The sequence below is a fragment of the Arthrobacter sp. AD-310 genome (genome assembly GCF_054656615.1).
The window spans coordinates 1-114,275 of sequence record NZ_BAAHNO010000004.1 but is presented as its reverse complement, the minus strand read 5'-3'; the positions used below and the strand labels follow the sequence as shown (position 1 = coordinate 114,275).

The following is a 114,275-nucleotide window of genomic DNA, read 5'->3' as shown; positions in this document are numbered from 1 at the left end:
TTGCCCTCAAGGTCCCTGAGGTCGATGAAGCCGCCGTCGGCGTCCATGTGGGCCCGGGAGTCGGCCGAGTGGTTCCGGTTGTCGCCCATCACCCACACCTTCCCTTCGGGGACGACGACGTCAAAATTCCGGATCTGGGGAACTTCTGCCGGGTTGACGTAGCTTTCGTCGATGGCGGTTCCGTTGATGGTCAGTTTACCGCCGGCGTCGCAGCAAACGACATGGTCGCCGGGCAGCCCGATGATCCGCTTGACGAGGTGCTGTTCCGAGTTGTCGGGGAGCAGTCCGACGAAGGTCAGGCCGTCCTGCACCCAGGTGAATGGCCCCTGGGCCTTCTCCTCGACGGGCGGCAGCCAGCCCTTGGTGTCACGGAACACCACGATGTCGCCGCGGCTGAGCGAGAAGGGCTCCGGCACCAGGAGGTTGACGAAGATGCGGTCGTCGACGTCGAGGGTGTTCACCATCGATTCAGACGGGATGAAAAACGCACGGAACAGGAACGTCTTGATCAGGAAGGACAGCACGACGGCGATAACCACCACCGTGGCGACCTCCTTGAGCCATGCCAGGACCGGGCTGCCGGAAGGCTTGTCTTTGGCCTTCGCAGCGGCGCGGCTCTCCACAGGCGCGGAGGCGGGGCTGGCCGCCGGGGGCCCGGCGTCTGCGGGAGCAGGCGGGGCCGGAGTGTCCGAAGCGCCGTCGTGGCGCGGTTCGGGCAGCCTCGCGTTGTTCTCGGGCATCTACTGTCCGTTCTCTGTGGTCGGTTCCGCGGCCGGAGGCCGTGGTACTGGAGCAAATCTATCAAGCGGCCAGATGATCTGGACGGGCCTGCCAACCACCCTGTCCACGGGGACCATCCCGCCACCCGGCGCACCAAGCAGGCTGCGGGAGTCGGCGGAAAGCGAGCGGTGGTCGCCCATGAGCCACAACCGTCCTTCCGGGACAACCGCCGTGAACTTAAGGTTGCTGGGAGCATCGCCGTCGAAAATGTATGGCTCGTCCAACGCCACTGCGTTGACCGTGATCTTTCCCGCTGCATCGCAGCAGACCACGGTATCGCCGGGAAGTCCGATGACCCGTTTTACGTAGGTGGTGTCACTGCCGGTGAGGCCGAGCCACTGGGTGACACCCGAGGCGGCGTCCGCCAGTGGTCCCTTGCCGCTGCTGAGCGGTGCGAAGGTTCCACGGCCATCGAAGACCACGAGGTCGCCGCGCCGCAGGGGTTCAGCGTGGAAGTCGGTGCGGGACACGAGGATGCGGTCCCCGCCTTCCAGGAGCGGTTCCATGGACTCGGACGGGATGAAGTAGACGTCGATCCACATTGACCGGACCAGGCCGCTGACGGCGACCGCCAGGAGAAGGGCCAGGAACGCAAAACGCCAGCCCGTTGTGGCGGGCTGGCGTTTTGTCTGGTCCATGGTCCATATCCTGGCGCTGGTGCTTGTTGGCTCCGGCGTTGGCCGGATACGGCTGCGGCCCAGCCTTAGTACGTCCGTGCGGGACTTACTTGGCGGCGGTGAAGTCGCGCTTTTCCTTGATCTTGGCTGCCTTACCGCGCAGTGCACGCATGTAGTAAAGCTTGGCGCGGCGAACGTCGCCCTTGGTGACAACTTCGATCTTTTCGATGATCGGGGAGTGTACCGGGAAGGTACGCTCAACACCGACGCCGAAGGAGACCTTTCGGACCGTGAAGGTCTCGCGGACGCCATCACCCTGGCGGCCCAGGACGAAACCCTGGAACACCTGGACGCGGGAGTTCTTGCCTTCGATGATGTTCACGTGGACCTTGAGGGTGTCGCCCGCGCGGAACTCGGGAACATCGGTGCGCAGCGAGGCTGCGTCTACGGAATCGAGAATATGCATGATTGCACTCCTGGTGAACGCCACAGGTCATTCACTTTGGGTCACGGCAGCAAAAGCCTTTGCGCAAGCGCGCCGGAAATTGCTGCCGAAAGCTAAGTGGTCCGGCCACCCCGATTGTTGGCGGGCCGGTTGTCAGGCTGTTGGTTTCACTCCCCCTGTGGCAGGCGCGGACCCAGCAGACACAAGGTCTAATTTTGCCACAGCAGGGCGGTTACGGCCAATTGGCCAGGGCGCGGAATGGCGGCCGCGTCAGCCCTGTGCGTCGGGTGCGGGATCCGCACGCCGGAGGAGCCTGCCGTCCACGACGTCGTAGCCCAGGTCCTGCAGCGCGGCGCGGTCGGCACGGGGCAGCGTGCCGGCGTCGAACCCTTCAAGGAGGTCCGGCCGGCGCGATGCAGTCCGCCGGTACTGCTCGTGCCGCCGCCACTGGGCAATTTTGCCGTGGTTGCCGCTGAGCAGGACGGAGGGGACTTCCCGGTCGCGCCAGACGGCGGGCTTGGTGTAGACGGGGTACTCAAGGAGCCCGTCGGAGTGGGATTCCTCCACGAGGGACTCCGGATTCCCCACAACTCCGGGCAGCAGCCGGCCGATTGCTTCCACCATGGCCAGGACGGCCACTTCACCGCCGTTAAGGACGTAGTCCCCAAGGCTGACGGGCCGCACATCAAAGTGGTCGCGCGACCATTCGATCACGCGCTCGTCGATGCCCTCATAGCGGCCGCAGGCAAAAGCAAGGTGCTTTTCCTCAGCGAGCCCGTACGCCATTTTCTGGGTGAACCGCTCCCCCGCCGGCGACGGGACGATCAGGACCGGTTTGCGTGCGCCGCCGGGCGCGGCGCCGGCCACGGCGGTCAGTGCCTGCGCCCACGGTTCCGGCTTCATGACCATGCCTGCACCGCCGCCGTACGGTGTGTCGTCCACGGAGCGGTGCTTGTCGGTGGTGAAACTGCGGAGGTCGTGGACATGCAGGTCCAGGATCCCGTCCTGCCGGGCCTTGCCGATGAGCGACAGTTCCAGGGGCGCCAGGTATTCCGGGAAGATGCTGACGACGTCGATCCGCATCAGCGGGTGCCTTCCGGACGTGACTGGTCGGAGTCGTCGGCGTTCAGTTCAAAAAGGCCGTCCGGCGGCGTGAGGAGGATGTACCCCTCCGCGATGTTCACCTCGGGCACGATCTGTTCCACAAAGGGGATCAGGATTTCTTCTCCGTCCGGGGTGGTGACCATCAGCAGGTCCTGGGCGGGCGCGGTGTTGAGGGCGGCCACCTTGCCGACCACCGTGTCGCCTACGCGCGCTTCGAGGCCAACGAGCTCATGCTCGTACCAGCCTTCGTCGTCGTCCTCGTCCAGGTCCGCTGTTTCGATAAAGAGCTTGGCCCCGCGCAGGGTCTCGGCCCGGTTGCGGTCGGCCACTTCTTCGAAACCGAGCAGGAGGATGTCTTTGTTCCACCGGGCGCTGCTTACTATTAGCGGGCCGGAGGATGCGGGTTCAACCACGAACTCGGTTCCGGGTACAAAGCGGTCCTCAGGAGCGTCGGTCAGGACCTGTACCGTGACTTCCCCGCGGATGCCGTGGGGCTTTCCAATGCGGGCCACCTGGAGCTGCATGTATTCCTCTGTTCGGGTTGGGCTGTTGGTCGGGAAAAGACACCGGCCCCTCCACCATCTGGTGGAGGGGCCGGCATAAAACTGGTGTTGCCGAGCGCTCAGCGGCGGCGGTCGGTGTCGACGACGTCGACCCTTACCGCTTCGCCACCGGCCAGTGCTGCCACCACGGTGCGCAGTGCGCGGGCCGTGCGGCCCTGGCGGCCGATCACCCGTCCGAGGTCATCCTGATGAACGCGCACCTCGAGGGTATCCCCGCGGCGGTTGCTCTTCGAGCTGACCTTGACATCGTCCGGGGAATCAACGATTCCGCGGACCAGGTGCTCCAGCGCGTCTGCCAGCAACCTACTCAGCCTCGGTGGTCTCTGCTTCGGCGTCGGCCGGAGCCTCGGACTTGGCAGCCTTCTTGGTGATGGCTTCCGGAAGGATCACGGAACCCTTCTCGGGGGCAACGAAGGCTTCCTTCTCAGACTTGGTCTTGAGGGTGCCTTCCTGGCCCGGCAGGCCCTTGAACTTCTGCCAGTCACCGGTGATCTTCAGGATCGCGGCAACCTGCTCGGACGGCTGGGCGCCGACAGACAGCCAGTACTGTGCACGCTCGGAGTCGACCTCGATGTATGAGGGCTCTTCGGTGGGGTGGTACTTGCCGATTTCCTCGATGGCACGGCCGTCACGCTTGGTGCGTGAGTCCGCGACGACGATGCGGTAGTACGGTGCGCGCATCTTGCCGAAGCGCTTAAGGCGAATCTTTACGGCCACTTTTGTGGTCACTCCTGTTTCAGAAAAGGGGGTGAACCCGGCTTTCTGCTCCCGTGGGGCGGGCCGTACTTGCGGGCTCGAAGGACAGGATCCGGACGCGGAGAGAGGGGCCACGCAGATCGAGTACCTGTTTATTGTGCCAGATCAGCGCTGCGATTTCGACTTGACACCCGCACAGCCCCCGGCGGCGGCACAAGCGCCCGGAAGTGGCACGCAAGCAGGTGCGGGCGCTTACGCGGACCAGACGTACAGGCCGGTGCGCTCCGAGTCATCGATGCCGGCTGCCAGTTCGGCCAGCTGCCGGATATAGGTGCGCGCCTGGTCCGCGCCGAACGGCATGTCCTCCTGGGCTGCCCATTGTTCGGCAACATCGTCCAGGATGTCACCCTCACCTTCAGTTTCGTAGGTGAGCAGGTCCGCAAGGGCGCGGACCATGGCCGGCGGGACCGCCAGGAGCGAGTCGCTCGCCACATCCACCATGGTGAGCTCGTAGTCCGCTCCCCCGGCATGAACGGCGGAGCCGGCGAGGTCCCCGAGCTGTTCCACCTCGAAGTCACTGATGTCCTGGATCCGGACAGCCTTCGCATCAGGCGCGCTCCCGCCTTCATCGAGGAGGCCGGCCCGCTTGAGCGCGGCGTCATGGGTGGCAGCAAAAACCTCGGTGAAGCCCATGGGAGTTCCCTTCTTCGCTCGAAAGTGCGTCCGGCCCGCGGCGGATGCGCGCGCGGACGTTCGGTTTCAGCCTAGTACGGGAACTGCCCGGTCAGCGCACTGCCACCCGGATGCTGTTGCGCCACGGGTCTTCAAAGCGCAGTTCCGCACCCGTGTGGTGGGAGAGCACACCGGCCACCTTGAGGCGGTCGGCCAGCGCTCCGACGTCGTCACCCGAAGGAACCTCGATGAGGACCTCGCCCAGGCCCAGCGTGTCTTTCCGGGGCCCTGCCCCCCGGCTGTTCCAGACATTCATGGCCATGTGGTGGTGGTAGCGGCCGGCGGAAACGAACAGTGCCTGCCCGTGCCAGCCGGCGGTCTTTTCGAAGCCGAGTGTTCCGACGTAGAAGTCGCGCGCCGTCTGGACGTCGCCAACCTGGAGGTGGACGTGCCCCACGCCCGCGGCCGTCTCCCGCTGGCCTTGCAAGGATTCTTCCGTGAGGTGCTGCTCCAGGTACCGCTGCGGTGGCAGGGCGAGGCTGTCCATGACAACGTCCGTGCCGTTCCAGGACCAGTTGCTGCGGGGCCGGTCCCAGTACAGCTCGATGCCGTTGCCTTCCGGGTCCGTGAAGTAGAAGGCCTCGCTGACGAGGTGGTCGGCGCTGCCGGTGAAGGAGCGCGGCTCGAACCGGGCGGCAGTGGCGATGGTTGCCGCGAGCGACGCCTGGTCCTCGAAGAGCAGCGCGGTGTGGAACAGTCCGGCTTCGCCACGGCCGGGGATGTTCAGTCCCGGCGCGGGAGCCAGGTGGACCAGCGGCTTCTGCAACCGGCCCAGGTAGAGGCCGCCGTCCTGCTCGGCCACAACCTCGAGGCCGAGCGCGCGCTGGTAGTAGTCGGTCATGACCTTCATGTCGCCGACCTTGAGCATGACGGTGCCCATGGTGAGGTCCGCAGGTAGAAGGTCCTGGCTGGTGGCTTCTGCTGACATTGAATGCTCCCTGTACTTACGGCCGCCGGATGTCGCAGCCTTGATACAGTTAAAATTACTTGAAGCTTCAATTTATTCCAAGGGCCCTGAAATTTTCCCGGCGCTGGGGTTCAGCGGATGATGCGCCCCCCGAGCACGACGTGGGCAGGCTCCGTGATGGTGGACGGGACCTTCCGCGGGTCGTCCCGGAACAGCACGGCGTCCGCCCGTGCGCCTTCCTGCAGGCCTGCAGCCCCGAGCCAGGTGCGCGCGGACCAGCAGGCGGCGTCCAGTGCCGCCCGCATAGGCAGCCCCGCCGAATGCAGGGCGAGGATTTCGTCCGCGATCCGGCCATGGCGGATGACACTGCCGGCATCCGTTCCGGCGTAGATCGTGACCCCGGCCTGGTACGCCTCCCCTACCCGTTCCAGGCGCCGCTCCCACAACGCCATCATATGGTCTGCGTAGCGCGGAAACTTGGGCCGGGCCTGCCGTGCGATATCAGGGAAGGTGGCGATGTTGATCAAGGTCGGCACAATGGGCACACCCTGCTCCACGAACCGCGGAATGTGACGGGGCAGGAGTCCGGTGGCGTGTTCGACGCAGTCGATCCCAGCGTCCAGCATCTGGTCGAGGGTGTCCTCGGCGAAGCAGTGGGCGGTCACCCGGGCGCCTTCGTCATGGGCGGCCCGGACGGCGTCACGGACGACGGCGGAGGGAAACGAAGGTGCCAAATCGCCGGCGCCGCGGTCGATCCAGTCTCCGACGACCTTGACCCAGCCGTCGCCGTCGCGGGCCTGCTTACGCACGGCCTCGACAAGGTTTTCCGGCTCCACCTCGTCGGCGAAGCCGCGGAGGTAGCGCCGGCTGCGGGCGACGTGGCGGCCCGCCCGGATCAGCACCGGAAAGTCCCGGCCGCCCTGCATCCAGCGGGTGTCAACCGGCGAACCGGCGTCGCGGACCAGCAAGGTGCCCGCGGCGAGGTCTGCGCGGGCCTGGCGTTCGGCAGTGGCGGCGTCCACCGGGCCGCCGGGCCCGAGCCCGATATGGCAGTGCGCGTCAACGAGACCCGGCAGCACCCACCCGTCGAGGATACTTCCCGGAGCTTCCCCGGGCCGGGCAAACGTCAACTTCCCGTCGACGGACCACAGGCCCCGCCGTTCGCTGTCCGGCCCGGTCAGGACCGGGCCGCTGAATTCGATGATTTCTGCCATGCGGACCCCTTTTTCCTCGCCAGTCAGGCTAGCACCGCGAAATGTGACAAAGCCCTTCGCGCTTGTCCCCGCAGGGCGTGTGGTAGCTTCGTTGCTGACCACACGGGTGCCCCTGCAGGGGCTGAGATCGGGCTGAGGCAGCCTGCGACCGTTGAACCTGTCCGGGTAATGCCGGCGAAGGAAGTGAGTATTCCTTGAGTACACCAAAAGAACAGCTGAGCCCTGCCCAAAACCAGGCCGGAGAAGCCCTGCGCGACGGAAAGTCCGGAGTCCCGGTCACCCAGTCATTGAAGTCGCATTCCCTGGCCTTCCTTGAAGATCCGGAGTCGGGGATACGGGTCCCGGTGACGGAAATTTCGCTGGAGCCCTCCCCAAACGGGGAAGCCAACGCACCGTTCCGCACCTACCGGACTGCCGGGCCCGGCAGCGACCCCGTCCGTGGCCTCAACCCGTTCCGGTCGGACTGGATTATGGAGCGCGGAGACACGGAGGCCTACAGCGGCCGGGAGCGGAACCTGCTCGATGACGGGCGCTCGGCCGTCCGGCGCGGCGCAGCATCGGCAGAGTGGAAGGGCGCCCAGCCGGTGCCCCGCCGCGCCGTCGAAGGCAGGACGGTGACGCAGATGCACTACGCCCGGCAGGGGATCATCACCCCGGAAATGCGCTTCGTGGCACTGCGTGAGAACTGTGACGTGGAGCTCGTGCGCAGCGAACTGGCGGCGGGCCGTGCGATCATCCCCAGCAACATCAACCATCCGGAGTCCGAGCCGATGATCATCGGCAAGGCGTTCCTGGTAAAGATCAACGCCAACATCGGCAACTCGGCGGTGACCAGCTCCATCGCCGAAGAGGTGGACAAGCTGCAGTGGGCCACCCAGTGGGGCGCCGACACGGTGATGGACCTGTCCACCGGCGATGACATCCACACCACCCGGGAATGGATCATCCGCAACTCCCCCGTCCCCATCGGCACGGTGCCCATCTACCAGGCGCTGGAAAAGGTGAACGGCGAAGCGAACGCCCTGACCTGGGAGATCTTCCGCGACACCGTCATCGAACAGTGCGAGCAGGGCGTGGACTACATGACAATCCACGCCGGGGTCCTGCTGCGGTACGTCCCGCTGACAGCCAACCGTGTCACCGGGATCGTCTCGCGGGGCGGGTCCATCATGGCCGGCTGGTGCCTGGCCCACCACCAGGAGAACTTCCTGTACACGCACTTCGACGAGCTGTGCGGGATCTTCGCAAAGTACGACGTGGCCTTCTCGCTCGGCGACGGGCTGAGGCCCGGCGCCACGGCCGATGCCAATGACGCCGCCCAGTTTGCTGAGCTGGACACACTGGCGGAGCTGACGCAGCGGGCGTGGGAGTACGACGTCCAGGTGATGGTGGAAGGTCCCGGCCACATCCCGTTCCACCTTGTCCGGGAGAACGTGGAACGCCAGCAGGAACTGTGCAAGGGTGCGCCCTTCTACACCCTGGGCCCGCTGGTGACCGACGTGGCACCCGGCTATGACCACATCACATCCGCCATCGGCGCCACCGAGATCGCCCGTTACGGCACCGCGATGCTGTGCTATGTCACGCCCAAGGAGCATTTGGGCCTGCCCAACAAGGATGACGTCAAAACTGGCGTCATCACGTACAAGATCGCAGCCCACGCAGCAGACCTGGCGAAGGGACATCCCGGGGCCCATGAACGCGATGACGCCCTGTCCAAGGCCCGCTTCGAGTTCCGGTGGCGTGACCAGTTCGCCCTCTCATTGGACCCGGTGACAGCCGAGGCCTTCCACGACGAGACGCTGCCTGCCGAGCCCGCAAAGACGGCCCACTTCTGCTCCATGTGCGGGCCGAAGTTCTGCTCGATGCGGATCAGCCAGGACATCCGGGACGAATACGGGTCCGCTGAGGCACAGGCAGCCCTGGCCGGCGTGGCGTCGGGCATGCGGGAGAAGAGCGAGGAATTCCTGGCCTCCGGCGGCAGGGTCTACCTGCCGGAGCTGAAGGTTCCCGCGGGAAGCTAGGACGCGCGGGCCGGTTGGGTGCGGCTGGCCTCGGCGATGAACTGCCGGATGGCCCGGTCACCCTCAGGTGAATCGTGCGGCCGGTGCCCGCCCGCGGCAACGCGGTGCAGGGCACCGGTCTCCCGAAGATAGCCGGCGATCTCCTCGTACAGCGGTTCCCACCCCCCGGTCAGGACCAGGGTGGGAACGCCGGGGACGATGTGCAGTGGCGCCTCCCATGAGGGCGCCTGCAGGCGAAGGCGCCGCGCCGAACGTTTTTCCTCCGCTGTGGCCGGTTCCTGAAGACCAGTGGCGTAGACGCGCCGGACATACTCCCGTTGGAAGTCGTCGTCGCCCAGCTGGTGCCGCAGGTCCAGCAGCGGCCGCATCAGCGCGATGTGCGCCGCCGTGGCGGGCAGCCCGGCCGTCAGGGAGAAGCACGCCGGTTCCACGAGGGTCAGGGAGTAGACGAGATCGGGGCGTTCGACGGCGGCCATCATCGCCGGGATGGCGCCCTGCGCATGGGCGACGATGTGTCCGCCGGCGGCGCCCCGGCCGTCATCGGCAAGGGACTGCAGCAGAATCGCGGTGTCCGCGCTGAACGACGATTCGACGGGTTCCGCGACCGGATCGTATCCGTGCCGGCGCAGGAACAGGGCATCGTAGGACAAAGCCATGCCGTGCTGGCGCGGCCACGCCGCGGCGCCGAAGCTTCCGGCGCCGTGCACGAACACCACACGCTGCTTGACCATGACCCAACCCTATTCCACGGTGCCGACATCTTAAGTGAGTAGCGCCAAGTGTCGTTTCGGACCGTCAAAACGACACTTGGCGCTACCCGGTTGGGCAACTGCTACTTGCCCAGGAACTTGTCGAAACCCTTGGGCAGGTTCAGCTGGGAGGGGTCGAAGTCGCCGGACTGCTGGCCGAAAGCGGCACCCGTGGGAAGCGCCTTCGCCGCGTTGGCGCGGCGGGCCTCCGCTTCCTTGCGTTCCTGGGCGGCTTTGGCCGGGTTACCCGATTTTGCTTTCTTCTTGGGCGCGTTCTTGGCGTTCTTCCGCGCCCCGCCGCCGGCACCGGGCAGGCCCGGCATCCCGGGCATCCCCGGCATGCCGCCCTGGGCCATCTTCTTCATCATCTTCTGGGCCTGTGCGAAGCGTTCCAGCAGGCCGTTGACCTCTGAGACGTGCACGCCGGAACCCTTGGCGATGCGGGCCCGGCGGGAGCCGTTGATGATCTTGGGGGCGACGCGCTCGTGCGGGGTCATGGAGCGGACAATCGCCTCAACCCGGTCGATTTCACGCTCGTCGAACTGCTCCAGCTGCTGGCGGATGTTCTGGGCGCCCGGCATCATCATGAGCATCTTCTTCATGGAGCCCATGTTGCGGATCTGCTGCATCTGGGCGAGGAAGTCGTCCAGGGTGAAGTCCTCCTGGTCGGCGAACTTCTTCGCCATCCGGGCGGCTTCTTCCTTGTCCCACGACTTCTCAGCCTGCTCGATGAGCGTCAGGACGTCACCCATGTCCAGGATGCGCGAGGCCATCCGGTCCGGGTGGAACAGCTCGAAGTCGTCCAGGCCCTCGCCGGTGGACGCAAACATCACGGGCTTGCCCGTGACCGACGCGACGGAAAGCGCGGCGCCGCCGCGCGCGTCGCCGTCGAGCTTGGACAGGACGATGCCGGTGAAGTTGACGCCCTCGTCGAAGGCAAGCGCCGTGTTCACGGCGTCCTGGCCGATCATGGAGTCGATCACGAACAGCACTTCGTTCGGGACGATGGCGCGGCGGATCTGGCGCGCCTGCTCCATCATGTCGGCGTCAACGCCCAGGCGGCCGGCGGTGTCGACGATGACGACGTCGTGCAGCTTCTGGCGTGCTTCCTCGACGCCGGCACGGGCCACGGCAACGGGGTCGCCGGCAGGCCGGTCGAGTTCGGTGGAGGTGGCGCCCGGGTGCGGGGCGAAGACGGGAACCTTGGCACGTTCGCCCACCACCTGCAGCTGGGTGACGGCGTTGGGGCGCTGGAGGTCGCAGGCGACAAGCATCGGGCTGTGGCCCTGGGACTTGAGCCACTTGGACAGCTTGCCGGCGAGCGTGGTCTTACCGGCACCCTGCAGGCCGGCGAGCATGATGATGGTGGGGCCGTTCTTGGCAAGGCGGATGCGCCGGGTTTCCCCGCCAAGGATCTCGACGAGTTCCTCGTTGACGATCTTGACGATCTGCTGGCTGGGGTTCAGCGCAGCGGACACCTCTGCACCGAGGGCCCGCTCACGGACCCGGCCGGTGAATTCACGGACAACGGGAACAGCGACGTCCGCGTCCAAAAGGGCGCGGCGGATCTCGCGGACTGTTGCATCGACGTCGGCCTCGGTGAGCCGGCCCTTGCCGCGGAGATTCTTGAAGGTTGCTGTCAACCGGTCAGAGAGTGAATTGAACACGCGCCGTGAACTTCTTTCTGTGGGTGATCAAAGCTGTGGATGATCGGGACTCGACTTTCTAGGGTACCAAGTCATGCCCGCGGGGTGGCATGCTGGCAAAATGACGAGCCAAACAACTGTAAAAACCCTGCTCATCCTGGGCGCCTCGGGCGACCTGACCGGCAGGCTGCTCCTGCCTGGCCTGGGGCGCCTGCTGGCCAGGGGCCGCGCCGCCGGGCTCCGGCTCGTCGGGGCCGGCTCCGATCCCTGGACACCTGAACAGTGGCGCGAACGGGTGCACGCAGCAGTTGCAGCAGCCTTGGACGATGCCGGCGCGGACGGGCGTGAGGCGCTCACGGCGCTGGAGAAGGAGACCGTCTACCACCAGCTTGATGTCACGGCAGGCGGCGCCCTCGCCGGGCTGCTGAACAGCCTCGAGGGGCCCGTTGCCGTGTACTTCGCGCTTCCGCCGCGGATCAGCCAGCTTGCCTGTGAGGCGTTGCGGCCGGAGGACGTCCCGTCCGGAACCCGGCTGGTGATGGAGAAGCCCTTTGGTTCCAGTGAGGAATCGGCCCGCTCCCTGAACCGGACCCTGGTGCGGCTCGTTCCCGAGGACCACATCCACCGGGTTGACCACTTTCTGGGGAAGGCGACGGTCCTGAACATCCTGGGCCTGCGGTTCGCGAACAACTTCCTGGAGCCAGTCTGGAACCGCCACCACATCGAAAAGGTGGAGATCATCTTCGACGAGGACCTCGCGCTTGAGGGCCGTGCCCGCTACTACGACTCGGCCGGAGCCCTGCGGGACATGATCCAGAGCCACCTGCTGCACATCATGGCGCTGATGGCCATTGAACCTCCCGCCACTATCCGCGAGCGCGACCTCCGGGACGCCATCTCAGCCGTCCTGCGCGCCAGCAGCGTCAATGCGCCGATGGCGGCCGCCACCCGGCGGGCGCGCTACACGGCCGGGACAGTGGGCGGGAAACCGGTACCCGATTATGCCCGCGAAGAGGGCGTGGATCCGGACCGGCGGACCGAGACGCTCGCCGAAATCGAGGTCGGGATCGAGAACTGGCGGTGGAAGGGTGTTCCCTTCATCCTGCGTTCCGGCAAGGCGCTCGGGGCCAAGCGGAAGGAAGCGGTGGTCACCTTCCGGCCGGTCCCGCACCTTCCCTCAGGGTTTACCGGGGTGGACTCCCCCAACCAGCTGCGGATCGGCTTCGGCCCGGACACCCTCCAGTTCGACCTCGACGTCAACGGTCCGGGAGACATCTTCAGCCTCAGCCGCGCCACCCTGGAAACGGAACTCAGCGCGTCGGAACTCCTTCCGTACGGTGAAGTCCTCGAGGGCGTGCTGGCCGGTGACCCGTTGTTGTCCGTACGGGGTGACACGGCGGAGGAATGCTGGCGGATCGTCGAGCCGGTGCTTCGGGCGTGGCGGCAGGACGCCGTGCTGCTGGAGGAGTACGACGCCGGTTCGGCCGGGCCTGCCGCCTGGCCCACCTTCCCGCACGGGGCAGGCCGTCCCCGGCGGGAAGGTGGGCCAGGCGGCCACGGAACACACACGTCCTGATTAACGAACGAAGCGGGCGGGAAACCTTCCGGTTGCCCGCCCGCCGTCGTCATTACTGCATCCTGTTGTCAGCCCCGCGGCCGGGGCCGTGCCCTAGATGGCGGCGACTCCCCGTTCGCCTGTCCGGACCCGTACGGCCTCGAACACATCGACGGTCCACACCTTGCCGTCGCCGGCGCGTCCGGTGTTGGAGCTGGCGATGATCACGTCCAGGATGTCGTCCGCCTGCTCGTCGGTGGCCAGCACCTCCACCCGGATCTTCGGGAGGAGATCCACGTTGTACTCGGCGCCGCGGTAGACCTCGGTGTAGCCGCGCTGCCGGCCGTAACCGCTGGCCGCACTGACCGTCAGGCCCTGCACGCCGTAGGCTTCCAATCCTTCCCGGATGGCTTCGAGCTTCTCAGGCCTGACGATGGCAGTAATCAGTTTCATGCCCCCACGCTTTCCTTACCAGTTGCTGATTCTGTCTTCTGCAGGCCTTCCGGCTGGGCCGCAGGCTCCTGCTGGGTCTTGCCGGTGATCATGTCGTGCAGCGGCTGGAAGGTTCCGCCGTGCCCGCCAACACCGAACTCGTAGGCGGTCTCGGCGTGCAGGCTGAGGTCCACGCCCACCGTTTCCTGTTCCTGGGAAACCCGGAAGCCCATGGTCTTGTGGATGGCCAGCGCGATGATGGCTGTCAGGACTGCGGAGTAGGCGATCGCGATGCCGGCTGCTGCGAGCTGGGCCCACATTTGGGCCATGCCGCCGCCGTAGAAGAGGCCGCCGCCCACACCCTCCTCGGGCAGGGCGATGAAGCCCAGGGCAACCGTGCCGATGATGCCGGAGACGAGGTGGACCCCGACGACGTCCAGGGAGTCGTCAAAGCCCCAGCGGAACTTCAGGCCAACCGCCAGGGCGGAGGCGATGCCGGCCACCAGGCCGAGGCCGAGGGCACCGACCGGGCTGACGTTGGCGCAGGCCGGGGTGATGGCCACGAGGCCCGCGACGACGCCGGAAGCGGCGCCGAGGGAGGTGGGGTGACCGTCGCGGATACGCTCCGTGATGAGCCAGCCGAGCATTGCGGCGGCGGGAGCGGCGAGGGTGTTGACCCAGATGAGGCCGCCCTGTTCAGCGGAGGAGGCAAGGCCGCCGTTGAAGCCGAACCAGCCGAACCAGAGGATGGCGGCACCGAGCATCACGAATGGGATGTTGTGCGGGCGGTGGTTCGGGTCCTTGCCGAAGCCCTTGCGGTTGCCAATGATCAGGACGAGGATCAGGGCCGCCACACCGGCGTTGATGTGGACCACGGTGCCGCCGGCGAAGTCGATGGCCGGGCCGAGCGCCTGGCCGATGGCGCCTTCCTCTCCGAAGAGGCCGCCACCCCACACCATGTAGGCCAGCGGGCAGTACACCAGGGTTACCCATACCGGTACAAAGACGCTCCAGGCACCGAACTTGGCGCGGTCAGCGATTGCGCCGCTGATCAGGGCTACGGTGATGATGGCGAACGTCGCTCCGTAGCCGACGAGGATGAGTCCGTCAGGCGCGTCGGCCGTGTTGACTCCCTCAAGGCCAAAGCTGGTGAACGGGTTGCCGACCATCTGCAGGAAACCGTCGCCACCGGTCATGGAGTAGCCCCACAGGACCCACACAACGCTCACGATGCCGATGGAGATGAAGCTCATCATCATCATGTTCAGTGCTGCCTTGGCGCGGGTCATGCCGCCGTAGAAAAATGCCAGGCCCGGTGTCATGAACAGCACGAGCGCTGCCGCCACCATGAGCCATACGTGACCTGCGGTAAGTTCCATGGTGCACGTCCTCTCTCATTTACTCTTTGCGGAGTCCTCCGCCTGCCAACGCCTTTTTGCGTCCTGTAACGAGTGTGTCGGCGGCGTGTTTCGCCCGCAGAGGATTTAGATTGCCGGCCTGTTACAACAACCTCTATGAAGTAAATGGTGCATATCCGCCTTGTTACGGTTGTGTTTCACCACTTTGGCCGGGCCAGGGCGCCCTACCACGCAAGGAACGAACCCCATGACAGCACCACCCCGTGTGAGCCGCGCCACGGCGCGGATTCTGGCGCGCCTCCGGCCCCGGCGGGACAAGCTTCCCCGCGATATCAAGGTGATGCTGGCCGCCGCGTTCCTGATTGCGCTTGGATTCGGGCTTGTTGCGCCCGTATTGCCGCAGTTTGCCACGACTTTCGGCGTCGGCAACACCGAAGCGGCAGTGATCGTGGCGATCTTCGCGTTCATGCGGCTGGTCTTTGCCCCCGCCGGGGGCACGCTGATCGGGAAACTGGGTGAGCGGCCTGTCTATGTGTCCGGGCTCCTGATCGTGGCGGCGTCGACGGCGGCGTGTGCCTTCGCCCAGGACTACTGGCAGTTGCTGCTGTTCCGCGGGCTGGGCGGCGCCGGGTCCGTGATGTTCACTGTCGCCTCGATGGCCCTGGTGGTGAGGCTGGCGCCGCCGGAAAGCCGCGGACGCGTTTCCGGGGCCTACGCCTCCGCATTCCTTGTTGGCAATGTGTGCGGACCTATCGTGGGCGGCCTCCTGGCGGGACTGGGACTCCGGATCCCTTTCCTGGCCTACGCAGCCGCCCTGGTTGTGGCCGCCGTCGTGGTGCAGACCCAGCTAAGCCACCAGCGCCGCGGCTCCACCGGCCATGGGCACAAAGCGCCGGACATGGGCTTCGGTGAAGCCCTCGCGACGGGGGCGTACAGGTCGGCGCTTTTCTCAAGTTTCGCCAACGGGTGGGCTACGTTCGGTGTCCGGATGGCCACCGTTCCCCTGTTTGCGGCCGCAGCCTTCGGCTCCGGCCCGGAGGCCGCGGGACTGGCGCTGGCCGTTTTTGCTGCGGGCAATGCCGCCGCGCTCACCTTCTCCGGGCGGCTGGCGGACAGCCTTGGTCGCAGGCCCCTGATGATGTGGGGCCTCGTTGTGGCCGGGATGGCGACGGCCGGCATCGGCTTCACCCAGGACCTGGTGTGGTTCCTGGCCGCTTCGGCGCTGGCGGGAGTCGGGTCCGGTCTGTTCGGGCCCGCGCAGCAGGCCGCCGTCGCGGACGTGATCGGCAATGGACGTTCCGGCGGGAAGGTGCTGGCGGTCTACCAGATGGCGTCCGACGTCGGCGCCATCGTTGGGCCGGTCCTTGCCGGGGTCCTCGCCGACAAGCTTGGCTTTGGCTGGGCGTTCGGCGTCACCGGCGGCATTTTGCTGGCTGCGGCCTGTACGTGGCTGGCGTCCCGGGAAACGCTGCGGGCCGCCGCGTCCTCAGACGTGGCGGGCCGCAGTAGGGACTCGCTGGTTCAGCCGCGCACGGGCTTAGTTCAGCAGCGCGTCGACGAAGCCCTCGGCCTCGAACGGTGCGAGGTCGTCGGCGCCCTCGCCCAGGCCGATCAGTTTCACCGGAACGCCGAGGGACTTCTGGATGGCGACGACGATGCCGCCCTTGGCCGTGCCGTCCAGCTTGGTCAGCACGATGCCGGTGATGTTGACGACCTCGGAGAAGACCCTGGCCTGGTTGAGGCCGTTCTGGCCCGTGGTGGCATCCAGGACGAGCAGGACCTCATCCACTTCGGCCAGCTTCTCCACTACGCGCTTGACCTTGCCCAGCTCGTCCATCAGGCCCACCTTGTTCTGGAGCCGGCCGGCGGTGTCGATCATGACCACGTCGACTTCCTGGTCGATGCCGGCCTTGACCGCCTCGTAGGCGACGGAGGCGGGGTCGGCACCGTCGATGTCGGACTTGACGGTGGGGACGCCCACCCGCTGGCCCCAGGTGGCCAGCTGTTCGGCGGCGGCGGCGCGGAAAGTGTCGGCGGCGCCCAGCAGGACGTCCTTGTCCTCGGCGACGAGCACACGGGCCAGCTTGCCCACCGTGGTGGTCTTGCCGACGCCATTGACGCCGACAACCATCATGACGGCGGGCTTGTCCGCGTGCCGCTGGACGTTGAGGCTGCGGTCCATGGTGGGGTCCACCAGCTTGATCATTTCCTCGCGGAGCAGTTTCTTGACGTCCTCCGGGGTGCGGGTGCCCAGTACCTTGACACGTTCACGCAGGGAGTCCACCAGCTGCATGGTCGGTTCGGTGCCGAGGTCGGCCAGCAGGAGGGTCTCCTCCACCTCGTCCCAGACGTTCTCGTCGATCTTGTCGCTGGAGAGCAGGGCCAGCAGGCCCTTGCCCATGATGTTGTTGGAGCGGACCAGGCGTTCCCGCAGGCGCATGAGGCGGCCTGCCACGGGCAGCGGGGTTTCAACCGGGATGACTTCCAGTCCGGCGGCGTCGTCCGGGACGGTGGTGGTGCCGAGGTCCTCGACGTCGACACCGGCCGGTGCCTTCCGGTCCGTCTCCGCCGCGGGCCGGTCAGCGACGAGGGTGCTGCCGCCGGGTTTCACTTCGGGGTCGTTGGCGTCCCGTGTGCCCGGGTACCGCGTGATGTTCCGCCGGGTCTTCACCAGGACAGGAATCAGCCCGCCGATGACCGCCAGGGCAGCAACAATGGACAGAATAATGGGAAGGATGTCATTCACTCCCCTAGCTTCTCATAATCGCAGGGGCGGTTCCGGGCAGTGCGTCGGCCCCGTGACCTGCCCCGGCAGCGGCCGGTCCGGTCCGGCCGGCGGCGCCTAAACCTCCGCGCCGAGGCGCTGGCTGATGACGGTGGACACGCCGTCCCCCCGCATAGTCACGCCGTACAGCGCGTCCGCCACCTCCATGGTGCGCTTCTGGTGGGTGATGACTATGAGCTGGCTGGATTCCCGGAGTTCCTCGAAGATGGTGATGAGCCGGCCGAGGTTCGTGTCGTCCAGGGCTGCCTCCACCTCGTCCATCACGTAGAACGGTGACGGGCGGGCCTTGAAGATGGCCACCAGCAGTGCGACGGCGGTCAGCGACCGTTCCCCGCCGGAGAGCAGCGACAGGCGCTTGATCTTCTTGCCGGCCGGCCGGGCCTCGACGTCGATCCCGGTGGTGAGCATATCCGCCGGATCCGTGAGGACCAGGCGCCCCTCACCGCCGGGGAACAGCCGTTCAAAGACACGGACGAACTGCGCCTGGGTGTCTTCGAAGGCTTCGGTGAAGACACGCTGGACCCGGTCATCGACTTCCTTGATGATGTCCAGGAGGTCCTTGCGGCTGGCTTTGAGGTCCTCAAGCTGGGTGCTGAGGAACTGGTGGCGTTCCTCCAGCGCCGCGAATTCCTCCAAGGCCAGCGGGTTCACCTTGCCAAGCCCGGCGAGGTCGCGTTCGGCTTTGCGCAGGCGTTTCTCCTGCTCCGCGCGGACGTACGGCCTGCCCTCGACGATGACGTCCCCGCTGGCATCCACGGGGGCGCGCAGGGCGGCCCACTTGTCTCCGCTGTCCTCCGCCGTGACCGGGACCGGCACGTGCGGGCCGAAGTCGCTGACGAGGGTATCGGGGGTGATTCCCAGTTCGTCGATTGAACGCGTTTCCACCGCTTCGATCCGTGCCCGCTGCTGGGCCCGGGCGAGTTCGTCGCGGTGCACGGTGTCGGTGAGCTCCGCGAGTTCCCGGGCCAGGGCGTCATTGGCCGTGCGGATGTCCTTCAGACTCTGGTCGCGGAGTTCACGGTTTTCTTCGGCCAGGTCGCGTTCGTGGGCTGCCACCGCGACGGAGACGTCCACGTGGCGGAGCGCGAGTTCCACGGCCGCTGAGACCGCCGCTGCCCGGCGGGCCTGGATGCGGCGGCGGTGGGCGCGTTGGGCCGCTTCCTCGCGGGCGCGCCGTTCGGCAGCGGCGGCGCGCTCCAGCGAGGCCACCCTGTTCCTGGTGGCCGAAAGTTGTTCTTCGGCGCTCCGCAGCGAGAGCCGTGCCTCCACTTCGGCGGCCCGGGCGTTGGCCGCGGCCTGGGCCAGGGCGTCGCGCTGCCGGGTGGACGGTTCCTCGTCGAGGGGAACTTCCTGGGCGGCGGCGAGGCGCGCGGCAACCGCGAGGAGGGCTTCCTCTTCGGCCACAACGTTTGCCTCCGCCCGGGCCAGGGACTCTGCAAGCCGGTCGCGTTCGCCGGCGGCGCTGCGCAGGACCGAGTTCAGGTGGCCCAGCCGTTCGGCCACGGCAGCCAGCCGGGCGTCGGATTCGTGGAGCCTGTCGAGGGCGGCGTCGGCTTTGTCCTGTGCTTCCGACCGCCGGGCCTCGGCCCGGGCCAGGGCGAACCTGTTTTGCTCGATGGCCGCGGTGACAGCGGCAAGCTGCCTGCCGGCGTCGTCCACTGCGGCCTGGACTTCAAGCAGCGACGGTGCCTTGGCGGAACCGCCCGTCACGGAGACGGCCGTAAAAACGTCGCCCGCTTCGGTGATGGCCGTCAGTCCGGGGTGGTCGGCCACGAGGGCGGCGGCGGCGTCCATGCCGGGGACGACGGCGGTGCGGGCGAGCAGGTGCCGGGCCAGGGCGGCGGAAGGTCCTTCGCCCTGCAGGAGGGCTCCCGCCCACCGGGCTCCAGCCGGAAGGGCGCCGGCGTCCCCTTCCTGCGTTTCCCGGGCGGCGGAGGCCAGCAGCAGTGCTGCGCGGCCGCCGTCGTCCTCCTTGAGCAGTTGCAGGACTTTGGCCGCCGTGGCGGCATCCTGCACCAGGACAGCCTCGGACGCGTCGCCGAGGGCAACCGCGATGGCCGTTTCAAAGCCGGGCTCCACCGTGAGCTCTCCGGCCACGCTCCCCCGCACCCCGGGAACGGCGGCCTGCAGGACGTGCCGTGCGCCGTCTTTGCGGTCAAGTCCGAGCCGCAGGGCGTCCCGGCGGGCCGCGAGGGCGTCGCGTTTGCGGACTCCCTCGTTGAGGGCCGCCTTGAGGTCTGAAATTTCGGTGAGCACGTTGTCCAGGGCGGCGCTTGCCGCCTCATAGTCGGCGTCGAGCGATTCCTCGCCTTCCTCAACGCCCGCCACCTGGTTTTCCAGCGCGGTGAACTCTTCCTGGGCGCGGGCCCGGCGCCCGGCGGCTGCGGTCAGCGACTCCCGCAGCCGTCCCAGTTCGGCCTGAGCCGATTCAGCCCTCGACCTCGCCGCGGCGACCTGTCCTGCCAGCCGGGCCAGGCCCTCGCGCCGGTCCGCGGCTGCCCTGAGTTCGGCGGTGAGCCGCTGGTCCTCTTCGCGGGCCGCCGCTTCGGCCGAGGCCTTGGCCGCGCTGGCCGCCTCCAGGCCCCTGCGTCCTTCGTCGATGGTCCGTTCCAGTTCCGCCAGTTCCCCCCGTACCCTGGCGGCTTGCTGTTCCAGCTGCTCGGGGTCCCGGCCGGAGGCGGGAGCGGAGTCCGCGGTGCCGAGCAGCCGGCTGCGTTCCCGGGCGAGCGAGCCAAGCGACCGCAAACGTTCCCGGACGGCGGTCAACTGGTACCAGGTGTCCCGGGCAGCGTTAAGTTTGGGGGTGGCTTCCGCTGCCAGCTGTTCCAGGTTTGCCTGCTCCCTGCGCCCGGCTTCCAGGTCCTGTTCAACGGCGGTGCGCCGTGCCTTGAGGGCGGCCTCGTCGGCCACGTCCTGCTCCAGGGCGGTCCGCAATTGGACGAGGTCGTCAGCCAGGAGCCGGGCACGGGCGTCACGGACATCGAACTGGACCCGCTGGGCCCGCCGGGCGACCTCTGCCTGTTTGCCCAGCGGCGTGAGCTGGCGGCGGATCTCCGCGGTGAGGTCCGTGAGCCGCTGCAGGTTTGCCTGCATGGCTTCGAGCTTGCGGACTGTGCGTTCCTTGCGCCGCCGGTGCTTCAGGATGCCGGAGGCTTCCTCGACAAAGCCCCGCCGGTCCTCCGGTGTGGCGTGCAGGACGCGGTCCAACTGCCCCTGGCCCACGATGACGTGCATCTCCCGGCCGATGCCCGAATCGGACAGCAGTTCCTGGATGTCGAGCAGCCGGCAGCCGGCGCCGTTGATGGCGTACTCCGATCCGCCAGTGCGGAACAAGGTCCGGGATATGGTGACTTCGCTGTAGTCGATGGGCAGGGCGCCGTCGGTGTTGTCGATGGTCAGGGACACCTGGGCGCGGCCAAGCGGCGGGCGGCCGGAGGTGCCGGCGAAAATGACGTCGTCCATCTTGCCGCCGCGCAGCGTTTTTGCACCCTGCTCCCCCATCACCCAGGCCAGTGCGTCCACCACATTCGACTTGCCCGAACCGTTGGGTCCCACCACCGCGGTGACTCCCGGTTCGAAGTCGAAGGTCGTGGCAGAGGCAAAGGACTTGAACCCCCGGACGGTCAGGCTTTTGAGGTGCAAGGCTCTTGGATCTCCTGGTGGCTGTAGCTGCTGCGTCGCTGTCCTAAATCTACTGTGTTGCGCGCAGAAGTCCCGGACGCGGGCGGCTTGTCCTGTGTTGAACTGTGCCGGGGGTGTCCTCTACCGGGGGTTTGTCCTGTACCGGGATCCGGGTTACCAGCGGCCGTTGCGGGGGCGGGGCTGGCAGACCGGACAGGTGTGGGACGAGCGGTTCATGAACTGTTCGCGGCGGATCAGGGCGTTGATGCCGGCCGCGGCGCAGCGCCGGCACGGCTCCCCTTCGCGGCCGTAGGCGTTGAGGGACCTGTCGAAGTAGCCGGACGCGCCGTTGACGTTGACGTAGAGGGAGTCGAAGCTGGTGCCGCCGGCCGCCAGTGCATCGAGCATCACGTCGCGGGCGCTTTGCAGGACCCTCTCGGCTTCCGCCCTGCGGAGGGTGTCGGTGGGCCGCGCGTAATGGAGCCTGGCACGCCAGAGCGCCTCATCGGCATAGATGTTGCCGATGCCGGAAACGAGCCCCTGGTCCAGCAAGGCGCGTTTGAGCCCGGTTTTGCGTTTACGCAGCCTGCGGTAGAAGAGGTCGAAGGAGAAGGCCGGGTCCAGGGGGTCGCGGGCGATGTGGGACGCCTCTTCGGCGATCAGCGGCAAAGGGGACTCGGCGAGGCCGCCCGGCTCCCCGTCGTCCGTGGGGACCATGGCGGTGACAAACAAGCCTCCGAAGATGCGCTGGTCCACGAACCGCAACTGCCCGGGCATGCCGTCGCGCCGGCTCAGCCGGAAGCGGACTTTGAGGTGCTTCTCGTCCGGTACGTCCCGGTCCTGCATCAGCAACTGCCCGCTCATCCCGAGGTGCGCCATCAGCGCCACCGCCGGGACCGGGCTGCCGGTTGGCGGTGCCGCAGCGTCGAGCAGCGGCATCCACAGGAATTTGCCCCGGCGCACCACGTCCGACACAACAGCACCCTCAAGGTTGCCGATGAAGTCCGCGGTTCCGAGGGCGTGGCGGCGGATGGACCGCGGGTCCAGCACCTCGACAGACTCGATGGTCCGGCCGCGCACCCAGCTCACCAGGCCGCGCCGGACCACCTCCACCTCGGGAAGTTCAGGCACGGCGCTACTTGGCAGCCACGTTGCCGGCGGCCTTACCGGACGCGCTGGCACCCGGCCCGGAGAGGACACGCCATGCGTCCGCCGCAGCTTCCTGCTCCGCCTCTTTCTTCGAGTGTCCGGTGCCCTTGCCGTAAGCGGTCCCGCCGATGTTGAGGACAGCCCTGAAGGTCCTCGCGTGGTCCGGACCCGAGCCGTCCACCGCGTAGTGGATGGCGCCGAGCTGGCGGCTGGCGGCAAGCTCCTGGATGCTGGTCTTCCAGTCCGTGCCGGCGCCCAGCACTGCGGCGTCCTTCAACAGCGGCCCGATGAGCCGCATGACCAGCTGCCGGGCAGTCTCGATGTCGTTGGACACGTAAGTGGCACCGATCAGCGCCTCCATGGTGTCGGCAAGGATGGACGCCTTGTTCTTGCCCTCAGTGAGCTTTTCGCCCTGGCCGAGGTAAATGTATTCACCGATGCCGAGGCTGCGGCCGATGTTGGCCAGCGCCCGGGTGCTCACCACTGCTGAACGCCGTTTGGCCAGGTCACCCTCGGGAAGGTCGGGATGGTCCCGGTAGAGGGCATCGGTGACGGAGAAACCCAGGATCGAATCGCCCAGGAATTCCAGCCGCTCGTTGGTGGGGATGCCGCCGTTTTCGTAGGCATAGGAGCGGTGGGTAAGCGCAAGACGAAGCGTCCCGGCGTCAATAGAGACACCGAGACGCTTCAAAAGCTCTTCAGTTGAAGACATCAGGTCAGCCCGAGCGGCCGATTAGACGTCAGCGACCTTGCGGCCCTTGTACTCAAGGAACAGCGCGGTGCCAGCAGAGTCAGTAACGACCTTCGCCTGGTGCGGCAGGCTGTAAGTAACCTGGCCGTTCTCAACGGTCTTCACCAGGTGGGGGGCGGTCGCCTTCCACTGCGAGCGGCGGGCGCGGGTATTCGAGCGAGACATTTTCCGCTTGGGAACAGCCACGGCTAACTCATTTCTCTCTAGACAAACACGTACACATCAATTTTGCCGGTCAGGCTTAGCCAGATCAGACAGGGCAGCCCAGCGAGGATCCAGGACCTCGTGGTGGTGCCCCGGATCGTCTTCCAGGCGAACCCCGCATTCGGAGCAAAGACCCTGGCAGTCTTCCCGGCACACCGGCTGGAACGGCAGTTGGGTAACAACCGCGTCCCGCAACACCGGTTCAAGATCGATTACATCGTGCTCGACTCGACGTTGCTCTTCTTCATCTTCTTCGTCCGAAAGCTCAACGCCTTCATAGAAGAAAAGTTCCTGCACATTGACCTCGAGGTCATACGCAAGGGGATCCAGGCATCGGCCGCACTCACCTGATACTTCGGTGAGCACGGTTCCTGAAACCAGAATTCCTTCGTGTACGGCCTCAAGCCTCAGGTCAAGCTCGACATCCGAGCCTTCCTGAACGCCAATGAGCGGCACACCAAGATCACTTGGTGCGGGTACATGCTCTTTCAGTGTCCGCATGCTTCCCGGGCTGCGCCCGAGATCCTTGACGTCGAACACCAAGGGCGAACCAGCATCTCTTTTAATGAGAACTCCTGTTGAACATATGACCGACGTACCATCTTAGCCTGAAGAATCGCGGGGACTCAAACCGGTAAAACCGGCAGCTCAGAAGTACCGGACAAGCCTACCGCTTCGGCTGCTGATCCTGCGCAGGCTCGCCAGCGAGCATGCGCCGCTGGACTGAACGGGGCACGTAATCGGACACGCTTCCGCCCAGGCTGGCCACTTCCTTGATGAGGGTGGAGGACAGGTGGATGTAGTGGGCCTCGGCCGGCAGGAACACCGTCTCCACACCGCTCAGCTGGCGGTTCATGGTGGCCATGGGCAGTTCGTAGTCGAAGTCCGAGGACGAGCGCAAGCCCTTGACGATCGCCGAAACGCCACGCTGCCGGCAGTACTCGGCCAGCAGCCCCTCCCCCACCGGCTCAACCACAATGCCCTTGAGCGACGCCAGGGTTTCCCGTGCCATGTCCAGCCGCTCGTCCAGGGTGAACCTGTACTTCTTGGCGAAGTTGGTGGAAATGGCCACGATGACTTCATCAAAGAGCCCGGCGGCCCGTGCGATGACTTCGAGATGGCCGTTGTGGATGGGGTCGAAAGATCCTGGGCAGACAGCTCGTCTCATGCTCCGAACCTACCCCATAAAAAGCCCGGGATACCATGGCTGGATGCATCCTCGACGGGAACATTCCGCGCCAACGGTTCCAGCGCCCTGGCAGCGAACGGCACTGGGGGCCAACCTGCTGGCGGCCGATGGCGGACTGGGGGTCACCATCTTCGAGGAGATGACCGCCCTGGCCGTGGACACCGGCGCCATCAACCTTGGCCAGGGGTTTCCGGACGAGGACGGACCACGGGATATTATCGAGGCCGCCCGCGCCGCGATCTCCGCCGGAGCGAACCAGTACGCCCCGGGCAAGGGCATCCCGCTGCTGCGTGAGGCCGTCGCCGCCCACCAGGAGCGCTTCTACGGGCTGACGCCCGACCCTGCGACCGAAATCATCGTCACCACCGGTGCCACGGAGGGCATCGCCGCGTCCCTGCTCGCTTTCGCAGGCCCCGGCGATGAGGTGCTGACGTTGGAGCCCTTCTACGATTCCTACGGTGCGGTGATCGGCCTCTCCGGCGCCACGCATGTAACGGCGCCGCTGCTGGCACCGGAATTCCTGCCGGACATGGCGGCCCTTGAAGCGGCCTTTAATGAGCGGACCCGGGTGGTTCTGCTCAATAACCCCCACAACCCGACCGGCGCCGTCTTCCCGCTGCATGTGCTGCAAAAAGTGGTGGAGCTGGCGCGGCGGCATGATGCCATCATCATCACGGACGAGGTCTACGAGCACCTGACGTTCGGTGTCCGGCACATCCCTGTGGCGTCCCTGCCGGGGGCGGCGGAGCGCACCATCACCATCTCATCAGCAGGGAAGACCTTTTCCCTCACGGGCTGGAAGGTCGGCTGGCTGTCGGGGCCGGAGGATCTTGTGGCGGCCGCCCGGACGGTGAAACAGTTCCTCACATACAGTTCCGGGACGCCGTTCCAGCCGGCCATCGCGGCGGGACTGGCGCTGCCGGATGACTTCTTTGCCGGCATCGCAGCGGACCTGGAGCGTAAACGGGACATCCTGAGCGATGGGCTGCGTGCCGCCGGTTTTACGGTTTTTGAGCCGCAGGGCACGTACTTCGTCAACGTGGATACTGCCCCGCTGGGCATCAGTGACTCCGTGGACCTCGCCAGGCGGTTGCCGGCGCTGGTTGGCGTCGCCGCTATTCCGGTCCCTGTCTTCTGCCATCCGGCGGGGGCGGAGCGGACCCGGAGCCTGCTCCGCTTTGCCTTTTGCAAGAAGACCGGCGTCCTGGAGGAGGCGGCCGCGCGGCTGGCCACCCTGGGCGGCAGGCTCTGATGCCGGCCGCCGGCGGTGGCCGCGCCGCCAGGTTCCTGCGGAGCACGGGCCAGCACGCCTCGATCGAGCCTGACGCATTTACCGAAGGCGCCTACGTGCTGAGCATCGGAGGCGCGCAGCAGTCACACGTAAACCTTGCCCATCCCGAAGACATCTTCTATGAATACCTCCGGCGGATCGGGCACCTGGTGGATCTGGCGGCACCGGCGGGCGCCCCCGTGAAGGCACTGCACCTCGGCGCCGGAGCGCTGACGCTGGCCCGCTACATTCAGGCGACCCGGCCGGGATCGGAACAATACGCCGTGGAGCTGGAGCGTGAGCTGCTGGCGTTCGTCCTCCAGCAGCTGCCGCTTCCGGAGGGGACGGCCCTGCACACCATCACCGGCGACGCCCGGGAGGCACTCGGCGGGCTGGACCCCGAAGCCGCATTCGACGTCGTGATCCTGGATATCTTCTCCGGCCCGGAAGCCCCCGCCCACATTGCCTGCACGGAGTTCTACAGCGAGGTCCGTGAAATACTGGCGCCCTCGGGCCTGCTGGTCGTGAACGTCGGGGACGAGCCGGGCCTGACACTGGTCCGCAGCCAGGTGGCCGCAATGCGGAGGGCGATGGCGGATGTTGCCGCCGTGGCGGAGGCGGGGATGTTCCAGGGCCGCTACCCGGGCAACATCGTCCTGGCCGGTACGCAGACGCCCTGGCCGGACAACTGGTCCGCAGAACTCGCGGCGCGCGGCCCGCACCCCGCCAGGGTCCTTGCCGGCGTGGACCTGGACCCTTTCGCCCGCTGACGGGCTGCCGGCCGGCGCACGAACATCCCGGCCGCGCGCGGGCACCCGGAGTTACCGGTCAGGCCCGTCCGCTTCCTCCGCCGCGGTAAGGTCATCCGGGCCGATGGCGTCGGGGACGTTGGGCTCGGCAAACCACAACCGGGTCTCGCCGTACTTTTTCTCGGCGAAACGCGCCAGGCTGTCGGGCCATTCCGGCTCCGGTGAGCGGGACGAACGCTCCACCACCACGACGGCGGCCGGCGCCAGATGGGCTGACAGCTTCTGGAGCGCTGCAGCGAGCGCCACCTCGTCCAGCGGGTAGGGCGGGTCGAGGAAGACCAGGTCCCAGGCGGCGGCGGGTGCTGCCCGGTCCAGGAAAGGTTCCACTTTGCTCCGGTGCACGGTGACCGCCTTACGGCCCAGGACCCCGTTGAGCAGGTCCGCATTCCGTTGGCAGACCGCGCTTGCCTTCGCGTCGGACTCCACGAGATCCACGGACTGCGCGCCCCTGCTGGCGCTCTCCACCCCCAGGGAACCGGATCCGGCGTACAGATCCAGCACACGCGCGCCCGCGATCACGTCGAAGGCGTCCAGCCGGGAGAACAGCGCCTCCTTGACGCGGTCCGTGGTGGGCCTGGTCAGGGACCCGGGGACGGCGGACAGCGGCGTGCCGCCGGCGGCACCGGCAATGATCCGGCTCATCGGGCCCGCCCGTGTCCGCCGCCGCGTACTGCGGCTTCCTTGTCATCCGCGTTCAAGGAACGCCTCCTTTTCCGGGTTGAGGTATTGGTCGATGGCTTCCGCCAAATACGGGTGGCCTGCCAGCAAGGGGTCCCGGCCCACGACGTCCTGGGCGTCCAGCCGTGCCCGTGCGATGACGTCTTCGTGCTCCAGCACCCGGAGCAGTTTCAGGGTGGAACGCCCGCCCGACTGCGAGGCACCAAGGATGTCGCCTTCGCGGCGCAGCTTCAGGTCCTCCTGGGAGAGGATGAATCCGTCAGTGGTCGCCGCCACGGCCTCCAGCCTGCGGCGGCTGGGGTGTCCGGGTTCGAGGGCTGTGACCAGCAGGCAGGTGCCGGGCAAGCCGCCGCGGCCCACGCGCCCGCGGAGCTGGTGGAGCTGGGAAATTCCGAAGCGGTCGGCGTCAAGGATGACCATCAGGGTTGCGTTGTGGACATCCACGCCCACCTCGATGACCGTGGTGGAAACGAGCAGCTTGACGCTGTTGCCCACGAACCCGGCCATGGTGGCCGACTTCAGCTCCGGGTCCTGGCGCCCGTGCAGCGGGGCGAGGGGAACCCCGGACAGGGAAGGCTCCCCGAGCAGGTGCTCGACGACGGCTGTCACCGACGCAAGTTCGCGTGCGTTTTCTTCCGTGTCCAGGCCCGGCGGTTCCGCCTCCCCCGGGCTGAAGTCGCCGTCGTCGTCGGTGCCGATCTTGGGGCAGACGACGTAGACCTGGTGGCCGTTGTCGATCTCTTCGCGGGCGCGCGCCCAGATGCGTCCGGCCCAGGCCGGATTCTCGGCCAGTCCCACCAGGTGCGTGGTGATGGGCGCCCTGCCCCGGGGCAGTTCGTCCAGGGTGGATGTCTCAAGGTCGCCGAAGACGGTCATGGCGACGGTACGCGGGATGGGTGTGGCGGTCATGACCAGCAGGTGCGGCGGTTTCCGGGCCTTCGCGCGAAGCGCGTCGCGCTGCTCCACGCCAAAGCGGTGCTGTTCGTCGACCACGATCAGGCCAAGGTCGTAAAAGGAAACGTTGTCGCTGAGCAGGGCATGGGTTCCGATAATGATCCCCGCTGTTCCCGATGCGGCATCCAGCATGGCTTGCCTGCGCGCCGCCGTCGGCATGGACCCGGTCAGCAGGGTGACCTGCACGGAGGCGCCGTCGTCCCCGGCGGGGCCGCCCAGCAGCCCGTCGCGGGAGAGCGGGCCGAGGGTGCGCCGGATCGAGTCGTAATGCTGGGCGGCCAGGACTTCGGTGGGGGCCAGCAGGGCGGCCTGTCCCCCGGCATCAACAACCTGCAGCATCGCCCGCAGCGCTACCACTGTTTTGCCGGAGCCGACTTCGCCCTGCAGAAGCCGGTTCATCGGAGTATCCCGGGCAAGTTCAGCCGCAAGGGTTTTCCCGATCGCGGACTGGCCGTCGGTGAGGGTGAACGGAAGTCCGCGGTCGAAGGCGGCCTGCACACCATCAGCGGCAGGCCGGCGGGCGGTGGCCTCCTCCGCAGCGAGCTGGGCGCGGCGCCGTGCGAGTGCTGACTGGAGCACCAGCGCTTCCTGGTAGCGGAACCGGTCCCGGGCCCGCTTCCAGTCGGCGGCCGATTCAGGCGCGTGGATCAGCCGGTATGCCTGGGCCAGCGGCAGGAATCCCTCCCGTTCGGCGATGGCGGCAGGGACGGGGTCAGGCAGGGAGCCGAGGTCGGCGGTCTCGAGCAGTGCCGTGACGACCTGCTCGATCTTCCAGCTGGGCAGCTTGGCGGTGGCGGGATAGACGGGGATGGGCATGGCGGCAAGCTTGCCGGCGTCCTGCCCGCCGGTGGTGAACGGGTCCTCATCCAGGACGTGGTAGTCCGGGTTGGTAAGGCCCAGCGACCCTTTGAAGCTGGTGACCTTCCCCGAAAACAGGGCCCGCCGGCCCGGCAGCAGCTCGGACTTGGCCCGGTAGGCGTTGAAGAAGCTGATCTTGAGCGTACCGGGCACTTTTCCCCGGTAGTCGGTGCCACCCACCAGCCGAAGCCCGGCCTGGCCGTCGTCGTCCGAAATCACGACGTCGGTGATGGTTCCCTTGCGGGCGCGCATGCTGCGGGTGTTCGTGGACAGCACCCGGGCGATCAGGGTCACGTCCTCATCCCGCGGAATTTCACTGATGGGTGTCAATTCACCGCGGGTCAGGTACCTCCGCGGGAAGTAGTTGAGCAGGCCTTCCACCGTGGTGATGCCAAGGTGCTTCTCGATGACAGCGGCGGAACGTTTGCCGATCCGGCGCTCAAGGGGAAGGCCCGGTTCAGCGTTCATGCCCACTGGAGTTCACTGCATCCGTGTCCGTGTCCCGCGGCAGGGCGAGCTCGCTGATGCTGATGTGCGAAGGTTCACCAAGGGACCGGATGATGCCGATCGCCGGTTCCTGCGCAGGGACGTGGACGTGCACCCGCCACCGGTAATTGCCGTCGTCGTCGGGCCCGCTGCCGACCTGGCTCATGATGACGGACTCGCCGATCTCGTCGAGCCGCTGCCGCAGCGTCGCGGCGTTGAGTGGTGAAAGGCTGATGGTGCACATGACTTCCACGCCGTCGTCGTCCGGCATGTCAGCGTGGATGTGCGGGTCCGCGACGTCGTAGCCATGGAGGCCGTCTAGAAGTTCGCTTTGGAGTTCCTCACCCAGGACCGCCGAGCGGAGGCAGTCCAGGATCAGGAGCATGCCGACACCGCCGGCGTCCACCACGTGGGCCGTGGTCAGGGCGTCAAGCTGGTCCTCGGTCTGGATGACGGCGGCGAGCGCCCCTTCAACGGCCGCGTCCAGCGCCAGCCCCAGGGCGTGGTTGCTGTCGTCACCGTTCTGGCCTGCGTCGACTGCGGCGGCGGAGCGGGCGGCTGCTTCCATCACCGACAGCATCGTGCCCGGCACGGGGTCGCTCAGTGCGGACCAGGCCCGGATCTGTGCCCGGTTCAGGGCGGCGGCCAGCAACGTGGACGTCAACCGGGTGTGGCCGGCGAGCGGTTCAGCGGCTGCGCACAGGAACACGGAGAACAGCGTTCCTGAGTTGCCCCTTGCTTCTTCGAGGGCGGCCTGCCCGGCTGTGGCAAGGACTGTCCCGACGTCCATCTGTGCGGGCTCTTCGCTGCTGCCGGCCAGGGACCGGGCCGCAGCCCGGACCGTCAGGTAGAGGTTGGTCCCGGTATCGCCGTCAGCCACCGGAAAGATGTTGATGGCGTTCAGGCGGTCGCTGTGGTTGCCAAGGGCAGTTTCAGCCTTGCTTAACCACCTCTTCATCGCTTGCGCGTTGGCGGCAACCTTAGTGTGCAAAGTGATCCCATCCCCCGGTGTCCGCGGACCGGCCCGCAATCTTGACGCCCGGGCCTTCATTGGTTCCCGGTGTTTGTACCGAGCCTATCTCAGTGAATCCGGCTGGCAGCGGAAAGCCGGACGGGAATGTGGCCAGAAGCCCGTGGTCCTCGCCGCCGTCCAGCACCCAGCGCGCCGCGTCCGTGCCGAGCAGGCCGGCCGCAGGCTGCAGGACGGCCGCCAGCCGCGCCAGGGAGTCCGGGTGGAAATGGACGACGACGTTGCTTGCCACCGCGAGCCTGCGCCCGTCCCGGACCAGGCCGTCGGAGACGTCCAGCATTGCCGTTGCACCGGCTGCCCTTGCGGCGGGGCCGGCGGACAGCGGCGGACGGGGCCTGCATTGCAGGTCGAGGAGGGCGCGCTGCCCGGCGGTAAGGCGCTCCACCGGCACACCCGACTCAAGGAGCGCCAGCCCTGCGGCGGCGTGCCCTGCCGTGCCTGCCAGAGCCAGGACGTCGCCGGGACGTGCACCTGAGCGCAGGACCGCCTCGCCGCCGTCGAGCGTTCCCAGCACCGCCACCGTAACGGAAATTTCCCGTCCGCGGCCAAGGTCCCCGCCAGCCACCGAACAGCCGGTGGCGCCAAGTTCCCGGATGCCGGCCGTCAAGCCGTCCGCAAGTCCTTCCACCCAACTGACGGGCGTTTCCGGCGGAAGCGTGAGGCTGACCACCATGGAAATTGCGGCAGCCCCCATGGCATTGATGTCGCTCAGGTTTTGCGCTGCCGCCTTCCAGCCCACGTCATACCCGGTGGTGCGGTAACCGTTGGGCCACACCAGGCGGAAGTCCTGGTCTTCAACCTGGGTGTCGATGCTGATGACTGTCCTGCCGTCTGCTGCCGCCACCACGGCGGCGTCGTCTCCGGGGCCGAGGAGGGTGGCCGCCGAATGGCTGGTTCCGAGCGCGAGCCGCGGAAAGATCCTGGCCAGGAGGTCGGCTTCGGACAGCCCGGCGACGGTGGGTTGGTGGTCGGGGGCAGCGGAGGGCGCAGCGGCGGACCCGGGAGTGTCCATTCCGGGACGGATGCGTTCGCTGCTGTTGATCGGCATTTCAGGCACGGCACTACGCTACAGCGCGGCACCGACAAGGGAGGCCCGGAAGCTTTGGCTACCGGTCCGGGAGCAGCCGGCAGGGAACAGCCACCTGCCACGGGGAGGGAGTGACGGGGACCACAGCCTCCACCAGGGCCGGATCGGCCGAGCACTTCTCCGTGGCGGCCTGGATGCCCGCGGTCCATTCCGGTCCTGTCTGCCGGGCGGGTGTTGCCTGGAAGTAGCTCGTGGAGAGAAAGACAGCCATGACAACGGGCGCCAGGTACCGTGCCCTGTTCCTTGCGATGACGCCCCGTTGTTCCGCCACGGCACAGGCAATTGGAACCAGGGCCAGCAGGAACATGGCGGGCGCGGCCGCATACCGGAAGAAGGTGAAGCTGGAAAGCCAGTCTTCCTTGGTGAAGCTTGCGAAATCGAATTCCGGCGAGGGATTGAGCACGGTGGCGGCGCCCCAGCAAATTGCGGCCGCGGCAAACGCATATGCGGCGGCAACCTTCCACTGCAGCTGCCCGGCAAGAAGGACATAGGCCAACAGGCCCAGGACAACGGCGGACGGGACAGCCACTGCGAAGGCGCCGAAAGTCACAATGTCCAGAGCCATGGCGCGGGGGTTGGTCTCCCAGATCGACCCCACAGCCTGCAGGAAGAATCCATAGATGACTGACAACGGCTGCATCGAGTCCAACCGTGGGGTTTCCGCGTACCGGGGGTCTGCGATGGTGGCCAGGAATTGAAAGCCGATTCCCACAACCAGCGCCGCCGGCGCCGCGTAGTTCCTCTTCCTGAGCGCCGTCCATAGAGCCAGCGGCAGGAACATGCCGACGATGATTTCCGTGGTGGCAGCGGCCAGTGTGGCAACGAACAGGCCGGCCTGCCCCGCCCAGGTCCGCGGCTTGTAGACCAGCAGCCAGGGGAAGAGCCACAGCACGTACCAGTGCAGGTTCGCCGCGTTACCCAGGACCTCCAGCGGACCCACCGGAAGAAGCACGGGAATCAGGGCAACCATCAGGCGGTAGCTCCTGTGCTGGAAAAGTTGCCCGGACAGGAAGTAGGTGCCCACGGAAATCGACGCAACCACCACGCAGCTGAGGAAAGAGACCAGGCTGGCGTAGGCGCCGATGGGGCCTATCGTGTACGCGATGCCGGAAATTGTCCTCGGGATGGTGTGGAGATAGCCCGCGTAAGGGTCGATGATGCTTTGCCACGGGCCAATCGACATTGTCTCCGCGAGGAAGACAGCGGCGTCCTCGGCCCACAGTGTCCCGCGCGAGACCTCCGGGAGCCGGAACCAGGCCAGGAAGCTGATCAGCACGACTGCGGCGGCAACCCCCGTAGCCCTGAGAATACCTGCCCGAAATGGCTGGGTTGCCGGTTTCTCTGGATCCAGCGCAAGGGACGGTGCGGCAACGGGGGTGTTATTCATGATGGAACCAGCTTAAGGGGATCGGAAGGTGCCCGGTCACCGCCGGCACACAGCCCCACGCCTGGGCGGGACCAGCAGGGGAAATTGGCCTTGCCCGGCGCAAGCCGGGATGATGGACCCATGCCTCACCCCACGCTTTCCCTGCCCGCCCGTGCCTTCAGGATGGCGTGGATCGGGTGCCTCGCAGTCATCCCCCTGGCAGCTTGTTCCCCCGCCGTGGACGTTACGGCCGCCAAGGACGCCGCCAATCCTGCCTGCGCGCCCATGATGGTCTCACTCCCGGACGCCCTCGGGGACGCGCCGCTCCGGAAGACCAACAGCCAGGCGACGGCCGCCTGGGGCGACCCCTCGCTGGTCATCCTCCGCTGCGGCGTCAACGTGCCGGGTCCCACCACGGACCGGTGTGTGACGGTGAACGGGATCGACTGGGTGATCCGGGAAGGCGACCCGGCGTGGACGTTGACCACCTACGGCCGCGAACCGGCGACGGAGATCCTGATGGACCCGGACAAGATCAGCTCCGCGACCGTGCTGGCCGACCTGGCGTCAGCGGCCGGCAAGGTGCCGGCCACACGGAGCTGCGTAGGCCAGGAGGAACTCCGGAACCTGCCGCAGAGCCAATAGTGGGCCCGCGCCGGATGGGAACCCTGCCGGTGGGGAGGGTCAGCGCAGCCCGGTCTGCCGGTTCAGGGCGAGGTAGATAAGTTCATCGATCAGGTCCGCATAGCCCAGCCCGGAGGCGGCCCACATTTGCGGGTACATGCTCTTGGGGGTGAACCCGGGCATGGTGTTGATCTCGTTGATGATGAGCTCGCCCTCGGGCGTGTAGAAGAAATCGACACGGCTCAGGCCCTCGGCGCCGACGGCATCAAAGGCCGCGGCGGCCAGTTCCCGGACCCGGGCTATGGCTTCTTCGGGGATGTCCGCAGGACAACTCAGCGCCGCGGCGTCGTCCTCCACGTATTTGGCGTTGAAGTCGTAGAACTCGTGACCGCCGCCGGCGACGGAAATTTCGCCGGGCATCGATGTCCGTGGAGCGTCCGTGCCCCTGCCCTCCAGCACGGCGCACTCGATTTCGCGGCCCACGATTCCGGCCTCGATGACCAGCTTCAGGTCATGCAGCCTGGCTTCCTCGATGGCGGCGTCGAGCTGCTCGAGCGAGTCCACCTTGGAGATCCCCATGGACGATCCCGCCCGGGCAGGCTTGACGAATACGGGGAAGCCCAGACGGTCCACCTGCTTGCGGACGGCTTCGGGGTCCTTGCGCCACTGGCGGTCGGTGACGGCGACGTAGGGTCCGACGTGAAGCCCGGCAGCCTCGAAGACCACCTTCATGTAGTGCTTGTCCATGCCCACGGCCGAGGCAAGGACACCGGCGCCAACATAGCGGGTGTCCGACAGCTCCAGGAGGCCCTGGATGGTGCCGTCTTCACCGAAGGGCCCGTGCAGCAGGGGGAAAACCACGTCGACGGTGCCAAGTTCCCGCGGCACCTCGTTGGGTGCAGCGGCAATCAGCTGGTGGTCCCCGCCGATTTCGGCCAGGGTAACGGTTTCCGCAGACGGCTTCACCTCCGGCAATGCCGACCCGGCGAGGGACCACTGGGCGGTGTCGGCCGAAGCCAGGACCCACTGGCCGGACTTGGCGATCCCAATGGGGATGACCTCGTACTTGTCCTTGTTGATTGCGCCGAGGACGCCCGCAGCGGTCACGCAGCTGACAGCATGTTCACTGGAGCGGCCGCCGAAAAGTACCGCCACCCGGGGCTTGGCCGGTTTACCCGCGGTCAGGTTGTCATGGGACATCGTCAGTCATCGCCTTCAGGTTTCAGTTCCCGGGACAGCAGGACGGGCCCCAGTTGGTCAACGGACAGTTTGCCGGCCAGCACGGCGACGACCGCGGCCGTGATGGGCATCTCGACGCCCAGCTTCCCGGCCAGTTGGTGCACGGCCTGGCCAGACTTGATGCCTTCGGCGGTCTGGGTCATCTTCAGGCCCACCTCGTCCAGCGTGAGCCCCTGGCCCAGCAGCCGGCCCGCGGTGTGGTTCCGCGAAAGCGGCGACGAGCAGGTGGCCACCAGGTCCCCCAGGCCCGCCAGGCCCGCCATGGTTTTTGCCTCTCCGCCAAGTGCCAGGGCGAGGCGCGACGTTTCGGCCAGGCCCCGGGTGATCACGGACGCCTTGGTGTTGTCCCCCATCTGCTTTCCTTCGCAGATGCCCACAGCCAGCGCAATCACGTTCTTAACGATGCCACCGATTTCGACGCCGACAACGTCGGAGGTGGTGTAGGGCCGGAAGTAGGGCGCAGTGCAGCTGCGGGCAAGCCAACCTGCAACGGCGGAATCCTCGCACGCCACCACGGAGGCCGTGGGCTCTTCGCGGGCGATTTCCATCGCAAGGTTGGGCCCGGACACGACGGCGATACGCCCGGCCGGGAGGTCAAGCTCCTCGCTGATGACCTCGCTCATGCGGGCATCGGTTTCGAGCTCGAGCCCCTTCATCAAGGACACAACGATGGCCCCCGGAGCGATCAGGCCCTTCCATTCACGCAGCTGCGGCCGCAATGATTGGGCCGGAACCGCCAGGACCACCAGGTCTGCTCCCCGCAGCACGTCCCGGACATCCGTGGATGCCGTGATGCTGGGCGGCAAGGCAATGTCCTTCAGGTACTGGACGTTGCGGTGCAGGCTGTTGATCTGCCCGACCACCTCGCTACGCCGTCCCCACAGCCTGATGTCCCGCTGGACTCCGGCCGCGTCAGCGGCGTCGGCAAGGATCTTCGCAAACGTGGTTCCCCAGGATCCGGCGCCGAGTACGGCCACGGTCCGGGCTGAACCCGACATGTTCGCGCCGGCGGTCACGGAGCGTCCGCCCCGTTTCCGGGCTGAGGCTCCTGCTGTCCGCGCTCAACGAACCGGCCTTGCTTTGCCTGCTGCTTCCGGGACGGATCCCAGCGTTCCGCCGGCGGCTCTTCGCCCCGAAGTTCGGCCAGCAGCGCGGTTATGGCGTCCATGATGGCCTCGGTCGCGGCGGCCAGGGTGGCCTTGTCCAGCGGCTGGGCGGAGAACGCGGAGAGGTCCACGGGCGCCCCGACCTTGACGCGGGACTGCTTCCGGGGGAACAGGTGGAACCGTTTGCCGTAGCGCGGAAACACCTCGTGTGCACCCCAGTGCGCGATGGGAACCACGGGGATTCCGCCCTCGATGGCGAGCCGGGCAGCGCCGGTGTGGCCCTTCATGGGCCAGAGGTCGGGGTCGCGCGTCAGCGTTCCCTCGGGGTAAATGATGATGGCACCGCCCTCGGCGACGATCTCCTGGGCAACCTGCAGCGAGCGGTTCGCGCCCGCCGTCGAACGCTCCACGGGAACCTGCTTCGTGGCCCGCAGCAGCCAGCCAAGCCCGGGCACGTCAAAGAGGCCCGATTTGGCGAGGAAGTGCGGCGCACGCTTCTGGTTGTACAGCATGTGGCCCACCACAAGGGGGTCGATTTCGGTGCAGTGGTTGGGAACGGCGATAAAGCCGCCGGCGGGCAGGTTTTCCGTGCCCTCCCATTTCTTGTCCATCATGAGGTTCATCAGGGGCCGTACGACGCCGGCGATGAAAACGAATGTGGCCCTGCTTTTGGCCGATTCCTTCACGGTCCGTCCCGTTACTTCGTGGTGATGTCGAAATCGGCACCAAGCCCGGCAAGCTTCTCGGTGAACCGTTCGTAGCCGCGGTTGATGATGTCGATGCCCGTGACCCGCGAGGTTCCCGTTGCCGCGAGGGCGGCAATCAGGTGGCTGAATCCGCCACGGAGGTCCGGGACATCGATATCCGTTCCCTTGAGCTGCGTGGGGCCGGAGATGACCGCCGAGTGCAGGAAATTGCGCTGGCCGAAACGGCACGGGACGCTGCCCAGGCATTCGCGGTGCACCTGGATGCTGGCACCCATCCGGATCAGGGCGTCCGTGAAGCCGAAGCGGTTTTCGTACACCGTTTCGTGGACGATGGAGACACCCTCGGCCTGGGTGAGCGCCACAACCAGCGGCTGCTGCCAGTCGGTCATGAAGCCGGGGTGCACGTCGGTTTCCAGGACCAGCGGATTGAGTTTGCCGCCGGGGTGGTAGAACCGGATCCCATCCTCGCCGATGTCCATTCCGCCACCCACCTTGCGGTAGGTGTTCAGGAAGGTCATCATGTCCCGCTGCGAGGCGCCTTCGACGAAAATATCGCCGCGGGTAACCAGGGCAGCTGAGGCCCACGACGCCGACTCGTTGCGGTCCGAGAGGGCGCGGTGGTTGTAGCCGCCAAGGTCGCGGACGCCCTCAATACGGATGGTGCGGTCCGTCTGGACGCTGATGATGGCGCCCATCTTCTGCAGCACGGCGATCAGGTCGATGATCTCCGGCTCGGTGGCGGCGCCGGTGAGTTCGGTAATGCCCTCCGCGCGGGTGGCACTGAGCAGCACCTGCTCCGTGGCGCCCACGGACGGGTACGGCAGCGAGATCTTGGCGCCGTGCAGGCCCTTGGGGGCGGAGATGTGGATGCCGCCCGGGCGCTTTTCCACAACAGCGCCGAACTGGCGCAGCACGTCGAGGTGGTAATCGATGGGGCGGTCACCGATCTTGCAGCCTCCAAGATCGGGTATGAACGCTTCACCGATCGCGTGGATCAGTGGACCGCACAGGAGGATCGGGATCCGGGAGTCGCCCGCGTGGGCGTCGATGGCCGTGCTTGGCGCGGTTTTGGCGTCCTTCGGGTCCAGTGTCAGGTCGCCCGATACGGGGTCCTTCACGACCGTAACGCCGTGCAGCTGGAGGAGGGAGGTGACCACCTCCACGTCCTTGATCTCCGGGACGTTCCGCAACACCGACGGTTCGTTGCCCAGCAACGCCGCCACCATCGCCTTGGGGACCAGATTCTTTGCCCCCCGGACGGTGACGCGGCCAGTAAGCGGGACGCCGCCGCGGATTGTCAGAACACTACTCATATACCGGTTTCCTCACGATTACTCGCCCCCAAATCCTTGCAAAGGCTCCAACCAAGCATATGAGTTCGTGTTACCGAACCGAAATACGTAAGGCCCCGCCACAGGGTGTGGCGGGGCCCAGGCAGGAAGAACGGGCGCTGCGGTCCGGTCAGGAGAGCCTGGCCGGCAGGGTTTTGGGCTTGAAGGAAGGCCGGGTGGCCTCGTAGGCCGTGATGTCCGCCTCATGCTGCAGGGTGAGCCCAATATCGTCCAGGCCTTCGAGCAGGCGCCAGCGGGTGTAGTCGTCAATCTCGAACGGCGCCACAATGTTGCCGCAGACCACTGTCTTGGACTCAAGGTCAACGGTGACTTCGGTGCCGGGAGCGTTTTCCAGTTCTTTCCAGATCAGCTCAATGTCATCCTGCGCCACCTGGGCGGCCAACAGTCCCTGCTTGCCCGAGTTGCCCCGGAAGATGTCCGCGAACCGGGAGGAGAGGACGGCCTTGAATCCGTAGTCCTTCAACGCCCACACCGCGTGCTCGCGGGAGGATCCGGTGCCGAAGTCCGGGCCGGCCACGAGGACCGATCCGGACGTGTAGGGCTCCTGGTTGAGGATGAAGGAGGGGTCCTTGCGCCATGCCGAGAACAGCGCGTCCTCGAAGCCGGTGCGGGTGATCCGTTTCAGGTACACGGCGGGGATGATCTGGTCCGTGTCAACATTGCTTTGGCGCAGCGGAACGCCGATTCCGGTGTGCTTGGTGAACTTTTCCATGATGCGTCCTAGGCTGCGTCGGTGCGGATGGCGGCGGATTCGGGAGCCGGACCGAGGTCCGAAGGCGAGCTGAGGGTGCCCCGGACGGCCGTGGCTGCTGCCACCACCGGCGAGACCAGGTGGGTGCGGCCACCCTTCCCCTGGCGGCCCTCGAAGTTGCGGTTGGAGGTGGAAGCGCACCGCTCCCCCGGCTCCAGTTGGTCAGGGTTCATTCCCAGGCACATGGAGCAGCCGGCGAAGCGCCATTCAGCGCCAAAGTCCTTGAAGACCCGGTCGAGGCCCTCGGCCTCGGCCTCGAGCCGCACACGGGCGGAGCCGGGCACCACCAGCATGCGGACCTGCGGATCCTTTTCACGGCCGCGGATGATGTCAGCGGCGGCGCGGAGGTCCTCGATCCGCGAGTTGGTGCAGGAGCCCAGGAAGACCGTGTCCACGCGGATGTCCTTCATCGGCGTGCCTGCTTCCAGGCCCATGTACTGCAGGGCGCGCTCGGCGGCCGCCTTGGCGTTCTCGTCCCCGAAGTCCTCCGGCGAGGGAACAGCCTCGGACAGAGACACGCCCTGGCCGGGGTTGGTCCCCCAGGTGACGAACGGCTCCAGCGTGTCGGCGTCGAGGTCAACATGCGCGTCGAAGGTGGCGTCGTCGTCGGTCTTCAGCGTGTTCCAGTACTCGACGGCGGCGTCCCAGTCCGCGCCCTCCGGCGCGTGCGGGCGGCCCTTCATGTATTCGTAGGTGGTTTCGTCCGGTGCCACCATGCCGGCGCGGGCGCCGGCTTCGATGGACATGTTGCAGATGGTCATGCGGGCATCCATGGACAGGGCACGGATGGCGGAGCCGCGGTATTCCAGCACGTAGCCCTGGCCGCCGCCGGTGCCGATCTTGGCAATCACGGCCAGGATGATGTCCTTGGCGGTCACACCCGGGCGCAGCGTTCCCTCAACATTAACGGCCATGGTCTTGAACGGCTTCAGGGACAGCGTCTGGGTGGCCATGACGTGTTCCACCTCGGAGGTGCCGATACCCATCGCGAGGGCCCCGAAGGCGCCGTGGGTGGAGGTGTGCGAGTCTCCGCATACCACGGTCATCCCCGGCTGGGTGAGGCCCAGCTGGGGGCCGACCACGTGGACGATGCCCTGCTCGGCATCGCCCAGGCTGTGCAGCCGGACACCGAATTCGGCGCAGTTGTTGCGCAGGGTCTGGATCTGCGTCCGGCTGGTGAGGTCGGCGATAGGCTTGTCGATGTCCAGCGTCGGGGTGTTGTGATCCTCCGTGGCGATGGTCAGGTCCGGACGGCGCAGCTTCCGGCTGGCCAGGCGCAGGCCTTCGAACGCCTGCGGGGATGTGACCTCGTGGACGAGGTGAAGGTCGATGAAGAGAAGGTCGGGCTGGGCATTGGCGCCGTCACCGTCGCCTTTGCGCACCACGTGTGCGTCCCAGACTTTCTCGGCCAATGTTTTTGCCATGGCCATCTCCCTTCACTGCTGTTTGGCTGATTGGTTCAACTGAATCAGGACGGCTCGACAGTGCGCCAGCCGAAAGATTTGCATCTCAGATATTGAGACGGCAATATCATTACATGGACAATTCTAGTGGAGTCGGTGTCATTGATAAAGCGGCCCAGGTGCTTGATGCCCTCGAGGCCGGACCCACCACGCTGGCCCAGCTCGTGGCAGCTACCGGACTGGCCCGCCCCACTGTCCACCGCCTTGCTTTGGCGCTCGTCCACCACCGGCTTGTCAGCCGCGACATCCAGGGGCGGTTCGTCCTGGGCAGCCGTCTTGTAGAGCTTGCCTCGGCTGCGGGTGAGGACCGCCTGATCGCCTCCGCCGGCCCTGTACTGATGCAACTCCGCGACGCCACCGGGGAGAGCGCCCAGATCTTCCGGCGCCAGGGTGACTGGCGTGTCTGCGTCGCCTCCGCCGAACGTCCCATCGGCCTGCGCGACACGATTCCGGTCGGCACCCAGCTGTCCATGAAAGCCGGCTCCGCGGCGCAGGTGCTGCTGGCCTGGGAGGACCACGACCGGCTGCTGGAAGGCCTTCAATCCGCCCGTTTCACCCCCACCGTCCTGGCAGGCGTACGACGGCGGGGCTGGGGCCAGAGCCTCGGCGAACGCGAGCCGGGGGTCGCCTCCGTCTCCGCACCGGTGCGCGGACCGTCCGGCCGCGTGATCGCCGCCGTGTCCATCTCCGGCCCGATCGAGCGGCTGACCCGCCAGCCCGGCAGGCTGCACGCCGAGGTCGTCTGCAACGCCGGCCGCATCCTGACCGAGGCCCTGCGCAAGAACAACGACTGACCGGCTGCAGGGCCGGGCGTCTTCGCCCGGGCGCTAGGCTGTGCCCATGGGCAGCTACGCAGTTTTCCTCCGGGGCATCAACGTTGGCGGCATCACTATCAGGATGGCCGACCTCAAAGACGCCCTGGAGGCGTGCGGGTTCGCCGACACCAGGACCCTGCTGGCCAGCGGCAACGTTGTCCTCACCAGCCCCAAGGATGCGGCCGAAGTGAAGCGGGACTGCGAAAAATGCCTCCGCGCCGCGTTCGGCTACGAAGCCTGGGTGGTGGTCCTCGAGGCAGGACGCATGGCCGAGCTGGTTGAGGCCTGCCCCTATCCGGAAGACGACAAGTCCACGCACTCCTACATCACGCTGTCATCGGACACCGCCGTCCTGGATGAGCTGGATGCGGCTGGGGCTGCCCTTGAGGGTTCGGAGCAGCGGCGGCTGGGACCTGAAGCCCTGGCGTGGCTGGCTCCGGCCGGCGGAACTCTGGCCAGCCCCTTCAGCAAGCTTTCGGCAAAGGCGAAATTCAAATCCGCCACCACAACCCGGAACCTGCGGACGCTGATCAAGGTCCGTGACGCTGCGGCCGCTTTGGAAAACGGCAGCCGCAAGGGCTGACGCAGGCCTACCTGGTTGCCTTCTGCAGGGCCGCGTTGAAAGCCGCATGCCTGCTGACTTCCACCTCCACCGGCTCGACGACGAGTTCCTGCGCCACCGACGCGACTGCCGCAGTGAGCCGCTTCCGCGCCGTGGCGGCACGGGCACTGGCCGCCCCTGCCGCAATGAAGCGTCCGGTGATCGCCAGGACTACCCCCAGCACAACTCCCAGGGCGATCATCAACGTGGGCAGCGGCCACCCCTCCACGCGCGGCACCTCCGGCACGGGCAGCTGGAGGTAGTCCAGCCCGGCGAGCACGCCGAGCCAGCCGAGGCCGCCCAGCACCGTCACGAGGGCCAGCCATTGCACGACGTTAAACAGGCCCCACCACCAGGCCTTGCGGTTGGCACCCAGGTCCGTTCCGGCGATGGCCTGGTCGACGGCATCCGGCAGTCGTTCCCGCCCCTCCCTCGCAGCTCCGCGGATCGCCGCCCGCCACGGGCCGGGTGCCCCTGCACTGGCGGCGTCGGCGAACGCCCGCACGGCCGCGTCCGTCCGGGCGCGTTCCGGCGCCCCGGCAGGTGGAAGTGACGTCCGGTTCAGCTCCGCCGGCGCGCTGCTGCGCAGGTTGAGGCGCCGCAATGGATCCGGCCTGAACCGGGACAGCCACCGGGTTACCGGCCAGCCGGTCCTCCGGACGGATTCCAGCCGGTATGACTGTGCGACCGCCCGCACCACCACCGGGACATTGGCGGCGGCAGCCAGCTCGTCCGCCAGCCTCGTAACGGATGGCTTCCGGACGCCGGCAGCCATCCCGTCGCCGGACACCTCCTGCAGCTTCCTGGACGCGTCCGTGACGTCGGCGTCCAGTCGCTGTGACTGCGCCCGGCGTTGCACTGCGACACTCCGGATTGCAGCCCGAACCGCATCGATCCCTTCACCCGTCAGCGCCGACGCCGGCAGGATCCGGACCGAGCCCAGTCCCTCGGCAGCAAGGATTCCGCGAAGGGACTCCAGCACCGGCTGCACGTCCCGCTCCGGGAGCCGGTCCACCTGGTTGAGCACCACCAGGGTCACGGCGCCGTGCGAGGCCAGCGGCGCAAGGAACCCCTGGTGCACGGCCGCGTCCGCGTATTTCTGCGGGTCCAACACCCACACCAGGACGTCAACCAGGCCAACCATCCGTTGCACCACCTGGCGGTTGGCCTCCCGGGTGGAATCAAAATCGGGAAGGTCCAGCAGGATCAGGCCCGTGCCCTCGTCCGCGAAGCCGTCGACCGCTGCCGCATGATGCCGGTGGCGCACTTCGAGCCAGTCAAGAAGCGGAGCGCTGCCGTCCGCTCCCCAGACCCCCGCAAGGGGTTCGGACGTCGTGGGGCGCCGGACGGCCGCCGTCGCGATTTCCGCCCCGCTGACAGCATTGAAAAGGGAGGATTTCCCGCTTCCTGTCGCGCCGAAGAAGCCCACCACGGTGTGGTCCGCGGACAGGGACCGGCGGGAGCTGGCCCTTTCCAGGACGTGGAGCGCCTCCTCGAGCGCCGCATCGGGAAGGACGCCTTCGCCCAGTTCCCGGGCGTCGGCCAGCGCCTGCAGCCTGGCGTCGAGGCGCGACGCCTCGCGCGCTCCGCTGTGCCGGCTCACGCGTTCCCCGCCAGCCTGGTCAGCGATTCGGCGTGGATGCCCAGCGTGCGGTCCGCCGTACCCCCGGACCCGGGCAGGCGGTGAAGGAATCTCTGTTGCTCCTCCACCAGCAGCTGCCGGCAGCGGACCGCAAGATCCTCACGCGCCTTTTCAGCCATCCGCCGGACGGCGTCCTCGCCGAAAACGGCTTCCAGGAGCCGCTGGCCCACCACGGCAGTGCCGCCTGCCACGCCGATTTCAAGCCCCGTCAATCCGGCGGTCATGGAGAAAACCACGATCATCAGCGCCGCGCCGAGGCCGTTGACGCCGAATGACAGCCACCGTGCCTGCGTCCTTTTCCCCTGCCCTTCCGTGCGGATGAGTTCCATCAGCGCTTCCTGCCATGCGCGGATCTCCGCTGCGGAGCGGTCGGCGAAGCCCGCGGACGTGCCGGACAGGTCGTCCGCCCCCAGAAGCTGGCGCCCTGCGGGATCGGACCGCCACCGCCGGTCCGTCTCCTCGGCGGCGTTGGCTGCCTCGTCCAGGATGACGGCCTGCAGCCCCGTCTCGATGGCGGCCTCCACCCGGACGGCGGGTGCAGGTTCGCCCCGGAAGAATGCGCCCAGCCGGTCGCGGAACCGGCCGACATTCTGTTCCAGGGTCCGGAAGAACTCGCCGGTGCCCACAAAATCCTGCCAGCGTGCCAGCACTTCGCCGCGCAGGAGCGCGCCGTCCCTGGTTGCCTCCAGGATCCGCTCCGCAGCGCCGCGGTAGGCGGTGGCTGCGTCCGCTTCCAGGCGGGCGGCGGCGCGCTGCTGCTCCAGCACCGCCTGTGCGACCCCGGACACCTTGCCGCCGAGGGCACGGACGGCGCCGTGCAGGGTGCGCCGGGCGACGTCGGAGCGCCCGGCGGCATCCGCGGCGAGGTCCCCCAGCCACGCGCGCAGCGGTTCGACGGTTCCGCCGGGAAGCATGCCATGCGCGTCCAGGGTGGTTTCAGGGATGATGAACAGCTCCGCGCCGCCCAGGCCTTCCCTGTCCAGGAGGCCCCGAAGGTCCGCGCTGACCTCAGCCTCCGCTCCTGCGGGGACGCGGTCCAGGACCACGGCCACCGTGATGTCCCGCGACGCGGCGTCCAGCAGCAGCTTCCAGGGCACGGCGTCGGCGTAGCGGTTGGCAGTGGTGACGAAGACCCAGAGATCGGCCGCCGCCAGCAGTTGGGCGGCGAGCTGCCGGTTCTCGTCAGAGATCGAGTCGACGTCGGGAGCGTCGAGGATCGCGATGCCTGCCGGAACAGCGGGGTCGCCGAGCAGGACCAAAGACGGGATCCCTCCGCCGTCAGGCCGGACGGGGCTGCCAGGGCGGGGTGCGGCACCGGTCAGCACCCCGTGGATCCGGCTGAGGCCCGGAAGGACCCGCTGCCCTTCGAACCATGCCGCCTCGCCGGGATTGTGCAGCAGGATGGGTTGCCGGGTGGTGGGACGGATAGCGCCGGCGCGGGTTACGGGGTGCCCCACCAGTGCGTTGACCATGGTGGATTTGCCTGCGCCTGTGGATCCCCCGACGACGGCAAGCAGCGGCGCGTCCAGGCTGCGGTACCGCGGGAGGATGTAGTCGTCGAGCTGGCTGAGTGCGTGGGCGGCCTCGAGGCGGGCTTCCGCGGCACCGGGAAGTTCCAGTGGCAGGGAGAGCCCGGCCAGGGAGTTCCGCACGTCCTCCAGCAAAGCCACGGCAGCCGCGGTCTGCTCCGGCGGGTTGGGGCCACTGTGCTCGTTCCGGGAGGTCACAGGAACATCATGCCAGTTCAGCGCGCGGCCCGCGGGACATCGGCGGCTTGTCCACGCCAACGCGTTGACCAGGATCCTGTTCGCCAGTCCGCCCCTTGTAAGTTCGGATTCGTGAACAGGGCCAAGAAACACCGGGAAATAAAAATGGTCCCGGGCTGATGCCCGGGACCATTTCCTTGGTGACCCCAGCGGGATTCGAACCCGCGTTACCGCCGTGAGAGGGCGGCGTACTAGGCCGCTATACGATGGGGCCGTGTACTTTCCTCCAGCGTTTCCGCTGGTCAAGCTCAGTGATTGTTTCACACACTTTGCTCTAGTTCCAAATCGGCGGACCGGCTGGAACTTTCCTGTTTTGAGGCCGTGGAGCGGCGATCAAACCAGAGCTGGGATACCAGGACTCGAACCTAGAATGACGGTACCAGAAACCGTAGTGTTGCCAATTACACCATATCCCAATGGCACTTTCGGGCCGGTCTTCAGGGCCTTCGCCCTGCTCCGTGCGCCTCAGCACGAGAAAATACTCTACCCGAGACTTTCTGCCCGCACAAATCGGCCCGGTGTGACTTAGCTGACAAGCTGGTCCAGGGACGCCACCATGCCGCCGTCGAACCCCTGCACATACTCTCCTGTCCGGTTCAGCCACACCCCCATAAGACCGGCCGCGCTGGAACCTTCGGCATCCAGCAGGCGGTTGTCCCCCACGTACAGCGTTTCCGCCGCAGGGGTGCCCAGCAGGCGCACACCCTCCAGGTAGATGGCGGGGTTCGGCTTCGCCACGCCGAGCGTGTCCGTTCCGACCAGGTGCGTGACCCGCTCAAGCCCTGCGCCGTCCAGCTTCGCCCGCTGGTAGTCGTGGACGTTGTTGCTCACGGCCCCGTACGGGATGCCGGCATGGTCAAGGACATCAAGCAGCGGAAGCACGTCCGGGAACGGCTTCACGTAGGACGGCTGCTTTTGCACATAGGCGCTCAGCCACTGGTGTGATTCCTCGCCGTCGGCAAGGACAACCCCGAAGTGGCCCAGCGCGGCCCGGCCCCGGAGCAGGCGCTGTTCGTTGAACGTCAGTTCGCCGGCCAGGTACTGGTCGTAGTAGTGGGTGGTCTCATGGGTGAAGATACGGCCGAACCGGTCCCACCCGGCCTGGTCAAGGCCGGGCAGGAGGTGTTCGCTGACCTCGCGGAGCGCCGTCGTCATCGAATACTCGAGGTCCACGAGCGTGTCATCGATATCGAAGAGGACACCACGCACCGCTCCGAAGGGGGTCTGCAGGATTCCGCCTGCCGCTGTGCTGGGAACCGTCATCAGCCGCGGAAAGCCTGGAGCCTGCGCAGGGATGCGTCCTTGCCCAGGATCACCATCGACTCGAACAGCGGCGGGGAAATGCGGCGGCCGGAAATCGCCGTGCGGACGGGACCGAACGCCAGCCGGGGCTTAATGCCCAGGTCCTCCACGAGCGCCTGCTTCAATACGGTCTGGATGTTCTCCGCCGTCCAGTCCTCCACAGCGTCCAGCGCGGCAATGGCGGCGTCCAGCACCTCGGTGAGGTTGGCCGGCAGTCCCTTGCGGGCGTCGTCGGCAATGTCGATGGCGTCGTCCGCCTTGAACAGGAACGACAGCATGTCCGGCGCCTCGCCCAGCAGGGTGATGCGCTCCTGGATCAGGGGTGCGGCTTCGGTGACGATGTCCTCTTCGCGGTCGGTCAGGATCTCCCCCACCAGGCCCGCTTCGCGCAGGTAGTGCACCACCCGGTCCCGGAAGTCCCCGGGCTCCAGCATGCGGACGTGGGTGCCGTTGATGGCCTCCGCCTTTTTGAGGTCGAAGCGGGCGGGGTTGGCCAGGACGTCGTGGATGTCGAAGTGCTCCACCAGTTGCTCCACGGTGAAGATGTCCTCATCCGCGCTGAGCGACCAGCCCAGCAGGGACAGGTAGTTGAGCAGGCCTTCGCGGATAAAGCCACGCTCGCGGTGCAGGAAGAGGCTGGATTCGGGATCGCGTTTGGAGAGCTTCTTGTTGCCCTGGCCCATCACATAGGGCAGGTGGCCGAACTCGGGCATGTACTTGGCCACCCCAACGGCGTACAGGGCCCGGTAGAGGGCGATCTGCCGCGGCGTGGAGCTGAGCAGGTCCTCGCCGCGGAGGACGTGCGTGATCTCCATCAGTGCGTCATCGACGGGGTTGACCAGCGTATACAGGGGCGCGCCGTTGGCCCGCACCACGGCGAAGTCGGGGACGGATCCTGCCTTGAAGGTGATGTCGCCGCGGACCAGGTCGGTGAAGGTGATGTCCTCGTCCGGCATGCGCAGGCGGAGGACGGCCTGGCGGCCTTCAGCCTTGTACTGGGCGAGCTGCTCTTCTGTCAGGTGGCGGTCGAAGCCGTCGTAGCCCAGCTTCGGGTCCCGGCCTGCCGCGCGGTGGCGCGCCTCGATCTCCTCCGGGGTGGAGAAGGACTCGTAAATGAAGCCGCCGTCATACAGGCGCTTGATGACGTCCTGGTAGATGTCGCTGCGCTGGGACTGCCGGTACGGTTCGTGCGGGCCGCCCACCTCGACGCCCTCGTCCCAGTCGATACCCAGCCACTTCAGCGCATCCAGCAGCTGGTGGTAGCTTTCCTCGCTGTCCCGCGCCGAATCCGTATCCTCGATCCTGAACACCAGGGTGCCTTTGGTGTGGCGGGCGTAGGCCCAGTTGAAGAGGGCGGTCCGGATCAGCCCGACGTGCGGGGTGCCCGTTGGCGAGGGGCAGAACCGGACCCGGACCGGGGTCTCGGCAGTGACAGGCGGGATGGAGGCGGCAGGCGACGAGGAAGCGATAGTCATAGTGGCTTCAACTTTACCGCCTTGGCCGGGCCCGGTTCTTTGCCCTGCGGGTGGGATCAGCGGCGAACGATCGGGTTGGAAAGACGCCCGATGCCTTCGATCTCCACTTCGAAGCGGTCGCCTTCCTTGACCAGGCCGACGCCGGCCGGGGTGCCGGTCATGATCACGTCGCCGGGCAGGAGGGTGAACGCCTGCGACACCACGGACACCAGTTCCCGGACGCCACGGATCATCTGGCTGGTGCTTCCATCCTGGCGCACCTCACCGTTCAGGCGGCCCGTAATCTGGAGGTCTTCGGTGTCGAGGTCGGTCTCGATCCAGGGGCCCAGCGGGGCGGAGGTGTCAAAACCCTTGGCGCGGGTCCACTGCAGGTCGGTCTTCTGGACGTCGCGGGCGGTGAGGTCGTTGCCGCAGGTGTAGCCGAAGATGACGTCGTCCACGCGGTCCTCGGGCACGTCCTTGCAGATCCTGCCGATCACCACGCACAGTTCGGCTTCGAAGGAGACTTCCTCGGAGAACTCGGGCAGGACAACAGGATCGTTGGGACCGACGACGGCGGTGTTCGGCTTCAGGAACAGCAGCGGCTGGGCAGGGACCTCGTTGCCGAGTTCGCGGGCGTGCTCCACGAAGTTGCGTCCCACCCCGACCACCTTGCTGCGCGGAATGATCGGCGCCAGGAGGCGGACATCCTCCAGCTTGTGGCGGACGGAGGTGCGCTCCACACCGTTGAAGAACGGGTCTCCGTGGATGACAGTGATTTCCTCACTGCCCGCTTCGCCTTCAACGACGCCGTAAAGGGGATCAGAATCGACAACAAACCTGGCTATACGCATGGTTCCTACCCTACCGTTCCGCCCGGCGCTGCAAGCCTCGGGGCTGCAGCGATGCCCGCTCCGGCGTTACAGCAGCCCCGGCCCCTGCCTGAGGTACTGGAGCTGTGCCGCAACGGACATTTCAGCGGCGCGCCGGACGGAAGGAACGACGTCGGCATAGACGGCGTCGGCCACCTCCCCGGCGGACGCATCCGGGCCCAGCCGGTCAAGCGCCGCGCGGATCTGGTCCAGCCGTTCCTGCCGGTGCCGCCGGTAGCTGCGGACGATGCCGTCCAGGGAGGGCAGCACCGGCCCGTGCGCCGGCAGGACAAGTGCCGGGCCCAGCGCTTCAAGCCGGTCGAGGGTGGCGAGGTAGTCCCCCAGCGTCCCGTCCGGGTAGTCCAGCACGGTGGTGCCCCGGCCCAGGATGGTGTCGCCCGTAAGCACCGACCCGGAGGGTCCATCGCCGGGCAGGTGGAAGCAGACCGAATCAGATGTGTGGCCGGGCGCGGCCAGGACTTTGATGTCCACTCCGGCAGCGCGGATGGCTTCGCCGTCGGCAAGCACGGCAGCGCCGCCGTGGCAGTGGGCAGGGTGGGCGGCGCGCACGGGCGCCCCGGTCAGGGAGTGCAGGCGTGCTGATCCCGCGGTGTGGTCCGCATGCCGGTGGGTCACCAGGATGAGTTCCACCCGGCCGGCGCGGGCCAGGGCCGTAAGGTGCCCTTCGTCGTCGGGACCCGGGTCCACCACGACGGCGGCGGGCTGCCCCGGAGCGCCCAGCACATAGGAGTTGGTGCCGTCCAGGCTCATCGGCCCCGGGTTGGGGGCAAGGATGAACCGGCTGAGGCCGGAGCTGCGCTGCAGGACAGGGCCGGAAACTGGAGTCACCTCCCCATCCTTGCATGGCGGCGCTCCCGGCCTTGTTCGCAGAACACGGCCCTGACCGTCCTGATTCGCCGGCAAGCCCGGGACGGGCCGCTTCCCGGGCTGCACAAACGGCGCCTGCCGGGACCGAAGTCCGGCAGGCGCCGTCGTAATGCGGAAAGCTGAAGTACTAGGCCAGGCGGGTGAGCCAGCCGTGGGTGTCCGGGACCGTGCCGGTCTGGATGCCGAGGAGCTTTTCGCGGATGGCCATGGTGGTCTCCCCCGCCTTGGCGTCCTCGGAACCGATGAACTCGGTGGCATCCTTGAGCAGGCCGATCGGGGTGATCACTGCCGCGGTACCGCACGCGAACACTTCGGTGATTTCGCCGGAGGCAACGCCGTCGCGCCATTCATCAAGGGTGATCTTCCGCTCGGACACCTCGCGGCCCATGTCCTTGGCCACCTGGATCACGGACATCCGGGTGACGCCCTCGAGGATGGTGCCGGTGAGGGCGGGGGTGGCCAGCGAGCCGTCCTTCATGACGAAGAACACGTTCATGCCGCCGAGTTCCTCCACGGCATCGTCGTTGAAGTGGTCAAGGAACAGGACCTGCTTGCAGCCGTTGGCCTCTGCCTCCTGCTGGGCGATGAGCGAGGCAGCGTAATTGCCCCCGCACTTGGCGTCGCCTGTGCCGCCGCGGCCTGCGCGGGCGTACTGCCGCGAGATCCAGATGGAGACCGGCTTCAGCTCGCCGCCGAAGTAGTTGCCGGCAGGCGAGGCGATCACCCGGAAGGAGACCTCGCGTGCGGCGCGGACGCCCAGGAAAGCCTCGGTGGCAATCATGAAAGGCCGCAGGTACAGGGCTTCGCCGTCGCCGCTGGGAACCCATTCCTTGTCTGCGGCCACCAGTTCGCGGATGGCGCCCAGGAAGTATTCTGCGGGAAGTTCGGGCAGCGCCAGCCGGCGGGCGGACTTGTTCAGCCGCGCGGCGTTGGCCTCGGGCCGGAAGGTCCATACGGAACCGTCCGCGTGCCGGTACGCCTTGAGGCCCTCGAAGATTTCCTGGCCGTAGTGGAAGACCGCGGCTGACGGGTCAAGCACGATCGGTCCGTACGCTTCGATCCGGGCGTCGTGCCAGCCGCCGTTGCCGTCCGCATCCACTTTGTAGTCGACGATGGCGGTGTGGTCGGTGAAGTAGTTGCCGAATCCCGGGTTTGCCAGGATGGCTGCACGCTCTTCAGCAGACTTCGGGGTGGCCGAGGGCTGCCGGGTGAATTCGACGCCATGGGCGGTCTGAGTCATGGTTCCTCCACGATCGGCCGCCCCGGGCTCAGCGCTGAACGGGAGGGCGGCATTTGGTGATTCGAGACAAGCTTACGCCCGATGCAGGAGGCCCCGGCGCCTAGAGGCCCGCGGCGATAGCGTCGCCGATGGCGCTGGTGCTGCGGGCGCTGCCATCGCGGCTTTCGACGTCGGCGGCCACAGCGGCTTCGATCTTCCGGGCGGCCGCAGCGTAGCCAAGGTGGTCCAGCAGGAGCGCGGCGGACAGGATGGCGGCAGTGGGGTCCGCCTTGCCCTGGCCGGCGATGTCCGGTGCGGACCCGTGGACCGGTTCGAACATGGACGGGGCGGTGCGGTCCATGTTGATGTTGCCCGACGCTGCCAGGCCGATGCCGCCGGTGACGGCCGCGGCGAGGTCCGTGAGGATGTCGCCGAAAAGGTTGTCCGTGACGATGACGTCGAACCGGGACGGGTCGGTGACCATAAAGATGGTCGCTGCGTCCACGTGCAGGTAGTCGTGGGTGACCCCCGGGAATTCGGCGGCAACGGCTTCGACGGTGCGCTTCCAGAGGTGCCCGGCGAAGACCAGGACGTTGTGCTTGTGGACCAGGGTGACGTGCTTGCGCTCACGTTCGCTGGCGCGGCGGAAGGCGTCACGGACCACGCGCTCCACACCGTGGGCGGTGTTCAGCGAGACTTCGGTGGCTACCTCGTGGGGCGTGCCGGCGCGGAGGCTGCCGCCGTTGCCGACGTAGGGGCCTTCGGTCCCTTCGCGCACGACGATGAAGTCGATGGTGCCGGGGTTTGCCAGCGGGCTGCCCACCGTTCCGTAGAGGCGGGAGGGGCGCAGGTTGACGTAGTGGTCGAGGCTGAAGCGCAGCTTCAGCAGCATCTCGCGCTCGATGATGCCTGAGGGGATGCGGGTATCACCGGGGGCTGCCCCCACGGCGCCGAAGAGGATGGCGTCCCGGGTCCGGAGGTCCGACAGTACTTCGTCCGGCAGGGTTTCCCCTGTGGCCAGCCAGTGCTCTGCACCAAGCTTGTAATGGGTCTGCTTGAGCTCGACACCCTCCGCGGCCACCGCCTTTTCCAGGACTTTGACGGCTTCGGCGATAACTTCGGGGCCGATGCCGTCGCCGGGAATGACTGCCAGATCAATGGAGGATGCGCTCATAATCTCAGGGTAGCCAAGGCATCCATATGCTGGTCAAGACGTCTCAGAATGTGGGCGACGCGACCACGACCACGTTAGTGCCCCAAAGGTCGTCCGTATAACAGGAGATCAGCACCACCGTGTTCGGTGATACGGCCCAGATGGGACTGTCCTTGAGGCCAGACTTTTCGTACGTGGTCACGGATTCAACCCGGTACGGCAGGTCACCGGCGGCAGTACTGACAGTCAGCAGGTCCCCAGGGGTGGCCCGGGTGCTGAGGTGGTTGAAGGGCGCGTCCTGGTCCTGCCAGCTGTGCCCCACGATATAGGTGGTGTTGCTGGATCCGGCGCCCGGAACTCCATAGGGGGTGAGCCAGTACCCGTCCTTGGTGGACGGCGGAATGATGGTTTCCCGTTCCTGGTCCTCGGCGCTGGGATCAAGGGGATACACGGCGACGTCGATCCCTGCCGCGGGATACACGAGGCGCTCCGGCGGTGCCGCCGCCGGGGCCTCCGGAGCCGGTACGGGCGGAGGCGTTCCCGTTGCCGATGGCGGCCCAGTCTCCTGCCGCACGGGCGGGGCCTGTGACGGTGGCGTTGCTGCCGGGACCGCCGGAAGGCCCGCTCCTTCCGGGCGGGGCTGTCCGCTGCATGCCGCCAGGGACGGCAGGACCAGCCCCGGAAGCATGGCCAGGACGCAGAGTATCCGCGCACGGGCAGCGACGCGGCTGTCAGACCGGTGGCCGCACGGAGCTCCGCCCGGAGGGGCCCCGACGCCGGAGCCTGCCAGGGATGGTCCGTTCATATGAATACCTCGTGAGCGGGTGCCGTGCCGGCATGCGGCACGGCACCCTGCCCTGTTCAGCCGGCCGCCGCCGAAGCTGCGGCCGCCGGTGTCCTACTTGAGGTGCTTACCCTGGATTCCGCCGGCCAGGGTCCTCCGTGCTGCGACGGCGGCGCCTGCGAGCAGGATTGCCGCGGCCCCCCCAAGCCAGGGAGCAACATCAGGCTCCTGGCCGCCAACGGCGGTCTGCACGTTGAAACCAGGGTTATTGGCAGCCACCGCGCCCTGGCCGCCGGCAACTGCGCCGGCGCCCTTCGGGCCGGGAACTACAGCCCCGGCGGGCGGCACTGTCGGCGGGACCGTGGGTGGTACTGTCGGCGGGTTCGTCGGTGGGTTCGTCGGGGGCACGGTTGGCGGCACCTTCGTCGGGACGCAGCCGTTGTTCCACGTTGCCTGTCCCTCAGCGGTCCAGTTCTGGCCGGCCGGCATCACCTTGCCGTCGTTGGGCGGGATGATGTCCTCCATGTGCTGGTGGTGGTCTCCGGCGTGTCCGTTGAGCCCCTGCAGCGCGATGGTAATGACGACGTAAGGGTTGGTTTCCGAGCCCGTCGCGTGGCAGATGGTGATCTTCTTGCCATTGTCATGCGTTGGCTTGGGCGTCGGGGTAGCGGCTCCGCCAGGCTTGGTGCAGCCTGCGTTCCACCAGTCCACCTTGTCCAGGTTCTGTCCGCCGGGCAGGATGTTTCCGCTGTTGGCGGGAATGATGTCCTCTTCGCGTTGGTGGCCCACATGGCCGTTCAGCCCGTTGAGGTCAATGGTGATGGGCACGTAGGGATTGCTTTCCGAGCCCGTGGCATGGCAGATCGTGATCTTGCCACCACCGTCATCCGTTGCCGGGTTTGCTGAAGCGATGGCCGAGGTGCCCAGCAGGGCGAGGCTTGTAACCCCCATAGCGGCCAGGATCCGTCTCATTGTTCCGTCTCCGTCCTTTGTCTGCTTCAAACTGACCAGACGACGGGAAGAACGGCGGCACCGACGATGACCGCATTAAAAAGGCAAACAGACGGCATCGAGGTGACGGTTCTCCCAGATGCGAATCATCAGTTTGCTAACAGGAAAAGGCTATTGTGAGTACCCCGGCGAAACCCGAGTGGCCGGTACTCATATCGGATTCGGTTAACTACTTGGCGGCTGGCCCGGTAGAGAAGATCACCCTCCGGTATGAGGCCCGGAGATGACCGGTCCACGTAGAGTTCCCGGGTGGAAAGACGGCACAAGATCTATCAGTGGCTCAGGACCAACACGTTTCGTGTGGACCTGGTCCTTATGTTGGCGGTCCTGATGTTTTGCGGTCCGGTGTATCTGCTCGCCGACAGGCCGGGGCACTTTGCCCTGTCCTCTGCCATGGTGGTCCCCCTGGCCTGGCGAAGGACCCGGGCCGTCCGCGCGGGCGCGGCCGTGGTGGCCGCCTGCATCGTGCTCTGGGCCCTGGGACTTGAGCCGCTGGCCGGACTGGTTGCCGTGCCCCTGGTCATTTACGCCGTTGCAGCCTACGGCCCGGCCTGGGCCAGCCGAACCGTATTGGGCCTGGGCCTGCTGGGTGGGGTGCTGCTGACCACGCGAAACCTCCACAATACCGCTGAGACCGGCGTGCTGGGACTGACTATCAGCGCGGTCTACACGGTACTGATTTGGATGCTTGTGCTCTTCAGCTGGACACTCGGCGACCTGACGCGGGTGCGCCAGCAGCAACTCCGGACCCTCACCGACCGGGCCCGTCGCCTCGAAACTGAACAACAGCAGGAGCGGGCACTTGCAGCCGCCGATGAGCGTGCGCACATTGCCCGTGAGATGCATGACATCGTGGCCCATTCCCTCTCCGTGATCATCACCCAGTCCGACGGCGCCCGGTATGCGGCGGCAGCCAGCCCGGCCGTCGCCACGGAAACGCTTGCCACGGTCGCGGCAACGGCCCGGACGTCCCTGGCGGAGATGCGTCGCCTGCTGGGGGTGCTGCGGCACGGAGACGAATCCACCACAAGGCCGCTGCCCGGGCTCGCCGACCTTGACGAGCTTTTTTTGGGCTTCCGTGCCGCAGGACTGCCCCTGGCCGTGGAACAGCTGGGAACACCGCGGCGTACCCTGCCGCCAGGTGCCGAACTCACGGCATACCGGGTGCTTCAGGAATCGCTCACCAACGTCCTCAAGCGCGCCGGTCCATTGGCCCGTGCGCGGACTTCCGTGAGATGGCTGCAGCGGGGGCTGCAGATAGACGTGTTCGACGACGGCAGAGGCGCCGCTGCCATCGACTCCACCGCTGGCGGCGGCAACGGGCTGCGCGGAATGCGGGAACGCATCAGCCTTTACGATGGTTCGTTGGCGGCCGGTCCGGCCGCGGGCGGGGGCTTCCAGGTCTCAGCCTTCCTTCCATACAGCGAGGCCTGAGTATGACACTGGCGATGGAACGCAGCGCAACGGAACCGATCCGGGTGGCGCTGGTCGATGACCAGCAACTGGTTCGCTCAGGCTTCAGCATGCTGATCAATTCCCAGCCGGACCTCGACGTCGTGGTCGAAGCCGGCAACGGACTTGAAGCACTCCAGGCCCTCGGCGCCGCGGCTGCGGACGTCGTTCTCATGGATGTACGCATGCCCGGAATGGACGGTATCGAAGCCACCCGCCAGCTCATGGAACGTGCCGCATCCGCTCCTGCCGGATCAGTCAGGGCAGGTCTTCGCATTGTCGTCCTGACAACGTTCGACCTTGACGAGTACGCCTTGGCGGCAATCCAGGCTGGTGCGAGCGGATTCCTCCTCAAGGACGCTCCGCCGGAGGAACTTCTGGACGCTATCCGCACCGTGCACCGCGGCGATGCCGTCATCGCCCCGTCCACCACCAGGCGTCTGCTGGACCATGTAGCGCCGCTACTGCGCACCCAGGGCAACGAACGTCCCGAACACCACGAGGCGGTCGCACGGCTCACGGCCCGCGAGCGCGAAGTGTTCACGCTCATGGCACAAGGGCGTTCCAACCCGGAAATCGCGGCGGGCCTGTTCGTCTCCGAAGCAACCGTGAAGACCCACGTGGGGCACATCCTGGCCAAACTTGGGGCCCGGGACCGGGTCCAGGCGGTCGTGATCGCCTACGAGACCGGGGTGGTCACCCCCGGAGGCTAGTTCCGGCGGCAACGGGATCAGACCAGGGTATGACGCCGTTCAAGGCAGGACCAGCCCGTCGGCCGATCCCCGGGCACGCTGCACCGCCATAGCGTGGAACCATGACAACTTCCGTGCATGCACATCCCGCTTTGAACAGGGAAAACGCCACTTCCTCCCCCGCCGTCCAAGCACTGTCCCTCACCAAAAACTATGGCCGCGGTGCCACCCGCGTCAGCGCCCTGCGCGACGTCAGCGTCGACTTTGACGCCGGCCGTTTCACCGCGATCATGGGACCGTCCGGCTCCGGAAAGTCCACGCTCATGCATTGCCTCGCCGGCCTGGATACCGCGGACTCGGGGCGGATCCTGGTGGGTGGCACGGATATCACGGCCCTGAACGATAAGCAGCTCACCGCGCTTCGCCGCGACCGGATCGGATTCGTCTTCCAGGCCTTTAACCTGGTGCCCACCCTGACCGCCGAACAGAACATCACGTTGCCGCTGGCGCTGGCGACCAAGGCCGTCGATGCCACCTGGTTCGACACGGTGGTGGCCACTCTCGGCCTCAAGGACAGGCTCCAGCACCGGCCGCACGAACTTTCCGGCGGCCAGCAACAACGGGTCGCTGTAGCCCGGGCACTGCTGACCCGGCCCGACGTCGTCTTCGGGGATGAACCCACCGGCAACCTTGATTCGGCCGCCGGCGGCGAGGTCCTGGCCCTGCTGCGCCGCAGCAGCCGGGAGATGGGCCAGACCATCATCATGGTCACCCACGATCCCGTGGCAGCCAGCTACGCCGACCGGGTGGTCCTGATGAGCGACGGCAACCTGGTGGGCGAGATCACCGAACCCACTGCCGAGTCCGTCCTCGCCGCGCTCGGCAAGCTGGGAGGCTGAGCATGCTGCGCGTTGCCCTCTCCCAATTCCAGTCCCACAGCCGCCGCTTCATCGCCGTCGGCCTGGCGGTCATGCTGTCGGTAGCCTTCCTGTCCACCACCCTGATGGTCGGTGCCAGCAGCCGCGCGTCGCTGGGCGCCAGCCTCGGCGAGGCCTACAGCAAGGCGGGCCTGATCGCCACCCCGGACAGGGGAACCTTCAACGAGGCGGCCCTGGCAGCAGTACGTGGCGTGCCTGGCGTCACTGAAGCCTACGGCCGGCTGCAGGCGTACGCCGAATTCACGGCCGGAGGGCAGGAGGTGTTTGCGCAGGCCCGCAATCTGGCGCCCGAGACCCTGGAAACCGCAGTGATTGCCGATGGAGCCCTGCCGGGGAACGCAGACGGCGTCGCGGTGGACAGTGCCACCGCCGGGCGCTACGGGCTGCATGTCGGCGATGCGCTGAGCCTCAGGGCTCCGGACGGCGGCAGCACAATGGCGATGACAGTCACCGGAATCCTCCGCGGCAGCCATGACCCCTTCGCGTCCGCCCTCCCCCAACTGCTCGCCGGAACTCCTGCGGTCAGTGCCCTGTTGGCCGCCGGACAGGCACCCGGGGCCGGTCCAGGTGCCGCCGACGGCTTCGCAAGCATCCAGCTGGCCCTGGCCCGAGGCACTGACGCTGCCGCGGCTAAGGAAAGCGCGCTGGCAGCACTTTCCGGCTCCGGCACGGGAGCGCAGGTCAAGACGGCTGATGAGCAGGTCACGGCCCAGGTCGCCTTGATGACTGGAGGCCAGGACGAACTGACGATCATCCTGCTCGCTTTCGCGGGTATCGCCCTGCTGGTTTCCGGCCTGGTGGTCTCCAACACCTTCGCGGTGCTGGTGGCCCAGCGCACCCGGGAACTCGCGCTGCTCCGGTGCCTTGGCGCGGCCCGGTCGCAGGTGCGCAATTCAGTCCTCGCCGAAGCCCTGGTCGTGGGCCTGGTCTCCTCCGCGGCGGGGGTTCTCGCCGCCGTCGGCCTGATGGCCGCCCTGATCGGCTGGGCCGGGACGCAACCGGACATGGCCTTCGCCACCATGGCCGTGCCGCCGTCGTCCATCGTGGCGGGCCTGGCTGTGGGCACTGTCCTGACCGTGACCGCCGCCATGGTACCCGCCAGGGCGGCAACGGCCGTGGCTCCGCTCGCTGCCCTGCGCCCGGCCGACGATGCCGTTATCGGGAACCGGCGTGGCAGGGTGCGGCTGGTGCTGGGGCTGGTTGCCCTCACACTGGGCGTTCCGCTGCTGGCCTTCGGTGCGGCAAGCGTGATGCTGGTGGTAGCCTTCGCCGGCGGCGTGCTGTCCTTTATCGGAGTTTTGCTCTGCGCCACCCTGTTCGTGCCCCGGCTGGTTGGCTTGGCGGGACGGCTGGCTGCGCCGGCCGGCGTTCCCGGAAAGCTGGCCGCCCTCAACGCCGTCCGCAATCCGGCCAGGACCTCCGTGACGGCTGCCGCCCTGCTGATTGGCGTGACCCTGGTGGCCCTGATGATGACTGGAGCGGCCACGTCCCGCCAGGCGTTCGACGACGCCCTCGCCGAGAGCTACCCCGTGGACATGGCTGTCACTGGAGACGCGTTGACCGTGGTCCAGCGTGACGCCGCGGCGCGGGTTGACGGCGTTGCGGATGCCGCCCTGCTGCCGGTGGCGGGGCGCGTGGTGCAGCAGGGCGTGGAAAATCCCGTCTACGCGCTCGACGCGGCGGAGGCCGGGCGGCTGCTCCATGACTCCTCACTTGTCCTGGAGCCCGGCAGGATCTACCTGCCGGAGGGTGCCCGGGCGGGACGCGTCGAAGTCACCGGCGCTGCCGGTCCGGTGACCCTGGAAGCCGTGGTCCTGCGGACCCGCAACATTCCGGCACTGGTGTCGACTGACACCGCGCACCAGTCCGGCCTCCTGGGCCACACGCGGTCCGGCACGGGTCCAGGCAACGCCGGAGCAGACAACGCCGGAGTAGACAACGCCGGAGCAGGCAATGCGGTCTGGCTGCGCCTCGCGGACGCCCCGGACGGCGGGCAGCTGTCCGGAGACCGGATCAAGGACATCCAGTCCGCTGTTGCCACAGCAACCGGGGTGGCAAGCGGCGCGGTCAGCGGCGCAGCCATCGAACGGGTCACCTTCAACGAAGTCATCGACGTGCTGCTCCTGGTGGTCACCGGCCTGCTCGGGGTCGCGGTGCTGATCGCGCTGATCGGGGTGGCTAACACCCTGTCCTTGTCCGTCCTGGAGCGGACCAGGGAGAATTCCCTGCTCCGGGCGCTGGGACTGACCAAAAACCAGCTGCGGGGAATGCTGGCCCTGGAGGCAGCACTGGTGGCGGGCATCGCGGCGCTGCTCGGCGCTGTTCTGGGAAGCCTGTACGGCTGGCTGGGAGCCAGGTCGGCCCTCGGCAGCCTGGCCGTTGTCACACCTGCCATTCCCTGGCTGCAGCTGGCGGGCGTCCTCGCGGTGGCCGTGGTGGCGGGGCTTCTGGCCTCGGTATTCCCTGCCCGGCGCGCCGCCCGGCTCTCTCCGGTGGCGGGGCTAGCCTCCGTATAACTCCCACTCCCGCGACGGGAAGGGGCAGGTACCGCGGAGTTCCGCGGTACCTGCCCTTTATTGCCGGACGGGAGTGTCAGGCTTCCGCCGGTTCCTCGTACTTTGGGAAGACCGGGGCGGGCGCGGGCAGCGAAGTTCCTGCCGCGATCGGCGTTGCGATCGCGGCAAAGTCCCGTGCACCGCCCTCGGCCTGGCCAAGGGAGTCCAGGAGCCTGGCCGTGGCGTTCGGCATCACGGGCTGGGCCAGGATCGCCACGATGCGCAGCACCTCGAGCGTCACGTAGAGCACGGTGTTCATGCGTTCGACGTCGGTCTTCCGCAGCACCCAGGGTGCCTGCTCGGCAAAGTACGCATTCGTGTCGCCCAGGACGTGCCAAATGGCTTCCAGCGCGCGGCTGAACTCCTGCTTCTCGAAGGCGGCGCGGGCGGTTTCGAGCAGCCCGTTGGCCTGGGCCAGGATGGCGTTGTCCGCCTCCGTGAACTCCCCCGGGACGGGCACGGCGGCACCGCAGTTCTTGGCCACCATGGACAGGGAACGCTGGGCGAGGTTGCCGAAGTTGTTGGCGAGGTCCGAGTTCATACGGCCCACGATTGCCTCGTGGTTGTAGCTGCCGTCGGCGCCGAACGGAACTTCGCGCAGGAAGAAGAAACGCACCTGGTCCAGGCCGTACTGGGCGACGAAATCGGCCGGCGCCACAACATTGCCCAGCGACTTCGACATTTTGACGCCGTTGTTGTGCAGGAAGCCGTGGATCATGACCCGCTTGGGCAGTTCCAGGCCGGCGCTCATCAGGAAGGCCGGCCAGTAGATGGCATGGAAGCGTGAGATGTCCTTGCCGATAATGTGCACATCGGCCGGCCAGAACTTCCGGAACTTCTCCGAATCCAGCTCCGGATAGCCGACGCCGGTGAGGTAGTTCGTCAGCGCATCCACCCAGACGTACATCACGTGCTTGTCGTTGCCGGGGACGGGGACGCCCCAGTCAAAGGTGGTGCGGCTGATGGAAAGATCCTCCAGCCCGCGCCGGACGAAGCTGATCACCTCGTTGAAACGGTACTGCGGTGCACCGAACTCCGGCTGGGCCTCATAGAGGGCGAGCAGCTTGTCCTGGTAGGCGGACAGCCGGAAGAAGTAGCTCTCCTCGGCCGTCCAGGTAACTTCCGTGTCCGTCTCTTTCGAGTAGCGCACGCCGTCGTCCTTGACCACGGTGTCGTCCTCGCTGTAAAACGCCTCGTCTCGGACGGAGTACCAGCCCTCGTACTTGGACAGGTAGATGTCGCCGTTGGCTTCCATCTTCTTCCAGATGGCCTGCGAGGCCGCGTAGTGGTCCTCGTCGGTGGTCCGGATGAAGCGGTCGTAGGAAATGCCCAGCGCAGCGTGGGCCTCCTTGAAGACCTTGACGTTGCGGTCCACCAGTTCCTTGGGCGTGATGCCTTCCCTTTCGGCCGTCTGGGCGATCTTCATCCCGTGCTCGTCCGTGCCCGTCAGGAACATCACGTCATAGCCGTCGAGCCGCTTGAAGCGGGCCATTGCGTCGGTGGCAATGTACTCGTAGGCGTGGCCGATGTGCGGCACCCCATTGGGGTAGGTGATAGCCGTGGTGATGTAGAACGGCGTTTTCTCTGAAGCAGTCACGTGCGGACAGTTACCTTCGGTGCGGAGGGACAGGCTAAATCAGTTCAGTCAGGGTATCGCTGAGCCGGACCAGTTCGTGGTCGTGGGAGGCGACCAGCACGGCGATGCCATCGTTCGTGGTGTCTTTCAGGATACTGATGATGCGGTTGGCCGAGGCACGGTCCAGGCTCGCGGTGGGTTCGTCGACCACCAGGACCCTGGTCCCCAGGATCAGGGCGCGGGCGATGGCAACGCGCTGGCGTTCACCGCCGGACAGCTGGGCCGGGCGGTGCCGCATCCGGCGGCCCAGGCCCACCAGGTCGAGGAGGTCCTTGGCCATGTCCCGCCGCTGGTCCACTTCACCGTCAGGGACGGCGGGCAGGAGCACATTTTCCAGGGCGCTCATGCCGTCGATCAGGGCACCGCCCTGGTCCACGTACCCGATGAGGGCGCGGCGGCGGTCGGCGATCTCGTCGTCGCCCATTTTCTCCAGCGAATCGCCTTCCCAAAAGACGCGTCCCGACGTCGGCAGGGTCAGGCCCGCGCCGACGGTCAGGATGCTTGTCTTGCCGGAGCCGCTGCGGCCGGCGACACAGTGCATCTCGCCCGCGTGCAGTGTCAGGTCGAAGCCTTCGACGACGCTGACGGGTTCGGCACCGCCCTTGCCGCCGCCGTAGCGGATCGTGATGTCGCTCAGTTCCAGGGGCGTGGCGTGGTCCGCGGCCTTGATGATGGTGTTGGCGCGGGTCTGCAGGGGAACCTCGCCGGAGCCGCCCCGGCGGCTCCGCTGGACATTGGTCGGGTTTGTCATTGGACCACTTTCGTTGCAATCGGAATCCAGCAAAGTACAGCCACGAGGCCGGCAACGCCTGCCCACAGTGCGGCATAGGGGGCCAGCAGGAGGCCAATGCCGAGGGCGCCCAGCACGCCGAGCGGCAGTGCCACGGTTCCCACCAGCGCGTTTTCAAACAACCTGACCTGTCGCAGCATGTCCGGGTTCCAGCCCATCGCTTCAAGGATGCTGAGGTACTGGCGCTTGGCGTTCAGCTCGAACCGGCCGGTGACCAGGGTGAGCACGAGGCCCACCACGACCCCGGCCAGGGCCAGCAGGATGCTCGGCAGGGCGACGCTGGCGGCAGCAAGGCCGCTCAGGGCGCTGGCGCCGGCTGCGCGCGGGATGTCGATCAGCAGGGCTATCAGTCCACCCACAGCGGCACCGAAGACGCCGACGGCGACTGCCAGGGACAGGGTGTTGAACTTGTTGGTGGCCAGCTGGCGGTTTGCGAATGTCAGCGGCGAGTCCACGGGGATGAGCCGCTCGTCGTGCTGCGGTTCCTGGTCGATGACGTCCCGGTGGCGCAGCTGCCGGGCCGCGAAAAAGGCGGCACCGGCATAGAGCACCAGGACGGCAACGCAGACCAGGGCGGTGGCGAGGCTCCAGCTGACGAGGCTCAGCACGAGTCCGGCGACGGCAAGGAGCACGGCGCCCACGCCGAATTCCTCCAGCACCCAGTTCCGGATCCGGCCCTGCGTCCAGCCCATGGCCCGGAGTGTCCCGGCCTCGCTGCGGCGTTTGCGGATGTAACTGACAGTGGAAGCGCCGGTCAGGAGGGCAGCGCCGCACAGGGTCAGGAAGAGCAGGGTGACGTTCGTGCCGGACAGCGACCCGGTGACGGCCTCGGCGGCGTTCTGCCGCACCCAGGACTGCTGGACGGTACCCAGCGCCGATTCCTTGCCGGCGTCGTCCTTGGAGTAGCCGGGAACGAAGATGCTTGCGTCTTCACGGGCCGAGCCGGCAACGATCGTGGCTTCGAGGCCCATGGCGCGGATTTCACCGGCGAGCTTCTCGACCTCCGGCTGGGCTTCCTTCCAGCTGCCTGGCGCCTTGGCGCGGACCCGGACGGCGTCGATAACTGACGCGTTTTCGGTGTAGCCGCGAGCCGCTGCCAGGCCGTAGTAGTCGGTGATGGCGCCGGCCGACTGGCTGGCGAGTCCGGTGGCGCTCAGCGAGGGACCAAGCTCGGTCTCCGGAACGTCCTTGCCCTCCGCGTCCTGGACCAGGGTGAAAGGCGTGGGGTCGTAGCCGCCCAGGGGCAGCTTGTTGACATCGCCCGAAGCCGCAGCGACGGCGGCAGGGTCGAACGTGCCGTAGACCATGGCCAGCGGGGATGCCTGCTTCTGCCCGGTGGACAGGTCCTCACGGTAGGAACGCTCGTCCACAGGTTCGCGCTGCGTCTGGTCCACGGGTGCACCGTTGGCGCTTTTCTCCGGCAGGCGGTTGACGGTTACCCATTCGCCGGGAACGGCAGTCTTGCCGACGGCCCCGTTGGCGGCCGTTTCGCCATCGGTGTATTTGGGGGCAGCTGCAAAGTCCGTGCTCCACTTCGCCGGGGTGTAGAGGCCCTGGTTGAAGTTGCCGTTGGCTCCCAGCAGGGAGGAGTGGTCCTTGGATCCGGGCCAGGACAGGACGAAGGGGTCCTTGGAGACGAAGGGCAGGTAGTCCTTGTCCAGCGACCGGGAGACTGTTCCGACATCCTTGACCACCTTGCCGGCGTCGTCGATCTCTTCGATCTTGACGTTGTAGGTGAGGTCCAGCGAGGTGCCCGAGCGGACGATCAGCGGAATCGCCTGCGATTCAGCCGTCAGCTGGCCCGTGCGTTTGGCCTGCTGGTACTGGGTCATCAGCGGCGCCCAGTACTTGAGCTTGACGCCGAGGAAGTCAGGGCCTTCCTCCAGCTGGTCCAGGCCGATGCCGTTGGTGAAGAGCCCTTCCAGGTACCGGCCGACGGCGCCTGCGTTGCGGGCGTCGGCCGGCGGGGCCTTCTCCAGCGGTGCCAGGAAATCACCGGCGGAACCGAGGAGGGCACGCTCTGCCGCGGGATCGACGGCAACCACGGATTCGGTCACTTCGGGGGCGAGGGGCAGGGATACCGAGAGGTTGAAGAGATTGTGTTCTGAGCCGCCTGCGGGGGCGGGGAACTTGATCCCGGTTTCACCTTCAGGGGCTGCGATGCGGATGCTGCTGCCGCCGGCGGCCTGTTCCTCCACGAGGCGGGCCTTGCCCAGTGTCCCTTCCGCGGTGGACTTAAAAAGGGTTTGCTCGGAGACGCCGTCGGAGCTGACGGCGCTGGCGGTGAGGCGGTACTTCTTTGTTCCGTCACCCAGCACGGATTCAGCGGCCGGCCATTGGTCGGGTGGGGTGGCGCCGGCTGCCTGGTCGGCTGTGGCGGTTCCGGCCAGGCCAGCGTTGTAGCCGAGGTAGTCCATCGCGTCCAGGCGCGGGGATTCGAGGTTCTGTGTCACCCGCGAGACCAGGCTGATGGGTGCTGCGACGGAGGTTCCGGAAAGCTTCCTGATGGACTCGAGCTGGTCGAAGCTGATGCCGCCGGTGCCGTTGGCAATTTCCGGCTGGAGCAGCGCACCGGACGGCGCCTTGGCCTGGACCAGGACGTCATAGAGCCCCCGTGAATTTTCATCCACTGTCCGGTTGAGTGCAGCCTGGGACTGGCTTTGGACGAGGACCGACAAGCACATGGCTGCGATCAAGATGGCCGCGGTCAACAGCAGCACTTTGCTTCTGATGAACCTCTGGACGGCGTTCATGGAACTCCCTGAAACCTGGATTGCGTGCGCACGGATGTGTCCGCCCGCTGCGGACATGTACGAGTACGGACGGATGTGCAAAAGGTATTGGCCGGCCTGCCGGCCCGGTCCTGAACCAGGACCAAGCCATTGTAAGCAGACCGGCCAATCATATCCGGCCCCGCCGGGACACGCCGGGCGGAGGCCGTGACTACGGCGTTTCCCTGGTTACGGGTCGGGCTAGTCCTCCAGGTCCACTTCGCGGACCATCTCGGCACCGATCCCGGCCTTGATGGCATCCAGGACCTGCTGGGGCACGGAGCTGTCCACGGTGAGCAGCGCGAGGACCTGGCCGCCCTGGTCGTGGCGGGCAACCTGCATCCCGGCGATATTGATGTTGTTCATGCCGAGGATGTGGCCGATGGTTCCGATGACGCCGGGACGGTCCGTGTAGCCGACAACCACCACGTGCTCGCTGATCGGGATTTCAACTTCGAAGCCGTTGATGCCCACGAGCTTCTGGATCTGCTTGGGTCCGGTCAGGGTTCCGGCCACCGAGATCTGGCTGCCGTCACTGAGTGCACCGCGCAGCGTCAGGACGTTGCGGTAGGACTCGGTTTCCGGGGTGGTGATGAGGCGGACGTTGATGCCGCGCTGTTCGGCGATGACAGGGGCGTTGACGTAGGAGACCTGCTCGGTGACAACGTCGGCGAAGATGCCCTTGAGGGCCGCCAGTTCCAGGACCTTGACGTCCAGCGAGGAGATTTCGCCGGCGACCTCGACGTCGAACTGGGTCAGGGAATCGTGGGTCAGGGCGGTGAAGATCCGGCCCAGCTTCTCGATTAGCGGGATGCCCGGGCGGACGTCGGGAGCGATGACGCCGCCGGCCACGTTGACCGCGTCGGGGACAAGCTCCCCTGCCAGGGCCAGGCGGACGGACTTGGCGACGGAGACGCCGGCCTTTTCCTGGGCTTCGTTGGTGGAGGCGCCAAGGTGCGGGGTCACCACGACGTTGTCCAGCTTGAAGAACGGGAGGTCGGTGCTGGGTTCCTTTGCGAAGACGTCGACGCCGGCGCCGGCGATTTCACCGTCCTGCAGGGCGGTGAAGAGGGCTTCTTCGTCAACGAGTCCGCCGCGGGCCACGTTGACTACGTAGGCCGTGTTCTTCATCTTCTTGAACGCGTCGGCGCCCAGCATCCCCACCGTCTCCGGCGTCTTGGGCATGTGGATGGTGATGAAGTCGGCCTGGGCGAGGAGCTCGTCGAGGGTGACCAGCTGGACACCGAGCTGCGCTGCGCGGGCAGAGGTGATGTAGGGGTCGTACGCGAGGATCTTGGTGTCGAAGCCCTTGAGGCGGGCAGAAACGAGGGCACCGATGCGGCCCAGGCCGATGATGCCGATCTTCTTTTCGAACAGTTCGATGCCGGTGTACTTGGAGCGCTTCCATTCGCCGTCCTTGAGGGCGGCGCTGGCCTGCGGGATGTGCCGGGCCAGGCTGAGGATGTGGCCCACGGTGAGCTCGGCGGCCGAAACGATGTTGGAGGTGGGGGCGTTGACCACCATGACCCCTGCCTGGGTGGCGGCCTTGATGTCCACGTTGTCCAGTCCGACGCCGGCGCGGGCGATGACCTTGAGGTTCTTCGCGGCGGCGATGGCTTCGGCGTCCACCTGGGTGGCGGAGCGGACCAGAATGGCGTCAACGTCACTGATCGCCGAGAGCAGCTGGGAACGGTCGGCGCCGTCGGTCTGGCGGATTTCGAAGTCCGGGCCGAGGGCCTCGACGGTGGCGGGGGAAAGTTCTTCGGCGAGCAGTACTACGGGTTTTGACACGGCTGATCCTCTGCGTTGCAGTCCTGGGGATGGAAACAAGTCTAGGCCGACGGAAAGGCCGGGCTCACATTGTTAAGTGTGAACCCGGCCTCATCGCGGCCCCTGTCCGGGGTGAATCCGGCAGCTTTAGCGGGCCGCGGAGCCTTCCACGTAGTCCACGTCCTGCTGCTGCCAGGAGAACAGGGAGCGCAGTTCGCGGCCGACGGCCTCGATCGGGTGCTGCTCTGCCTTGGCGCGCAGTTCCTTGAACTCGACGGCGCCGTTGTCCTGGTCCTCAATGAACCGCTTGGCGAAGGCACCGGACTGGATGTCCGCCAGGACGGCCTTCATGTTTTCCTTCACCTCGGGGGTGATGACGCGCGGGCCGGAAACGTAGTCGCCGTACTCGGCGGTGTCGGAGACGCTCCAGCGCTGCTTGGCGATGCCGCCTTCCCACATGAGGTCGACGATGAGCTTGAGCTCGTGGAGCACCTCGAAGTAGGCGATCTGAGGCTGGTATCCGGCCTCGGTCAGGGTTTCGAAGCCGTACTGGATCAGCTGGGAAACACCGCCGCAGAGGACGGCCTGCTCGCCGAAGAGGTCGGTTTCGGTCTCTTCGGTGAAGGTGGTCTTGATGACGCCGGCGCGGGTGCCGCCGATGGCCTTGGCGTAGGACTTGGCCAGTTCCCAGGCGGAGCCGGAGGCGTCCTGTTCGACGGCGATGATGTCCGGGATGCCGCGGCCGGCTTCGAATTCGCGGCGCACGGTGTGGCCGGGTGCCTTCGGGGCGACCAGGATGACGTCAACGCCTTCCGGTGCCTGGATGTAGCCGAAGCGGATGTTGAAGCCGTGCGCGAAGGCCAGGGCCTTGCCGGGCTTCAGCTTGTCCTTGATGGAGTCGTTGTAGATCGAGCGCTGGTGCTGGTCCGGCGCAAGGATCATGATGACGTCGGCCCATTCGGCGGCGTCGGCAACGTTCTTGACCGTGAAGCCTGCGTCCTCGGCCTTGGCGGTCGACTTGGAGCCTTCCTTCAGGGCGATGGCAACCTCGACGCCGGAATCGCGCAGGTTGAGCGCGTGGGCGTGGCCCTGCGAGCCGTAGCCAACGATGGCAACCTTGCGGCCCTGGATGATCGACAGATCGGCGTCGTCGTCGTAGAACATTTCAGTCACTTGCGTAACTCCTCTTGAGTGGTGTGTAGATAAATATGGTGTGGTGCTGCGGTTACGGGCGGAGGTCCGGCCGAGGCATGCTGCCTAGGCGGAGCGCAACGCCCGGTCACTCATGGAGCGGGATCCCCGTCCAACGGCCAGGGTGCCGGACTGCACGATTTCACGGATGCCGAAGGGCTCCAGCACTGAGAGCAGCGCTGTGACCTTTTCGGGGTGGCCGGTGGCCTCAATGACGACGGAATCGGTGGACACGTCCACCACTGAGGCGCGGAACAGGTCTGCAGCCTGGGTCACCTGCAGACGTGTTGCGGCATCCGCACGTACTTTGACCAGGATGTGGTCGCGCTGTACGGAAGATTCGGAGGTCAGCTCAACGATCTTGATGACGTTGACCAGCTTGTTGAGCTGCTTGGTGACCTGTTCGATCAGGTCGCCGTCGGCGTCGACCACCACCGTCATCCGGGAAATGCCCGGCACTTCGGTGGGGCCGACGGCCAGGGAGTTGATGTTGAAGGCGCGGCGGGCGAAGAGGCTCGCAACCCGGGTCAGGACGCCGGGTTTGTCTTCGACCAGCACGGACAGTGTGTGGCGGCTCATGCTTAGTCCTCTTCTTCCCATTCCGGGGTCATGTTGCGGGCAACCTGGATCTGGTCGTTGCTCACGCCGGCGGGCACCATCGGCCACACCATCGAGTTGGGGCTCACCACGAAGTCGATGACCACGGGGCGGTCGTTGATTTCCAGGGCCTTTTGGATGGTGGCGTCGATGTCCTCGTCGCGTTCGCAACGGAACGAGGCGCAGCCGTAGGCTTCACCAAGCTTGACGAAGTCCGGAATGCGGACGGTGTCATGGCCGGTATTGAGGTCGGTGTTGGAGTAGCGGCCCTCATAGAAGAGGGTCTGCCACTGGCGCACCATGCCCAGCGAGGAGTTGTTGATGACCGCGACCTTGATGGGGATGTTGTTGATGGCGCAGGTGGCCAACTCCTGGTTGGTCATCTGGAAGCAGCCGTCGCCGTCGATGGCCCAGACCACCCGGTCCGGCTCCCCCACTTTGGCGCCCATGGCCGCCGGAACGGCGTAACCCATGGTGCCGGCACCGCCGGAGTTCAGCCAGGCGTGCGGGCGCTCGTACTTGATGAACTGGGCAGCCCACATCTGGTGCTGGCCCACGCCCGCCACGTACACGCCTTCCGGCCCGGTAAGGGCACCAATACGTTCGATCACCTTCTGCGGCGCGGTGAGCCCGTCCTCCGGTTCGGTCCAGCCCAGCGGGTAGGTCTCCTTGAGGTTGTTCAGGAAGGCCCACCAGGTGGTGAGGTCCGGGGTGCCGGTGGCATCGAACTGCGACCGGACGGCGTCGGTGAGTTCCGGGATGATTTCCTTGACGGAGCCCACGATCGGGACATCCGCGGTGCGGTTCTTGGAAATTTCCGCGGGGTCGATGTCGGCGTGGATGACCTTGGCCATCGGGGCGAACGTCTTCAGGACACCGGTCACGCGGTCGTCGAACCGTGCGCCGAGCGTGATGAGGAGGTCGGCCTGCTGCAGGGCGGTGACCGCGGAGACGCTGCCGTGCATGCCGGGCATGCCGACGTGCTGCGGGTGGGAGTCCGGGAAGACACCCTTGGCCATCAATGTGGTGACCACGGGCGCGCCGGTAGCTTCGGCCAGTGCCAGCAGTTCGGCGCTGGCGTGCGCCTTGACGACGCCGCCGCCCACGTAGAGGACCGGCTTGGTGGAAGCGGCGATGAGCTTTGCCGCCTCGCGGACCTGCTTGTTGTGGCCGCGGGTGACGGGCCGGTAGCCGGGAAGGTCCACCCTGGGCGGCCAGGAGAACGTCATCTGACCCACCTGGGCGTCCTTGGCGACGTCCACCAGGACCGGTCCGGGACGGCCGGTGGATGCCAGGTGGAATGCCTCGGCCATCACGTGGGGAATGTCGTTGGGGTCGGTGACCAGGAAGGAGTGCTTGGTGATGGGCATGGTGATGCCCACGATGTCGGCTTCCTGGAACGCGTCAGTGCCGATCACTGCACTGGAAACCTGGCCGGTGATGGCCACCAGCGGCACGGAGTCCATGTGGGCGTCCATGATGGCGGTAACGAGGTTGGTGGCACCCGGGCCCGAGGTGGCGATACACACGCCAACCCGACCGGTGACCATGGCGTAGCCTTGCGCGGCGTGGCCGGCTCCCTGTTCGTGACGGACCAGCACGTGATTCATGGTGGAGGCCATCAAGGGGTCGTAGGTGGGCAGGATCGCGCCACCAGGCAAACCGAAAATATCGTCGACGCCGAGTTCTTCGAGCGAGCGGACAATAGCTTGCGAGCCGGTCATCACCGTTGGGGGTACAACGTTGTTCGGCCCAAGGACAGGAGAGGCGGCAGCAAGGTCGGCGACGACGGCGGCATGGTCAGCCGTCCGGTCGGCGCGTTCCGGAGCCTTGGTGGCTCCAGTGGACTTGGTAGCCAACAGCGAGGGGCTGATCGGCGATCCTTTGCTCATCGGACTCTTCCTTGTGGATCTTCTATGGTTTGGAGACTGCAGGAAATAAAAAAACCCCTCAGCCTTGGCGGCTCTTCGAGGGGTTTGCGCGTGACAGTTCGTTACCAGTGGAGGCTAATATGCCACGCGCTTGGTAAGGACGACGACGATGCCGGTAACGAAAGTCATGCGTTCAGTTTTCCCTCTGGCGTGATGGGTGTCAACGCGGGACAACCCTATCTCACCATGTGGACCACAATGTCCACCTTTTGATCCTATGGCATCAGGACCACAGGTTTCGACACGGCTCAGCCGCGAGTTGCTGGTTGAGCCGTGTCGAGACTGTTCAGCCGCAGTAGGCGCCTGTGCTGGCGCTGTGCACCAGCTTGGCGTACTTGGCCAGGACACCCTTGGTGTACCGCGCCGGCAGGGGTTCCCAGCCGACCTTGCGCGCCTCGAGTTCGGCTTCGTCCACCAGCAGGTCGAAGCTGCGGGCGGCGATGTCCACGCGGATCCGGTCGCCGTCCCTGACGAAGGCGATGGGGCCGCCGTCGACCGCTTCCGGCGCGACGTGCCCGATGCACAGGCCGGTGGTGCCGCCGGAGAAGCGGCCGTCCGTGAGGAGCAGGACGTCCTTGCCCAGCCCGGCGCCCTTGATGGCACCGGTGATGGCGAGCATTTCCCGCATGCCGGGGCCACCCTTGGGGCCTTCGTACCGGATGACCACGACGTCGCCGGCGTGGATCTGTCCGTTGTCCAGTGCGTCCAGTGCCCCCTGCTCGCGTTCGAACACGCGGGCGGTGCCTTCGAAAACGTCGGCGTCAAAGCCGGCGCTCTTGACGACGGCGCCTTCCGGGGCGAGCGTGCCGTGCAGGATGGTGATGCCGCCGGTTTTGTGGATCGGGTTGTCCAGTGCGCGCAGGATTTTCCCGTCAACGTCCGGCGGGTTGATCGCCTCGAGGTTCTCGGCGACGGTCTTGCCGGTGACGGTGAGGCAGTCGCCGTGCAACAGGCCGGCGTCGAGCAGCGCCTTCATGATGACCGGCACGCCGCCGATCCTGTCGACGTCGGTCATCACGTAGCGGCCGAACGGCTTCAGGTCGCCCAGGTGCGGGATCCTGTCGCCGATCCGGTTGAAGTCGTCGAGCGTCAGCTCGACTTCTGCCTCCCGGGCGATGGCAAGCAGGTGCAGGACGGCGTTGGTGGATCCTCCGAATGCCATGGTGACGGCGATGGCGTTTTCGAAGGCCTTCTTGGTCATGATGTCGCGGGCCGTGATGCCCTTGCGCAGCAGGTTGACCACTGCCTCGCCGGACTTCCGGGCAAATTCGTCACGACGGCGGTCTGCCGAAGGCGGAGCGGCCGAGCCCGGCAGGGACATGCCCAGTGCTTCTCCGATGCAGGCCATGGTGTTGGCGGTGTACATGCCGCCGCAGGCACCTTCGCCTGGGCAGATGGCCTTTTCGATCCGGGTGAGGTCTTCCATGCTCATCTTGCCGGCGGCGCAGGCACCGACGGCTTCGAAGGCGTCGATCAGCGTGACCTCCTTCTCGGAGCCGTCCTCGAGCTTGACCCAGCCGGGCATGATGGAACCGGCATAGAGGAACACACTGGAGAGGTTGAGGCGGGCGGCAGCCATCAGCATGCCCGGCAGAGACTTGTCGCAGCCCGCCAGCAGCACGGAGCCGTCGATGCGCTCTGCCTGCATTACGGTCTCGACCGAGTCGGCGATGACTTCCCGGGAGACCAGCGAGAAATGCATGCCCTCGTGGCCCATGGAAATGCCGTCGGAGACGGAGATGGTTCCAAACTGCATGGGGAAGCCGCCGCCGGCATGGACGCCTTCCTTTGCGCCCTGCGCAAGCCTGTTCAGCGACAGGTTGCAGGGAGTGATTTCGTTCCACGAGCTCGCGACGCCCACCTGGGGCTTGGCGAAGTCGTCGTCGCCCATGCCAACCGCCCGGAACATACCGCGCGCCGGCGCTGCATGGATTCCGTCGGTGACCGCCCGGCTGCGGGGTTTGATATCAGGCGTGCTCTCGGTATCGCTCTGGGTCTGGGTCATAGGGGCAAGTCTAGGACGCCGGGCGCCGGCACGAAGACAGGAATTTCCCGTAAACCATAAAAGGGGGAATTGCCCGGCGCGTAACGCGAGCAATACGCACCCCACCAGCGCAAAAACCTGGACAGCGGTTGGCACCCGACGTAGCGTCGGGGCAAGACACCTTGCCAACCGGACCGAAGGGTTTGCCGCCGTGGATACAGTTTTTTGGGTCATTCTGATTGTCGTCGCAGTGGGCATTGTGTGGTGGCTGCTGAACCGCAACAGCGCAGGCAGGCCGGGTGGGCGGTCACCCGGAGCCGGGTCCGGCAGTACCGACGGGGCGCTGTCATCCGGTGGGGCGGCCGCCTCCGCCGATGCTGCTGCCACTACCGGCATCCCCACCGCAGCCGGCTTCGGCCGCCCTGCTGAACCTGTGGCACCCGCCACCGCGGAAGAGCCGATTGAGACCTCAGCCCAGCCGGACAGCGAGGCAGCGCACCGCACCGGTTCCGGCAGCAGCGCAACCACTGCCGCGCCGGCGCCCTCCCGCCCGGACCTCGCGGGCGGCACAGCCTCCTCCGGTACACCCGCCACGGCCGGCACCCCGGCCACAGCCACCGCCGCCACGTCCGGAACCAGCCGGGATGAGGTTCGCTCCCAGGACCAGGCGGAATGGGAAACGCAATGGTCCGAAGCGGGCGGTACCGCTTCCGGCGACGACGTGCGGGACGGGCGGAAGGTACACGGCGGACACGCGCCACAGGAAGCGGAAGCTGCCGCAGCGGCCCGCCCTGTCCACCACCCCGAATACACCGACCCGCATGCTCCCACGCTGCCCGGCGCCGAGAGCGCGGCTGCGGAGCAGGTGGACGACGACGGCGGACGGGCCGCCGTGCCGCACAGCGCCGCCGGGGCTGCCACCGTCGGGGACGCAGGTTCCGGCGGCGCGGGTTCCAGGGCGGGAGCAGCCGCCGGCGCAGCCACATCGGGGGACGCCGCTGCGGGTCAGGGCATTCCGCCCGAAGCCGCGGCCGCGGAAACGCTCGACCGCACCCAGTCTTCCGCGGTCGTTGAAAACGGGGCCGACCATTCGGTACCCGGCGGCCCGGACGGAGCGACTGGCAGCGGGCCAGAGGGAACGGGGCACCTTGCCGCCGACGAACCATACGGCACCGGCTCAGCCGCGGCCGGCGCAGACGGCAGCGGCCCGGCCGACTACACCGTGAAGGGCGATGCCGGCGCCATGGTCTATTACGAGGAAGGCCACCCCGACTTTGACCAGACCCGGGCCGACGTCTGGTTTGAATCTGCAGCCCACGCTGAGGCGGCCGGATTCCGGGCACCGCGCCGCAGGCGGCTCTAGAGGACTGGCAGTCCGCCGATGCGGGATCACGGTGTGGCTCACTTCACACAAATGCGATCATGGGCCCAGGGCCCGTCCGCTGCCGGAAAACGTTGCTTTTCGTCTTTATGTGGGGGCAAAAACCTTGGATTTCCGGGGTTTTTCCCCTGCCGGCCGGCAGCAGGGGCACTCAGTACGGCCCGATTTCACATGCACCAAAACTTCGTGTAGAGTTTCATGTCGTTGCGGAGGTCAACCGGGAAAGAAAAGCCCGAATGACTGAAACAAACAAGATGCACCTCTAGCTCAATTGGCAGAGCAATTGACTCTTAATCAATGGGTTCCGGGTTCAAGTCCCGGGGGGTGCACAAGGGAAAACAGCCTCCGGCTCGCGGAAACGCAAGCCGGGGGCTGTTTTGTTTTTCCGCTGGTTCGGGCCGCAAGACTGCCCGGCCCACAGAGAACAAAAAGGCGTGGCCCGGGGTTCTGGAAACCCCGGGCCACGCCTTTGCCGGTCCGCCGCACCGGCGATCGTCAGGGAGCCTGCTCCACCAGCGTCGCAGCGCCGGCCGGTGTCGTGGCGAACTGGCTTGCGAGTTCGCGGACAACAGCCTTGAGTTCCTGGCGCAGGACCTCAGGATCGATGGAGGCCGAGGCAAGGACGGACCGTTCCATCTCTACTGCGGCGGCCACTGCTTCCTTGCCGCGCTCGGTGAGGGATACCACGTGGCTTCTGCGGTCCGAGGTGCTGCGCACGCGCATGATGTGGCCATGCGCCTCGAGCCTGCTCAGCGTCTTGCCCATCGTCTGGGCCTGTACGCGGACGAACTGCGCAAGCTGGGCCTGCGTCATAGGTCCCTGGGCGTCCAGGACTTCGATGGCTATAACGCCGGCATGGGTTAAACCGATGGCACCAAGTTTTTCATTCCATGAGTGTTCTACAAGGCGCGCAGCAGTGGACAAAAGGCGTCCCGTGGGCCAGTGCTCCATATCAGGCATAGCAGCAAGTATAACCAAGTGCCGATTAGCACCGGATCGTTCTGCTTACTAGGCTGTTGTGTCCCGCCTGCTACAAGGAGTAAAACATTGGCCGAAAGACTCATGACCGGAGACGCAGCGCCTGCATTCACGCTGAAGGACGCGGCAGGCAAGGACATCAGCCTGTCCCCCGGCAACGGCCGGAACACCATCGTCTACTTCTATCCGGCGGCGTCCACGCCCGGCTGCACCAAGCAGGCCTGCGATTTCCGTGACAACCTGGCATCGCTGCGGGCCGCAGGCTACGACGTCCTGGGCATCTCACCCGATCCGGTCGAAAAACTGGCGAAGTTCGCGGCCAAGGAGGACCTGAGCTTTCCCCTGCTCTCAGACGCGGACCATGCCGTTGCTGCAGCCTACGGCGCCTGGGGCGAGAAAAAGAACTACGGCAAAACCTACGAAGGCCTGATCCGGTCCACCATCGTGGTGGACCCTGACGGCAAGGTTTCCCTCGCCCAGTACAACGTCCGTGCCACCGGCCACGTCGCCAAGCTGCGCCGCGACTTGAAGCTGGACGCCTGACACTTCCGTTGCCTGCCCGCGGCGCTGCCGGGGCGACGCTACAATGAAGACTGGCATCCGCCGTCGTACGGGTGCCCCGCGCGAGTGGTGAAATTGGCAGACACGCAGGATTTAGGTTCCTGTGCCTTCGGGCGTGGGGGTTCAAGTCCCCCCTTGCGCACGTATTAAGACGAATGATCCCCCGGTTCCTGGGCTGTGGCCCGGACCAGGGGATCTTTCGTTTTCCCGCAAGACCCCCCACGGGCCCGCCGGGACCGTCTACTAGACTGGGTCCCGGTCCGCACGCGGCGGAGCCGCAACATCCAGAGGTGATCCACGAGTGCCCAGCAGTCCATCGCGGCGGACGGTCCTGACAACCGGAGCCGTCCTCCTGGCGCTCGGCGCAACCTCCTGCACGGCCGCACCTTCACCGTCCCCGTCGTCCGGGTCTCCGAGTGCCACAACGCCTGCCGAGCCCACCGCCACCTTCAACTTCGGCACGGCCGCCCAGCCGCTGGGGCTGGACCCTGCCCTGTCCAATGACGTCGAGTCGCAGCGGATCACGCGCCAGATCCTCGAAGGCCTCGTGGGCGTGGACCAGACCACGGGAAAGCCGACACCGCTGCTCGCGACGGAGTGGAGCGAATCCAACGAAGGCCGTTCCTATACGTTCAAGCTCCGCTCCGGCGTCAGATTCCAGGACGGCACACCCTTTAACGCGGACGCGGTCTGCGTCAACTTCAACCGCTGGTTCGCTTTCTCCCCGGAGCTGCGCCGCCAGGCACCAGGCGGCTCCTTCAAAGGCGTTTTCAAGGCCCATTCGGACGAGCCGGACCTCTCCATCTTCAAAAGCTGCACCGCGCTGTCCGCTGACACCGTCAGGATCGACCTGACCCAGCGGTTCACCGCGTTCCTCCAGGCCCTGACGCTGCCCGCTTTTGCCATCGCCTCGCCCGCCGCCCTTGCAGCCGGTACCGCCGACGTGCTCGACCAGACCCGCGGCGGGCCCGCCGTATCCGTCTTTGGCACCAGTCCGGTCGGCACCGGGCCGTTCCGCCTCACGTCCTGGGACGCGGAAAGCGTCACTCTGGAGAGCCACAAGGGCTACTGGGGCGACCGGGGCCAGATCGCCACCATCAACTTCCTGGCCTATAACCATCCGCAAACCCGGCTGCAGGCCCTGCTGGACGGAAAAATCGACGGCTACGACGCCGTGACGGTCGGCAATTTCGACCAGCTGGTGAAGCGCGGAAAGCAGATCGTCCAGCGTGACCCGTTCTCGGTCATGTACGTCGGCATCAACCAGGACATTCCGGTGCTGCAGAACCGGAAGGTCCGGCAGGCCATCGAAATGGCCATCGACAAGGACACCCTGATCCGCAAGTTCTTCATCGACAACACGGCCCGGGCCACGCAGTTCGTCCCGCCGAAAATCAGCGGCTTCAACAACGACGCACCCGAACTGGGACACGACCTGGCCAGGGCGAAGGAGTATTTGAAGGAGGGCGGGTACGCCGGCGAAGAACTGCGGTTCTACTACCCGTTGAACGTCACGCGCCCCTACCTGCCGACCCCCGAGAAGGTGTATGCAGAGATCAGCCGGCAGCTGACGGCTGCCGGCTTCAACATCCGGCCCGTTCCGGTGGAGTGGTCCGAGGGGTACCTGCAAAAGGTCCAGTCACCGGGCGACCACGCCCTCCACCTGCTGGGCTGGAACGGTTCGTACTCGGATGCGGACAATTTTGTCGGCCCGCTCTTCGGCGAGAAGAACGGCGAGTTCGGCTACCAGGATCCGCAGGTCTTTTCCAAGATCAACCGTGCCCGCGGGCTGCCGGAAGGGCAGGAGCGTGATGAGCAATATCACACCATCAACGCCCAGATCGCGGCCACCGTCCCGGCGGTTCCCATTGCCTTCCCGATCTCGGCGCTGGCCCTGTCCGACCGGGTGGTCAGCTACCCTGCGTCACCGGTCTTAAATGAAGTTTTCACGAAGGTGCAACTAAAGCCTTGACGGGCTGATCCAATTTCAGTATGTGGGCGGCGCGGGGATATTCTGTGACAGCCAGAGCCGCTGCAATCGGAGACTGATCGTGACCTTCATTTCCAAGACCCCACATGCCGACGTCGTCCTGATTGGCGGCGGCATCATGAGCGCCACGCTGGGGGCATTCCTCAAGCAGTTGGAGCCGGACTGGACCATCTCCCTGTTCGAGCGGCTGGACCAGCCCGGCCTGGAAAGCTCAGGCCCGTGGAACAACGCCGGAACCGGCCACGCCGCCCTGTGCGAGCTGAACTACTCCCCCGCAGCCAAAGACGGCTCGGTCAACCCCGCCAAAGCCCTGCTGATCAACGAGCAGTTCCAGCTGTCCCGGCAGTTCTGGTCCCACCTGGTGGACCGGAACCTGATCGGTTCGCCCAAGGGCTTTATCAACACCGTCCCGCATATGAGCTTCGTCATCGGCGAGGACCACACCCGCTTCCTGAAGACCCGGTATGAGGCACTGAAGCCCCACCCCCTCTTCCGCAGCATGGAGTACTCGGAGGACCACGGCCAGATCGCCAAGTGGGCGCCGCTGATCGTCAAGGGCCGCGACCCCAAACAGCGTATTGCCGCCACGCGTGCCGCGGAGGGGACCGACGTCGACTTCGGTGCCCTCACCCGCGAGCTGACCACGTACCTGGGGAACAACGGCGTCGAAATCAACTACGGGCACGATGTCACAGGCATCTCCCGTGCGTCCGACGGCGGCTGGGACCTTTCGCTGAAATACCCCAAGTCCGGTGAGCACGGCAAGATCCACGCCAAGTTCGTGTTCGTCGGCGCGGGCGGCGGCGCCCTGCACCTGCTCCAGGCCTCCGGGATCCCGGAGAGCAAGGGCTACGGCGGTTTCCCCGTGTCCGGCCAGTTCTTCCGCTGCACGGACGAAACCATTGCCGCCCAGCACAGCGCCAAGGTCTACGGCCAGGCCTCCGTGGGCGCCCCGCCCATGTCCGTCCCGCACCTTGACACCCGGTACGTCGACGGCAAGCGGTCCCTGCTGTTCGGGCCCTACGCCGGCTTCTCCACCAACTTCCTGAAAAACGGCTCCTACCTGGACCTGCCGCTGTCCATCCGTCCGGGCAACATCATCCCCATGCTTGCCGTAGCCAAGGACAACATGGACCTGACCGCCTACCTGGTCAAGGAAGTGGTCAAGAAGCACGAGCAGAAGGTCGAGGCCCTGCGCGAGTACTACCCCGAGGCCAAGGGCGGCGACTGGGAACTCATCACGGCCGGCCAGCGTGTACAGATCATCAAGAAAGACCCGACCAAGGGCGGCATCCTCCAGTTCGGAACCGAAGTGATCGCCGGCCGTGACGGCTCCATTGGCGCGCTGCTCGGCGCCTCCCCCGGAGCTTCTACCGCTGTACCCATCATGATCGAGCTGCTGCAGAAGACGTTCCCGAAGAACTTCAAGGGCTGGCAGTCAAAGCTCAAGGACATGATGCCCGGCTACGGGGTGAAGCTGGATGAAAATCCGGACCTCGCCGCGGAGCTCGAGCAGGCAACTGCCAAATCCCTCCAGCTGGAAAGCGTTCCCGCCAGCCGCTGACCCTCCGGGGACGGCAGCCGGCGTCAGCGGGACCGCACCAGTTCTTCAACCCTCCAGGAGTTCATGCGATGTTCCGGCTGGCACACCTGTCACTGGCAAACCGGGCACTGATCGCACTGATCACCGTTTTCGCTTCGGTCTTCGGCGTGATCACCATGACGTCGCTGAAGCAGGAACTCATTCCCTCGATCGAGTTTCCGCAGATCACGGTGCTTACCGCGATGCCCGGCGCCTCGCCGGAGGTGGTGGACAAGCAGGTCAGCGGACCCCTGGAGACCGCCCTGAACGGCGTGGAGGGGCTGGAATCCACCTCCTCCACGTCCCGCAACGGCGTCTCCCAGATCACCCTGGTGTTCACGTACGGTTCGAACCTGGACCGGGCACGCGCCCAGATCGACAGGGCAATCTCCAATGCCAAGCGGACCCTGCCGGAGGATGTGCAGCCGCAAGCGATCGCCGGCAGCATCAGCGATTTCCCCATCGTGTTCCTGGCCGTCTCGTCGGACAAGTCCCTCAGCGAACTCAACGCGGACCTGCAGCGGCTGAGCGTTCCCCGGCTGCAGAAGATCGACGGCGTCCGGGCCGCCGACGTCACTGGCGGCGCCACCCAGCACATCGAGGTCCTCCCCCGGCCGGAGGCGATGGCCGCGGCAGGCGCCAGCATCGCGTCGATCCGGGACGCGCTGGCCAACAACGGTGCCCTGGTTCCGGCCGGGACCCTGGAGGAACAGGGCAAAACGCTTTCCCTGCAGATTGGCAGCCCGGTCGATTCGCTTAACGCCATTAAGGCGCTCCCGCTGTCCGGGGCAAAGAATGCGGCCACCATCGGCTCGGTGGCCGACGTATCCCTGCAGGACGATGAACGCACGTCGATCACCCGCACCAACGGCGCCGAAACGCTGGCAGTCTCCGTCACCAAGAAGCCGGAGGGTGACACGGTGGCCATTTCCCACGCCGTCCGTGACTCCCTGGACGAACTGGAGGCGGAGCTTGGCTCCAACGCCACTTTCACCCCGGTCTTCGACCAGGCACCGTTCATCGAAAAATCCATCAAGGACCTCACCACCGAGGGCCTGCTGGGCCTGGGCTTCGCAGTCGCCGTCATTCTGGTCTTCCTGATGTCCACGCGCTCCACGCTGGTCACGGCGGTGTCCATTCCGCTGTCCCTGCTCATCACGTTCATTGGGCTCTCGGCAACCCGCTACTCTCTCAACATCCTTACCCTCGGCGCGCTCACCATTGCCATTGGCCGGGTGGTCGACGACTCGATCGTTGTCATCGAAAACATCAAGCGGCACCTGACATACGGCGAGGACAAGGTTACGGCCATCCTGACCGCCATCAAGGAGGTCGCGGGCGCCATCACCGCCTCCACCCTGACCACGGTTGCGGTGTTCCTCCCCATCGCCTTTGTCGGCGAACTGGCGGGCGAATTGTTCCGGCCCTTCGCGCTCACGGTCACCATGGCACTGCTTGCCTCACTGCTGGTCTCGTTGACGATCGTTCCCGTCCTCGCCTACTGGTTCCTGCGGAATCCCGGGAGCAGGCCCGCAGGGCAGGAAAACACCTCCGCGGCCCGGGCGTTTGCAGCCGAAGCGCGCGCCAAAGCCCAGGAGGCAGAACAGCGCAGCCGGCTTCAGCGCGGGTACCTGCCGATTCTGACCAAAACCCAGAAGCACCCCGTCATCACCCTCGTTGCGGCGGTCCTGGTGCTCGCGGCAACCGGTGCCATGGCTCCGCTGCTGGCCACCAACCTCCTGGGCAATTCGGGCCAGAACAGCCTGACCGTCCGGCAGGTGCTGCCTCCCGGCACGAGCCTTGCGGACACGAGCGCCGCGGCCATCCGGCTGGAGGAAGTGCTGCGCGGGATCGACGGTGTCAGGGACGTCCAGGTGACCTCCGGCAATGCGCAGGGCGGTTTCGCCGCGCTCGTCTCCACCGGCTCCTCCAACTCGACGTTCACCGTAGTGACGGATGAGAAGGCGGACCAGGTCCAGCTGCAGGACACGGTCAGGTCCGAGCTGGCCAAGGTCCCCGACCGTGGCCGGATCTCGGTCGGCACCCAGCAGGGAGGATTCGGCACCTCCTCCACAGTGGACATCACGCTCAAGGCTGCCAGCACCGCCGACCTGCAGGAAGCCAGTGACCGCATGGTTGCCGCGATGACAGGAGTCCCGGGCAGCAGCGAGGTCGAGACCAACCTCGCCGCCACCCAGCCCGTGGTCCAGGTCAAGGTGGACAGGGCCAAAGCGGTCGCGGCGGGCCTGAACGAGGAGCAGGTGGCAGGCGTCCTTGCCTCGACCATCAGCCCGGTACCGGCAGGTGAAGTGCGCATCGACACCGACGACTTCCCGGTGCAGATCGGCAGAGGCACAAAGTTCACCAGCATCGACGCGGTCCGGAACATCCCGCTGCCCGCCGGGGCCGGCCCGGTGACCCTGGGCAGCATCGCCTCCGTGGAGCAGGTGGACGTCCCCGTCTCCATCACCGCCAGCAACGGCCAGCGCACCGCCCGGGTGTCCGTGACGCCGTCGGGATCCAATCTCGGGGCCGTCAGCGCCGAGGTCCAGAACCGGCTCGCCGGCGTGGAGCTTCCGCCGGGCGTCACGGCCGAAATCGGCGGCGCAACCACCCAGCAGGCAGAGTCCTTCCGCCAGTTGGGCCTTGCCCTGCTGGCGGCCATCGCCATCGTCTACGTCATTATGGTGGCCACCTTCAAGTCGCTCATCCAGCCGCTGATCCTCCTGGTGTCCGTGCCGTTCGCGGCAACCGGGGCCGTGGCGCTGCTGCTCGTCACCGGGGTTCCGCTGGGCCTGCCGTCCCTGATCGGCATGCTCATGCTGGTGGGCATCGTGGTCACCAACGCGATCGTGCTGATCGACCTCATCAACCAGTACCGGCAGCCACGGGACGGGCGTCCGGGCATGAACGTCGCCGACGCCATCACCCATGGTGCACGGCAGCGCCTGCGGCCCATCCTGATGACAGCGCTGGCCACAGTCTTCGCGCTGACCCCGATGGCCATGGGGCTTACAGGCGGCGGGGGCTTCATTTCGCAGCCCCTGGCGGTGGTGGTCATCGGCGGCCTGGTCTCGTCCACCGCTCTCTCGCTGGTCCTGGTACCGGTCCTGTACCGGCTGGTGGAAGGCCGGCGCGAGCGGAAGGCACTGCTCCGGGACCTCCGGGAGCGCCCCGCCATAGCCCCGGGAGCCGACGTCGACGAGGAGTTCCGCGACTGGACCACCGGCATGGTTCCGAAGGTCAGCGGGCGGCGAGCGGCTCCGGGAAGCCCGGACTAGCCAACCACGGAATATATCCGGTCCGGGTGCGTTGTATCCGTCGATAGATGCAAATGCATCTAAATTGGTCTACACTGGAACCAAGCCAGCAAGTCCAGGAAACGGAGAGGCACATCATGCAGATCGGTGTATTCAGCGTCAGCGACATCACCACGGACCCCACCACGGGGCGCACCCCAACCGAGAACGAGCGCATCAAAGCCTCGGTGGCCATCGCAAAGAAGGTCGAAGAGATCGGCATGGATGTCTACGCCCTGGGCGAGCACCACAACCGGCCGTTCTTCTCCTCTTCCCCGACCACCACGCTCGCGTATATCGCCGCGCAGACCGAGCGGATCATCCTCTCCACTGCCACCACCCTGATCACCACGAATGATCCCGTGAAGATCGCGGAGGATTTCGCGATGCTCCAGCACCTCGCGGACGGCCGGGTGGACCTGGTGCTGGGCCGCGGCAACACCGCCCCGGTCTACCCCTGGTTCGGCAAGAACATCCAGGACGGTGTTGAACTGGCGATCGAGAACTACAGCCTGCTGCGCCGGCTCTGGGACGAGGACACCGTGAACTGGTCCGGCAAGTTCCGCACACCGCTGCAGAACTTCACGTCCACGCCGCGCCCGCTCGACGGCGTTGCCCCCTTCGTCTGGCACGGCTCCATCCGCACGCCGCAGATCGCGGAAGTGGCGGCCTACTACGGTGACGGGTTCTTCGCCAACAACATCTTCTGGCCCAAGGAGCACTACCAGCAGCTGATCGGCCTCTACCGTGAGCGCTACGAGCACTACGGCCACGGCAAGGCGGACCAGGCGATCGTGGGCCTCGGCGGCCAGTTCTTCATGCGGAAGAATTCGCAGGACGCCGTCCGGGAGTTCCGGCCGTACTTCGACAACGCTCCGGTCTACGGGCATGGACCGTCGCTGGAGGACTTCACCGCTCAGACCCCGCTGACCGTGGGCAGCCCGCAGGAAGTCATTGAGAAGACCTTGACGTTCCGCGAGCACTTCGGCGATTACCAGCGCCAGCTGTTCCTGATCGACCACGCGGGCCTGCCGCTGAAAACCGTGCTGGAGCAGCTGGACCTGTTCGGTGAGGAAGTCCTTCCCGTCCTGCGCAAGGAGTACGCGGCCCGCAAGCCTGCGCATGTCCCGGACCCGCCGACCCATGCGGGCCGGGTGGCCGGCCTGCTGGCGTCCCGGGAAGCCGAGACGACCCCTGCGGAGGCGTGATGGCTGCGGGGGGAACTGAATCGCCCGTCCGCCTCGCGGCGGAAACCTGGGAGTCACTGTTCCGGGCACAGGTGGCGGTGATGCGCAAGCTGCAGTCGGGCCCGGCCTTCCGGAAGCTGGCGGTGAACGAGTATGACGTTCTGTTCACGCTGTCCCGCTGCCCATCCGGGTGGCTCCGGCTCAACGAGCTCAACGACAACGTCCTGCTGAGCCAGTCCAGCCTGAGCAGGCTGGTGGAGCGGCTGGAGAAGCGTGGGCTGGTGGCCCGGATGCCGGCGCCCGAGGACGGCCGTGGCATCCTGCTCAAGCTCACCGACGAGGGCCGGGAACTCCAGAAGGAGATTGGGCGCGAGCACGTCCGGGACATCGCCGCGCTGGTGGGTCCGGGACTGACCGCGGCCGAGCAGAAGGAACTGCGGCGGCTGACCGACAAGCTCCGGAACTCCCTGGGGAAGCGCCAGCCTTAGGTAAGCTAGCCCAGCTGCACCAGCCGGCCGGCGTCCTCGCCGGGCAGGTCACCGTCCACCGTGGCGGTGACCTGTAGCTGGTTCAGGACCAGGCTGCCGCCCACAGTGGAGAGGAACGCGGTGTCGGATGAGTCCCGCCCGGCCGTGATGCGCAGCATGGATTCACGCGGGGCAAGGCCGGTGGGGTCGATGACGTGCCAGGCACCGTCAACGTAGGCCTCGGCCACGGCGTGGAAGTCCATCGGCTTCAGTCCGGGGGCATAGACCGCCGCCAGACGCGCCGGAATGTCCTTGGACCGGAGCAGGGCGATGGCCAGGTGGGCGAAATCGCGGCATACACCACGCCGGCTCAGCAGGGTTTCCACGGCGCCGTCCGTGCCGCGGGATGAGCCGCTGAGGTAGCGCAGCTCCCCGTGGACCCAGTCTCGGACAGCCTGCACCAGGCCGCTGCCGGACACCTTGTCGAACTCCGCGTACGCGGTGGGCAGCAGGCGGTCGGATTCGGCGTACCTGCTGGGGCGGACGTAGCGGATGCGGTCGGCGAGGCTGGCTTCCTCGGGCACGCCCCGTCCGGTAACCGCAGCTGAGTACTCCACCGTCACCTCGGCCGGTTCGGTGAACTCCATGTAGTGGAACCGGCCGCCGTGATGGTCCGGGATTTCGGTCAGCGGAACCTCGGTCCCTCCGGATGTGACTGACAGGGATTCGTGGAACGACGTGTAGCCGCTGTTCCTCGCCACAGCGATGGCCATGGCCACCTTGGTGTTGGCAACGGTGCGAAAGGCCAGGCGTGCGGAAACAGAGCGTTCCATGGATCTCCGGAGGGGTGTCGGCGTTGAAAAAGTCGCCGTCTGTCCCGGCACCTGTGGGAGCCGGCAACGGGACTAGTTTTTGATCTCCAGAGACATTAGCATCCGCTGGACGTTGGCGAAGTCCGCGCTGTCGCTGGCGTACTCTGCCGCCTGGTCCAGGGTGTCGAAGGCCTTCGCGGGCGCCACTTTCTCGTCCGGTGCGAAGGCTTTCAGGGATACAAGGTCGCCGAACGACCAGTCCCCCTTGCCGGCCGGTCCCCGAACGGTATTGCGGAGCTCGCAGGCCATATTGTCCGTGCCGCCCACAACATTGGTGATGCCGTAGGAGCCGAAGTAACGGTAACCCTGGATCACGCGGAAGACCACGCGCGGGGGGATGGTTCCCTCACCGCCCTGCGCGGACACCTCCACGGGGAGGCTGCTGATCACGGTGTAGGGCCGGCGTGACGCTTCCGGACATTCAGCGGACGACGGCGGCAGGCCGGTCCGCAGCGCAGCCATGAAAGTGCCGTCGGGCTTCTTGACCTCGACCTTGAGCGCGCCTGGCAGTGCCCGTTCCTCCGGCGCCACCGACTGGGCAATCCAATCCCTGGGCAGCTCAAAGCTTACTGTCTTTGCGGGATCAGAAAATGTCTTCCAGGCCGTGGCGGTTGCCGCGGTTTGCGGGGCCGTGGGCGTTGCTGACGCGGTGGACGCTGCGCCGCCGGGTGCCGTCGCCGATGCCCCCGGGGTCACTGCCGGGGCAGCGCCGTCCGGGGCTGCGGTCCAGGCGGGGGCGCCGGCCTGCGGGCTCGAACACCCGGCCAGGACTATCCCCGCTGCCACACAGGGCGCACCAGCCAGGAGGACTGCCCGGAACCGCCGGGCCGCCGTTGCCTTGCCATTCATAACGCCAGCCTAGCGGCGCCACAAGGTGGAACACGTCGGCCCGGAGGGTGTTTCGCCCGCCCCGGCAGGCAACGGGAGGCACGCAGGCCGGGGCAGGACGTGCCGCCGCCGGACCCGGCACCGGGACTAGGCTGGAGCTATGGTGGAACAGCACGGCGCAGCCGAAGAAAACCCCGCGGACATGTCGGCGGTGGACATCGCAGATTGGCGGCTGCGGACCTTTGCCCTCTACGACAACGTCCGGAAGATCGCGGCCGAAAGCCCGGCGGAGGCCCACTCCTACTGGCGGCACCAGCGGGACCTGATGTTTGCCACCCATCCGGCCTCGGCGCTCACCCGGGAAGGCAAGGCGATGTTCTCAGGCCTTAAAACAGCCGACTACGACCCCATCTACCGGTTCCATGTGCCGTTGACCAAGGAGGGCGCCGGCCGGGAAATGACGGTGGAAACCGGGACCGACGGAGTGGTCCGTTTCATCCGGATGGGCACATTCGACCTGCCGGAAATGGGACAGCTCGCGGTCTGGAAGCTCCACGGATACGGCGGAGGCATCTTTGTACCCTTCCGGGACGCGACCGCCGGACAACCGGGCGGAAGCTACGGTGCGGGCAGGTACCTGCTGGACACTATCAAGGGCGCCTTCCACGGCATCCAGGGCACCGGCCCCGACGCCACGTTCGTGCTCGACTTCAACTTCGCCTACAACCCTTCCTGCGCCTACAACGAGGCGTGGGCCTGTCCGCTGGCCGGCCCGGCAAACCGGCTGGCCGTTGACATCCCGGTGGGCGAACTGTACTGACCGCGGGCGGGTGCGGTTAGCCCGCTCCAAGCGACCTGACGCTGGCGACGGCGGCCAACACCGCGGCGGCAGCGGTATCGAGTTCCTCCGCGGTAACGGACGAGTCAAAGCTGAACCGCACTGCGGTCTGCGCCACCCCTTCGGGGATTCCCATGACGGTCAGCACGGGCGAGGGGGCGTCGGACCCGGCGGCACAGGCCGAACCGCTTGAACACACGACGCCCTGGCGTTCGAGTTCCAGCAGCACGGACTCGCCGCTGGTTCCCGGGAAGCAGAACGAGGCGACCGAAGGCAACCGGTCGGTTTTGTGCCCGGTAAGGACCGCGTCCGGAACGCCGGACAGTACAGCCCCGATGAAGGTGTCCCGGAGCGCCGTGACCTGCGCCGCGCGTTCCTGCTGGCGGGTCTGCGAAAGCGCCAGTGCCGTGGCCAGGCCGACTGCTCCCGCCACGTTTTCCGTCCCGGACCGCCTGCCGCGTTCCTGGCCGCCGCCGTGGATGACCGGTTCCACCCTGGTCCGGCCCCGCACGAAGAGGATCCCGCAGCCCTTGGGTGCGCCGATTTTGTGGCCTGAGATGCTCAGGGCGTCCACGCCCAGCGTGGCCGTGTCCAGTGGAAGCCAGCCGGCGGCCTGCACGGCGTCAGTGTGGAAGGGGATGCCGAGTCCCCGTGCCAGCGCGGCCAGTTCCGCGACCGGCTGGACCGTGCCCACTTCATTGTTGGCGTACATGATGCTGACCAGGGCAGTTGCCGGGGTGAGGACCGCTTCGAGGGCGGCCGGTGTGACCTGCCCTGCGCCGTCCACGGGAACCACATCTACGGCGAAGCCGTGGAAGCGCTCCAGGTAACGGGCGGATTCCTCCACTGCCGGGTGTTCGACGGCGCTGATCACCACCCGGTTCAGCGCAGGGTCGGCGGCCTGCCGGGCGAGAGCGATGCCCTTGACGGCAAGGTTGTCCGCTTCGGTGCCGCCGGAGGTGAAGGTCACTTCACCGGGCCGGCACCCCAGGACGGCCGCCACCGACGCTCGGGCGGCGGCCAGTGCCCGCGCTGCCGAGTCCCCCAGCGCATGGTGGCTGGACGGGTTGCCGAACTCGCCGGTGAGGTACGGCCACATGGCTTCGAGCACCTCGCGGCGCACTGGAGTGGTGGCGGCGGCGTCGAGGAAGATCATGCGGTGCTCACCCCGCGTTCAGTTCGATGTCCAGGCCGAGGTCCAGTGCGGCCACCGTGTGCGTCAGGGCCCCTACGGAGATCACGTCCACGCCCGTGGCGGCGATGGCCGCGACGGTGCCCAGGTTGACGTTCCCGCTGGCTTCGACGCGTGCACGCCCCGCCACCAGGGCAACCCCGGCTTTCAGCTCCTCCACCGTGAAGTTGTCCAGCATGATGGTGTCTACCCCCGCCGCGAGGACGGGTTCGATCTGGTCCATCCGGTCCACCTCGACTTCAAAGTGCGTGGTGTGTCCCAGCTGGGCTTTGGCCGCGGCGAGGAGCCGGGTGAGCCTGGCGGGATCCCCGCCGGTCATGACGGCCAGGTGGTTGTCTTTGGCGAGGACCGCGTCGGACAGGCTGTAGCGGTGGTTGGCGCCGCCGCCGCAGCGGACCGCAAAGCGTTCCAGGACCCGCAAGCCCGGGGTCGTCTTGCGGGTGTCGGTGATGCGGGCCGGTGTTCCTGCCGTGAGTTGAACGTATTCCGCGGTCCGGGTGGCGATGGCCGACATGCGCTGGACCAGGTTCAGGGCCACCCGTTCGGCGAGCAGCACGGAGCGCGCGGCTCCGCTGACCCGTGCAAGGTGAGTGCCGGCGTCGAACCTTTCCCCGTCCGCCACCAGCAACTGAACCGTTGTGGCGGGGTCGACCAGCTGCATGGCGTCCCGGAAAACGGTCGCGCCGCTCAGGACGCCGGGCACACGGGCGTTCAGGACGGCCGTGGCACGGGCGCCGGCAGGGATCAGCAGCTGGGAGGTGATGTCGCCGGCGGGGGCGTCCTCGGCGAAGGCCCGTTCCAGGATGTCCCGGACGGGCGCCGCAGGGAGCGTGAGGTCCGGCGCGGTGCGGGTCCGCGCGGCGGGGTCGAGGACGGAGTGTTCAGTCATGGAGAAGGCTCGCTTTCGGCCGGAAGGGAATGGTCTCGGAAGTTGCGACGGGTTCGTCTGCGCGGTAGTGGGCGCCGAGCGAGTCAGGCCGGGCAAGGGCGGCACGTACCAGCAGCCGGGCAGCCAGCAAAAGGTTCCGGTCCTCGTGGACGGAAGGGTCGGCCTCCAGTGGAGCGCCGGTTTCAGGAAGCACGACGGCGGCCCACCGCTCCAGGATCGCAGCGGCCTCACCCAACAGCTCCCCCGACCGGAGAACCCCGGCGTGCGAAGTCATCAGGGCCCGGAGAGCATCACGGGAGAACGGCTCTCCAGCCGCATCCCCAGCGAAGTTGACGTGCGCACTTGCGTTCCGCGGAGGGGCACCGGCAGGCGGCACCCACGCCGAGGGATCGTCGACGTCACCGGAGAGGAAGTCTTCAACAGCGCGACGGCCGAAGACGAGGCCCTCGAGGAGGGAGTTGCTGGCCAGCCGGTTTGCCCCTTGGGCGCCGGTGCAGGCAACTTCCCCGGCGGCATAGAGCCCGGGAACGCTGGTGCGGCCGGCGAGGTCGGTGGCGATGCCGCCCATCCAGTAGTGGGCGGCGGGCGCGACGGGGACGGCTTCGCGGGTCCAGTCGATGCCGGCGGCGCGGGTTTTGCGGGTGAGGGTGGGGAACCGGCGTTCGAGGAAACCGGGTCCGCGCGCTTCTTCTATGCCGCTGGCGTCAAGGTAGACATGGCCATTGGGGTTGCCGAGCTTGGCCAGGTGCAGGGCGATGCTGCGGGACACGACGTCGCGCGGCGCGAGTTCGGCGTCGGGGTGGTAGGCGCGCATGAAGCGGCGGCCGCCGTCGTCCAGCAGGACGGCACCTTCCCCGCGGACGGCTTCGGAGATCAGCAGCGGCCCGCCAAGGTCGGCACGCCGTCCTGCCGCGGAGACCAGGCAGGTGGGGTGGAACTGGAAGAACTCCAGGTCGGCCACAGCCGCGCCGGCGCGCACGGCGAGCGCCAGTCCGTCCGCCGTTGCCACCGCAGGGTTCGTGGTCTGTTCGAAGAGCTGGCCCGCTCCCCCGGTGGCCAGCAGGACCGCATCGGCAACTATTGCCGACACGCGCCCGTCCTGCACGTACTCAAGCCCGGTCACCCGGCCGCTGTCCTGTAGCAGGGTTGTGGCGTGCGCGCCGGCCAGGACCGTGAGAGCGCCCTGCGCCTGCGCCGAGTGCACGGCGCGGATCAGCGCATCCGCAATCCTGGCTCCGGTCGCATCGCCTCCTGCGTGCAGGATGCGCGGTGCACTGTGTGCGGCTTCGAGCCCCAGGGCGGGGCCGCCGTCGTTCCCCGGGTCGAAGTGCACGCCGAAGCGCTGCAGCCCCGCGATGTCCCTGCGGGCTTCCGTGCACATGAGCCGAACGGCTTCTTCCTTGCAATGCCCGGCTCCGGCGCGCAGCGTGTCCCTGATGTGCCCGGCCACGGTGTCTCCGGGCGCCGGGTCGGGAAGCACGGCGGAGATCCCGCCCTGCGCGTACCAGGTGTTGCTTTCATCCAGCCGCCCCTTGGTCACCAGGACAACGCCGGCACCGGATTCTGCTGCCAGCAGTGCCGCATACAGGCCGGCGATGCCGCTTCCGACGACGGCGATGCGCCGGCGGCGGGCGTCACCTGCAAGGATGCTGGGGAAAACCGCTGTTCCTGGCGTGGGCATGTTCGGCTGCCTTCCGTTATGGCCGCGCGGCGAGCATGCGCTCGAGCGCGGTCCTGGCGTTGGCCTGTACGGCATCGTCCACCGTGATCCGGTTGACGATGCGGCCGGCCACCAGCTCTTCCAGCACCCAGGCGAGGTAGCCGGGGTGGATGCGGTACATGGTGGAGCAGGGGCAGATGACGGGGTCCAGGCAGAAGATGGTGTGCTGCGGGTATTCGGCGGCCAGCCGGTTCACCATGTTGATCTCCGTGCCAATGGCAAACGTGGTGGGTTCGGTGGCTGCCGCGATCGCTTTTTTGATGAAGTCGGTGGATCCGGCGGCGTCTGCGGCGTCCACGACTTCCATGGGGCATTCGGGGTGGACGATCACCTGGACACCGGGGTGGTCGGCGCGGGCCTGCTCGATCTGGCCGACTGTGAAGCGCTTGTGCACGGAGCAGAACCCGTGCCAGAGGATCACCCTGGAGTCCAGCAGGGCCTGTTCTTCGTTGCCGCCAAGGTCCTTGCGCGGGTTCCACATGGGCATCTGTTCCAGCGGAACGCCAAGGGCTTTTGCGGTGTTGCGGCCCAGGTGCTGGTCCGGGAAGAACAGGACGCGCTGCGCGCGCTGGAAGGCCCACTCCAGGACGGTTTTGGCGTTGGAGGAGGTGCAGACGATGCCGCCGTGCTCGCCGCAAAAGGCTTTCAACGCGGCGGAGGAATTCATGTAGGTGACGGGGATGACCGGGACGCGCCCGTCGGCGTCGGGTTCGGTGCCGAAGACTTCCCCGAGCTGTTCCCAGCATTCGGCCACGGAATCGGCGTCGGCCATGTCCGCCATGGAACAGCCGGCGGCGAGGTTGGGGAGAATGACGGCCTGCTCCGGCTTGGAAAGGATGTCGGCAGTTTCGGCCATGAAGTGCACGCCGCAGAAGATGATCGCCTCGGCATCCGGCCTGGTCAGGGCGGCGTTGGCCAGCTGGAAGGAGTCACCCACGAAGTCGGCGTACCGGACCACCTCGTCGCGCTGGTAGAAGTGGCCCAGGATGACGGCGCGCTCACCGAGGGCAGCCTTGGCGGCGAGGATCCGCTCGGAAAGCTCGGCGTCGCTGGCCAGCTTGTATTCCTCCGGCAGCTGCCCCTGGCGGGGAGTGGCTGCGGGGGCGACGTCACCGCTGGAGGCACCCGGGCCGTAGGCGGGGACGCCGGCGAGCGCTTCGGCGAGGTCGTAGTCCCACGGACCCTTGGCCAGGGCGGGCGAGCAGGTGCTGCCCGTCGCGGCCTTGCCCTTTTCTGCCTGCTCGCGCGTGATCAGCTGGATCGCCGTGTTGACGCTGCTCATGGTGTGCTCCTGTTGTCGGGGTCGAGGCCGGGCCGGCCGGTAAAGCGGTAGAGGCGGGGCGGGCGGTGCTTGCCGCCCTGGAGGAATTCGTCAGTTTCTTCGATTTCGGGCGTGGCTTTGAGTTGCCTGCGGAAGTTGGCGGGATCCAACTGCCGGTCCAGCACGGCCTCGTAGACTTCCCGGACCTGGGCCAGGGTGAAGTATTCGCCGAGCAGGTGGTAGGCCACCGATCCGTAGGCAAGCTTGTTGCGGAGCCGCCAGAGGGCGTAGTCCACGATCGCATTGTGGTCGAACGCCAGGTCACCAAGCCGGTCCGCGCGGAACCACTTCACGTTCTCCGAGATGTCTGCCAGCGCGGCCTCGGTGGGCTGCACCAGCGCCCAGTACACGATGGACACCACGCGCTGGGTGGGTGAACGGTGCAGGCCGCCGAAGGCGTACAACTGTTCCAGGTAACTCGGCGCCAGGCCCGTGGTTTCCCGGAGGTTCCGCGAGGCGGCGTCCTGGAGGGATTCGTCATGGCTGAGCGGTCCGCCCGGCAGCGCCCACAAACCCTTGAACGGTTCGCGGATGCGCCGCACCAGGGGCAGCCAGAGGGTGGGCCGGCCGGACGTTTCGCTGGGCCGCAGGGCGAAGATCACCGTGGAGATGGCGAGCGACGGCGGCGCGGACTGGCGCTCGGAGACGTTCGCTGAGCTGTAATACATGCGGCCTCCTCCCGGGCGCCCTCGCATCGTCCTAGTTATGGTCACTGTGACCATAAGTCATTCTACGGCCGTGATGCCTGAAATTCGAAATGTTTCCGCCCCTTTCCTCAAAGCCCTCTCCCGCGGCGGCTTCCCCCGCCGCGGTTCAGCCCCTCCGCCAAAGACGGTAAATTCGAGTGGTCCCAAGAGGATCAGTCCCCAGACCCCAAGAAGGTTCACCGCATGACAACGAAGTCCGTCCCCACCCGCACGCAGGGCCACCTCGGCCACAGCATGAAGCCCCGGCAGCTCACCATGATGGGTCTCGGAAGCGCCATTGGCGCCGGGCTCTTCCTGGGCTCCGGCGCCGGAATCCAGGCGGCAGGACCCGCCGTCCTTATCTCCTATCTGGTGGCAGGAACGCTGATCATCCTGGTCATGTGGGCACTGGGCGAGATGGCCGCGGCAAACCCGAACAGCGGCGCGTTCTCCGTCTACGCCGAACGGGCCCTTGGCAGGACGGCCGGGGCCACGATCGGATGGCTGTGGTGGCTGCAGCTGGTTGTGGTGATCGCTGCCGAGGCGCTGGGCGCTGCGGGGCTGTTGTATACGGTGTGGCCCGTCATCCCGGTCTGGGCGCTCGCCCTGGTCTTCATGGTGGTTTTCACGGCCATCAACCTGGCGGGAGTGCGGAACTTCGGTGAGTTCGAGTTCTGGTTCGCCATCCTCAAGGTGGCGGCGATCGTGCTGTTCCTGGCGGTCGGCCTCGCCCTGCTCCTGGGCCTGCTGCCGGACGTCACCTCCCCGGGGCTGTCCAACCTCACGGCTGACTTCGCCCCGCAGGGGCTCGGGGGCATCGCGGCTGCACTTTTTGTGGTGATCTTCGCCTTTGGCGGCACCGAGATCGTCTCCGTGGCCGCGGCCGAAACGGAGTACCCCGAGCACAGCGTGGGCAAGGCCATCCGCACAGTGGTGTGGCGCATCCTGGTGTTCTACATCGGCTCCGTGTTCGTGATAGCCGCAGTCCTTCCCGCATCATCCGAAGGGCTCGCCTCGCCTTTCGCCGGGGTCCTGGACGTCGCCCGGATCCCGGGCGCCGCTACCGCCATCACCCTGGTGGCCGTCGTCGCCCTCCTGTCCGCGTTGAACGCCAACCTGTACGGTGCATCCCGGATGGTGTATTCGCTGGCAGGGCGCGGCGAGGCACCCGCATTCCTTGCCCGCGTGGCCGGCGCCGGCGTTCCCATGCTGGCCGTAGGTGTATCGGTCGCCTTCGGATTCATCGCCACCGTCCTGGAACTGCTGTTCCCGGAACGGATCCTCCCGGCGCTCTTCCAGCTGGTGGGCTCCACCTGCCTGGTGGTCTGGGGCAGCGCGCTGGTGTCGCAGCTGATCCTGCGGCGGCGGGCAGACCGGGACGACACGCCCCTGCCCCTTCGCATGAAGGGCTTTCCCGGCCTGACCGTCCTGGGCCTGGTCCTGCTGGGCATGATCTTCGCCGTTGGCCTCAGTGCCGCGGGCAGCCGCGCACAGCTGCTGGGCACATTCGCATTGGTGGCCGGCATCGCCCTCGCCAGCGCCTTGGGGTCCCGGATTGCCCGCCGCCGCAGCGCGTCCACCGGGCAGCAGCAGGACAGGAAGAATGCGGCAGCGGGACAGGTAGAGTGATGCCAGGCACCCACGCGCCGGGTCCGCCCGCGCGCCGTAGTTGATGAGGACGAACACCATGAGCGGCAGGCACACCGGCCAACAGCAGACACACACCGTGGAAGGCACCGACCCGCAGCTGTATGTCGCAGTGCATGAACCGGAGGAGGACGTTGCGCTGCGGCCGGTCCTGTTGATCCACGGCTTCTCATCCTCCTCCCGGCTCAACTGGGAGGACACGGGGTGGGTGTCTTCCCTCCTTCAGGCGGGAAGGCGGGTTATCACCGTTGACCTGCCGGGACACGGGCGCAGCGGCGCGCCCGATGACCGCGACTCCTACTCCCCCAGCAGGATCCGCGCCGACCTCCTGCAGGCTGCGTTCGACGCCGGCGTGCGTCCTTTGCAGGCCGGTGACCCGTCCAGCGGACTGGACATTGTGGGGTATTCGCTGGGCTCGCGGCTCGCCTGGGAGTTCGGCGCCACGCAGCCGGAGATCGTCCACCGCCTTGTGCTGGGCGGCCCCAACACGGCCGACCCGCTGGCGGAGTTCGACCTGGTAGCCGCCCAGGACTACCTGGCCGACGGCACCCCGATCACCGACGAGTCCACGGCACGGCTGCTGAAGATGGCCCTGCTCCTGCCCACCAACAACATCTTCGCCCTGCTCTCCTTGGTGGAGGCCATCAAGGCCGAGCCCTACGATCCCGCCGAGGCCGTTCCCCATGTGCCCATGCTCCTGGTGGCCGGCGACCAGGACGAACGGATCGCCAGCCTGCCCAAGCTCGTGGAGCTTGCCCGGGGCGCCGGAGCAATGGCCGAACAGCTCGTCCTGCCGGGCCGCAACCACACCAACGCAGTCACCAGCAGGGCCTTCAAACAGGCCGCCATCGACTTCCTGGCGGCCTGAGCGCAACCTGCCTTTGCGCCTGGATGACCGGGACCTGCCACGCCCGCTTCCGGTAAGCTCCGCCCCTTCCGGAGAACGCCCGAGGCTCTGGCTGGCGGTAGGCTGAAGCCAGGTGCAGGAAAGCCTGGAGGAGCAATAAGGTGACGCGTTTCGAAGACCGCACGGAGGCGGGCGAACGCCTGGCCGCGGTCCTTCCCCAGTTCCGTGAGCGGCCGGACACCCTGGTCCTGGGGCTGGCGCGCGGCGGGATCCCTGTTGCCGCTGCCGCCGCGAAGGCACTGTACCTTCCCTTAGGCACCGTGCTGGTGCGCAAGCTGGGCATTCCGGGCCACGAGGAAACGGCGTACGGCGCCCTGGCCTGGGCCCGCGGCCGCACCGTCCGGCTGGTCAACAAACCCCTGCTGGACCGCGTCCTGGAGCATGGGGTCCGCCGCGAGTGGCTCGATGAGGTGGAGCGGCGTGAGCGCAGCGAGTTGCTGCGGCGGGTCGATCTTTACCCCGGGACGGATTACGACCTCACCGGCAAGACCGTGCTGCTGGTGGATGACGGCCTGGCCACCGGCGCCACCATGAGGGCTGCCGTCGAGGCAGTCCGGGAAGTCGGGGCAACCACAGTGGTGGCTGCCGCCCCGGTGGGTTCCATCGATGCCGAAGCGGCAATGGAACGCGTCTGCGACGCCGTGCTGTGCCTTCACCTGCCGGGCAAGTTCCGCGCCGTGGGCAGCTTCTACCGCCACTTCGAACAGCTGACCGACGACGACGCCATCAGCTACCTGAAGCAATAACGGCGGCGGGCGGACCGCAAGGTCCGACCCGCCGCCGTCGTTAGCCTGCGTAACCCGGCAGGATGGGCCCACGCCGTCAGGGTTCCCTGGCCGAAGCGAAGCGAGGTTAGGGAGACGGTGATGGGCCCACGCCGTCAGGGTTCCCTGGCCGAAGCGAAGCGAGGTTAGGGAGACGGTGGTGGGCCCACGCCGTCAGGGTTCCCTGGCCGAAGCGAAGCGAGGTTAGGGAGACGGTGGGGACTAGTGGTGGGCACTGACTCCCAGCGGGCGGCCCTTGGTTTCCTTGGCCAGCAGCACGCCGATGGCCGAGATAACGCACAGCACCATGATGTAGATGCCGATCGAACCGGCCCATTTGGTGGCCTGCAGCAGCGACTCGGCGATGGTGGCGGCGAAAGCGCCGCCAAGGATGGCGCCGAACGCGTAGCCGATGGAGATGCCGGAGTAGCGGACGTTGGCGGGGAACATCTCGGCGTACATGGCGGACATCGGCCCGTACGACAGGCCCAGGCCGACGGTCAGGACGAACAGGGCCACGCCGTACAGCCAGATGTTCCTGGTGTCGATCAGGGCGAACATCGGAATCATCCAGGCGAACACAATGGCGTAGCCGGTCAGGAATGTCTTGACGCGGCCGATGCGGTCGGACAGCCAACCGCCCACCAGGGTGAAGATCAGCCAGCCAAAAGATGCGAGGGTGGTCGCGAGCAGGACCTGGGGGGTGGGCATCTGCAGGGTCCTGGTGGCGTAGGCGATGAAGAATGCGATGAGCAGGTAGCCGGCCGCGTTGTTGCCGATGAAGATCAGGGTGGAGTAGAGCACGGGCTTCTTGTGGCTGCGGACCAGCTCGCCGAGCGGGGCTTTGCTTTCGGCCTTGCGCATCGCCATCTCCTGGAAGACCGGGCTTTCAGCGACGGCCCGCCGGATCAGGTAGCCCACCACGATCAGCACGATGGACAGCAGGAACGGCACCCGCCAGCCCCATGCTGCGAAGTCTTCCTTCGACATGCTGCTGTTGAGGAAGAACAGCAGGCCGGTGGCAAGGATCATGCCCACGGGCACGCCGATCTGGGGGTAGGCGCCGAACAGGCCGCGCTTGTTCAGCGGGGCGTGTTCAACCGCCATGAGCGCAGCACCGCCCCATTCTCCGCCGGCCGAGAAGCCCTGGACGATCCGGAGGAGGATCAGCAGGACGGGTGCCCAGGCGCCAATCTGGGCGTAGGTGGGCAGCATGCCGATCAGGGCGGTGGCTGCCCCCATCATCACCAGCGTGAAGACGAGCATGGCCTTGCGCCCGAGCCGGTCGCCCAGGTGGCCGGCGATGACCGCACCGAGGGGCCGGAAGAGGAAGCTGATGCCGATCAGCGCAAAGGAGAGGATCTGGGCCAGGCCGGGGTTGGACTGGTTCAGCGGTGCGAGGAACAGCGGCGACAGCAACGTTGCTGTCAGCTGGGCAAAGATGAAGAAGTCGTACCACTCGATGGTGGTGCCGACGAGGGTGCCGGCGAGGACTTTGCGCTCCTCCCGCCGGGAGCTGGGGCCGGCGAGGGTGTCCACCTTTGAAGGTGTGGTCATTGAAACTCCATTGTTCAGTGTCGTGGCGGCAGGGCCGCGGGCGCCTACGGGATTACCGACAGAACGGTCAGTTAGTTAGTAGGGTACTACGAAAATGTGAGGCGGAACACGCCCAGGTCAAAGTTTTGTGCTCATGGCATGCCGTGTTCTGCCGTTCTATATTGGAAACGTCAATTCGACTATTGCAAAGGCCCCGCGCGCGGAGTCCCGGACGCTGGTTCTGGCTGCCAGCGCGGGCAACCTAGGATGGACACCATGACTTCCCCCGCCGCAGCCCCGGCCGGAGCAGCGCCCGCCCAGGCGTCTCCGTCACAGACCCTGTCCCGCGGCATTCGCGCCCTGGAAATCCTGGCGGCGGCCGCCGGTCCCCTGACCATCGCCGAACTGGCGGATGCGATGGGCGTGCACCGTTCGGTGGCTTACCGGATCCTGCGTACCCTTGAGGACCACTCGCTGTTGGTCCGGGACGACGCCGGCCGTGTCCAGCCCGGCCCGGGACTCGCCGTTTTGGCCCGCGGCGTATCGCGCAATCTCCAGGCGGCGGCGCTGCCGGAGCTGACCCACCTGGCTAACAGCCTGGACATGACCGCGTTTGTTGCGGTGTGGGACCACCAGGACTGCATTACCCTGCTCACGGTGGAGCCCAGGCACTCCGGGGCAACGGTCGCCCAGCACCCGGGGACACGGCATCCCATCAATGCCGGTGCACCCGGCATCGCCATCCAGTCAGCGCTTACCAAAGCTGAGTGGGACCGCCTCGGCACGGGAATCCCCTACCGGCCCGAAGCGGCAGAGGCCCGCAGCAGGGGATACTCGGCCAGCCATGACGAGGTCATCGCCGGCGTGTCCTCGCTGGCAGCCCCTGTCCGGGTGCCCGGAGGGCGGCCGGCCGCACTCGCCGTCGTCTACATCCGCTCCGCCCATGATCCCGCCACGGTGGGCTCTGCCCTTGCCGAAAGCGCGGCGCGGATCGAACGCCAGCTGGCATAGCCGGCCACACGCCGGCAGGACGGGCTACCGGCCGGACGGTGTCCCCGGCACGGCCCGACCGTCAGGCCCTGCCCGTCAGGCGTCGACAGCCCGGCTTCCCCGGCGGCGAAGCACGACGGCGGATACGGCACCAAGCAGCGCCAGCACTGCGGCCGCGGCCGCCGTGACCAGGAACGCGGACTGGTGGCCTGCATCCTCGGCCAGGTGCCCGCCGATCGCGGAGCCGAGTGCCGTGCCCGCCACAATCCCACTGGCCAGCGCCGTCATCACGGTGCCCAGCCGGCCCGGGGGCGCCACCAGGCCGCCTGCCGCGAAGACGGTGACCATCACCGGCCCCACCGGGAGGCCAAGGACGAGGAGCACCAGCACCATGCCCGTGAGCGAGGACGGGACCAGCAGCAGGATCGCGAACGCCGCCATCGCTGCGGCGCACAGGATCCAGCGCCACCAGAGGCTGAACGTCCGCGGCCAGTAGGCCACCGAGAGTGCCGCCGCCGCGGAACTCAGTCCCATTGCCGCGTAGAGGAGCCCGGTAATTTCGGATCCTGCAATGCCTGCGGAGAAGGAGCTCAGTGCTGCCTGGGTTGAGCCGAAGAACGTGCCCATGCACACCATCGCCAGGACGGGCAGCGCCACGGCCGGTCCGATTCTGTCACCCCGGGCCGGCGGGAGCCCGGCAGGGGAACCCTTGGCGGCCGCGGGCCGGGGTCGGGGCGCCACGGCGCGGTGGGTGGGATGGGCGGCAAAGGCCGGCACCAGGATGAGGGTCATGGCGGCGGCCAGGGCCAGCGGCAGCCATGGCGCCAGCAGGCTGGCGAGGATTCCCACCAGCGCCGGTCCCAGGACGAAGGTCACCTCATCGGCGGTGCTCTCGTACGAAAGGGCTGTGTCCAGGTCCCGGGGATCTGCCGCCGTTCCCGTCCGGGTGAGGGCCATCCAGCGGACGCGGGCCAGGGGTCCCACCTGCGGGCTGCTGGCGCCGGCTGCGAGCGCCGCGGCCAGGATGGCGCCGTGAAAGCCGCCGGCCGGGCCAAGCAGCACGGAGGCGAGGATCAGGGCAAGGACCGCTGCGGTATTGCTGGCGGCGGAGGCAATGAGGACCGGCCGCTGGCCCCGCCTGTCAGCCAGGGCTCCCAGGAGCGGAGCGCCCAGCGCGGAGCCGATGCCCACAGCCCCTGCGGCAGTACCGCCGGCGGCGTAGGAGCCGCTGACGGAGGTGACCATGGTGAGGGTGCCGACGGTCAACATGGCCAGCGGCAGCCGGGCAAAGAGCCCGAGGGGGATGAAGCTTCGGCCGGCGAGCCGGGGCAGGCGGGCGAAGCGTCCCCTGGCCTGCTGATCAGCGGCGGAGGCGGGGCGGGTTTCCTGCGGCGACGAAAGGGAAGCGTTGGGTGTCAATTTCCGGGCTCGTTCGTGTCGTGCGCATCGTCCCTCCTCCCGATGCGCGCAACCCGGTAACTGCACAACTATACCGCGGGCTATGGAGCGGCTGGCCGCCACTGTTCCCGGTGCACACCGCGCGGGTTCCGGGGTCACAAGGGCAGGTCGGGTGCCTCCGCAATCCGGAGCGTGGACCCGTTCCGGCCCTTCAGCACCTGGAGCTGGGTGCTGATTCGCTGCTTCATCCCGGCAACGTGGCTGACGAGTCCGACCACCCGGCCGCCGTCCCGCAGGCCCTCAAGTGCATCCATGACCTGTTCCAGCGACTGTTCGTCCAGGCTGCCGAACCCTTCGTCCACGAAGAGGGTTTCGATTTCGACGCCGCCCGATTCCTGCTGCACGACGTCGGCCAGGCCGAGCGCCAGGGAGAGGGACGCCATAAAGGACTCACCCCCGGACAAGGTGGACGTGTCCCGGCGGTAACCGGTCCACTGGTCCACGACTTCGAGCCCAAGCCCCGACTTCGCGCCCCTCGCTGCCTTGGCATCGCTGTGCTGGAGCAGGTAGCGGCCGTCGCTCATGGCGACCAGGCGTTCTGATGCGGCGAGGGCAACCTGCTCCAGCCTCGCCGCCAGGACATAGCTGTTGAGGCTCATCCGGTAGGTGTTCTCACCGCGTCCTGCGGCAGCGTCAGCCAGGCCGGCCAGCATTTGAGCCCGTTCTGCGGGTTCCCGCGCTGAATCCGCCAGGGCGTCATATTCCGCACGGATGGCCCCGAGTGCTTCCACGCACCGGCCGGCAAGGCCGGCAGCAAGGTGTGCCTCCCTGGCTTTCCGGCCTCCGGCCTCGGCCGCTTCCTGCAGTGCGGCGAGCCTGTGCGGGTCCACCTCGAAGCCGTCGGCCTGTTCCGCCAGTGCGAGCACCACGTCCTCGGACTCGAAAAGTTCGGCAACGCGGGCTGCCTCGTCCTGGGCCGCCCGGAGTTCCTCCTGCAGCGCGGCGGCATCGGAGGCCCCCAGCAGCTGCCGGCGGGCTTCGTCCTCGTCAGCGAATCCTGCGGCCGGGAGCGCCGCTTCGAGTTGTTCACGGGCGTCCTCCTCGCGTGCCCGCGCCCGCTCCAGCTCCGACTGCGCTTCCAGTGCCTTGTCCAGGACCGCCACGGCGTCCTCCAGGGAGCGCAGCCGGCGGGAAAGGCTGGGGTGTCCGCCACGGAGCCCGGTGAGTGCCTCGTCCAGGGCAGCAGACTGCTCGGACAGGTCGGCCAGGGAAGCAGTGGCCCGGGCAAGGTCCGACTCCCGGTCCGCCTTCCCCGCCAGGGCCGTTGCGGCGTCCGTGTCCAGGGCCTCCAGGCGCAGCCGGACCTCGGCCAGCTGCGCTGCTGCGGCGTCGGCTTCGGCGGCCGCAGCGCGGGCAGCGTCCGCCCCTGCCATTGCCTCGTCCACCGCCGTATCGCCGCCCTGCCCGGCAAGGACCGCCACCTGCTGGTCCGCCGCTGCCAGTTCCGTGCTGAGCCTGGTGAAAGCAGCCTGGGCCGCCTCATGCGCAGCGTGGGCCGCTTCCTCGTCCTGCGCCAGACCGGGGCCCTCCGCGCCGGCGGCAGCCGGTAACGGATGTTCTGCGCTGCCGCACACCGGGCAGGGGCTGCCCGGTGCCAGCTGCGCTGCGAGTTCGGCGGCGGCATTGGCCAGCCTTGCTTCCCGAAGGTCGAGCCAGCGGCGTTTTGCCTCCAGCTGGTCTTCCCGTCCCGCCTCGTACCGCGCCTTAACCGCATCCCGCGCGGCCGCAGCGGCACCGTACCGGCGGACAACGTCCAGCAGCTCAGCAGCGGCCGCCGCTTCCTTGGTCCGCAGCGCAGCCGTGCCGGCAAGCTGTTCCAGCTCCCCGAGTCCGTCGGCAAGGCTCCGGCGTTCGGCCTGGAGCGATTCGAGCCGTGTCCCGAGGCCCGCTATGCCAGCTTCAAGCTCCTGCTGTTTCCGGACCAGTCCGTCGTGCCGGGACCGCAGGTCCTGCAGGCGGCCCTCGTCGGGCACCCGGGCCTCCACCACTGCCAGCAGCGAACGCAGCCGGGCAACCTCCTCAGCAACTGCGCCGGAAACGTTTAACCCTGATTCATCACCGAAGCCCGGATCAAGCTGTGCCAGTTCCGGGTTTTCCCCGGCAGCGAGGTTTAGCAGCGTGAACGCCGATCCGGAGGCGCCGAGCGCGCTGCGGACCCTTGCCGCCGCCGAATCCGCACCCTTGAGGTGCCCGTCCAGAACCTCCGCTTTCCGGTGACGCGCGAGGCGCCCGGCCAGCTCCTCCAGGCGGGGCCCGGCTGCCTCGGCTGCATTCCGCCGCGCTGTTGCCGCCTCAAGTTTGCGCCGCCGTGCGGTGCGCAAAGTTTCTTCCTCCACCGCCCCGTTGTGCCGGCTGCTCTCCATCTCCGCGCTCCTTGCCCGGATGAGCAGTTCAGACCGGCGTTCAGCGACGGCAGCCTGCAGCCACTCGAGCCGGGCCGCCACGTTCTCCGCGGCCGGCGCGCCGGCGTCATCAAGCTCGAGGGCCGCGGCCTCCGATTCCGCGCGCGCCGCCAGGATGCTGAGCTGTCCGGCCAAGGCCGAGACGTCGTTCCTGGCTTCCTGCGCCTGCCGGCTGAGCTCCTGCTCCAGCGCTTCGAACCGCTGCGTGCCAAAGAGCTTTTGCAGCAGCTCCAGCCGGTCTGTTGCCTTCGACCGCAGGAACGCGGCGAAGTCCCCCTGCGGCAGCATGACTACCCTGGTGAACTGTTCACGGTCCATTCCGAGCAGCGCCAGGATCTCGGCACCGGCTTCGTCGTTGCGGGCGGACTTCTCCACCCATGTCCCGTCCACCCGCTCACGGAGGAGCGTCTTGGCCTGCTGGGTGGTAAAACCGTTCTTGCCCCGGGCGCTCGGTTTGTCCCAGGCCGGTGACCGGGTTACTTCAAAACGCCGTCCCTGTGCTGAGAACTCACAGGTCACGGCGGGTTCCTGCGCGGGTTCGGCATGGTCGCTCCGGAGCCGTTTGCCATCCTGGCGCGCCCCGGGAACGGAGCCGTACAAGGCGAAACAGATGGCGTCCAAAACACTGGTCTTGCCGGCGCCCGTAGGCCCGTTCAGCAGGAAGAGGCCGTGCGCGCTTAGCTGGTCGAAGTCGATGTCCTCGGTTCCGGCGAACGGGCCGAATCCGCAGATGCGCAGATGGTGGATTCTCACCGGGAGCCCTCCAAAAGGCGGACATTGTCCAGGGCGGCGGCGAGCGCCGACTTCTCGGCGTCATCGGGTACGCGGCCGCGCACGTGTTCGAGGAATCCGCAGCATACCGAGAGGTCGTCGGGGGCCTCGGCGAGCCTGCTGCTGTAGGTTGCGGCGCCGGCCGCCGGTCCGCCCTGCGGGTCAAAGCCCAGGACCAGGGTGTCCGGGAACCGGGTACGCAGCCGCTCCATGGCCCGGGCCGGGCGCTGCGCATCCGTCAGGGTGATCTGGCAGTAGGCCGTTTCGGCCCATGCGTGCTCCGGCGCTTCGAGGAGTTCGGGCAGTGCGCCGCGTAGGACTGCCAGGGTGCGCGGGGCCTCCCACAGCACTTCCTCCACGGCGGTGACGCCCTCGGCGCCGATGTCCACCAGCCAGGCCCCTTTCCGGTGGGTGGCCTCGGAGAAGGAGTATGCCAGCGGTGATCCCGAGTACCGGACCGCGGGAGAAAGTGTCTGCCGGCCGTGGAGGTGGCCGAGGGCGGTATAGCTGAACCCGTCAAAGAGGTCCAGGGGCACCGCACCCACGCCGCCGATGCTGAGGTCCCGCTCACTGTCAGAGCTGATGCCGCCGCTGGCGAACGTGTGGGCCAGGACCACCGGGTGGACGACGGCGGAAGCGGCGCGCCGCCCGATGTCCTGCCGGATGAGCGCGGTGGCCGCCCGTGTCACCTCGAAGTGGCTGGCCGTTTCAACACCAAGCTGCCCGGCCACGAGCCGGGGCTCCAGCCAGGGAATGCCGTAGACAGCCAGCACTGCTTCCTTGCCGTCCTGGTCCGTGCCCAGCGGGAGCAGCAGGGGCTGGTCCATGCTGTCCAGGCTGGTCCGCAGGTGGACTCCCCCACGCTCGAGCAGGCGGGCGGCAAAGCCGAGCCGGATCGCCGAATCATGGTTGCCGCTGGTCAGCACCACCTGGGCGCCGGCGGCGGTGAGCCGGACCAGGGCGTCGTCCAGGAGGCGGACCACGTCCACACCGGGCATGGCGCGGTCGTAGACGTCACCGGCGATCAGGACGACGTCGACGCCGTGGCGGGACACCGCATCGACGAGCTGGTCGACGAAGGTGCGTTGGGCGTCGAGCATGCCCACGCCGTGGAAGGAGCGGCCGAGGTGCCAGTCCGAAGTGTGAAGTAACCGCATATTTCTAAGCTATCGGCTGCCACTGACAGTTTGCGTCACCGCCGCCGGGCAGCGGTCAGTTGCGCTTGCCCTCGAAAAACTCCTGGGCCTCGCTGGCCCGCGTGGCAGGCGCGGCCGGGGCCGCAGCGTCCGGGACGGATGCAGGGCCGGCATCCTCCCGCTTGACTTCGCCGCTGCCGTCGCCGGCAGCATCGGCGGGCCGCTCCGGTGCCGGCGCGGATGCGGCGGCGGCTGCGTCCCCATTGGTGTTGAAGAGGCGGAACAGCAGGCCGGCGACGGCGGCACCCGCCAGGGGCGCGGCCACGAACACCCAGAGCTGCTGCACGGCCCAGCCGGAGCTGAAGACGGCGGACGCGGTTGCCCGGGCAGGATTGAACGGCAGGTTTCCCACGGCCTGCCCCAGCTGCAGCAGGGCTGCGAAGGCGAGGCCCACGGCTACCGGAGTGGCTGCGCCGCCTGCCCGGCGGCCGGATGCACCCAGGAAAACGGCCACAATGATGGCCGCGCCCAGCACTTCGAGGACCAGCACAGCCGCTACCGGCGCCTGGATGATGGAGTGTTCACCGAAGCCGGCCGTGACCGTGTCGAAGGCCGTCCGGCTGTCAGGAATGCCGGGAAGCGTACGGAGCACCGAGTAGAGTGCCGTCGCACCCGCTGCCGCGCCCGCGAACTGTGCCAAAGCGTACGCGGCGGCAGCGCCCGCGCGGATCCGTCCCGCCAGGAGGTGGCCCAGCGTAATGGCCGGGTTGAAGTGTCCCCCTGATACGTGGCCCACCGCCAGCATCGCGGCGGTGACTGCCAGTCCTGCCGCGAGCGCGGCGGGCAGCGGGCTGGACTGCGGGATGCTGAAAAGCGGAACTCCAAGCCCCGCGACCGCGATGAACAGGCTTCCGAAGGCCTCCGCAGCCAGCCTGGGCAACAGTCCCGGGCCGGCAGCTTCAGGCACGGCAGCTTCCGGTCCTCGCGCGAAGGCGGCGTTGGGGGCTGGATCGGGGGTGCTCATTGTGACCCTTCAGGTAGGGGAAGTCGGGGGTGCCGCCCGCAGGCAACCCCAGCATTATTCCAGCCCAGGCTGAACGTTTGCTGGACTGGAGCTGCACCCGACTGGCCCGGGCCTTGCCGGGACGGCGGACTGCACGTTGCCGGGGCCACGGTAAATTTACTGCATGAGCACGAACACCGGCGCGTCCGCGCCCACGCTGAGATCACGTATCCACGGCTGCCTGCTGGGCGGTGCCCTGGGCGATTCACTGGGCTATGTGGTGGAGTTCGACGCGATGGAGGAGATCCGGCGGCGCTTTGGCGGCGCGGGCCTCACCGGTTTCGAGGCACTTACCGAAGGCAGCCACTTTTCCGACGATACACAGATGACGCTCTACACCGTGGACGGACTGCTGGAAGCACTTGAATGGGCGAACGCGGGCGTCGGGGCGGACGTCAATGCCTGCCTGTGGCTGGCTTACCTGCGCTGGCTCGCCACCCAGGGCGAGGATGCCGGTCCGACCGCACCGGCGCCGCAGCCGCGCTGGATCGACGGCCATACCGTGCTCCACCAGCGCCGCCACCCGGGCAAGGCCTGTATCTCGGGCCTCGCCACCGGTGAAATGGGAACCTCCGTCCGCCCGGTCAATCCGGACTCGAAGGGCTGCGGCACAGTGATGCGTTCCGCACCGTTCGGGCTGGTGCCGCATATTGCCCCCGACGCCGTCTACAAGCTCAGTGCCGACGCCGCCTCCCTGACGCACGGCCATCCGTCCGCCCGGCAGAGCGCCGGCATCTTCAGCCTTCTGATCCACCGGCTGGTGGCCGGCGAGGAGCTGCGGGAAGCGGCGGCTGGTGTCGCGGCGCATGCCGCCACCATCACCGATGTGGCGCCCGAACTGCCGGAGCGGCTGGAGGCAGCCCTCAGGCTGGCCGACAACGGCAGGGTGGAACCGGAAGAAATGGTGGACGCACTTGGCGCGGGCCGGGTGGCGGAGGAGGCACTCGCCGTCGCGGTCTACTCGGTGCTCGCCACCCATCCGGCCACCGGCAGTGCCGGCGCCCGCCCCGATCCGGTCCGGCATTTCCGGGACGCCGTGGCACTGGCAGTGAACCACAGCGGTGACAGCGACTCCACCGGTTCCATCGCCGGCAACATCCTCGGCGCCTACTATGGCGAGGACTGCCTGCCTGCCGGATGGCTGGACGCGCTGGAGGCTCCCGAGGTCATCCGCGGGATGGCCGACAGGCTGGCGGCGGTCACCACCGGCGAAGGCTGAATTTCGGCCGCATCGCAGACTTATCCGACGCCTGCCGCCTGCGCCGTGCCCACCATCTGCAGGAACTCGCCCTCAGACAGCACCTCGATGGACTGGCCGCGCTGGTGCAGTTCAAGCACGCGGCGCGCCTTGCCGGTCAGCCTGCCCGAGCGGAGGTCAGAGGCCACGAAGCCATCGCCCACGACCAGGACGGTGGTGCGGCCCGTGACCCTGCTTTCGGTCCGTGCCCCCACCTCGGCAGAACGCACCTTCGCCTCCGGGCGGGCGATGGAAAGCTGCCCGGTGAAAACCAGGGTCTGGCCGTAGAGCGGGTGGCCCGGCTCTGCGTCCGGGTTGGGCTCTGGATTGTCGCCTTCCTCCGGCCAGCCGGACTGGAAGGGCCGCGCGAGCGCGGCACCGTTGCCGGTGGCGCCGGACAACCTTCCACCCGCAAGCCCGCCCCCTGCGACGGCGGCCAGGCTGGGTTTCGAGAGCGCATCAACGTTTGGATCGAAGGCCTGCTGGCGGGGCATCACCAAACCCAGGGAAAGGAACAGTTCGGCGAGGCTGTTGGCGCCGTTCCGCCGGGCGATGTCGATCAGGATCCCGGCGCAGGCCCGCGCGTCCTCGGCTGCGTCGTGGTGCCTGACCAGCGGGACGCCCGCCTCCTCCGCGGCAAACGGCAGGGAGTTGGATACGAGCGAATAGCAGCGCCGGGACAGCATGACGGTGCAGACGTAGTCGTAGGCAGGGCCGGGCAGCCCGGACACCTCCAGGGCGGAACGGATGACGCCAAGGTCGAAGGCGGCGTTGTGGGCCGCCAGCACGTCCTCGCCGATAAAGGCGCCGATTTCAGCGAAGAGCTCCCCAAAGCGGGGCCGGCCCGCCACGTCCGCGGCCGTGATGCCGTGGATCCGGACGTTGTGGTAGTCGAAGTGGTCGTAGTTGTGCGGCGGCCGCATCAGCCACGAGGCTTCAGCGACGATCTTCCCGCCCCGGACCTTGGTGAGCCCCACCGCGCAGGGCGACCCCCGGAATCCGTTCGCCGTCTCGAAGTCGATCGCAGTAAAGTCCAAACCCACGGCCCCCACCTTACCGCCGGAACCCGCCGCGGCCCTGCAGGGACAGGCCTGTCAAGTACCCTTGAGGGGTGAACTTTCCTGTGATGAACGACCTCGCTGTGTCAATGCTGGGCGGGGCAGGACCGGTCCAGCCGCAGCTGGCCTCCTTCCTGCCCGACTGGCTGAACCCCCAGATCTTCCTTGCCGATCCGGCGCTGGCCCCGTGGGTGGTCGTGCTTGTCTGCGGCATCGTCTTCGCGGAAACCGGCCTGCTGGTGGGGTTCTTCCTGCCGGGAGACTCCATGCTGTTCACCGCCGGCCTGCTCGTAGCCACGGACACCATCAAGTTCAACGTGTGGCTGTTTGCCCTGCTGATTGTGATTTCCGCCATCATTGGCAACCAGACCGGGTACTTCATCGGGTCCAAGGCGGGCCCGGCCATCTTCAACAAGCCGGAGTCCCGCCTGTTCAAGCGCGAGAACGTCGAGAACGCGCACGCCTTCTTCGAAAAGCACGGCGGCAAGGCCCTCATCCTGGCCCGGTTCGTTCCCATCATCCGGACGTTTGTGCCGGTCATCGTTGGCGTCGCCCAGATGAGCCGGAAGAAGTTCTTCCTCTACAACGTCATCGGGGCCGTGCTCTGGGGCGGCGGCGTGACCCTGCTCGGCTACCTGCTGGGTGACCGCATCCCGTGGGTGCGCGACAACCTGGACATCATCTTCATCGTCATCGTCCTGGTGTCGGTGCTGCCGATCGGCATCGAGGTGCTGCGCGGCATTTCCGCCAAGCGCCAGGCCGCAACCTACGGTACAGATCCCGTGGATGAGTTCATCGAGGAGCACAACCCAGAGGACGAGCAGAAGACGCCCCGGCTGCCCTAGCGAAAGCCCGCGCCCGGACACAATACAAAGGTGCGCTTCCCCTGGCGGGAAGCGCACCTTTCGTGCTTCACGGACCCTGCGTCCTTGACCGGTCAGGAATCAGCTGCCTGCAGCGCCTCCACGATCGACGGCAGGAGCGCCCGGAACGCCTTTCCGCGGTGGCTGATGGCATTCTTCTCCTCGGCGGACAGTTCGGCACAGCTGCGCTGCTCGCCCACCGGCTGCAGCACGGGATCGTAGCCGAAGCCACCCTCGCCGCGGGGTTCACGCAGCAGGATGCCCTCCAGCTGCCCGTATTCCACCACTTCGCGTCCCGGCACGCCGTCCCTGCCCGGCACGGCAAGGGCGGCGGCGCAGACGAACGCGGCACCGCGGTGCTGGTCCGGAACGTCGGAGAGCTGGTTGAGCAGTAGGGCAAGGTTTGCTTCGTCGTTGCCGTGGCTGCCGGACCACCTGGCGGAAAAGATGCCGGGCGCCCCGCCCATGACATCGACGGCGAGTCCCGAGTCGTCGGCGATGGCAACCAGTCCGGTGGCTTCGGCGACGGCGCGCGCCTTCAGCAACGAATTCTCGGCGAACGTCACGCCCGTTTCGACGACGTCCGGGGCACCTGCCGCCGCCGCGTCCACCACCTGTGTGTCGACGTCGAGCCCGGAAACCTGCCCGCGCAGCAGCTCACGCAGCTCCCGCAGTTTGCCCTTGTTGTGCGTCGCCAGGACCAGCCTCGCGTTGCCGTCCGCATTGCTCACAGGGTATCCGCCAGGGTTTCGCGCTGGATGGCGGCGAGCTGGGTGGTGCCCAGCAGCGCGAGGTCCAGGAGGGCGTCCAGTTCGGCGCGGTCGAACGGAGCGCCTTCGGCGGTGCCCTGCACCTCCACGAACTTGCCTGATCCGGTCACCACCACGTTCATGTCGGTTTCGGCGCGCACGTCCTCGACGTAGGGCAGGTCCAGCATGGGCACACCGTCGATGATGCCGACGGAGACGGCGGCGATCGTGTCAATCAGCGGCTGCGCGTTGCCGGCGATGAGCTTGTTGTCACGGGCGAACCTGATGGAGTCCGCAAGGGCAACGTAGGCGCCGGTGATCGCGGCAGTCCGGGTGCCGCCGTCGGCCTGCAGGACGTCGCAGTCCAGCACAATCGTGTTCTCGCCCAGGGCCTTGGTGTCGATGATGGAGCGCAGGGACCGTCCGATGAGCCGGGAGATCTCGTGGGTGCGGCCGCCGATCTTCCCCTTCACCGATTCCCGGTCCGAACGGGTGTTCGTGGCGCGCGGCAGCATGGCGTATTCGGCCGTGACCCAGCCGCGGCCCTCGCCCTTGAGCCAGCGGGGGACGCCGGCAGTGAGGGAGGCCGTGCACAGGACCCGGGTGTTGCCGAACTCGATCAGCGCCGAACCCTCAGCCTGGTTGGACCATCCGCGGGTGATGCTGATGGGCCGGAGCTGGTCCGGGGCGCGGCCGTCGGCACGCACGATGGGCACTGCAGTTGCTTCAGAAGTCATGCCTTTAGCTTATCCACTGCGGGTGCACCCGTATCCCGCCCGGACCGCGGCCCGGCCGGGGCCGGCACAGGCAGTGCTAAATGGTGTAGTGCACCCCGGCCACCGCCACAGCCACGTCACCGCCGAACACGGGCCGCGCTTCGGCCATGACGGTGGTCTGGGAGGTCCACACTGGAATGTGGGTCAGCAGGAGCCGGCGTGCCCCGGCTGCGGCAGCCGCCTCGCCGGCGCGCTTGCCGGTGAGGTGGACATCCTTGATGCCATTGTCCCGGCCCTCCTCGAAGGCGGCTTCACAAAGGAACAGGTCGGCGTCCTTGGCGGCCTCTTCCAGGCCCGGGCAGGAGTCGGTGTCGCCCGAGTAGGTCAGCGTGCGGGAAACCATGGTGCCGTCCTTGTCCGGCTCCACCACCTCCACGCGGAGTGCGTAGGCCTCCTCGATGGGATGGTTGACGGCGAAGGGCGTCACGGTGAAGGGGCCAACAGTCACCGGCTGGCGTTCGGCCCAGTTGGTGAAGTCGAATTCCTCATGCATGCCGGGATCAAGGTCCAGGCCGTAAGCGGTGGCCATCCGGTCAGCCGTGGCAGCAGGACCCCAGACGGGAATGCGCCCGCGGCCCCAGCCGCCGGGCTTCCACCTGATGGCGACGTGGAGCCCGCACAAGTCCATGCAGTGGTCCGGGTGCAGGTGGGTGAGGAAAATCGCGTCGATGTCCTCGAGGTCCGTGTACCGCTGGATAGCACCGAGGGCACCGCTGCCCAGGTCCATGACCACCTTCCAGGTCCGCTCGCCGTCGGTGGCGGTGAGGAGGTAGCACGACGCCGGCGATCCGGGACCGGGAAACGATCCCGTGCACCCCACGATGGTCAGCTTCACAGCGCCGGACCTCCGCCCCGGCCGGCAACGCCGGTGTCCACGAGGCCGCCGGCCACGAAGTTGGAGATCCGGGGACGGTTCCGGGCATCCTGGGCGGCGGCGATCATCTCCGGTGTGATCCGCGCGAGGCTCCCCGTCGGGTACTGTGCGGCAACGTGGTCAACGTGGCGGACGGACAACACTTCGGGGCCCAGGAACCGGCGGGCCAGGGACTCGAACTGCCCCGCATCGCCGGTGGCCACGAAGTGGTGCTCGGGCGGTGTTCCGGAGGTGCGCTGGAGGTCGTGGGTGGCCAGGGCACGGTACACGTCCTTGGCGGTTTCCTCCGCGCTGGAGACCAGCGTGACGTCGGCGCCCATAACATACGAGATGACGCCGGTCAGCAGCGGGTAATGCGTGCAGCCGAGCACGACGGTGTCGACGTCAGCAGCCTTAAGCGGCGCCAGGTATTCCTCCGCGACGGCCAGCAGGTCCGGCCCGGTGGTGATGCCGGCCTCAACGTAGCTGACGAATTCCGGACAGGCCACCGAGGTGATCGCCAGGTCCGGGGCAGCCGCGAACGTGTCCTCGTAGGCGCGGGACCCGATGGTCGCGGACGTGCCGATGACACCCACCCGTCCGGTCCGGGTGGCGGCCACGGCACGGCGCACCGCAGGCTGGATGACCTCGATGACGGGGATGCCGTACTTGGCGGTGTAGCGTTCCCGGGCGTCCCGCAGCACCGCGGCCGACGCCGAGTTGCAGGCAATGGTGAGCAGCTTGACGCCGGAGTCCACCAGTTCGTCCATCACGCCCAGGGCGTTGGCGCGGACTTCGGCGATGGGCAGGGGCCCATATGGTCCGTGCGCGGTGTCCCCCACGTACAGGATGGACTCGTTGGGGAGCTGGTCGATAATGGAGCGGGCCACGGTCAGGCCCCCCACGCCGGAATCGAAAACGCCGATGGGGCGCGCTTCCAGGGCGGCGGCCGGGAGGCTGCCTGCTTCGGATTCCTGCCCAGCTGCTGCTGCCGGATCCATGCTCGAGGCTGTTGTCATGATTATTTGAGGATAGGTGCTTCCCGATGTGTCAGGCATCATCTTGTGGCCAGCCGCTCATGTCGAATTTGTCACAGCGGCCGCAGGAACGGCGCCGGTGACGTTCAACGCCGGGTTTCCAGCGACTGCAGCATGGCCTGGACCAGGGATTCCTGCAGCCAGGTGGTGAAGTTGTAGACCAGGGCCAGGTAGCTTTCCACGTCCTCGGCCTGGGACCAGTCCTGCATCAGGTGGACGTGCTCGGCGTCCTCCTCGTCGCGGATGTCCAGCCGTTCGGCCAGGACCAGGCGGACGTCGTTCAGGGCCATGGACCAGTGCTTCGCACCTTCGTCCGTCAGCACGATCTCGTCCTTGTCCAGGTCCAGCGCGGCGGCCCGGAGCGCGCCGATCTTTGTCTCCCGCAGCGAACGTTCGGTGAGCTGGCGGAACTCAAGGGAGGCTGCGCCGTCGTCCTTCACCACGTTCGGCAGGAGGCGCTTTACGGCGCGGTCGGTCGGTTCGGCGACGTCCATGTCCAGGCCGATGAGCGCCGCCAGCGGATCCTGTCCGGCGCGTTCCTCGGGCTGGAGCATCGAGATGACGTCGTCGATCAGGCTGCGCAGCAGTTCCCGTTCGGCGGGTTCGAGGTACCCGGTGATGCCTTTGAGGCCGTACTTGAATGCCTTAGCCACGTTTCCCCTTGCCCTGGCCCGGTCCGCCGGACTTCCCTGAGTTGCCGCCGGGTCCCCCGCTGGCCTTCTCCACGGTGGCCCACAGCCCGAAGCCGTGCATGGCCACCGCGTGGCGTTCCACCTGTTCCTTGCTGCCGTGGGCCACGATGGAGCGGCCCTTCTTGTGGACCTCCATCATCAGCTTGTTCGCCTTGCTCTCCGAGTAGCCGAAGTAGCTTTGGAACACGTAGGACACGTAGCTCATGAGGTTGACGGGATCGTTCCAGATCACCAGGTTCCAGGGGATGTCGGGAGCGGTCAGGGAGTCTGTGGCCTCCGCTGTTCCGGTCCGGGTGCCCTCCTGTGTATCAGGGCCGGGCGCAACGCTTAAGGTCATCTGTCCATTCTATGGGGAGGACAGACCCACACCGGCGAGGGCCCCGCGGCGAAGCGAAGCGAGACGTGGGAGGCGGTGGGGGATAGAGTGACTTTCGTGAGTACCTCTGCCGGCTGGGAGCATCCCCGCACGTCCTTTTACACCGACCACTACGAGCTGACCATGCTGCAGGCGTCGCTCCACTCGGGTGCCGCTCACCGCAAGTCAGTGTTTGAGGCGTTCGCCCGGCGGCTCCCTGACGGCCGCCGGTACGGCATCGTGGCGGGCACCGGCCGGCTCCTGGAGGGCATCGCCAACTTCCGCTTCGGCCAGGCGGAGCTGGACTTCCTGTCCCGGACCAAGGTCGTCAATGACCAGACGCTGGAATACCTGGCAAACTACCGCTTCTCCGGTGATATCTGGGGCTACGCCGAGGGTGAGGCATACTTCCCCAACTCCCCCATCCTGATTGTCGAGGCCACCTTCGCCGAGGCCTGCATGCTGGAGACCTACCTGCTGTCGGTCCTGAACCACGACAGCGCCATCGCTTCCGCAGCGTCCCGGATGGTCAGTGCCGCGCACGGCCGGCCGTGCATCGAGATGGGTTCCCGGCGGACGCATGAGGAAGCGGCGGCCTCCGCCGCCCGCGCCGCCGTCATCGCCGGTTTTGACAGCACCTCCAACCTCGAGGCCGGCGTGCGCTACGGGATCAAGACGGTGGGCACTGCGGCGCACTCCTTCACACTGCTGCACGACAGCGAGCGGGACGCCTTCGAAGCGCAGATCGCCTCGCTGGGCGAGGGCACGTCCCTCCTCGTGGATACGTACGATGTCGAAACGGCCGTGCGTGCCGCCGTCGAGCTCGCAGGTCCCCGGCTGGGAGCCGTCCGGCTTGACTCGGGCGACCTCGTGGACCAGGCACAGTGGGTGCGCCGACTCCTGGACGACCTCGGCAACGAGAACACCAAGATCGTGGTCACCTCGGACCTGGACGAATACGCCATAGCGGCCCTGCAGTCCGCGCCCGTGGATTCCTATGGCGTCGGCACCTCGCTGGTGACCGGCTCCGGCGCGCCCACGGCCAGCATGGTCTACAAGCTGGTGAGCCGCACGGACGACGACGGCAACTTCGTGTCCGTGGCGAAGGCCGCCAAGAACAAGGCCAGCGTGGGCGGACGCAAGTATGCGCTGCGGAAGCTGAACGAGCACGGCATCGCCACCGCCGAGGTCGTCGGCGTGGGGCACCGGCCTGAAGATGACGGCAACGACCGTGCCCTCCTGCACCAATTCATGAAGAACGGCGAACTGATGCCCGGCTGGACCGGACATGAGGGGGTCGTCCGCGCCCGCCAGCGCCACGCGGACTCAATGGCGGAGCTTCCCCCGGTGGTCAACCGCCTGCAGCGCGGCGAGGCCGCCATCCCTACTCTCTATGAAGAAAACTGAGGAGAACTGATGTCCCGTGCGCTGATCATTGTCGACGTCCAGAACGATTTCTGCGAGGGCGGTTCCCTGGCTGTCGAGGGCGGCGCAGCCGTCGCCGGCGCTATCAGTGACTACATCGACGCCCATCACAACCAGTTCGACCACATCGTGGCCACACAGGACTGGCACATTGATCCGGGCAGCCATTTCTCGGCGACACCGGACTTCAAGGACAGCTGGCCGCCGCACTGCGTCGCCGGCACGCGCGGCGCAGAGCTCCATCCCGACCTCGATACCGAATACATCCAGGCCTACTTCCAGAAGGGCCAGTATGCTGCGGCGTACTCCGGCTTCGAAGGCCTCCTCGCCCCCGAGGACGCTGTCCCTACCGGGGAACGCCAGCCCGGGGACGCGAACCGGTTCGCGCCGGACGAGGACGCCATCGGCCTGGACGACTGGCTGCAGAGCCACGATGTTGAGGACGTTGTGGTGGTGGGCATCGCCACGGACTACTGCGTCAAGGCAACGTCCCTCGACGCCGTTCAGGCGGGCTACTCCGTCACCGTGATCCGCTCCCTGACCGCCGGCATCGCCGAGGACCTCGAAGAGGCTGTCGCCGAGATGGAACTCGGCGGCGTGGACGTCAACTAGGCGTTTAAATGCAGTGGCCGGGCACGGTGATCCGTGCC

General features: G+C 67.1%; 97 protein-coding genes, 4 tRNA genes, 1 pseudogene and 1 riboswitch (1 of these 103 running past the window's edge). Of the genes and pseudogenes, 30 read left to right on the top strand and 72 right to left on the bottom strand.

Features of this window, described 5'->3' with window-relative positions:
• From lepB (ACYQ1Z_RS02475) to ACYQ1Z_RS02430, 10 genes are all read right to left on the bottom strand, one after another.
• Positions 1-740, bottom strand: the 5' portion of a protein-coding gene (lepB, locus tag ACYQ1Z_RS02475; RefSeq protein WP_459790840.1) for a signal peptidase I. It extends 88 nt beyond the left edge of the window; 740 of the gene's 828 nt are visible here — the first part of the coding sequence; it begins with the start codon at positions 738-740; its stop codon lies off the left edge, out of view.
• Positions 741-1,418 carry a signal peptidase I gene (gene lepB, locus ACYQ1Z_RS02470; RefSeq protein WP_459790839.1) on the bottom strand — a complete coding sequence of 226 codons (678 nt, stop codon included), beginning with the start codon at positions 1,416-1,418 and terminating at the stop codon, positions 741-743. It lies immediately after the preceding gene.
• 85 nt (positions 1,419-1,503) lie between these two features.
• Positions 1,504-1,863: a 50S ribosomal protein L19 gene (gene rplS / locus ACYQ1Z_RS02465; RefSeq protein WP_459790837.1), complete on the bottom strand. Its 360-nt coding sequence runs from the start codon at positions 1,861-1,863 to the stop codon at positions 1,504-1,506.
• Between the two features lie 249 nt (positions 1,864-2,112).
• Complete coding sequence (trmD, locus tag ACYQ1Z_RS02460) at positions 2,113-2,925, bottom strand: tRNA (guanosine(37)-N1)-methyltransferase TrmD (protein ID WP_459790836.1); 813 nt, start codon at positions 2,923-2,925, stop codon at positions 2,113-2,115.
• Positions 2,925-3,470 carry a ribosome maturation factor RimM gene (gene rimM / locus ACYQ1Z_RS02455; protein ID WP_459790835.1) on the bottom strand — a complete coding sequence of 182 codons (546 nt, stop codon included), beginning with the start codon at positions 3,468-3,470 and terminating at the stop codon, positions 2,925-2,927. Before rimM ends, trmD begins: the two co-directional genes overlap by 1 nt.
• A gap of 98 nt (positions 3,471-3,568) precedes the next feature.
• Complete coding sequence (locus tag ACYQ1Z_RS02450) at positions 3,569-3,811, bottom strand: RNA-binding protein (RefSeq protein WP_459790834.1); 243 nt, start codon at positions 3,809-3,811, stop codon at positions 3,569-3,571.
• 1 nt (position 3,812) lies between these two features.
• Positions 3,813-4,226 carry a 30S ribosomal protein S16 gene (rpsP, locus tag ACYQ1Z_RS02445; RefSeq protein WP_459790833.1) on the bottom strand — a complete coding sequence of 138 codons (414 nt, stop codon included), beginning with the start codon at positions 4,224-4,226 and terminating at the stop codon, positions 3,813-3,815.
• A gap of 231 nt (positions 4,227-4,457) precedes the next feature.
• The gene (locus tag ACYQ1Z_RS02440; protein ID WP_459790832.1) at positions 4,458-4,898 is read right to left on the bottom strand and encodes a hypothetical protein; all 441 of its coding nucleotides are present in this window, start codon (positions 4,896-4,898) and stop codon (positions 4,458-4,460) included.
• 91 nt (positions 4,899-4,989) lie between these two features.
• Positions 4,990-5,865: a VOC family protein gene (locus ACYQ1Z_RS02435; RefSeq protein WP_459790831.1), complete on the bottom strand. Its 876-nt coding sequence runs from the start codon at positions 5,863-5,865 to the stop codon at positions 4,990-4,992.
• A 110-nt stretch (positions 5,866-5,975) separates the two neighbouring features.
• Positions 5,976-7,058, bottom strand: a complete 1,083-nt coding sequence (locus ACYQ1Z_RS02430; RefSeq protein WP_459790830.1) for an amidohydrolase family protein — start codon at positions 7,056-7,058, stop codon at positions 5,976-5,978.
• Between the two features lie 92 nt (positions 7,059-7,150).
• A riboswitch (TPP riboswitch) is annotated at positions 7,151-7,258 on the top strand.
• Between ACYQ1Z_RS02430 and thiC the strand changes: the two genes are divergently transcribed.
• Positions 7,253-9,082 carry a phosphomethylpyrimidine synthase ThiC gene (gene thiC / locus ACYQ1Z_RS02425; RefSeq protein ID WP_459790829.1) on the top strand — a complete coding sequence of 610 codons (1,830 nt, stop codon included), beginning with the start codon at positions 7,253-7,255 and terminating at the stop codon, positions 9,080-9,082. Its footprint overlaps the riboswitch before it by 6 nt.
• Here thiC and ACYQ1Z_RS02420 read toward each other — a convergent pair.
• Positions 9,079-9,813: an alpha/beta hydrolase gene (locus tag ACYQ1Z_RS02420; protein WP_459790828.1), complete on the bottom strand. Its 735-nt coding sequence runs from the start codon at positions 9,811-9,813 to the stop codon at positions 9,079-9,081. The genes thiC and ACYQ1Z_RS02420 overlap by 4 nt on opposite strands.
• A 101-nt stretch (positions 9,814-9,914) precedes the next feature.
• The gene (gene ffh, locus ACYQ1Z_RS02415; protein ID WP_459790827.1) at positions 9,915-11,498 is read right to left on the bottom strand and encodes a signal recognition particle protein; all 1,584 of its coding nucleotides are present in this window, start codon (positions 11,496-11,498) and stop codon (positions 9,915-9,917) included.
• Between the two features lie 100 nt (positions 11,499-11,598).
• Between ffh and ACYQ1Z_RS02410 the strand changes: the two genes are divergently transcribed.
• Positions 11,599-13,053, top strand: coding sequence for a glucose-6-phosphate dehydrogenase (locus ACYQ1Z_RS02410; RefSeq protein ID WP_459790826.1), 1,455 nt, complete (start codon positions 11,599-11,601; stop codon positions 13,051-13,053).
• Positions 13,054-13,146: 93 nt separating this feature from the next.
• Here the strand turns inward: ACYQ1Z_RS02410 and ACYQ1Z_RS02405 are convergent, their stop codons facing one another.
• Both ACYQ1Z_RS02405 and ACYQ1Z_RS02400 read right to left on the bottom strand, forming a co-directional pair.
• A complete protein-coding gene (locus ACYQ1Z_RS02405) occupies positions 13,147-13,485 on the bottom strand; it encodes a P-II family nitrogen regulator (RefSeq protein ID WP_255768384.1) in 339 nt (112 codons plus the stop codon).
• Positions 13,482-14,843, bottom strand: coding sequence for an ammonium transporter (locus ACYQ1Z_RS02400; protein WP_459790825.1), 1,362 nt, complete (start codon positions 14,841-14,843; stop codon positions 13,482-13,484). Before ACYQ1Z_RS02400 ends, ACYQ1Z_RS02405 begins: the two co-directional genes overlap by 4 nt.
• Before the next feature lie 226 nt (positions 14,844-15,069).
• On the opposite strand from ACYQ1Z_RS02400, the pseudogene ACYQ1Z_RS02395 reads away from it, so the two are divergent.
• Positions 15,070-16,302: pseudogene (locus tag ACYQ1Z_RS02395) on the top strand (MFS transporter); the annotation flags it as partial.
• Between the two features lie 57 nt (positions 16,303-16,359).
• On the opposite strand, the gene ftsY reads toward ACYQ1Z_RS02395, so the two are convergent.
• From ftsY to coaD, 7 genes are all read right to left on the bottom strand, one after another.
• Positions 16,360-17,568, bottom strand: coding sequence for a signal recognition particle-docking protein FtsY (ftsY, locus tag ACYQ1Z_RS02390; protein WP_459790824.1), 1,209 nt, complete (start codon positions 17,566-17,568; stop codon positions 16,360-16,362).
• 96 nt (positions 17,569-17,664) lie between these two features.
• Positions 17,665-21,249 carry a chromosome segregation protein SMC gene (gene smc / locus ACYQ1Z_RS02385; protein ID WP_459790823.1) on the bottom strand — a complete coding sequence of 1,195 codons (3,585 nt, stop codon included), beginning with the start codon at positions 21,247-21,249 and terminating at the stop codon, positions 17,665-17,667.
• Positions 21,250-21,402: 153 nt separating this feature from the next.
• Positions 21,403-22,359: a bifunctional DNA-formamidopyrimidine glycosylase/DNA-(apurinic or apyrimidinic site) lyase gene (gene mutM / locus ACYQ1Z_RS02380; protein WP_459790822.1), complete on the bottom strand. Its 957-nt coding sequence runs from the start codon at positions 22,357-22,359 to the stop codon at positions 21,403-21,405.
• A 4-nt stretch (positions 22,360-22,363) separates the two neighbouring features.
• The gene (gene rnc / locus ACYQ1Z_RS02375) at positions 22,364-23,089 is read right to left on the bottom strand and encodes a ribonuclease III (protein ID WP_459790821.1); all 726 of its coding nucleotides are present in this window, start codon (positions 23,087-23,089) and stop codon (positions 22,364-22,366) included.
• A gap of 21 nt (positions 23,090-23,110) precedes the next feature.
• The gene (gene rpmF, locus ACYQ1Z_RS02370) at positions 23,111-23,314 is read right to left on the bottom strand and encodes a 50S ribosomal protein L32 (protein WP_009356569.1); all 204 of its coding nucleotides are present in this window, start codon (positions 23,312-23,314) and stop codon (positions 23,111-23,113) included.
• 36 nt (positions 23,315-23,350) lie between these two features.
• Positions 23,351-23,875 (bottom strand): YceD family protein, encoded by a 525-nt coding sequence (locus ACYQ1Z_RS02365; RefSeq protein ID WP_459790820.1) that lies wholly within the window; start codon positions 23,873-23,875, stop codon positions 23,351-23,353.
• 124 nt (positions 23,876-23,999) lie between these two features.
• Positions 24,000-24,500: a pantetheine-phosphate adenylyltransferase gene (gene coaD, locus ACYQ1Z_RS02360; RefSeq protein WP_459790819.1), complete on the bottom strand. Its 501-nt coding sequence runs from the start codon at positions 24,498-24,500 to the stop codon at positions 24,000-24,002.
• Positions 24,501-24,543: 43 nt separating this feature from the next.
• On the opposite strand from coaD, the gene ACYQ1Z_RS02355 reads away from it, so the two are divergent.
• Positions 24,544-25,773 (top strand): aminotransferase class I/II-fold pyridoxal phosphate-dependent enzyme, encoded by a 1,230-nt coding sequence (locus ACYQ1Z_RS02355; RefSeq protein WP_459790818.1) that lies wholly within the window; start codon positions 24,544-24,546, stop codon positions 25,771-25,773.
• Positions 25,773-26,561, top strand: coding sequence for a spermidine synthase (locus tag ACYQ1Z_RS02350; protein ID WP_459790817.1), 789 nt, complete (start codon positions 25,773-25,775; stop codon positions 26,559-26,561). Before ACYQ1Z_RS02355 ends, ACYQ1Z_RS02350 begins: the two co-directional genes overlap by 1 nt.
• A 51-nt stretch (positions 26,562-26,612) precedes the next feature.
• On the opposite strand, the gene rsmD is transcribed toward ACYQ1Z_RS02350, so the two are convergent.
• From rsmD to ACYQ1Z_RS02325, 5 genes are all read right to left on the bottom strand, one after another.
• Positions 26,613-27,242: a 16S rRNA (guanine(966)-N(2))-methyltransferase RsmD gene (rsmD, locus tag ACYQ1Z_RS02345; protein WP_459790816.1), complete on the bottom strand. Its 630-nt coding sequence runs from the start codon at positions 27,240-27,242 to the stop codon at positions 26,613-26,615.
• Between the two features lie 42 nt (positions 27,243-27,284).
• Entirely contained in the window at positions 27,285-29,558 is a 2,274-nt protein-coding gene (locus ACYQ1Z_RS02340; protein WP_459790815.1) for an ATP-dependent DNA helicase RecG, read from the bottom strand.
• Positions 29,548-30,534: a DAK2 domain-containing protein gene (locus ACYQ1Z_RS02335; protein WP_459790813.1), complete on the bottom strand. Its 987-nt coding sequence runs from the start codon at positions 30,532-30,534 to the stop codon at positions 29,548-29,550. Before ACYQ1Z_RS02335 ends, ACYQ1Z_RS02340 begins: the two co-directional genes overlap by 11 nt.
• A gap of 22 nt (positions 30,535-30,556) precedes the next feature.
• Entirely contained in the window at positions 30,557-31,618 is a 1,062-nt protein-coding gene (thiL, locus tag ACYQ1Z_RS02330; protein ID WP_459790853.1) for a thiamine-phosphate kinase, read from the bottom strand.
• A gap of 94 nt (positions 31,619-31,712) precedes the next feature.
• The gene (locus ACYQ1Z_RS02325) at positions 31,713-33,080 is read right to left on the bottom strand and encodes a hypothetical protein (protein WP_459790811.1); all 1,368 of its coding nucleotides are present in this window, start codon (positions 33,078-33,080) and stop codon (positions 31,713-31,715) included.
• 120 nt (positions 33,081-33,200) lie between these two features.
• On the opposite strand from ACYQ1Z_RS02325, the gene ACYQ1Z_RS02320 reads away from it, so the two are divergent.
• Positions 33,201-33,704, top strand: coding sequence for a DUF3515 domain-containing protein (locus ACYQ1Z_RS02320; RefSeq protein WP_459790810.1), 504 nt, complete (start codon positions 33,201-33,203; stop codon positions 33,702-33,704).
• 39 nt (positions 33,705-33,743) lie between these two features.
• Here the strand turns inward: ACYQ1Z_RS02320 and ACYQ1Z_RS02315 are convergent, their stop codons facing one another.
• From ACYQ1Z_RS02315 to leuC, 6 genes are all read right to left on the bottom strand, one after another.
• A complete protein-coding gene (locus tag ACYQ1Z_RS02315) occupies positions 33,744-34,883 on the bottom strand; it encodes a D-alanine--D-alanine ligase family protein (RefSeq protein ID WP_459790808.1) in 1,140 nt (379 codons plus the stop codon).
• Positions 34,884-34,885: 2 nt separating this feature from the next.
• Positions 34,886-35,920, bottom strand: a complete 1,035-nt coding sequence (locus ACYQ1Z_RS02310; protein WP_459790807.1) for an NAD(P)H-dependent glycerol-3-phosphate dehydrogenase — start codon at positions 35,918-35,920, stop codon at positions 34,886-34,888.
• A 14-nt stretch (positions 35,921-35,934) separates the two neighbouring features.
• Complete coding sequence (locus ACYQ1Z_RS02305) at positions 35,935-36,714, bottom strand: lysophospholipid acyltransferase family protein (protein ID WP_459790806.1); 780 nt, start codon at positions 36,712-36,714, stop codon at positions 35,935-35,937.
• An 11-nt stretch (positions 36,715-36,725) separates the two neighbouring features.
• Positions 36,726-38,048, bottom strand: a complete 1,323-nt coding sequence (murA, locus tag ACYQ1Z_RS02300; RefSeq protein ID WP_459790805.1) for a UDP-N-acetylglucosamine 1-carboxyvinyltransferase — start codon at positions 38,046-38,048, stop codon at positions 36,726-36,728.
• 148 nt (positions 38,049-38,196) lie between these two features.
• Positions 38,197-38,799: a 3-isopropylmalate dehydratase small subunit gene (leuD, locus tag ACYQ1Z_RS02295; protein WP_459790803.1), complete on the bottom strand. Its 603-nt coding sequence runs from the start codon at positions 38,797-38,799 to the stop codon at positions 38,197-38,199.
• Positions 38,800-38,807: 8 nt separating this feature from the next.
• A complete protein-coding gene (gene leuC, locus ACYQ1Z_RS02290; RefSeq protein ID WP_459790802.1) occupies positions 38,808-40,262 on the bottom strand; it encodes a 3-isopropylmalate dehydratase large subunit in 1,455 nt (484 codons plus the stop codon).
• Between the two features lie 113 nt (positions 40,263-40,375).
• Between leuC and ACYQ1Z_RS02285 the strand changes: the two genes are divergently transcribed.
• Positions 40,376-41,095 (top strand): IclR family transcriptional regulator, encoded by a 720-nt coding sequence (locus tag ACYQ1Z_RS02285; protein WP_009356552.1) that lies wholly within the window; start codon positions 40,376-40,378, stop codon positions 41,093-41,095.
• Positions 41,096-41,141: 46 nt separating this feature from the next.
• Positions 41,142-41,699 carry a DUF1697 domain-containing protein gene (locus tag ACYQ1Z_RS02280; protein WP_459790800.1) on the top strand — a complete coding sequence of 186 codons (558 nt, stop codon included), beginning with the start codon at positions 41,142-41,144 and terminating at the stop codon, positions 41,697-41,699.
• A gap of 7 nt (positions 41,700-41,706) precedes the next feature.
• Here the strand turns inward: ACYQ1Z_RS02280 and ACYQ1Z_RS02275 are convergent, their stop codons facing one another.
• The 12 genes from ACYQ1Z_RS02275 to ACYQ1Z_RS02220 all read right to left on the bottom strand — a co-directional run bounded on the left by ACYQ1Z_RS02275 (position 41,707) and on the right by ACYQ1Z_RS02220 (position 53,748).
• Positions 41,707-43,320, bottom strand: a complete 1,614-nt coding sequence (locus tag ACYQ1Z_RS02275; protein WP_459790798.1) for a GTPase — start codon at positions 43,318-43,320, stop codon at positions 41,707-41,709.
• The gene (locus ACYQ1Z_RS02270; protein ID WP_459790796.1) at positions 43,317-45,086 is read right to left on the bottom strand and encodes a dynamin family protein; all 1,770 of its coding nucleotides are present in this window, start codon (positions 45,084-45,086) and stop codon (positions 43,317-43,319) included. Before ACYQ1Z_RS02270 ends, ACYQ1Z_RS02275 begins: the two co-directional genes overlap by 4 nt.
• 177 nt (positions 45,087-45,263) lie before the next feature.
• Positions 45,264-45,339, bottom strand: a tRNA-Glu gene (locus tag ACYQ1Z_RS02265).
• A gap of 130 nt (positions 45,340-45,469) precedes the next feature.
• A tRNA-Gln gene (locus ACYQ1Z_RS02260) sits at positions 45,470-45,541 on the bottom strand.
• 109 nt (positions 45,542-45,650) lie between these two features.
• Positions 45,651-46,388, bottom strand: coding sequence for an HAD family hydrolase (locus tag ACYQ1Z_RS02255; protein ID WP_459790794.1), 738 nt, complete (start codon positions 46,386-46,388; stop codon positions 45,651-45,653).
• The gene (gltX, locus tag ACYQ1Z_RS02250; protein WP_459790792.1) at positions 46,388-47,902 is read right to left on the bottom strand and encodes a glutamate--tRNA ligase; all 1,515 of its coding nucleotides are present in this window, start codon (positions 47,900-47,902) and stop codon (positions 46,388-46,390) included. The genes ACYQ1Z_RS02255 and gltX overlap by 1 nt, the downstream gene beginning before the upstream one ends.
• Before the next feature lie 56 nt (positions 47,903-47,958).
• Positions 47,959-48,735, bottom strand: a complete 777-nt coding sequence (locus ACYQ1Z_RS02245) for a fumarylacetoacetate hydrolase family protein (protein ID WP_459790791.1) — start codon at positions 48,733-48,735, stop codon at positions 47,959-47,961.
• Between the two features lie 66 nt (positions 48,736-48,801).
• Positions 48,802-49,602, bottom strand: coding sequence for an MBL fold metallo-hydrolase (locus tag ACYQ1Z_RS02240; RefSeq protein ID WP_459790789.1), 801 nt, complete (start codon positions 49,600-49,602; stop codon positions 48,802-48,804).
• 166 nt (positions 49,603-49,768) lie between these two features.
• Positions 49,769-50,881, bottom strand: a complete 1,113-nt coding sequence (locus ACYQ1Z_RS02235) for a branched-chain amino acid aminotransferase (RefSeq protein WP_459790787.1) — start codon at positions 50,879-50,881, stop codon at positions 49,769-49,771.
• 100 nt (positions 50,882-50,981) lie between these two features.
• Positions 50,982-52,034, bottom strand: coding sequence for a 3-isopropylmalate dehydrogenase (locus ACYQ1Z_RS02230; protein WP_459790785.1), 1,053 nt, complete (start codon positions 52,032-52,034; stop codon positions 50,982-50,984).
• A gap of 43 nt (positions 52,035-52,077) precedes the next feature.
• Entirely contained in the window at positions 52,078-52,494 is a 417-nt protein-coding gene (locus tag ACYQ1Z_RS02225; RefSeq protein WP_459790783.1) for a class F sortase, read from the bottom strand.
• A gap of 417 nt (positions 52,495-52,911) precedes the next feature.
• The gene (locus tag ACYQ1Z_RS02220) at positions 52,912-53,748 is read right to left on the bottom strand and encodes a hypothetical protein (protein ID WP_459790781.1); all 837 of its coding nucleotides are present in this window, start codon (positions 53,746-53,748) and stop codon (positions 52,912-52,914) included.
• A 309-nt stretch (positions 53,749-54,057) separates the two neighbouring features.
• Here ACYQ1Z_RS02220 and ACYQ1Z_RS02215 point away from each other — a divergent pair, with 309 nt between their 5' ends.
• The 4 genes from ACYQ1Z_RS02215 (at position 54,058) to ACYQ1Z_RS02200 (ending at position 59,406) form a co-directional block, all read left to right on the top strand.
• Positions 54,058-55,242 (top strand): sensor histidine kinase, encoded by a 1,185-nt coding sequence (locus tag ACYQ1Z_RS02215; RefSeq protein ID WP_459790779.1) that lies wholly within the window; start codon positions 54,058-54,060, stop codon positions 55,240-55,242.
• A 2-nt stretch (positions 55,243-55,244) separates the two neighbouring features.
• Positions 55,245-55,973, top strand: coding sequence for a response regulator (locus ACYQ1Z_RS02210; RefSeq protein ID WP_459790777.1), 729 nt, complete (start codon positions 55,245-55,247; stop codon positions 55,971-55,973).
• A gap of 101 nt (positions 55,974-56,074) precedes the next feature.
• Positions 56,075-56,851 carry an ABC transporter ATP-binding protein gene (locus tag ACYQ1Z_RS02205; RefSeq protein ID WP_459790775.1) on the top strand — a complete coding sequence of 259 codons (777 nt, stop codon included), beginning with the start codon at positions 56,075-56,077 and terminating at the stop codon, positions 56,849-56,851.
• 2 nt (positions 56,852-56,853) lie between these two features.
• Positions 56,854-59,406, top strand: coding sequence for an ABC transporter permease (locus ACYQ1Z_RS02200; protein WP_459790773.1), 2,553 nt, complete (start codon positions 56,854-56,856; stop codon positions 59,404-59,406).
• A 76-nt stretch (positions 59,407-59,482) separates the two neighbouring features.
• On the opposite strand, the gene metG is transcribed toward ACYQ1Z_RS02200, so the two are convergent.
• From metG to ilvD, 8 genes are all read right to left on the bottom strand, one after another.
• Entirely contained in the window at positions 59,483-61,042 is a 1,560-nt protein-coding gene (gene metG / locus ACYQ1Z_RS02195) for a methionine--tRNA ligase (protein ID WP_459790771.1), read from the bottom strand.
• A gap of 34 nt (positions 61,043-61,076) precedes the next feature.
• A complete protein-coding gene (locus ACYQ1Z_RS02190; protein ID WP_459790769.1) occupies positions 61,077-61,832 on the bottom strand; it encodes an ABC transporter ATP-binding protein in 756 nt (251 codons plus the stop codon).
• The gene (locus tag ACYQ1Z_RS02185) at positions 61,829-64,624 is read right to left on the bottom strand and encodes an ABC transporter permease (RefSeq protein ID WP_459790768.1); all 2,796 of its coding nucleotides are present in this window, start codon (positions 64,622-64,624) and stop codon (positions 61,829-61,831) included. Before ACYQ1Z_RS02185 ends, ACYQ1Z_RS02190 begins: the two co-directional genes overlap by 4 nt.
• A gap of 219 nt (positions 64,625-64,843) precedes the next feature.
• On the bottom strand, positions 64,844-66,433 hold the full coding sequence (gene serA, locus ACYQ1Z_RS02180) for a phosphoglycerate dehydrogenase (protein ID WP_459790766.1): 1,590 nt from the start codon (positions 66,431-66,433) through the stop codon (positions 64,844-64,846).
• 126 nt (positions 66,434-66,559) lie between these two features.
• Positions 66,560-67,585 (bottom strand): ketol-acid reductoisomerase, encoded by a 1,026-nt coding sequence (gene ilvC / locus ACYQ1Z_RS02175; RefSeq protein ID WP_459790764.1) that lies wholly within the window; start codon positions 67,583-67,585, stop codon positions 66,560-66,562.
• A gap of 84 nt (positions 67,586-67,669) precedes the next feature.
• Positions 67,670-68,182 (bottom strand): acetolactate synthase small subunit, encoded by a 513-nt coding sequence (ilvN, locus tag ACYQ1Z_RS02170; RefSeq protein ID WP_459790762.1) that lies wholly within the window; start codon positions 68,180-68,182, stop codon positions 67,670-67,672.
• 2 nt (positions 68,183-68,184) lie between these two features.
• Complete coding sequence (locus ACYQ1Z_RS02165; protein WP_459790761.1) at positions 68,185-70,092, bottom strand: acetolactate synthase large subunit; 1,908 nt, start codon at positions 70,090-70,092, stop codon at positions 68,185-68,187.
• A gap of 325 nt (positions 70,093-70,417) precedes the next feature.
• On the bottom strand, positions 70,418-72,136 hold the full coding sequence (gene ilvD, locus ACYQ1Z_RS02160; protein WP_459790759.1) for a dihydroxy-acid dehydratase: 1,719 nt from the start codon (positions 72,134-72,136) through the stop codon (positions 70,418-70,420).
• A gap of 190 nt (positions 72,137-72,326) precedes the next feature.
• On the opposite strand from ilvD, the gene ACYQ1Z_RS02155 reads away from it, so the two are divergent.
• Together ACYQ1Z_RS02155 and ACYQ1Z_RS02150 are read left to right on the top strand one after the other, a co-directional pair.
• The gene (locus ACYQ1Z_RS02155; protein ID WP_459790758.1) at positions 72,327-73,478 is read left to right on the top strand and encodes a sunset domain-containing protein; all 1,152 of its coding nucleotides are present in this window, start codon (positions 72,327-72,329) and stop codon (positions 73,476-73,478) included.
• 274 nt (positions 73,479-73,752) lie between these two features.
• A tRNA-Lys gene (locus ACYQ1Z_RS02150) sits at positions 73,753-73,825 on the top strand.
• A gap of 166 nt (positions 73,826-73,991) precedes the next feature.
• Here the strand turns inward: ACYQ1Z_RS02150 and ACYQ1Z_RS02145 are convergent.
• On the bottom strand, positions 73,992-74,447 hold the full coding sequence (locus ACYQ1Z_RS02145; protein ID WP_459790852.1) for a MarR family winged helix-turn-helix transcriptional regulator: 456 nt from the start codon (positions 74,445-74,447) through the stop codon (positions 73,992-73,994).
• 96 nt (positions 74,448-74,543) lie between these two features.
• On the opposite strand from ACYQ1Z_RS02145, the gene bcp reads away from it, so the two are divergent.
• The 7 genes from bcp to ACYQ1Z_RS02110 all read left to right on the top strand — a co-directional run bounded on the left by bcp (position 74,544) and on the right by ACYQ1Z_RS02110 (position 83,581).
• The gene (gene bcp, locus ACYQ1Z_RS02140; protein ID WP_459790757.1) at positions 74,544-75,017 is read left to right on the top strand and encodes a thioredoxin-dependent thiol peroxidase; all 474 of its coding nucleotides are present in this window, start codon (positions 74,544-74,546) and stop codon (positions 75,015-75,017) included.
• 78 nt (positions 75,018-75,095) lie between these two features.
• Positions 75,096-75,177 (top strand) — tRNA-Leu (locus tag ACYQ1Z_RS02135).
• Between the two features lie 159 nt (positions 75,178-75,336).
• Positions 75,337-77,007, top strand: coding sequence for an ABC transporter substrate-binding protein (locus ACYQ1Z_RS02130; RefSeq protein WP_459790755.1), 1,671 nt, complete (start codon positions 75,337-75,339; stop codon positions 77,005-77,007).
• Positions 77,008-77,086: 79 nt separating this feature from the next.
• On the top strand, positions 77,087-78,589 hold the full coding sequence (locus tag ACYQ1Z_RS02125) for a malate:quinone oxidoreductase (protein ID WP_459790754.1): 1,503 nt from the start codon (positions 77,087-77,089) through the stop codon (positions 78,587-78,589).
• A 68-nt stretch (positions 78,590-78,657) separates the two neighbouring features.
• The gene (locus ACYQ1Z_RS02120; RefSeq protein ID WP_459790753.1) at positions 78,658-81,888 is read left to right on the top strand and encodes an efflux RND transporter permease subunit; all 3,231 of its coding nucleotides are present in this window, start codon (positions 78,658-78,660) and stop codon (positions 81,886-81,888) included.
• 116 nt (positions 81,889-82,004) lie between these two features.
• Positions 82,005-83,114 carry an LLM class flavin-dependent oxidoreductase gene (locus ACYQ1Z_RS02115; RefSeq protein WP_459790752.1) on the top strand — a complete coding sequence of 370 codons (1,110 nt, stop codon included), beginning with the start codon at positions 82,005-82,007 and terminating at the stop codon, positions 83,112-83,114.
• Entirely contained in the window at positions 83,114-83,581 is a 468-nt protein-coding gene (locus ACYQ1Z_RS02110; protein WP_459790750.1) for a MarR family winged helix-turn-helix transcriptional regulator, read from the top strand. The genes ACYQ1Z_RS02115 and ACYQ1Z_RS02110 overlap by 1 nt, the downstream gene beginning before the upstream one ends.
• 5 nt (positions 83,582-83,586) lie before the next feature.
• Here ACYQ1Z_RS02110 and ACYQ1Z_RS02105 read toward each other — a convergent pair whose 3' ends face one another.
• Both ACYQ1Z_RS02105 and ACYQ1Z_RS02100 read right to left on the bottom strand, forming a co-directional pair.
• The gene (locus ACYQ1Z_RS02105; RefSeq protein ID WP_459790749.1) at positions 83,587-84,393 is read right to left on the bottom strand and encodes a transglutaminase-like domain-containing protein; all 807 of its coding nucleotides are present in this window, start codon (positions 84,391-84,393) and stop codon (positions 83,587-83,589) included.
• 72 nt (positions 84,394-84,465) lie between these two features.
• Positions 84,466-85,281, bottom strand: coding sequence for a hypothetical protein (locus ACYQ1Z_RS02100; RefSeq protein WP_459790748.1), 816 nt, complete (start codon positions 85,279-85,281; stop codon positions 84,466-84,468).
• Positions 85,282-85,420: 139 nt separating this feature from the next.
• Here ACYQ1Z_RS02100 and ACYQ1Z_RS02095 point away from each other — a divergent pair, with 139 nt between their 5' ends.
• Positions 85,421-86,080 carry a DUF1684 domain-containing protein gene (locus ACYQ1Z_RS02095; protein ID WP_459790747.1) on the top strand — a complete coding sequence of 220 codons (660 nt, stop codon included), beginning with the start codon at positions 85,421-85,423 and terminating at the stop codon, positions 86,078-86,080.
• A 16-nt stretch (positions 86,081-86,096) separates the two neighbouring features.
• On the opposite strand, the gene ACYQ1Z_RS02090 is transcribed toward ACYQ1Z_RS02095, so the two are convergent.
• The 5 genes from ACYQ1Z_RS02090 to ACYQ1Z_RS02070 are packed head-to-tail and all read right to left on the bottom strand — an operon-like array spanning position 86,097 to position 91,888.
• The gene (locus tag ACYQ1Z_RS02090; RefSeq protein ID WP_459790745.1) at positions 86,097-87,254 is read right to left on the bottom strand and encodes a cysteine desulfurase family protein; all 1,158 of its coding nucleotides are present in this window, start codon (positions 87,252-87,254) and stop codon (positions 86,097-86,099) included.
• 7 nt (positions 87,255-87,261) lie between these two features.
• Positions 87,262-88,179, bottom strand: a complete 918-nt coding sequence (gene nadC, locus ACYQ1Z_RS02085) for a carboxylating nicotinate-nucleotide diphosphorylase (RefSeq protein ID WP_459790744.1) — start codon at positions 88,177-88,179, stop codon at positions 87,262-87,264.
• Complete coding sequence (nadB, locus tag ACYQ1Z_RS02080) at positions 88,172-89,860, bottom strand: L-aspartate oxidase (protein ID WP_459790742.1); 1,689 nt, start codon at positions 89,858-89,860, stop codon at positions 88,172-88,174. Before nadB ends, nadC begins: the two co-directional genes overlap by 8 nt.
• A 16-nt stretch (positions 89,861-89,876) precedes the next feature.
• Complete coding sequence (nadA, locus tag ACYQ1Z_RS02075) at positions 89,877-91,181, bottom strand: quinolinate synthase NadA (RefSeq protein ID WP_459790741.1); 1,305 nt, start codon at positions 91,179-91,181, stop codon at positions 89,877-89,879.
• Positions 91,178-91,888, bottom strand: a complete 711-nt coding sequence (locus ACYQ1Z_RS02070; RefSeq protein ID WP_459790740.1) for an NUDIX hydrolase — start codon at positions 91,886-91,888, stop codon at positions 91,178-91,180. Before ACYQ1Z_RS02070 ends, nadA begins: the two co-directional genes overlap by 4 nt.
• 222 nt (positions 91,889-92,110) lie before the next feature.
• Between ACYQ1Z_RS02070 and ACYQ1Z_RS02065 the strand changes: the two genes are divergently transcribed.
• The 3 genes from ACYQ1Z_RS02065 (at position 92,111) to ACYQ1Z_RS02055 (ending at position 95,206) form a co-directional block, all read left to right on the top strand.
• Positions 92,111-93,535 carry an amino acid permease gene (locus ACYQ1Z_RS02065; protein ID WP_459790738.1) on the top strand — a complete coding sequence of 475 codons (1,425 nt, stop codon included), beginning with the start codon at positions 92,111-92,113 and terminating at the stop codon, positions 93,533-93,535.
• A 58-nt stretch (positions 93,536-93,593) separates the two neighbouring features.
• Positions 93,594-94,421, top strand: a complete 828-nt coding sequence (locus ACYQ1Z_RS02060; protein WP_459790736.1) for an alpha/beta fold hydrolase — start codon at positions 93,594-93,596, stop codon at positions 94,419-94,421.
• Positions 94,422-94,561: 140 nt separating this feature from the next.
• A complete protein-coding gene (locus tag ACYQ1Z_RS02055) occupies positions 94,562-95,206 on the top strand; it encodes a phosphoribosyltransferase (protein ID WP_459790735.1) in 645 nt (214 codons plus the stop codon).
• Positions 95,207-95,446: 240 nt separating this feature from the next.
• Here the strand turns inward: ACYQ1Z_RS02055 and ACYQ1Z_RS02050 are convergent, their stop codons facing one another.
• Positions 95,447-96,781 carry an MFS transporter gene (locus ACYQ1Z_RS02050; RefSeq protein ID WP_459790734.1) on the bottom strand — a complete coding sequence of 445 codons (1,335 nt, stop codon included), beginning with the start codon at positions 96,779-96,781 and terminating at the stop codon, positions 95,447-95,449.
• Between the two features lie 255 nt (positions 96,782-97,036).
• On the opposite strand from ACYQ1Z_RS02050, the gene ACYQ1Z_RS02045 reads away from it, so the two are divergent.
• Positions 97,037-97,771: an IclR family transcriptional regulator gene (locus ACYQ1Z_RS02045; RefSeq protein ID WP_459790733.1), complete on the top strand. Its 735-nt coding sequence runs from the start codon at positions 97,037-97,039 to the stop codon at positions 97,769-97,771.
• Positions 97,772-97,846: 75 nt separating this feature from the next.
• On the opposite strand, the gene ACYQ1Z_RS02040 is transcribed toward ACYQ1Z_RS02045, so the two are convergent.
• The 4 genes from ACYQ1Z_RS02040 to ACYQ1Z_RS02025 all read right to left on the bottom strand — a co-directional run bounded on the left by ACYQ1Z_RS02040 (position 97,847) and on the right by ACYQ1Z_RS02025 (position 104,541).
• Positions 97,847-99,169, bottom strand: coding sequence for an MFS transporter (locus ACYQ1Z_RS02040; RefSeq protein ID WP_459790732.1), 1,323 nt, complete (start codon positions 99,167-99,169; stop codon positions 97,847-97,849).
• A gap of 134 nt (positions 99,170-99,303) precedes the next feature.
• Entirely contained in the window at positions 99,304-102,363 is a 3,060-nt protein-coding gene (locus tag ACYQ1Z_RS02035) for an AAA family ATPase (RefSeq protein WP_459790730.1), read from the bottom strand.
• Positions 102,360-103,538, bottom strand: coding sequence for an exonuclease SbcCD subunit D (locus tag ACYQ1Z_RS02030; protein ID WP_459790729.1), 1,179 nt, complete (start codon positions 103,536-103,538; stop codon positions 102,360-102,362). The genes ACYQ1Z_RS02035 and ACYQ1Z_RS02030 overlap by 4 nt, the downstream gene beginning before the upstream one ends.
• A 55-nt stretch (positions 103,539-103,593) precedes the next feature.
• Positions 103,594-104,541 carry an aquaporin gene (locus ACYQ1Z_RS02025; RefSeq protein WP_459790728.1) on the bottom strand — a complete coding sequence of 316 codons (948 nt, stop codon included), beginning with the start codon at positions 104,539-104,541 and terminating at the stop codon, positions 103,594-103,596.
• Positions 104,542-104,704: 163 nt separating this feature from the next.
• Here ACYQ1Z_RS02025 and ACYQ1Z_RS02020 point away from each other — a divergent pair, with 163 nt between their 5' ends.
• A complete protein-coding gene (locus ACYQ1Z_RS02020; RefSeq protein WP_459790727.1) occupies positions 104,705-105,799 on the top strand; it encodes an ADP-ribosylglycohydrolase family protein in 1,095 nt (364 codons plus the stop codon).
• 20 nt (positions 105,800-105,819) lie between these two features.
• Here ACYQ1Z_RS02020 and ACYQ1Z_RS02015 read toward each other — a convergent pair whose 3' ends face one another.
• The gene (locus tag ACYQ1Z_RS02015) at positions 105,820-106,860 is read right to left on the bottom strand and encodes a 3'-5' exonuclease (RefSeq protein WP_459790726.1); all 1,041 of its coding nucleotides are present in this window, start codon (positions 106,858-106,860) and stop codon (positions 105,820-105,822) included.
• A gap of 83 nt (positions 106,861-106,943) precedes the next feature.
• On the opposite strand from ACYQ1Z_RS02015, the gene ACYQ1Z_RS02010 reads away from it, so the two are divergent.
• The gene (locus ACYQ1Z_RS02010) at positions 106,944-107,720 is read left to right on the top strand and encodes a DedA family protein (RefSeq protein WP_459790851.1); all 777 of its coding nucleotides are present in this window, start codon (positions 106,944-106,946) and stop codon (positions 107,718-107,720) included.
• 92 nt (positions 107,721-107,812) lie between these two features.
• On the opposite strand, the gene rdgB is transcribed toward ACYQ1Z_RS02010, so the two are convergent.
• From rdgB to clpS, 6 genes are all read right to left on the bottom strand, one after another.
• Positions 107,813-108,469 carry an RdgB/HAM1 family non-canonical purine NTP pyrophosphatase gene (gene rdgB / locus ACYQ1Z_RS02005; protein WP_459790725.1) on the bottom strand — a complete coding sequence of 219 codons (657 nt, stop codon included), beginning with the start codon at positions 108,467-108,469 and terminating at the stop codon, positions 107,813-107,815.
• On the bottom strand, positions 108,466-109,224 hold the full coding sequence (rph, locus tag ACYQ1Z_RS02000) for a ribonuclease PH (RefSeq protein ID WP_459790724.1): 759 nt from the start codon (positions 109,222-109,224) through the stop codon (positions 108,466-108,468). The genes rdgB and rph overlap by 4 nt, the downstream gene beginning before the upstream one ends.
• 76 nt (positions 109,225-109,300) lie before the next feature.
• On the bottom strand, positions 109,301-110,098 hold the full coding sequence (locus ACYQ1Z_RS01995) for an MBL fold metallo-hydrolase (protein WP_459790723.1): 798 nt from the start codon (positions 110,096-110,098) through the stop codon (positions 109,301-109,303).
• Positions 110,095-111,117: a glutamate racemase gene (gene murI / locus ACYQ1Z_RS01990; RefSeq protein WP_459790850.1), complete on the bottom strand. Its 1,023-nt coding sequence runs from the start codon at positions 111,115-111,117 to the stop codon at positions 110,095-110,097. Before murI ends, ACYQ1Z_RS01995 begins: the two co-directional genes overlap by 4 nt.
• Positions 111,118-111,239: 122 nt before the next feature.
• Entirely contained in the window at positions 111,240-111,806 is a 567-nt protein-coding gene (locus ACYQ1Z_RS01985; RefSeq protein ID WP_459790722.1) for a DUF2017 domain-containing protein, read from the bottom strand.
• On the bottom strand, positions 111,799-112,182 hold the full coding sequence (clpS, locus tag ACYQ1Z_RS01980) for an ATP-dependent Clp protease adapter ClpS (protein ID WP_459790721.1): 384 nt from the start codon (positions 112,180-112,182) through the stop codon (positions 111,799-111,801). Before clpS ends, ACYQ1Z_RS01985 begins: the two co-directional genes overlap by 8 nt.
• 96 nt (positions 112,183-112,278) lie before the next feature.
• Between clpS and ACYQ1Z_RS01975 the strand changes: the two genes are divergently transcribed.
• Positions 112,279-113,607, top strand: a complete 1,329-nt coding sequence (locus ACYQ1Z_RS01975; RefSeq protein WP_459790720.1) for a nicotinate phosphoribosyltransferase — start codon at positions 112,279-112,281, stop codon at positions 113,605-113,607.
• Positions 113,608-113,616: 9 nt separating this feature from the next.
• The gene (locus tag ACYQ1Z_RS01970; RefSeq protein WP_459790719.1) at positions 113,617-114,237 is read left to right on the top strand and encodes an isochorismatase family protein; all 621 of its coding nucleotides are present in this window, start codon (positions 113,617-113,619) and stop codon (positions 114,235-114,237) included.
• Positions 114,238-114,275 lie beyond the last annotated feature (38 nt).

Bases quoted from the DNA above. Each gene is read 5' to 3' on its own strand.
- lepB (WP_459790839.1), bottom strand. From the start codon at position 1,418: ATGGACCAGACAAAACGCCAGCCCGCCACAACGGGCTGGCGTTTTGCG.
- rplS (WP_459790837.1), bottom strand. From the start codon at position 1,863: ATGCATATTCTCGATTCCGTAGACGCAGCCTCGCTGCGCACCGATGTT.
- trmD (WP_459790836.1), bottom strand. From the start codon at position 2,925: ATGCGGATCGACGTCGTCAGCATCTTCCCGGAATACCTGGCGCCCCTG.
- rimM (WP_459790835.1), bottom strand. From the start codon at position 3,470: ATGCAGCTCCAGGTGGCCCGCATTGGAAAGCCCCACGGCATCCGCGGG.
- ACYQ1Z_RS02440 (WP_459790832.1), bottom strand. From the start codon at position 4,898: ATGGGCTTCACCGAGGTTTTTGCTGCCACCCATGACGCCGCGCTCAAG.
- ACYQ1Z_RS02435 (WP_459790831.1), bottom strand. From the start codon at position 5,865: ATGTCAGCAGAAGCCACCAGCCAGGACCTTCTACCTGCGGACCTCACC.
- ACYQ1Z_RS02430 (WP_459790830.1), bottom strand. From the start codon at position 7,058: ATGGCAGAAATCATCGAATTCAGCGGCCCGGTCCTGACCGGGCCGGAC.
- ACYQ1Z_RS02420 (WP_459790828.1), bottom strand. From the start codon at position 9,813: ATGGTCAAGCAGCGTGTGGTGTTCGTGCACGGCGCCGGAAGCTTCGGC.
- ACYQ1Z_RS02410 (WP_459790826.1), top strand. From the start codon at position 11,599: ATGACGAGCCAAACAACTGTAAAAACCCTGCTCATCCTGGGCGCCTCG.
- ACYQ1Z_RS02405 (WP_255768384.1), bottom strand. From the start codon at position 13,485: ATGAAACTGATTACTGCCATCGTCAGGCCTGAGAAGCTCGAAGCCATC.
- ACYQ1Z_RS02400 (WP_459790825.1), bottom strand. From the start codon at position 14,843: ATGGAACTTACCGCAGGTCACGTATGGCTCATGGTGGCGGCAGCGCTC.
- rnc (WP_459790821.1), bottom strand. From the start codon at position 23,089: ATGTCTTCAACTGAAGAGCTTTTGAAGCGTCTCGGTGTCTCTATTGAC.
- coaD (WP_459790819.1), bottom strand. From the start codon at position 24,500: ATGAGACGAGCTGTCTGCCCAGGATCTTTCGACCCCATCCACAACGGC.
- ACYQ1Z_RS02355 (WP_459790818.1), top strand. From the start codon at position 24,544: ATGCATCCTCGACGGGAACATTCCGCGCCAACGGTTCCAGCGCCCTGG.
- ACYQ1Z_RS02350 (WP_459790817.1), top strand. From the start codon at position 25,773: ATGCCGGCCGCCGGCGGTGGCCGCGCCGCCAGGTTCCTGCGGAGCACG.
- rsmD (WP_459790816.1), bottom strand. From the start codon at position 27,242: ATGAGCCGGATCATTGCCGGTGCCGCCGGCGGCACGCCGCTGTCCGCC.
- ACYQ1Z_RS02340 (WP_459790815.1), bottom strand. From the start codon at position 29,558: ATGAACGCTGAACCGGGCCTTCCCCTTGAGCGCCGGATCGGCAAACGT.
- ACYQ1Z_RS02335 (WP_459790813.1), bottom strand. From the start codon at position 30,534: ATGAAGAGGTGGTTAAGCAAGGCTGAAACTGCCCTTGGCAACCACAGC.
- thiL (WP_459790853.1), bottom strand. From the start codon at position 31,618: ATGGACACTCCCGGGTCCGCCGCTGCGCCCTCCGCTGCCCCCGACCAC.
- ACYQ1Z_RS02325 (WP_459790811.1), bottom strand. From the start codon at position 33,080: ATGAATAACACCCCCGTTGCCGCACCGTCCCTTGCGCTGGATCCAGAG.
- ACYQ1Z_RS02320 (WP_459790810.1), top strand. From the start codon at position 33,201: ATGCCTCACCCCACGCTTTCCCTGCCCGCCCGTGCCTTCAGGATGGCG.
- ACYQ1Z_RS02315 (WP_459790808.1), bottom strand. From the start codon at position 34,883: ATGTCCCATGACAACCTGACCGCGGGTAAACCGGCCAAGCCCCGGGTG.
- ACYQ1Z_RS02310 (WP_459790807.1), bottom strand. From the start codon at position 35,920: ATGTCGGGTTCAGCCCGGACCGTGGCCGTACTCGGCGCCGGATCCTGG.
- murA (WP_459790805.1), bottom strand. From the start codon at position 38,048: ATGAGTAGTGTTCTGACAATCCGCGGCGGCGTCCCGCTTACTGGCCGC.
- leuD (WP_459790803.1), bottom strand. From the start codon at position 38,799: ATGGAAAAGTTCACCAAGCACACCGGAATCGGCGTTCCGCTGCGCCAA.
- leuC (WP_459790802.1), bottom strand. From the start codon at position 40,262: ATGGCAAAAACATTGGCCGAGAAAGTCTGGGACGCACACGTGGTGCGC.
- ACYQ1Z_RS02285 (WP_009356552.1), top strand. From the start codon at position 40,376: ATGGACAATTCTAGTGGAGTCGGTGTCATTGATAAAGCGGCCCAGGTG.
- ACYQ1Z_RS02280 (WP_459790800.1), top strand. From the start codon at position 41,142: ATGGGCAGCTACGCAGTTTTCCTCCGGGGCATCAACGTTGGCGGCATC.
- ACYQ1Z_RS02255 (WP_459790794.1), bottom strand. From the start codon at position 46,388: ATGACGGTTCCCAGCACAGCGGCAGGCGGAATCCTGCAGACCCCCTTC.
- gltX (WP_459790792.1), bottom strand. From the start codon at position 47,902: ATGACTATCGCTTCCTCGTCGCCTGCCGCCTCCATCCCGCCTGTCACT.
- ACYQ1Z_RS02245 (WP_459790791.1), bottom strand. From the start codon at position 48,735: ATGCGTATAGCCAGGTTTGTTGTCGATTCTGATCCCCTTTACGGCGTC.
- ACYQ1Z_RS02235 (WP_459790787.1), bottom strand. From the start codon at position 50,881: ATGACTCAGACCGCCCATGGCGTCGAATTCACCCGGCAGCCCTCGGCC.
- ACYQ1Z_RS02230 (WP_459790785.1), bottom strand. From the start codon at position 52,034: ATGAGCGCATCCTCCATTGATCTGGCAGTCATTCCCGGCGACGGCATC.
- ACYQ1Z_RS02220 (WP_459790781.1), bottom strand. From the start codon at position 53,748: ATGGGGGTTACAAGCCTCGCCCTGCTGGGCACCTCGGCCATCGCTTCA.
- ACYQ1Z_RS02210 (WP_459790777.1), top strand. From the start codon at position 55,245: ATGACACTGGCGATGGAACGCAGCGCAACGGAACCGATCCGGGTGGCG.
- ACYQ1Z_RS02205 (WP_459790775.1), top strand. From the start codon at position 56,075: ATGACAACTTCCGTGCATGCACATCCCGCTTTGAACAGGGAAAACGCC.
- ACYQ1Z_RS02200 (WP_459790773.1), top strand. From the start codon at position 56,854: ATGCTGCGCGTTGCCCTCTCCCAATTCCAGTCCCACAGCCGCCGCTTC.
- ACYQ1Z_RS02190 (WP_459790769.1), bottom strand. From the start codon at position 61,832: ATGACAAACCCGACCAATGTCCAGCGGAGCCGCCGGGGCGGCTCCGGC.
- ACYQ1Z_RS02185 (WP_459790768.1), bottom strand. From the start codon at position 64,624: ATGAACGCCGTCCAGAGGTTCATCAGAAGCAAAGTGCTGCTGTTGACC.
- ilvN (WP_459790762.1), bottom strand. From the start codon at position 68,182: ATGAGCCGCCACACACTGTCCGTGCTGGTCGAAGACAAACCCGGCGTC.
- ACYQ1Z_RS02165 (WP_459790761.1), bottom strand. From the start codon at position 70,092: ATGAGCAAAGGATCGCCGATCAGCCCCTCGCTGTTGGCTACCAAGTCC.
- ilvD (WP_459790759.1), bottom strand. From the start codon at position 72,136: ATGACCCAGACCCAGAGCGATACCGAGAGCACGCCTGATATCAAACCC.
- ACYQ1Z_RS02145 (WP_459790852.1), bottom strand. From the start codon at position 74,447: ATGGAGCACTGGCCCACGGGACGCCTTTTGTCCACTGCTGCGCGCCTT.
- ACYQ1Z_RS02120 (WP_459790753.1), top strand. From the start codon at position 78,658: ATGTTCCGGCTGGCACACCTGTCACTGGCAAACCGGGCACTGATCGCA.
- ACYQ1Z_RS02115 (WP_459790752.1), top strand. From the start codon at position 82,005: ATGCAGATCGGTGTATTCAGCGTCAGCGACATCACCACGGACCCCACC.
- ACYQ1Z_RS02110 (WP_459790750.1), top strand. From the start codon at position 83,114: ATGGCTGCGGGGGGAACTGAATCGCCCGTCCGCCTCGCGGCGGAAACC.
- ACYQ1Z_RS02105 (WP_459790749.1), bottom strand. From the start codon at position 84,393: ATGGAACGCTCTGTTTCCGCACGCCTGGCCTTTCGCACCGTTGCCAAC.
- ACYQ1Z_RS02100 (WP_459790748.1), bottom strand. From the start codon at position 85,281: ATGAATGGCAAGGCAACGGCGGCCCGGCGGTTCCGGGCAGTCCTCCTG.
- ACYQ1Z_RS02095 (WP_459790747.1), top strand. From the start codon at position 85,421: ATGGTGGAACAGCACGGCGCAGCCGAAGAAAACCCCGCGGACATGTCG.
- ACYQ1Z_RS02090 (WP_459790745.1), bottom strand. From the start codon at position 87,254: ATGATCTTCCTCGACGCCGCCGCCACCACTCCAGTGCGCCGCGAGGTG.
- nadC (WP_459790744.1), bottom strand. From the start codon at position 88,179: ATGACTGAACACTCCGTCCTCGACCCCGCCGCGCGGACCCGCACCGCG.
- nadB (WP_459790742.1), bottom strand. From the start codon at position 89,860: ATGCCCACGCCAGGAACAGCGGTTTTCCCCAGCATCCTTGCAGGTGAC.
- nadA (WP_459790741.1), bottom strand. From the start codon at position 91,181: ATGAGCAGCGTCAACACGGCGATCCAGCTGATCACGCGCGAGCAGGCA.
- ACYQ1Z_RS02070 (WP_459790740.1), bottom strand. From the start codon at position 91,888: ATGTATTACAGCTCAGCGAACGTCTCCGAGCGCCAGTCCGCGCCGCCG.
- ACYQ1Z_RS02065 (WP_459790738.1), top strand. From the start codon at position 92,111: ATGACAACGAAGTCCGTCCCCACCCGCACGCAGGGCCACCTCGGCCAC.
- ACYQ1Z_RS02060 (WP_459790736.1), top strand. From the start codon at position 93,594: ATGAGCGGCAGGCACACCGGCCAACAGCAGACACACACCGTGGAAGGC.
- ACYQ1Z_RS02050 (WP_459790734.1), bottom strand. From the start codon at position 96,781: ATGACCACACCTTCAAAGGTGGACACCCTCGCCGGCCCCAGCTCCCGG.
- ACYQ1Z_RS02045 (WP_459790733.1), top strand. From the start codon at position 97,037: ATGACTTCCCCCGCCGCAGCCCCGGCCGGAGCAGCGCCCGCCCAGGCG.
- ACYQ1Z_RS02030 (WP_459790729.1), bottom strand. From the start codon at position 103,538: ATGCGGTTACTTCACACTTCGGACTGGCACCTCGGCCGCTCCTTCCAC.
- ACYQ1Z_RS02025 (WP_459790728.1), bottom strand. From the start codon at position 104,541: ATGAGCACCCCCGATCCAGCCCCCAACGCCGCCTTCGCGCGAGGACCG.
- ACYQ1Z_RS02020 (WP_459790727.1), top strand. From the start codon at position 104,705: ATGAGCACGAACACCGGCGCGTCCGCGCCCACGCTGAGATCACGTATC.
- ACYQ1Z_RS02010 (WP_459790851.1), top strand. From the start codon at position 106,944: ATGAACGACCTCGCTGTGTCAATGCTGGGCGGGGCAGGACCGGTCCAG.
- rph (WP_459790724.1), bottom strand. From the start codon at position 109,224: ATGACTTCTGAAGCAACTGCAGTGCCCATCGTGCGTGCCGACGGCCGC.
- murI (WP_459790850.1), bottom strand. From the start codon at position 111,117: ATGGATCCGGCAGCAGCAGCTGGGCAGGAATCCGAAGCAGGCAGCCTC.
- clpS (WP_459790721.1), bottom strand. From the start codon at position 112,182: ATGACCTTAAGCGTTGCGCCCGGCCCTGATACACAGGAGGGCACCCGG.
- ACYQ1Z_RS01970 (WP_459790719.1), top strand. From the start codon at position 113,617: ATGTCCCGTGCGCTGATCATTGTCGACGTCCAGAACGATTTCTGCGAG.